A 115,343-nucleotide genomic window follows, 5' to 3' on the forward strand; every position below is an offset into this window, starting at 1 on the left:
TGCGCTGCTCCACCAGGCGGGCCTCCCAGCGGAGGAAGAGCCAGATCAGCAGCAGGCCGGCCAGCGCCAGCCAGACGACCGGCGAAATACCGAGCCACGAAGGCGCGCCGGGTTTGGGCTGGAGCCAGCCCCATTCGTCCGAGCGGAGGACTCCGTAGACGAAGATCCCGAGGCCGAGGGCGGAGAGCACGCAGCCGAGGAGATCGATGCGAGAGCGTTCGCCGACCGGCGCGTCGGCGATGCGGCGGGCGAGCACGAGGATGCCGAGCACCACCACGACCTCACCGGCGAACACCCAGCGCCAGGAGAAGTACGTCGTCGCGACGCCTCCGACGAGCGGCCCTACCGCGATCGCCACGGCCCCTGCGGCCGCGACGAGACCATAGGCGGCGGGACGGCGTTCCGTGACGAAGTTGCCCGCCACGAGCGCCACGATCGCGGGCATGATGAGAGCGGCTCCGACCCCCTCGAGGAGCGCCCAGCCGAGCAGCAGTACAGGGAGGTTGGGTGCGAGCGCCGTGGTCAGGGAGCCGCAGCCGTAGATGACGCAGCCGGTCATGAACGCGGGTTTGCGGCCGATCAGCGCGCCGACCTTGCCGCCCGGGATCATGAACATCGCCATCACGAGGGTGTACGCCGTGATGGCGCCCTGGATCCCTGTCACGGTCGTGCCCACGTCCTCGGCCACGGTGGCGATCGAGACGTTCATGACCGAGCTGTCGAGAGCCATCAGGAACTGACCTGCTGCGAGTGTCAGCAGGACGAGTCGCGCCGTCGTCGAACTCCCAGCAGTGCCTGCCGCAGGTGCCATGGGCGCATCGTGGCAGCTGTCCCGGAGGCCGGTGCTCCGACCCGCCATCGGCGTCACCCGTTGGCGGCGACGGGGTGGCGGCGAACGCGAGTGGGGCCCGGCACTGTGTGTGCCGGGCCCCACTCGCGTGTCCCAGGTCTCTAGAACGTGCCCAGCTTGATGATCGACAGGAGCGCGATCAGCTGGATCGCGGAGGCGGCCAGCGCCTTCGGCCACGGGAGGTCGTGCGACCTGCCGACCATGAGCGTCAGCAGGAAGCCCGCGAGCGCCCACGTCGCCCAGCCGATGATCTGCACGAACGGGGCGTCGCCGCCGAGGAACATCGCGAAGAGCAGGCGCGGGGCGTCCGTGATCGCGGTGATCAGCATTGCGAGGCCGACCGTGGGCTGCCACGCTCCGTCACCGCCGAGCTGGCGGGCCAGCGTGTGCGTGACCACGCCGAGCACGAAGAAGCTGAGAGTGATGGCCACGCCGGTCGTGAGGACGTACGGGACCGCGGCCGAGAGCGTGGCATTGATCACGTCCTCGCGGGCCGAGTCGAAGCCGAAGATCGCGAGCAGCCCGTAGAGGAACGTCACGACGAGGGCGGGGCCCCACATCGCGTAGTCCCGCATCTGGAGGTACGTCTGTCCGGGGCGCAGGACGACCCCGGACAGCAGTTGCTTCCAGTGCAGCCGCGGACCGACGGGCGCGGCCGGGGCCGAACCCGCCCGGTACGTGTCGCCCTGGTTGTACGGGTCCTCGCCCACGGAGAACGCCTGGGTGTGCCCCGGGTTGTTCGCCGCGTACGGGTCGTAGCCCTGGCCCTGCTGACCGTGCCCCTGCGGGCCGTTCGGGTCGCCGAAGTACTCCGGCTCGCCGTGGCCTCCGGACTGGGGCCACTGCTGCTGACCGTACGGCTGCTGCGGTTGCCGGCCGCCGTACTGGTGCTGCTGCGGTCGCCCGTTCGGGGGCGCGGGAGAGTAGCCGTACGGGGCCTGCCCCTGGGGGGCACCCTGTCCGTACGGTCGCGATTGCGAGGCGCGGTTGTCCCGGCCGCGTCCGATCCTGAATCCAGCCACGTCATCGAACGTACCTGGTCCCGGGGAGTGAGGTGCCGGGCCCGGTGGATCGGGCCCGGCTTTGCTGCCGAGCTGTGACATCCCCTAAGGGGCGCCCGTGGTGGTGATTCCGGCGGCCGAGCCGGGCAGGCGGAGCGTGCCGACCGTGCCCGCCACGTACAGGTCGGCGTAGCCGTCGCGGTCGGTGTCCCGCAGCCGCACCGCGGAGCCGAACGGGTCGTCCGAGTTCAGCGCTCCGGTGACGCCGGGGCTGTTGCGGGCGAACCATTGGGCACGGGTGGGGTCCTTTCGGGGTCAGCCGCTGATGTGGTTGCCGAACATGGCCTGGTCGCCGTCGAAACCGAGCGCGGACGGGCCGAAGCTGGTGGCGCCGGACGTGGTGAGGCCTGTGCTGGATCCGCGCAGGTTCCAGACCGCCCCGGTGCCGCCGTTCTCGAAGGCCGCGCCGGTCGTGAGGTCGGCCCGGCCGTTCTTGTTGATGTCGCAGAGCAGGACGCCGGAGCCGAAGCTGTCGTTCTTCTCCGCTGCGCCCGGCACGCCGGACGTGCTCTGGGAGTACGCCTGGGCGCCGGTCACGGTGAGGCCGGCCGCGGAGCCGCGGAGCAGGACGACGGTGCCCGCGTCCGTGGCGGAGCCGATCGCCTCGCCGGGCGAGCCGATCGCCAGGTCGCCGTACCCGTCGGCGTTCGCGTCGCCCACGGACAGGGAGGCGCCGAAGCGGTCCATCGCCTCGGCGGTACCGGGAACGCCGGCCGTCGCCTGGGTGTAGCTCTTCTGGGCGGTCAGGGCGGGGCCCGTCGCGCTTCCGGGCAGGACGGTGACCTTGCCGCCGAGGGCGCCGCCCGGGTCGGACGTCTTGTCCAGGGGGTTGCCGAGGACGATGTCGCCGTAGCCGTCCTTGTTCAGATCGCCGACAGCGGCGGCGTACGCGCCGGGGAGCGTGATCGCGGACGGGGAGGTGACCGGCTGGAGGAAGAGGTACGTGGCCGCGTACTGGTCGTCGGCGCCTTCGCCGTAGGGCGCGTAACCCTGTACGACGAGGTCGTCGACCCCGTCCTTGTTGGTGTCGCCCGCGGCCAGGCCCCCGGATGTGGCGCCCGGGTCGAGTGCGGTCGGCACGGTCGAAGTGCCCCCGTACGTGCCCGACTTGGTGAAGCCGCCGCGGATGATGTCCACGGTGGAGCCGGTCGAGCCGACCGCGAGGTCGTCGTGGCCGTCGCCGTCGAAGTCGCCCACGGCGAGCGTCGCGCCGAAGTAGTCGTGCTTGGTGGGGCGCGGGTCGGTGACCGTGGTGCCGCCCGAGAGCCCGCTCGCCGAGCCCCACACGATGGTGACCGCTCCGGCGTGCGTGTCGGTGCCGGTCTTCTCGTTCGGGGCGCCGACGACCAGGTCGGCGTATCCGTCGCCGTTGAGGTCGCCGGTGGCGAGGGAGTCGCCGAAGGTGTCCTCGGTCTCGGGCGTGCCGGGAATGCCGGTACTGGCCTGGCTGAGCACCGTCCGCTTGGCGGTGTTCAGGCCGGCGGACGAGCCGTAGACGACGGCCGCGCGGCCGGCCATGTACGTGCCGGACACGGTCGCGGTGCCCGCGGTCAGGGCGATGTCGCGGTATCCGTCGCCGTTGAAGTCGCCGGGCAGCCCGGACGGCGCGGCGGACGCGGAAGTGGCGGGGAGGGCGAGAAGCCCCGTCGTGAGAGCCGTGGCCAGGAACAGGGTGCGCTTGCGCATGGGGATCCAGGGGTGCGTGGTCGGGAACGGGCCCGCACCGAAGCGGTGCGGGCCCAACGGGCGAACGAGAGGCCCTAGTTGGCCGCGTTGCCGCCCAGCTGCGGGTACGCGTCCGTCGAGACGGCGAGGGACGTCGCCGAGAAGGAGCGCGCGCCCGTCGTGGTGATCTTCGTGCCGTTGGACGGGAGGTAGGTCAGCGCGCCGTTGCCGCTGTTCTCGCCGTACGCGCCGATCGTCAGGTCGGCCTTGCCGTCGCCGGTGACGTCGGTGAGCTTGACCTCGTTGCCGAAGTAGTCCTTCGTCTCGTCCGAGCCGGGGACGCCGGCCGTGGACTGGGCGAAGAACTGGCTGCCGGACTGTGTGTTGATGCCGCTCGCCGAGCCGTACAGGACCGTCACGGAACCGGTGTCCGTGACGCCGCCCAGGTTCTCGCCGGCGGCGCCGACGACCAGGTCCTGGTAGGTGTCGCCGTTGATGTCGCCGAGGGACAGCTCGCCGCCGAAGTCGTCGCCGCGCTCGGAGTCGCCGGGCACGTTGCCGGTGTTCTGGCTGATGGCGGTGGTGGTGTCGGGGCCGCTCGCCGAGCCGTACGTGATGTTGACCTTGCCGCCGTCGGTCGATTCGGTCGGGTCCGGGGACCCGTCCGTGGGCTCGTCCCACTGCTGGCCGGTCACGATGTCGCCGAAGCCGTCGCCGTTCACGTCGCCGATGTCGGTGATGACGCCGGGCTTCAGCGTCCGCGCGGACGAGACGACGAGGCCGGACGCGCTGCCGGGGATGTAGTAGTTGGTGTTCCAGCCGTCGCTGGTGTTCGTCTCGAAGCCGTCGACCACGAGGTCGGTGGCGCCGTCGCCGTTCACGTCACCCGCGGTGAGGGTGAGCGGGCCGGTGCCGCTGCCGGACTGGATCGGGGGCTCGAGCGTGTAACGGCCGCCCGCTGTACCGGTCTTGGCGATGCCGCCCTTGTAGACGTAGATCGTGGCGGCGGAGGAGCCGACCGCGAGGTCGTCCTTGCCGTCGCCGTCGAAGTCGCCGGCGGCGAGGGTCTTGCCCCACTGGTCGTGGGAGGAGACGGCCGGGTCCGCGATCGTCGTGCCGCCGGTGAGGCCCGACGCCGAGCCCCACATGATCATGACGGTGCCGCCGTCGGTGTCGCCGTCCACGTCCTCGAAGCGCGCGGACGTGGCCAGGTCGTCGTAGCCGTCGTCGTTGAAGTCGCCGTACGTGCTGACCCAGCCGAAGCCGTCGTTGGTCTCGGCGGTGCCCGGGACGCCCGTCGTGTTCTGGCTGACGGTCTTGCGGGTGGCGGCGTTCAGGCCGTTCGCGGAGCCGTACAGGGCGACGAACTGGCCGGCGCCCTTCTTGCCGCCGACCGTCGACCAGCCGGCGGAGAACGCGACGTCCCCGATGTGGTCGCCGTTGAAGTCGGCCTCGTGGTGGTGGACGGAGTCGGCGGCGAGGGCCGAGCCCGTGGAGAGGGAGAGCAGCCCGCCCGTCAGCGCGACCGCGGCGGCCGAGGCGAGGGCGATACGTATGTGCTTGTGCATGCGGGGTTCTCCTGCGGCATGCGGGGATGCCTGGCGGGCATCCGCAGTCAATGGGGTGCGTTCCGCCGGTGTTTGCCGGGAGTTGTCCCAGGCGTTGTCCTGCGGTTGGCGAACAGGAGACTCGTAGTGGGGCCGGAGGGTTGTATGTGGTTCACAGTTATTTCCGGCAGCCCGAGTTTTCGGTGTTCCCAGGGCCCGTTCAGCGCAGGACCCTCCCGAAGGCGCGACCCGCTCCGCTCGTCGCCGTCCCGAAGTCCGCGCCGTTGAAGGACGTGGCGTACGACGTGGTGACGTACGGGACCGCGCCGCGCAGGACCCAGACGGCGCCCGCGTCGGCCGTACCACCTTGGGTTCCTGTTTCACGGGCCTCAGCGGCACGGAGTGCAGCGCACGCCGGCCCGCCCGCTCTCAGAACTCCGCTGTGGAGAAGGTGACTTGAGGCTTTCCGGCCAGGAGTGCGCCGTCCTCGACTCCGGGGTACACGGCGATCGTGTCCGTGCTCTCGCCGCGGTACGTGCGGACCACGAGGTCGGCGCGTCCGTCGCCGTCGAAGTCGGTCACCCCGAGGACCTGGGTGGTGCCGGCGGCCCCGGGGGTGACGGTCACGGCCGGCCTCCCGTTCGCGGGCAGGACCTTCGGGGCCTTCGACGCGCCGCCGGACACGACGAGTTCGGCCATGCCGTCCCCGTCGAAGTCACCCGCGGTGACGGCCGTTCCGGTGGCATCGAGGGCGGCGGCGCCCGGCCGCGAGAGGGTGACGCCGGAGGTCGTGAGCAGCGCGGTGTCCGCGCCGGCGCCCTTGGTGAAACGGCCCACCGCGAGGCCGAGGCCGGACGGCAGCGCGGCGCCGGAACGGGCCGGTCCCTGCGGGCCGCCCAGCACGATCCGCGACGGCGACGAGCCGCCGGAGGTACGGCGCACGAGGAGGTCGTCGTACCCGTCGCGGTCGACGTCGAAGGCGGGGCCCACGGGTACGTTGCCGGGTGCGGTCAGCGGCTCGCCGGCCGCGCGCGGGGCACCCTTGCGGGTGAAGGGGCCGCGCAGGAAGCTCAGCCGCCCGCCGCTCGCGTGGACCGTGAGGTCGACCGAGCCGTCCCCGTCGAAGTCGCCGCACACCGGCTGGTCCGGCCAGTCGTTGCCGAACCGCGCCTGGGCGGGGACGACGAGCTTCACGCCCCGGTGCGTGAGCCCGCCCGGGCCGCCGAACAGGATCTGCAGCGGCACCGGCGGCTGCCCCTGCCCGTCGAACGGCGGATCGGTCGACACCACCAGATCGGTGAAGCCGTCCTTGTCGAGGTCGCAGCTCGCCTCGGAGTCGAACGCGGCGGGCGTCTCGCCCTCGGTCGGCGCCGCGTACGTCGCGGGACGCAGCAACTGCCGCGCCCCGGGCACGAGTCCGTGCCCCTTCTTCCCGTACACGACCCCGATCCCGGCGTCGTCCCCGAGCCCGTCGTGCACGAGATCGTCCAGTACGAGGTCGGGGGCGCCGTCCCCGTTGAAGTCGTCCGGCACCTTGCTGCCGCGGCCGTGCGGGACGGGGAGCGCGGCGCCGGACTTGCCGGCCATGGACACGGGGCGGTGCTTGGTGGCGGCGGGCTTGTCGTCGCCACCGCAGCCGGTGACGGCGGCGACCATGAGCAGGGTGCACCCCGCCGCGGCCCTGCGTATCGCGGCGCTGCGGCCGCCCCGTTTGCCCACCATCGCCTCTGACCCCGCCCGCCTCATGCGCCACTTGACCCGTTCATGATGCCGCCGGGGTGAGGGAGGGGGTAGGGGCGGGGCCTGCCGGTCTGGTCACGGAGCGCGGCCCCTGTCCCGTAAACGCCCCTCCTGTGTCCTGTAAAGGGCCCCCTGTGTCCTGTAGACGGCCCCGCGAACGCCGAAGGGGCCGACCGGGTCTCCCCGGTCGGCCCCTTCGCGTACGGCGGTACGGAACTACGGAACCGCTACTTCACCGGCTCCGGCTCCGGCGCGTCCTCGGTCTCCTGCGAACCCGCCGGGTCGACCGGCGTCTTCACGGAGTCGAGGAGCAGCTGGGCCACGTCGACGACCGTGACGGACTCCTTGGCCTGGCCTTCGTTCTTCTTGCCGTTGACCGAGTCGGTCAGCATGACGAGGCAGAACGGGCAGGCGGTGGAGACGATGTCGGGGTTCAGCGACAGCGCTTCGTCAACACGTTCGTTGTTGATGCGCTTGCCGATCCGCTCCTCCATCCACATGCGCGCGCCGCCGGCGCCGCAGCAGAAGCCGCGCTCCTTGTGGCGGTGCATCTCCTGCTGGCGCAGGCCCGGGACGGCGTCCATGATCTGACGCGGGGGCGTGTAGACCTTGTTGTGACGGCCCAGGTAGCACGGGTCGTGGTAGGTGATCAGACCCTCGACCGGGGTGACGGGGATGAGCTTGCCCTCGTCGATGAGGTGCTGGAGCAGCTGGGTGTGGTGGATTACTTCGTAATCGCCGCCGAGCTGCGGGTACTCGTTGCCGATGGTGTTGAGGCAGTGCGGGCAGGTCGCGACGATCTTCTTCGCGGACTTGGGCTTCGCCGACTCGGCAACGACCTTGCCGTCGTCGTCGAGTTCCTCGCCGAACGCCATGTTCAGCGCCATGACGTTCTCCTGGCCGAGCTGCTGGAACAGCGGCTCGTTGCCCAGCCGGCGGGCGGAGTCACCGGTGCACTTCTCGTCGCCGCCCATGATCGCGAACTTGACGCCCGCCATGTGCAGCAGCTCCGCGAAGGCCTTGGTGGTCTTCTTCGCGCGGTCCTCCAGGGCGCCGGCGCAGCCGACCCAGTAGAGGTACTCGACCTCGGTGAGGTCCTCGATGTCCTTGCCGACGACCGGGACCTCGAAGTCGAGCTCCTTGAGCCACTCCAGGCGCTGCTTCTTCGCCAGGCCCCAGGGGTTGCCCTTCTTCTCCAGGTTCTTGAGCATCGTGCCCGCCTCGGACGGGAACGCGGACTCGATCATCACCTGGTAGCGGCGCATGTCGACGATGTGGTCGATGTGCTCGATGTCGACCGGGCACTGCTCGACGCAGGCGCCGCAGGTGGTGCAGGACCACAGGACGTCGGGGTCGATGACGCCGTTCTCTTCGAGGGTGCCGATCAGCGGCCGCTCGGCCTCGGCGAGAGCCGCGGCCGGAACGTCCTTCAGCTGCTCGGCGGTCGCCTTCTCGTTGCCCTCCATGTCCTTGCCGCCACCGGCGAGCAGGTACGGGGCCTTGGCGTGCGCGTGGTCGCGCAGCGACATGATCAGGAGCTTCGGCGAGAGCGGCTTGCCGGTGTTCCAGGCGGGGCACTGCGACTGGCAGCGGCCGCACTCGGTGCAGGTGGAGAAGTCCAGCAGACCCTTCCAGGAGAACTGCTCGACCTGGCTGACGCCGAAGACGTCGTCCTCGCCCGGGTCCTCGAAGTCGATCTCCTTGCCGCCACTGGTCATCGGCTGCAGCGCGCCGAGCGCGACGTCGCCGTCCGCCTCACGCTTGAACCAGATGTTCGGGAACGCGAGGAAGCGGTGCCAGGCGACACCCATGTCGGTCTTCAGGGCGACCGTGATCATCCAGATGAAGGAGGTCGCGATCTTCAGCCCGGCGAAGAAGTACGTGAGGTTCTGCAGCGTGGAGACGTCCATGCCGCGGAACCAGGAGACGACCGGGTACGAGACGAAGAACGAGGCCTCGTAAGCGTCCACATGGTGCTGGGCGCCCTCCAGGGCGTGCAGCGTGAAGATGCAGATGCCGACGATGAGGATGACGGCCTCGACGAAGTACGCCTGACCGGTGTTGGACCCGGCGAAGCGGGACTTGCGGCCCGGCCGGCCGGGGCGGCTCAGCTGCCGGATCACGATCAGCACCGCGATGCCGAGCACCGTCATCGTGCCGATGAACTCGACGAAGACGTTGTACGGCGCCCAGTCACCGATGACCGGCAGGATCCAATCGGCCTGGAACAGCTGGCCGAAGGCGTTGACGATCGTCAGCAGCAGCGAGAAGAAGCCCACCGCCACGAACCAGTGCGCCACGCCGACGATGCCCCAGCGGTTCATCCGGGTGTGGCCGAGGAACTCCTTGGCCACCGTCACCGTGCGCTGCACGGGTTCGTCGGTGCGGGTGCCGGCGGGGACGTTCTGGCCGAGCCGCATGAAGCGGTAGATCTGCGCGATGGCTCGGACGAACAGTGCGACGCCGACCACGATCAGGACCAGCGACACGATGATCGCGGCGAGTTGCATTCGGGGGCTCCTCGGGCCTGCGAGGGTGGATATTCAGCGATTACTAAGCGGTAACTTATTTCAGTCCATGCTGAGACTACCCACTTGTGTGGCCGCACTGTAGCCAGCCGGGCGGTGATCTGCGTCGCTGAGGCCACCCTGGGTCGACAGCGAAAGCGGATCGTGTTATTCACTCCATATTGCGACATAAGCGACTAGCTTATGAAGGTCTCCGACCGGGCGTGCCCCTCCGGTGTCACCCCGATACCGCAAACCGAGCTGACGGGACGTCCGCCGTGTCCTACGGGATCGCCGCCGCCGCGACCGCCCTGCCGGCGGCCTCCGCCCTCACCGCCCTGTTCCGTCTCGTCGCCCTTCGCACCGGATTCACCGTCCGGCGGGTGGGGCGCACGGGGCGGCGGACGCCGCGCCTGGGCGGCGCCGCCGTCGCCACGGTGACGGCCGTGGTCGCCACCGTCGGAGCCTGCACCGGACTCGTTCCGCTCGGCTCCGGCGCGCTGACGCTGCTGATCGCGGCCGGGGCCGTCGCCGCGCTCGGGTTCCTCGACGATGTGCGGCCGCTGGGGGCGCGGGCCCGCGTCGTCGTCGAGGCGGGGGCGGCGACCTTCGTCGTGCACACCGCTCAACTCGGCTTTCTGGTCGGCGCGCTGGCCGTCCTGTGGATCGTCTTCTTCACCAACGCCTGCCGGCTCTTCGACGCCTCGGACGGGGCGCTCGGCACCGTCGCCGTCGTGACCGCGCTCGGCCTGAGCGCCTGCGCCACCGCCCAGGGGCTCGGCCCGCTCGCCGCCACTCTCGGGGTGCTCGCGGCGGCGCTCACCGGGTTCCTCATGCACAACTGGTACCCCGCGCGGATGCACCTCGGGAGCTGCGGGTCCCTGTTCACGGGCTTCCTGCTGGCGTCCGCCGCGGTCCTGGTGAACGCGGGCCACGAGGCGCTGCCGGGCGCGGGCTCGCTGTTCGCCGTGACGGTCGTGGTGACGGCGGACGCGGCCCTCGTGGCGGTGTCGCGGCGGCGCGCGGGGCGGCCGCTCTTCCAGGGCGGCGCCGACCACATCGCGCACCGGCTCCGCCTGCTCGGCCTCACCCCGCGGGGCGTGGCGGTGGTGCTCGGCGTCGCGTCGCTCGCCGGTGCGGTGACCGGACTCCTGCTGCACGACGGGACGCTGGATCCGCTGACCGCGCTGTGGCCGCTCTGTGCGGCGGCCGGGGCCGTCGCCGGGCTGCTGCGGGTGCCGGTCTACGGGGTGCGGCGGCGGGTTCAGCGGCCCGTACGGACCGCTGTTGTGGACGTCGCAGGTTCATGACGAAGGTCCCGACGCGGTAGCTGACCTGCACGTATCCCCCTGGCTGCCGTAAGCGCTACATAAAAGTTGAGTCGGCTCGACTCAGCTCTGTTGACTGAACAGCGGCCGTCATGCATCCTTGAGCCAGATCCACTCAAGTAGTCATGCTGGAGGAATTGAAATGGCACGTGCGGTCGGCATCGACCTGGGCACGACTAACTCCGTCGTCAGCGTTCTCGAAGGCGGCGAGCCCACCGTCATCACCAACGCCGAGGGCGCCAGGACCACGCCGTCCGTCGTCGCCTTCGCCAAGAACGGCGAGGTGCTCGTCGGTGAGGTCGCGAAGCGCCAGGCTGTCACCAACGTCGACAGGACGATCCGTTCGGTCAAGCGCCACATGGGCACTGACTGGAAGATCGAGATCGACGGCAAGGGCTTCAACCCGCAGCAGATGAGCGCCTTCATCCTGCAGAAGCTCAAGCGTGACGCCGAGGCCTACCTGGGCGAGAAGGTCCAGGACGCGGTCATCACCGTCCCGGCGTACTTCAACGACTCCGAGCGCCAGGCGACGAAGGAGGCCGGCGAGATCGCCGGTCTGAACGTCCTGCGTATTGTCAACGAGCCGACGGCCGCTGCCCTGGCCTACGGTCTCGACAAGGACGACCAGACCATTCTCGTCTTCGACCTCGGCGGCGGCACCTTCGACGTCTCGCTGCTCGAGATCGGCGACGGCGTCGTCGAGGTGAAGGCCACGAACGGCGACAACCACCTCGGTGGTGACGACTGGGACCAGCGCGTCGTCGACTACCTGGTCAAGCAGTTCAACAACGGCCACGGCGTGGACCTCTCCAAGGACAAGATGGCGCTCCAGCGCCTGCGCGAGGCCGCCGAGAAGGCCAAGATCGAGCTCTCGTCCTCGACCGAGACCACGATCAACCTGCCCTACATCACGGCGTCCGCCGAGGGCCCGCTGCACCTGGACGAGAAGCTCACGCGCGCCCAGTTCCAGCAGCTCACGTCCGACCTTCTGGAGCGCTGCAAGACGCCGTTCCACAACGTCATCAAGGACGCGGGCATCCAGCTCTCCGAGATCGACCACGTCGTTCTCGTCGGTGGCTCGACCCGTATGCCCGCCGTCGCGGAGCTCGTCAAGGAGCTGACCGGCGGTCAGGACGCCAACAAGGGCGTGAACCCGGACGAGGTCGTCGCCATCGGCGCCGCCCTGCAGGCCGGTGTCCTCAAGGGTGAGGTCAAGGACGTCCTGCTCCTCGACGTGACCCCGCTGTCCCTCGGTATCGAGACCAAGGGAGGGATCATGACGAAGCTCATCGAGCGCAACACCACGATCCCGACCAAGCGTTCCGAGATCTTCACGACGGCCGAGGACAACCAGCCGTCCGTGCAGATCCAGGTCTACCAGGGCGAGCGCGAGATCGCGGCGTACAACAAGAAGCTCGGGATGTTCGAGCTCACCGGTCTGCCGCCGGCCCCGCGTGGTGTCCCGCAGATCGAGGTCGCCTTCGACATCGACGCCAACGGCATCATGCACGTGACCGCGAAGGACCTGGGCACGGGCAAGGAGCAGAAGATGACCGTCACCGGCGGCTCCTCGCTGCCGAAGGACGAGGTCGACCGGATGCGCCAGGAGGCCGAGCAGTACGCGGACGAGGACCACCGTCGCCGCGAGGCCGCCGAGACCCGTAACCAGGGCGAGCAGCTCGTCTACCAGACGGAGAAGTTCCTCAAGGACAACGAGGAGAAGGTCCCCGGCGAGGTGAAGACCGAGGTCGAGGAGTCCATCGCCGAGCTGAAGGAGAAGCTCAAGGGCGAGGACACCGCCGAGATCCGCACCGCCACCGAGAAGGTCGCCGCCGTCTCGCAGAAGCTGGGCCAGGCCATGTACGCCGACGCCCAGGGCGCGCAGGCCGCGGGCGGTCCCGAGGCCGGAGCCCCGGGCGACGAGCACAAGGCCGCTGATGACGACGTCGTCGACGCCGAGATCGTCGACGAGGACCGTAAGGACGGTGCCGCGTGACGGAGGAGACCCCGGGCTTCAGCGAGAGCGACAAGCCTGACGTCCCCTCCGGCGCCACCCCCGACGACGCCGAGCCGAAGGCCGCTCCCTCGCCCGACAAGGGCGAGGGAGCGGCCCCGGCCGGGGACGCAGCAGCAGGAGCCGCTTCGGCGGTTCAGAACGTAGGCCTGACGGCCCAGCTGGACCAGGTACGCATGGCGCTCGGCGAGCGCACCGCGGACCTCCAGCGGCTCCAGGCCGAGTACCAGAACTACCGTCGCCGGGTGGAGCGGGACCGGGTCATGGTCAAGGAGGTCGCGGTCGCGGGCCTTCTGACCGAGCTCCTTCCCGTACTCGACGACATCGGCCGGGCCCGCGAGCACGGCGAGCTGGTCGGCGGCTTCAAGTCGGTCGCCGAGTCGCTCGAGATGGTCGCCGCCAAGATGGGGCTCCAGCAGTTCGGCAAGGAGGGCGAGCCCTTCGACCCGACGATCCACGAGGCCCTGATGCACTCGTACGCGCCGGACGTCACCGAGACGACCTGCGTCGCGATCCTGCAGCCGGGCTACCGGATCGGCGAGCGCACCATCCGCCCCGCGCGGGTGGCCGTGGCCGAACCGCAGCCCGGGGCCCAGCCGGCCAAGGGCGAGTCCGCCAAGGGCAGGGAATCGGCTGCCGCCGACGACGAGGAGAGCGGTGGCCCGGACGAGGGCTGACGTCAGTAAGCAGCGAGAGGAGGGACGTCGAGGATGAGCACGAAGGACTTCATCGAGAAGGACTACTACAAGGTCCTCGGCGTCCCCAAGGACGCCACCGACGCCGAGATCAAGAAGGCGTACCGCAAGCTCGCCCGTGAGAACCACCCCGATGCCAACAAGGGCAACGCCAAGGCGGAGGACCGCTTCAAGGAGATCTCCGAGGCGAACGACGTCCTCGGTGACCCCAAGAAGCGCAAGGAGTACGACGAGGCCCGCACCCTGTTCGGCAACGGCGGATTCCGTCCGGGGCCGGGCGGGCCGGGCGGCGGCTCCTTCAACTTCGACCTGGGCGACCTCTTCGGAGGCGGCGCCCAGGGCGGTACGGCGGGGGGTGCCGGCGGGTTCGGCGGCGGACTCGGGGACGTCTTCGGCGGCCTGTTCAACCGGGGCGGCGCGGGCACCGGCACGCGCACGCAGCCGCGCCGCGGTCAGGACATCGAGTCCGAGGTCACCCTCAGCTTCACCGAGGCGGTCGACGGGGCGACGGTGCCGCTGCGTATGTCGTCGCAGGCGCCCTGCAAGGCCTGTTCCGGCACCGGCGACAAGAACGGCACACCGCGCGTGTGCCCGACCTGCGTCGGCACGGGCCAGGTCTCGCGCGGCGGCGGCGGCGGTTTCTCGCTGACCGACCCGTGCGTGGACTGCAAGGGCCGCGGCCTGATCGCGGAGACCCCCTGCGAGGTCTGCAAGGGGTCGGGCCGCGCGAAGTCCTCCCGGACGATGCAGGTCCGCATCCCGGCCGGCGTCTCGGACAACCAGCGCATCCGGCTGCGCGGCAAGGGCGCACCGGGCGAGCGGGGCGGCCCCGCGGGCGACCTGTACGTGGTCGTGCACGTGGACTCCCACCCGGTCTTCGGCCGCAAGGGCGACAACCTCACGGTCACGGTCCCGGTCAGCTACCCGGAGGCCGCGCTGGGCGGCGAGGTCAAGGTCCCCACGCTCGGCGGACCCCCGGTCACGCTCAAGCTGCCCCCGGGCACGCCGAACGGGCGGACGATGCGGGCCCGCGGCAAGGGCGCCGTCCGCAAGGACGGCACCCGTGGCGATCTGCTCGTCACGGTGGAGGTTTCGGTCCCCACGGATCTGACCGACACCGCGAAGGACGCCCTTGAGGCGTACCGAAAGGCGACTGCGGAGACCGATCCGCGGGCAGAACTGTTCCAGGCCGCGAAGGGAGCATGAGCGTATGGACGGCCGTCGACGACAGAGTTCCTTTGTTGGCAGGGCCTACGAGCTGACCGACGAGACTCCGGTCTATGTCATCTCGGTGGCCGCCCAGCTCAGCGGGCTGCATCCGCAGACCCTGCGCCAGTACGACCGTCTCGGCCTGGTCTCCCCGGACCGCACGGCCGGGCGGGGCCGGCGCTACTCGGCCCGCGACATCGAACTGCTGCGCACCGTCCAGCAGTTGTCGCAGGACGAGGGCATCAACCTCGCGGGTATCAAGCGCATCATCGAACTGGAGAACCAGGTCGCTGCGCTGCAGGCCCGGGTGGCCGAGCTCTCCTCCGCGGTGGAGGGCGCGGCCGCCGCGATGCAGCAGCGCGAGGCGGCCGTCCACGCCTCCTACCGGCGGGACCTGGTCCCGTACCAGGAGGTCCAGCAGACGAGCGCGCTCGTGGTGTGGCGGCCCAAGCGGCCGAAGGACTGACCTGTGTCCAGCTGACCTGTGTGCGTACGTGAAGGGGCCTGGAGGCCGCCGACAGTTGTCGGCCTCCAGGCCCCTTCACGTGTCCCTCGTGTCCCTCTGCGCCGCCCCGACGCCTCCCACACGGCGATGGCGAGGACCGCGCAGCCGCTCCGCCGAGAGGGAGGAGCGTAATGGCCGCATTCTGCCCATCGCCTGCCTATGTCCATCAGTTGTGCGGCCCTCGGCAGCGGTGTCACGAGATGACCTGCGCGTTCGTGAAGGGGGCAGCCGGGCCTGCTGTCCGGAGGGCAGTGAGGGGCAGATTTGGGACACGCTGCCGCGGGCGCGGGGCGCCGAAGCGGCGGTGGCGTGAACAGGGTGCGGAGGAGGCGTGGGGGAACCGTGACTTTGCTCACCGAAGGGGTCGGGCGCGGTCGGGGCGGACGGCTGTGACGGTTGTGGCTACTGGGGTTACCCGGGGTACGGGCGGGTTATATCTCCGGAACGCATGGACCCGATTACGAGTCGTTACGTATTCACCTCTTGACGCTGTGTTTAAGGCGGAGTTGGCTTCCAGCCACCTCGGCCGCAACGACGCGGTCACTTCAGGGAGGTAGGGAAAGTGAATCCGCGTACGAAGCGCGCCGTCGTTGCCGGCGTTGCGTCCGCCATGGCAGTGGCTCTCACCGGGTGCGGCAGCAGCTGGCTCGAGCCGGAGAGCGACTCCGCGGGCAAGGCGTCCGCCCGGCAGAACAAGGACCTGAAGATCGGCGTCCTCATGCCGGAGAAGGAGACTGCCCGCTACGAGAAGTTCGACTATCCGCACATCAAGAAGGAAGTCGAGGGCCTCACCAGCGGCAAGGGCCGTGTCCTCTACGCCAACGCGGAACAGAACGCGAAGCGCCAGGAGAGACAGGTCGACCAGATGATCGCCGACCGGGTCGACGTACTCATCCTGGACGCGGTCGACTCCAAGTCCATCGCGGGATCGGTCAAGAAGGCCAAGGACGCGGGCATCCCCGTCATCGCCTACGACCGCCTGGCCGAGGGCCCCGTCGACGGCTATGTGTCGTTCGACAGCGACCAGGTCGGCCATGTGCAGGGCATGGCGCTCCTCAAGGCGCTGGGCAGCAAGGCGTCCAAGAACAGCCGGATCGTCATGATGAACGGCTCGGTCACCGACCCGAACGCCGCGCTCTACAAGGACGGCGCCCTGGTCGAGCTCAAGGACCAGGTGACGATCTCGAAGTCGTACGACACCAAGGACTGGAAGCCGGAGAACGCGCGGGCCAACATGACCGCCGCCATCCAGGCCATCGGCGCGCAGAACATCGCCGGTGTGTACTCCGCGAACGACGGCATGGCGGGCGGCGTCATCACCGCCCTCAAGGCCGCCGGTGTCACCGACCTCCCGCCGGTGACCGGCCAGGACGCCGAACTCGCCGCTGTGCAGCGCATCGTGTCGGGCGATCAGTACATGACGGTCTACAAGCCGTACCCCGAAGAGGCGTCCACCGCCGCACAGATGGCCGTCCTCTACGCGCAGCAGCGCGACATCGAGTTCGACGCCCTCGCGAAGGACCGCGTCGACAGCCCGACCACCCCCAATGTGCCGTCGCTCCTGGTCCAGGTCGTCCCGATGACGCGGAGCGACATCAAGTCGACGGTGGTCAAGGACGGGATCTACAAGGTCGGGGACATCTGCACGACGAAGTACGCGGCGGACTGTGCGCGGATCGGGCTGAAGTAGCCGGCCGATCGCACGGCGCCCCTCCCGTTGGCGCGGGGCGCCGTGTCCGCTCAGCCGCGGGTGATCGTGAACCCGGCCGTGAGGGTCCGGGAGGCGCACGTCGATCGTGGTGACGGGCTCGTCCGCGTCGCCGATCGAGGCCGGCCACGCCGGGCCGGTTCGTCACACCGGCGTGGGCCTCGACCCGCAGTCTCGGAGCTGAGGTCAGCGATCGTGTTCCAGCATTCCGGACCGGCCGATGAGATAGCCCAGCTGGGCGCGGCTGTCGCTGCCGAGTGTGCTGGCGAGCTTGGCGATGTGGACGCGGACCGTGCGGATGTTCATGCCCAGGCGTTCGGCGATGACGGCGTCGTTGTGACCCTCGATCAGCAGCCCGGCTATGGTCCGCTGACGGGTGGGGACACCGCTCGTGACCGGGGTCCCCTGGCCCGTGTCGGGGAACATGGGGGTGGCCAGGCGCCACAGCCGTTCGAAGGTCGTGACCAGGTACGCGATCAGGGCGGGGTGCCGGATCTCCAGGGCGACCGTGCGGTCGGGGTTCGCCGGGATGAACGCGACGCTCCTGTCGAGCAGGATGAGCCGTTCGGTGACCTCGTCCAGGGTGCGGACCTCGACGTCGCCCTCCAACTGCTCGTAGTGGGCGAGCACCGCGGGCGAGTGACGGGACGTGTGCTGGTAGAGGGTGCGCATACGGCAGCCGCGGGCCAGCATGTCCTGTTCGCGCGGCAGGGCCGCGGCCAGGGGTGTCGGGGGGCGGTTCCCGCCGGGCTGGATGGTGAGCAGCTCCGCCTCGGACTCCGCCATGGCTTCGCCGATGGCGTCGTTGATGCGCTGGAAGCCGAGCAGCACCGTGAGCATGGGGGCGTGGGGGACGGCGGCGCGCTGTGCGTCGAGGGCCATCAGCGGCGCGAACGCCTCTGCCAGGCGAGCTTCGCGGCGGCGCTGCTGGGCGATCTCGTCTTCCATGGTGCGAAGGAGGCGGGGCAGGGCCACGGCCGGCGCGACGGGTGTGAGCCACTGGATGTCGTCGGCGGCGGTGTGCAGGAGACCGAATTCGAGAAGGCAGGGCGTGGGGTCGGCGTCCTCGCGGTGGATACGGCCTTCTCGCAGAGCGCGCGCGTACAGCTGTGAGCCGGCCGCGCACAGCTCCTCGACTCCATGGGGATGGACCTCGGCGGTCACGTGTGGCTCTCCTCCTTCGACATTCAGTGATCCTGGTCGAGGATTCCCGACTGCGCGATCAGAAAGCCGAGTTGCGCGCGGCTTCCGCTGCCCAGCGCGGCGGCGAGCTTGGCGATGTGGGCGCGGCAGGTGCGCACGTTCATGCCGAGGCGGCGGGCGATCGCCTCGTCCACGTGGCCTTCGATGAGCAGCTTGGCGATCGACCGCTGGACTCCGGTGATGCCGTCGGTCGGGGGTGCGTAGGGAGTCTCCTCCAGGAGGGGGACCCCGCGGCGCCACAGTTGCTCGAAGACCTTGGCCATGTATTCGACGAGGCCCGGATGCCGGAGTTCCAGGGCGACCGGGTGGTCTCCGGGGACCGGTATGAACGCGACGGTCCGGTCGAAGACCATCAGCCGCTCTATGAGTTCCTCAAGGGTGCGTATCTCTACGTTCCCCTTGGCCATGTGCTCGGCGTACACGAGAGTTCCCTGGCTGTGCCGGGCCGTGTGCTGGTAGAGCGTGCGCATCGTGATGCCGCGCGCGATGACCGCCTGGCCCCGTTCGAGCGCCTCCGTCAGGGAGTGCTCGCTGCGGCCGCCGCCGGGCTGGACCGTGAGGATCTCCGACTGGCACTCGGCGATGGCGAGTTCGATGGCCGCATTGATCCTGTTGATTCCTTCGAGCACGGTGACGGCGTGCGTCGTGGACAGATCCTGCGCACTGATGGCCATGAATGGCTCGAAGTATTCGGTCAGTTCGACCGCCAGGCTTCTTCGCTCCTGGATTTCCCGTTCGATGGGGTGGAGGCGCTGTGCCAGGGCGGCGGCGGGAGGAACCGGGCGGAGCCAGTGGGCGTCATCCGGGTCTGGGTGGAGAAGGGCGAAATCCATCAGGCAGGGAGCGGCCGTCACTTCGCTTCGGGCGATGCGGCCGGAACGCAGAGCACTGGCGTACAGCCGCCTGCCCTCGTCGCACAGTTCAGTCGTGGCATGAGGATGTGTCCGATATGCGTCATTCATGGTCATAGATCCACCCCCCAGGGTCCTGAACGTGCAGGAACATGATGCATCGATCCTGTGGTGTTTGGATGGCCGAATGAGCCATCGTCTAGTGAGTCGGGGGAGAGAAGCCATGGAAGTGAGGACGAAGCCCACTATGTGCAAGAAAATGCTTCGCTCGGTGATGGCTGTTGCCTTCTCCGCCGGTCTGGCTTTCGGTGTGCTCAGCACCCAGGACCTCTCCTGGAGTGGCACACCCGCCACTCACGCGTCCGCCGGAGAGAGCATCGCGCCTCCGGATCTTTCCTGGAGTGTCGCTCCCGTGGACGCGGCCGTATGACGACACCCCCCGACGACAGAACATTTCGCCGTGAGATGGCGACCGCCTACCGGTCCGGGTGGCATTTCATCGACCTCGCCACGGCGATTCCCCATCGCGGCGATTCGTTGATGGTCACCCTGTTCGGTGAGCCGATCGTCGTCGTGCGGGACGAGTTCGACGACGAGGAGATCCGGGCCTACCGGTGTCTTCGCCGCCCTCGGGGTGCCCCGCAGCCCGTGCGGTGCGCCATCAGGTACGGAATGGTCTTCGTCAACCTCGACCAGCGTGACCACCAGCTGGATCGGGAGGCGGGACCAGAAGTTCCGCGTACCGCCTCAGCCACCCCCCGCAGTGCCTGACGCGATTCCCCCGTCGTTGTAGATCGCGCAGGCGCTTCCCCCCGCAGCGGCGTCACCGTGGACCTGAACACGGTGGCGCCGCTGCAGCTTTGTGCCACCGTCACGAAGGCGACCCGTTTCCCGTCGCCCGCGTCAGCGTGATCTCGATGGCCACCCGGTCCGGGTTGGGCGCGGGCACGCGCTCGTAGCGCTCCGCGTACCGGCGTACCGCCTCCTCGACGCGGTCCGGCTCCGTGCGGACCACCGCGAGGCCCTCCAGCGTCGCCCAGCGCCGACCGTCGACCTGGCAGACCGCGACCCGGGCCCCGCCCTGAGCCGTTCCCGACCCCGCGAGCACGTGCGACACCTTCGCGCTCGACTTGTTCGCGATCACCCGCGCGAGGCCCGCCTCCGGGTCGTAGGTGACGCCGACCGGCACCACGTGCGGGGTGCCGTCGGGGCGCAGGGTCGTCAGCGTGCACAGGTGCCGCTCCCGCCAGAAGCCGAGGAAGGTCGGGTCGGGGTTCAGGGGGTCGTTCCGCTTGGCCATGCTCCGGAAGATATCCCCGTTCCAGGACATATCCCGCCCCGGGGTACCGGGCCCGTACCCTTGAGTGGAATCGACTCAACTTTGTGTATGCTGACAGGGTCACTGTGCTGGAGAGGTATACGCAAGGAGGAGAGTGCGCACGTGGACGCCGAGCTGACGAACCGGAGCCGGGACGCGATCAACGCGGCCACCAGTCGGGCCGTGTCCGGAGGGCATGCGGATCTGACTCCCGCGCATCTGCTTCTGGCGCTTCTTGAGGGCCGGGACAACGAGAACATCACGGATCTGCTGACGGCCGTCGAAGCCGATCAGGCCGCAGTGCGGTCCGGTGCCGAGCGGGTCCTCGGCGCGCTGCCCAGCGTGACCGGCTCGACCGTCGCGCCGCCCGGACCCAACCGGGAGCTGCTGGCGGTCATCGCGGACGCGGCGCAGCGCGCCGAGGAGCTCGGGGACGAGTACCTCTCCACCGAGCATCTGCTCATCGGCATCGCCGCGAAGGGCGGCACTGTCGCCGACGTACTGACGGAACAGGGGGCGAGCGCCGAGAAGCTGCTCGCCGCCTTCGAGAAGAGCAGGGGAGGGCGCCGGGTGACCACACCCGACCCCGAGGGCCAGTACAAGGCCCTGGAGAAGTTCGGCACCGATTTCACCGCCGCCGCGCGCGAGGGCAGGCTCGACCCCGTCATCGGGCGCGATCAGGAGATCCGGCGCGTGGTGCAGGTGCTGTCCCGCCGTACGAAGAACAACCCCGTCCTGATCGGTGAGCCCGGCGTCGGCAAGACCGCCGTCGTCGAGGGGCTCGCCCAGCGGATCGTGAAGGGGGACGTGCCGGAGTCGCTCAAGAACAAGCGGCTCGTCTCGCTGGACCTGGGTGCGATGGTCGCCGGCGCGAAGTACCGCGGCGAGTTCGAGGAGCGCCTCAAGACCGTTCTCTCCGAGATCAAGGAGAGCGACGGGCAGATCATCACGTTCATCGACGAGCTGCACACGGTCGTCGGGGCCGGGGCGGGCGGCGACTCGTCCATGGACGCGGGGAACATGCTGAAGCCGATGCTCGCGCGCGGCGAGCTGCGCATGGTCGGCGCGACCACGCTCGACGAGTACCGCGAGCGGATCGAGAAGGACCCGGCCCTGGAGCGCCGCTTCCAGCAGGTGCTGGTCGCCGAGCCGACGGTCGAGGACTCGATCGCGATCCTGCGCGGCCTCAAGGGCCGGTACGAGGCCCACCACAAGGTCCAGATCGCCGACAGCGCGCTCGTCGCCGCCGCGTCGCTCTCCGACCGGTACATCACGTCCCGTTTTCTGCCGGACAAGGCCATCGACCTCGTGGACGAGGCGGCGTCCCGGCTGCGTATGGAGATCGACTCGTCGCCCGTCGAGATCGACGAGCTCCAGCGCGCCGTCGACCGGCTGAAGATGGAGGAGCTGGCGCTCTCCAAGGAGACGGATCCGGCCGGCAAGCAGCGCCTGGAGAAGTTGCGGCGCGACCTCGCCGACAAGGAGGAGGAGCTGCGCGGCCTCACCGCCCGCTGGGAGAAGGAGAAGCAGTCCCTCAACCGCGTCGGTGAGCTGAAGGAGAAGCTCGACGAGCTGCGCGGCCAGGCCGAGCGCGCCCAGCGCGACGGTGACTTCGACACCGCCTCCAAGCTCCTCTACGGCGAGATCCCCACCCTGGAAAGGGACTTGGCGGCCGCCACGGAGGAAGAGGTGGAGGCGTCCAAGGCCGACACGATGGTCAAGGAGGAGGTCGGCCCGGACGACATCGCGGATGTGGTGGGGGCCTGGACCGGCATTCCGGCCGGGCGGCTCCTGGAGGGCGAGACGCAGAAGCTGCTGCGGATGGAGGACGAGCTCGGCAAGCGCCTGATCGGGCAGGGCGAGGCCGTACGCGCGGTGTCCGACGCCGTGCGCCGTACGCGCGCCGGGATCGCCGACCCCGACCGGCCCACCGGTTCCTTCCTGTTCCTCGGCCCGACCGGCGTCGGCAAGACCGAGCTGGCCAAGGCGCTCGCCGACTTCCTGTTCGACGACGAGCGGGCCATGATCCGCATCGACATGAGCGAGTACGGCGAGAAGCACTCCGTGGCGCGTCTCGTGGGCGCTCCTCCCGGCTACGTCGGGTACGAGGAGGGCGGCCAGCTCACCGAGGCGGTGCGCAGGCGCCCGTACAGCGTCGTCCTGCTCGACGAGGTGGAGAAGGCGCACCCGGAGGTCTTCGACGTCCTGCTCCAGGTGCTCGACGACGGGCGCCTCACGGACGGCCAGGGCCGCACGGTCGACTTCCGCAACACGATCCTCGTGCTCACCTCGAACCTCGGCAGTCAGTTCTTGAGCGGACACAGCCTGGTGGAGCCGACCACGAGCGAGGAGCAGAAGAAGCAGCAGGTCATGGACGTCGTACGGGCGACCTTCAAGCCGGAGTTCCTCAACCGGCTCGACGACCTCGTCGTCTTCTCCGCGCTGAACAAGGAGGAGCTGGAGCGGATCGCGAAGCTCCAGATCGGCCGGCTCGCCAAGCGGCTCGCCGAGCGGCGGCTCACCCTGGACGTCTCCGACGCGGCCCTGGCCTGGCTCGCAGAGGAGGGCAACGACCCCGCGTACGGCGCGCGGCCGCTGCGCCGCCTCGTGCAGACGGCGATCGGCGACCGGCTCGCGAAGGAGATCCTCTCCGGCGAGGTCACCGACGGCGACACGGTCCGCGTGGACGCCTCCGGCGACGGCCTGATCGTGGGCCCGGCCACCGGAAAGACGCTGTGACGCAGGGCGAACGCCGATGCCGGACCGAGTCGGGGCCACAACTCGGCCGATCCAACCGGTTGGGGGTTGTCACTTCCCACCCGGCATGGGGGAGGATGGCGGAATCCGTACGAAGGGACCAAGCACGTGAGCATCGACCCGTCCTCGATTCCGAACTTCGGGGGACAGCCCGAGCAGCCGCAGGGCTCAGGACCGGCGGGCCCCGTCGTCCCCGATCAGGACCTCGTCAAGCAGCTCCTGGAGCAGATGGAGCTCAAGTACGTCACCGACGAAGAGGGTGACCTCGCGGCTCCGTGGGAGGAGTTCCGCACGTACTTCATGTTCCGCGGCGAGGACGACCAGCAGGTCTTCTCGGTGCGGACGTTCTACGACCGCCCGCACGACCTGGAGACCAAGCCGGCGCTCCTCGAGACCATCGACGACTGGAACCGCCGCACCCTGTGGCCGAAGGTCTACAGCCACACCCACGACGACGGCACGGTCCGCCTCATCGGTGAGGCGCAGATGCTCATCGGCACGGGCGTCAGCCTGGAGCACTTCGTGTCGTCGACGGTCAGCTGGGTGCGCGCCGCCATCGAGTTCGACCGCTGGCTGGTCGAGCAGCTCGGCCTGGAGCAGGCCGTGGACTCCTCCGCCGACGACGAGAAGCCGTCCGACGACGAGTAGGCAGTTTCCGTAACTGCCTACAGGGCCCTGTGCGCGAACGCGACCAGATACGTCCCGTAGGAAAGTGAGAGCCCGGCCAGGGCGCCCACCACCAGGAGGGCGCTGCGCGGCCGGGCTTTCGCCGTTCGCGCCAGCGCGAGGGCCAGCGGCAGCAGCAGCGGGAACGCGGGCAGCAGGAAGCGCGGCTTGGACGGGAAGAAGCCGTCGCCGCCGAGCGCGATGAGCAGGAGTACGCCGCTGTAGACGACGAGTGGCAGCGGGGCCGCCCGCTCGGCGATGAGCAGCGCGAACAGCAGCACCGCGGCGGCGACGATCAGGACCGTCATGGGGAAGACGAAGCGGTCGCCCTTGAGCAGCAGATGCTGTACGACGCGCAGCGCGCCGGCGCCGAAGTCGAAGCGCGAACCCCAGTCCCGCTGCACGGCGAAGTAGCCGCCGAGCGGATCGCCCCGCTGGACACCGACCCACAGCACGTACCCGGTCCAGCCGAGCGGGGCGATCGCCGCTCCTGTCCACAGCCTGTGGGAAACGTTTCTGCCGCGCTTGCTGATCACCTCGTACGCCGCCGTGACGAGGATGGCGGCAGCGACCGCGAACCCGTTGGGGCGGGACACTCCGGCCAGCGAGGCGAGCGTGCCCGCCCAGATCCACCGGCCGGTCAGGACCGCGTACAGGGACCACGCGGCCAAGGCGGTGAGCAGCGGCTCGGTGTACGCCATCGTGAGGATCACGGAGTGCGGCAGCAGCCCCCACAGCAGGACGAGGAGGGCGGCGACCGGCCGGGAGTGCAGGCGCACCCCGATCGCGTAGATCCCGGCCGCGGCGGCCAGGGACGCGGTCCAGGCGATGAGCATCCCGGTGGCGCCGCCGCTGAGGGGGAGCACGGTCCGCACCGCGCGGACCAGGCCCGGGTAGAGCGGGAAGAACGCGAGGTCGTTGAAGGTGATGCCCGGCTTGTAGGGGATGGAGCGGCCGTAGCCGTCCGCGGCGATCCTGAGGTACCAGAGCGAGTCCCAGGACCGGCCGAGCAGGACGGTGGAGCGCTTTCCGGTCAGTGAGGCGGCGAGGCTCATCGCGGCGACGCCGGCGAGCCGGACCACGGCGAACAGGCCGAGTGCGGTGAGCAGGGGGGCGGCGGCCCTGAGCCGGGCCGAGCGGGAACGTGGTCCGGCGCCGGGCTCCGCGACGGGGACGGTGGCGGGGGCCGGGGCAAGTTGCTGCTGGGTCACATCTCCGCACCCTGCGGGCACCGCGCGGGGCGCGCGAGCCGGGAGGGTCCGCACGGGTGCCGATGGGGGACGGTCGGCGCGGCTGCGTGACAACGGGACGCGGGGAGGGCCCATGTCGGTCCGTCAGGAATGTGCCTCTGTACGACAGAAGCGGTGTAAGTGGCCGAGACGGGGACCCGTACCGCCGGAACGCATCAATTTCCCCACTGGGCACGCCAGTTGAGCACCTGGCCAACGGCCGGCCGCGGCACCGGATGCCGTCTCCCCCGGCCATGAATCGAACAATTCAAGCCTTGATGGCCACCGGGGCCCCTTTCGGCGCGGCTGACCACGGGCCACTATGGGAAGGAGGTGGGTCTGCGCCGCGGGGCCGCGAGCGGGAGCCGACAGGGGGAAGTTTGACGTGAGGACTTCTACGACTGACATCGAGACCGGTCTTGTCGATCTCAGCCGTTGGGGCCTTCAGGAGGCCATGGCACTGAGGGACCCGTTGGTGGCGGCGGCGCAGAACGCGCTGCTCGAGCATTTGACGGAGGACGCCGTCGGGCAGGTCGTGGCCGGCGGAGAAGGCAGTCCGCACTTCGGCGCGGAACAGCACGGCGGCACGGCCCCTCAGGAGCCACGGCACGAACACGGGCCGCCCGTGCTGTCCGGCCCCCTGTCCCCGTGCGACGGACCTGACGCGCCCGACCGGCCTGCCCTGCCGTGCTGACACGGCACCACGTGCCGGTCGCCGACCTGGAGGCCATCGCCACCGGCCGCGTCACCGCACCCACGGCGACCCGTATCGCGGCGGCGGAGCGCAGCCGGCGCATGCTCATGCTGCGGGCCCTGGCCGCCGCGGAAGCGGAACGCGGGACGGACGAGGGCGAGGGGCCGCTGCCCCCGCTGGGGCACGCCTTCGATCTGCTGGCCCGCGCGGAGGCCCACGATCCGCAGGCCGTGGCGAGCGTGCTCGGACATCCGCCGGTCGGGGTCTGGGCGGTCCGCCTGCTCGGGCGGCTGCGCAAGGGTGCCGAACCCGGGCCCGACGAGCCCCCGTTATGGCGTGAGGCGGGCTACGCGCACGCGCTCGCCGCGGCGGCCGCGCTGCGGGCGGGACTTCCCGCGCGCGTCCGCGTACCCGCCCGCGCGGGCAGGGTGATCCTGCCGACGGTGGGGCACGCCGTACTGGACGACGCCCCCCGCGGCCACGACGTCGCCACTGTGGAGATCGACGGGCGCGGCACGGCCCGCGTCACCCTCGGCCCGCACGCCCTCGAACTGCCCGCCGCCCCGCATCTGCCCGCCCCCGGCTGGCACCCTGCGCGCCTGCTGGGCTGGACCCCGCGCGAGCCGGGCCCCGGCGTCCTCCTGGACGACGCCGACCCCTACCGCGACTTCCGGTCCCCCTGGCCGCCCCCGGCCCCGCTCACCGACGCGGAGTCGGACACCTGGCAGCGGCATCTGCACGACGCGGCACGCCTTCTCGGGGCCCGTCACCCGGACGCGGCCCGCACGGTGCCGCTCGTCCTGAGCTCGCTCGTGCCCCTGCCGGGCACGCCCCGCTTCCGCGCCTCCAGCGCCTCGTACGCCGAGGCGTTCGGGAGCGCGCTGGTCTCCCTGCCGCGCGACGCCGTCGACTTCGCCGTCACCCTCGTCCACGAGTCACGGCACTCCGTGCTCAACGCCCTGAGCCACCAGATCCAGCTCGTCGACAGGGCGGCGCGCGGACCACGGCAGGACACGCTGCTCTACGCGCCCTGGCGCAGCGACCCGCGCCCGCCGTGGGGCCTGCTGCACGGCACGTACGCGTTCACCGGCGTCGCCGCCTTCTGGCGCACCGAACGGCACGCCCTGACCGGACCCCGGGCCGCCCTCGCGCACTTCGAGTTCGCCGTGTGGCGCGAGGCGGTGGCCATCGCCCTGCGCACGCTGTCCGCCCAGCCCGGGCTCACCCCGTGGGGCCGCCGCTTCGTCGACGGGATGGCGCGCCAGGCCGCTCCGTGGGCCGACGAGGAGGTACCGGCCGAGGCCCTCGCCCCGGCGGAGGCCGAACTCGCCGATCTGCGCGCCACGTGGTGCAGCCACAACCTCGCGCCCGACCCGGCCGCCACCCGCCTGCTCACCGACCACCGGCTCGGCGGCGGCCCCGGCGGGGAGGCGACCGCCCCGCTGTCCCGGCTGCGCGCGGACCCGCCGCCGCGCCTGCCCGAACTCCGGTGTGAGATGCGGCGGTTGCATCTCGCCGACGCAGGAACGTTCACCCCGGACACGCAAGCCCGGCTCTCCGGGGTGGACCGGTCCCCGGACCTCCTGGAGGCGGACATGTGCCTCCTGCGCGGCGGGCCGGCGAACGCGGCGCGGGCCGTCGACCGCTACCGCGCCGTCCTGGCCACTGCCCCCGGGACCCGCCCTGCCTGGGTCGGCCTCGGCCTCGCCCTGGAGGCATCCGGCGAGGACGCCCCGGCCACGGCCCTGCTGCACCGGCCCGAGCTGGTGCGGGCGCTCGCCCTGGACGCGCGGGCCCGCGGCGCGCGGACGCCCGACCCGCTGGAACTGGCCCGCTGGACCGCGCGGATCCCCGGACTCACCGCGCGGACCGCGACGGACGTGCCACAGCACTGACCCCGCCCGGAAGGGTCCCGGGCGGGGTCAGTGCGATGCAGCAGTCGACGTCACATCAGCAGCGGGTCGATGTCGCAGTTCGCGGGCCTGCCGTCCGCGGCCGCCGCCGTCGCCGGGTGGTCCTCGCCGAGGGTGCGTGCGTAACGCTCGGCCGTGTCGGCGTACAGCTCGTCCGCCTCGCCGTCACGCCGCAGCTGCCGCAGCCCGAGCGAGAGGTTGAGGGCCGTGGCGAGGGTGATGGGGTGGTCCTCGCCGAGGTGGGTGCGGCACAGGTCGAGCCCCCTCGTCGCGAGGTCCGCCGACGCCTGCATCTCGCCGAGCTCGAACAGGTCGGCGGCGAGATTCGCGGTGCAGGAAAGGGTGTTGGGGTGGTCCTCGCCGATCAGCTCGATCAGCTTCGCCCGCGAGTCCACGTCGCTCGCGCGGGCCTCCTCGGTCCGCCCGGCCAGGCGCAGACAGATCGCGTGGTTGACGCGTGCCGCCACGGAGTGCGGATGCCGCGCGCCGAGCAGTGCCTCGTACCCCTCGTACCCTTTCTGCCCGAGTTCGAGTGCGCGGGCGAGGTCGCCGCTGTGCCGTAGGTCGATGGCGTGCGAGGCGAGCGCGTTCACCGTCTGCGGGTACAGGTCGCCGTAGCGGGTCCGGAACATGACGAGGGACCGGCCGGACAGCTCCAGGGCCACGGCGTGCTGGCCGGCGCGCCGCTCGGCCACCGACAGGATCCGCATCGCGGAGATCGTGTTCGGGTGGCTGTCGCCGACGGTGTTGCGGAAGCGCTCCTCGACGTCGCGCGCCTGGTCGCGGGCGGCCAGGTACTCGCCGCCCTCCTGGAGGTCGACGCTCACCGCCGCCATGGTCGACAGCGTCGACACCGCGTTCTCGCCGAGCTCGGCGACCTTGCGGCTGTGCGTCAAGCGGTCGAGCGCGAGCGCCGCCCGGAAGTGCCCGATGAACCGCAGGTTCAGCGCGTGCCGGTGGGCGCTGAGGAGGGTGGAGGGGTCGTTGGGCCCGAAGAGGCGCTCGCAGGTCTCGAAGGCGTGCTTGTCGAGGTCGAGCGCCGCCTGGAAGTCGCCGCGCAGCCGCAGGTCCCAGGCGAGCATGCTGGTGATGTCGATCGTCGACTCGTGCTCGGGGCCGAGGACCTGGGTCATCCCGGCCAGCGTCCGCTGGTCGAGTTCGTACGCCTCCGAGTAGCGGCCCAGGATGCGCAGGGAGTTCGTGTAGATCCGGGCCGCGTTGAGTACGTGCTCGGCGGTGTCCCCGTCGGCCTCGCGCCAGGTGGTGTACGTCTCCCTGGCCAGGTCGAGGGAGCCCTGGTGGTCGCCCCAGTAGTACATGTACAGGATCTCGTTCAGGACGAGATTCCTCACCCACGGGTCCGTCGACTCGACGGCCCTGCTGTTGAGGACGTGCGGCAGCAGGTCGCCGTACTGCTGCCACCGGTGGGACTTGTCGGGCTCGCCCGCGTCGTCCTTGGCGAGCAGCCGGTGGGCGCCGGCGCGCATCTGCGACTTCAGCGGCTCCGTCATCTGGTTGATGAGGACGCGCTGGACCAGTCGGTGCAGCTGGATGGTGTTGGTCTCGTGGTTGATGCGCGCCAGCGCGTACCGGTTGATCTCGCGGATGGCGCGGCTGAGCCGGATCGGGTCACTGAGTGCCGCGCTGAGCTCCGGGGGCACGGGGGCGTCGCGGACGCCGGTGAGCAGACGCCGGGAGATCGGCTCGGGCGCGAAGAAGGCGCACATCTGCAGGAGTTGAAGAGCCGCGGGGTGGTGCTTGCGCAGCCGGTCCAGGGACACGTTCCAGGCCGCGGCGACGGACAGCGGATAGTCCACGGGCGGTTCGCTGACCATCAGCTCGTTGGCCTGCTGCTCGAACATGCGCAGGTATTCGTCCGCGGGCATGCCCGTCTCGGCCAGCCATACGGCGGCCTGCTCGATGCCCAGTGGCAGGTCGCCCAGCGTCTCGGCGAGCCGGTCCGCGGTCGCGTTGTCCAGGCTCGGTGCCCTCATCTGGAGCAGCGAACGGCTTTCCTCGCGGGTGAACACGTCGACCTCCAGGGGACGCGCCGACGAGGCCCACTGCGCGTTCCGTGAGGTGACGAGGATGCGGCCCGGACCGTTGGTCGGGAAGAACTCTCTTACGGACTCCGGGTCTTCCGCGTTGTCGAAGATGAGGAGCCAGTTCTTGAACGGCTCGCCGACGCGCAGGGCCTCGATGACGGCCGGCACCGCCGTGTTCGCCTCGCCACTGCCGACGTTCAGACCGAGCCGGCCCGCCAGCTGGACGAGGAACTGCCGGATCTGCTGCGGCTGTTCGGCGGGGATCCACCACACGATCTGGTACTCGTGCAGATGCCGGTACACGTATTCGACCGCGAGCTGGGACTTCCCGACGCCGCCCATGCCCTGGAGCGCCTCGGGGAGCACCGCCGTGGTCCCCTCCTGGAGCCTGCGGTGCAGGTCGTCCAGGAGCTGGACGCGGCCGGTGAAGGCACGGTTTCGGGGAGGGACGTTGCCCCAGACGGGGGGCGGCTTCTGCAGCGCGTCACCCCTTGCCCCGGCCTGGGTGGACTGCAAGCCGCTCACTACTTCGACCCTTTCTTCGTTGCCGTTGTCTTCCGGGGCGGTGGGCTCGGCCCCACCACCTAACCGACTGTGTTCTCCGGAGGTTGTGGTCACCCGGGGTGGAGGTTCGTCGAGGCGTGCCTCAAGCTCCCGGGCGGCGGTGGCGTGCGGTCCTGCCATGGCCGCGAATGCGGGCAGAATAGACGAAATCCATGGCCGTAAACCTTCCATGGAGACACTCCGCGCGCGATCCGGCTCGCGCAGAAGGGCGACGCCTTCCCCGTACGCCGGTACGGCGACCGCCAAATGGTCCAAGGCGAGCATCAGTGCGCGGGCCGTCTCGCCGCGCGTCCCGTCCGAGAGCAGCTCCCGCCGCACGCCGTCGTCGAATTCGAGCTCGACGCCCGGCCCGGCGGCCTCGTCCGGCTCCGCCTCCGTGCGCCGCAGCAGTCCGCTCAGAAGCAGCTCCGCCACGTGCCAGTTCCGCGCCCCGGGGATCAGCCCTTCCTGGAGCAGGCGCAGCACGTCGAGGTTGAGCGGGACGGCCGCGGAGAGGCGGGCCAGGTGGTAGGCGGTGGGGGAGAGCTGGGCCCGCACTGTCTTGACCTGGATGTCGGCGGGCAGCGCGGCGGCGGGCCTGCGCGCGACGGCTGTCTCGTCGCCGGGCGTCCAGTCCAGGACACGCACCGTGTAACCGCCCGTGCTGTCGTGCGCGAGGAAGCGGGCGAGGCCGCCGAGCCCTTCGGGGGTCAGCGTCACCACCGGCAGCCGCACCCCGTCGAAGCCGCCGGGCCCGTCGGCCTCGGCGGTGGGCAGGACCAGGCCCACGGGCTCGGCGGTCCAGGCGCTGTTGGGGGACGCGGGGCGCGGGCTGGTCAGCAGGAGGCTGCTGGTCTGTGTGCCCGCCCTCGCCCAGACGTGCTCCGGAAGCACATGGACGATCGCGACGGGCATCGTGCGGGCCCACCGGGCGAGCCTGCGCCGGGCGGTGCCGTCGCCCCAGTGGTCGGCGTGCAGATCGGTGAGGACGAGGACCAGATGCCGGCCGTCGGCGTCGCCGGCGACCTCGGAGCCCGCGCCGTCCTCCTGCCAGCGCACGGTCCGTACGTCGCGGAAGGCGCCGGAGCAGTGCAGGGTCTCGGCGAGGCGCTGCGCGGTGTGCGACCACAGCCGCATCGAGTCGCCGGAGTCCACGAGGAGCGTCACGGTCAGCCAGCGTTCCTGGCCCGGCTCCAGCTGGGGCAGCCACATGCCGGTCTCGGCGTGCAGCTCGGCGGTGGCCTCCTCGTTCAGGAAGACCTGGCTCCGGGAGGCGATGCGCCGCCGCAGCGGCTTCAGCGCCTTCTCGATCTCCCGCGACCGGTCGAGGGCGAAGCCGTTCCCGAGGCTCATGAGGAGCGAGTCCACATGGTCGCCGGGGTCCGGGGCCGGTCCGGACGGCCCGGGCGGGGGCACCGGCCGCTCTACGGGTTCCTCCGTGAGCTCCGGCACGGGGGCGTCCACGTCCTCGGGGCGCGGGCGCCCCTCTTCGGGCGCTTCGGGCAGCTCGGGCAGCGCGCCGGGCCGTGGCCTGCCGCGCCGGGCGTCCTTCAGCCGCAGCCAGCGCTGCGCGGCGAGCCACAGGACCTCGCCCGCCTCGTACCAGTGCGGCTGCGGGGACGCCTCGGCCAGCGATGCGGCACCCGGCCCGATACCGTCACCCGCCACGCCGCCGTGGGAGGGCGACCGGTTCATCCAGTGCCGACCTCGTCGAGCCGTCGCCACAGCGCGTGCAACAGCGTGCTCATGGACCCCTGGTCGGGGCCCGCGGGCGTGGTGCGCAGGAACTCCGAGTTGAGGAGCTGGTCCGCGGCGAGCGAGCCGCCGGTCCTCGCGTGGTTGAGGAAGTCGCGGATCATCGCCGTGCGCCCCTCGTCGTCCTGCGAGAGCTGCGCCGCCAGCATGGCGGCGAGCTGGCCCGCGTCGGGCGCGGGGAGATCGAGGTAGAGGCAGCGGCGCAGCAGGGCGGGCGGCAGCGTGCGCTCGCCGTTGCTCGTGATCACGACGACGGGGAACGCGGCGCAGCGCACCGCTCCGTGGTGGATGACCGCCGTGCCGTCCGGGTCGTCCGTGTGCACCTCGGCGTCGGGGAGCCTGGAGCGCACGCGGGCCAGTTCGGGGATGCGGAACTCGCCCTCTTCGAAGACGCTCAGCAGGTCGCCCGCGAGGTCAGTGTCGGACTTGTCGAACTCGTCGATGAGCAGGACGCGGGGGATCTCGCGGGGCAGCAACGCCGTGCCCAGCGGGCCCAGTTGGACGTAGTCGCCGAGGTTGTTCAGGCCGTCCGGGTCGGGTGCCGGATCGCCGGGGCCGGTGCCGGGCTGCGAGCCGCGCAGGGCGCCGCGGGTGGCCGCCTCCTGCACTCTGCCGATGGCGTCGTAGGCGTAGAGGCCCTCTTTGAGGGTGCTGCGGCTGGTGATCGACCAGCGCAGGACGCGGCCGAGGGAGAGTTCGCGGCTGATGCAGTGGGCGAGGCTCGACTTCCCGATGCCGGGAGGGCCCGCGACGATCAGCGGCCTGCGCAGGAACAGCGCGGCATTGACCAGATCGAGTTCCTGCTCGGAGGCCTTGCGGACGACGGCGCCGTCCGGCGGGCCGAGGCGGCGGGTGAACTCGTCCTCGTCGTCCGGGGGCGGACCGGAGATCAGGGGTGCGCCGGTGAAGCGGCGCCAGGGCGGGGGCGGAGGTAACTCGCGGGACACGGGGTCCTTGCCGCGGGGCCTCGCCGTGCCCCGGTAGATGCGCCATGCGCCGGGGTCGGCCGCGGCGCCGTCGGCCTGTGCCGGAACGTGCGGATCCCTGTCGGCCATCGACCGTTCCCCCTCACCCTGGTTCGTGCCCGGTCGGTGCACGTCCGTACTCCCCAACTGCCCTGCCCCGAACACCTGGTTGGACTGGAAGTCTTCAACTCGCTGATTCCGGTACTTCGGGAAGGCGGCTCGGATCGTCCCACAGCACAGCGATACGAGAGTCGATGGAACCCTCTGTCCCATCGTCGCGTGTTCCGGGAGAGAAGCGCAAGCGCGTGACGGTCTCCAACAAGTCGTCCCAGGCACCCGTTTCGGCGACCCTGTGGAGTTCCGCGTGTTCGCTGTCGTCGAGTGGTCCCTGGTGAGCCCAGAGCAGCACCGGCAGGCCCGCCTGGAGGCCGAGCGTCAGCTCGCTGAGCCCGTGTTCCTCGTCCGGTGACGACCCCAGAGTCATCAGCACAATGGCCTGATTACGCTTCAACTTGGCGTAGAGCGCCTGCTGTTGGGACCCGGCGCCGGTTTCGCACCGGTGTACGTGCGCCTCGCCCCCGCTCCTCAGTACCTCCCAGCGCGCGTTCCACACCCGGTGCACCTGACGTGCTTCCATCCGCTCCAGACTGCGTATGACGACCTTGTAGTCCATGCCCAGCGGAGGGGTGTACGGGGTCGATCTGCCGAGGCCGGGCTGCCGCGGCCCGAAGGGGGTCGGCCGGGTCCAGTCCTCCACCGGTGTGTTCGCCATCGCCAGGGAGAGAATGAACTCGACGACGATGCCGCCGTGGTGGTTGCGCAGCCGCTCTTCCTCCCGGTCGACGAGGGTGGCGACCCAGCCGGGCACCTCCGTCAGGCGCAGTTCCCGGTCGTCCCGCTGGCGCGGCTCCCAGGCGTTGCCGGTGCTCGTCCAGCAGGTGAGTGCGACACGGTCGGGTGACTCGGTCAACGGCTGGAGCCGGATCACCAGGAAGGCTTCACGGCCGGGGTCTCTTCGCCAGGTGCCGGTGGAGGTGCGGACGGCGTCGAGCAGGCGCTGCCCCTCGACCCCCGCGTCGGCGAGGGAGCGGATGTGGCTGCTGAGCCAGACCCTGAGCGGGTCGCCGCGCTCCGGGCCGACCAGATACGCCAGTTCGTGCAGGAAGCGCACGCTCCTCGGTATCCCGTCCGGGGGAACGTTGCACTGCTCCAGGAGCTCGTACGCCTCGCGGGCCGTGCTGGTCGTCCTCGGCAGCGGCCCGAAGCTGTCCCCGGCCACATGGCGGAAGAGGTCGGCGAGCTCCGGCACGGAGCCCCGGTCGAGGCCGCTCAGGAGCGGGTCGAGCGCGGCCCGCTGCGCCGGGTCGCCGGCCGGCGGCAGCGGCGACTCCACGAGGGCGGACGCCTGGAGCGAGGCCAGATCGTCGTCCGCCAGATACCGGACGGCCTCCACCAGCCGGAGCCAGCCGTGGGGCACTGCGCCGAACACCCGGACCATTTCGACGATGTGCGGCTTCTTCTCGCCGAACTCGGTCACGGAGAGGCGCCGGCCGAGCCGGTGGAGCGCCCGGTCGACGCACATCCTGCGGCTGAGCCGGTCCTCCATGACGGACACCCGCATCAGCGCCTCCACGAGCTGCTCTTCGCTCGCGGGAAAGGCCGGGTACGGGGACGGGCGCTCAGGCATGGCCGTCGGAGCGGTTCTGCCACCGGGTGGCGTCCGCCGGATAGTTGTCCGCAGTTGGTCGAGCCACTTCCACGTGTCCCCCTCACGCGTCCCGCGGCAGCGGTCGTACTGTCGCTGCCCGAGCCAGCAAGGGTATGACGAAGAGCCGCGCGTGGGTACGGTCACAACCGTCCCATTTGGATCACGCGCGCATCGTGTTACTCCTCGGGAAGCGGGACCCGGCCGGCCTCAGGCGAGCTTCTTGAGGCGGTCGACCGCCTCTTCGAGCACCGCGATCCGCTTGCAGAACGCGAACCGTACGAAGGGGGCGCCCGCGTCGCGGTGGTCGTAGAACACCGCGTTCGGGATGGCGACGACGCCCGCGCGTTCGGGCAGCGCGCGGCAGAACGCGAAGCCGTCGCTCTCGCCGAGCGGGCGGATGTCGGTGGTGACGAAGTACGTGCCCGCGGGCCGGAACACCTCGAAGCCCGCCGCCGCGAGACCGTCCGCGAGCAGGTCGCGCTTGGCGCTCATGTCGGCGCGGAAGGCGTCGTAGTACGAGTCGGGCAGCGAGAGCGCCTCGGCGATCGCGTACTGGAAGGGGCCGGACGCGACGTAGGTGAGGAACTGCTTCGCCGAGCGGACCGCGGTGACCAGCTCGGGGGACGCGGTCACCCAGCCGACCTTCCAGCCCGTGAACGAAAAGGTCTTGCCGGCGGACCCGATGGTCACCGTGCGCTCGCGCATACCGGGGAGCGTGGCGAGCGGGATGTGCCCGGCGTCGCCGAACGTCAGGTGCTCGTACACCTCGTCGGTGATCACCAGGAGGTCGCGTTCGACGGCGAGGGCCGCGACGGCGGTGAGTTCCTCGCGGGTGAGGACGGTGCCGGTCGGGTTGTGCGGGGTGTTGATGAGCAGGAGGCGGGTGCGGTCGGTGACCGCGGCGCGCAGCTCGTCCAGGTCGAGCCGGAAGGCGCTGCCGTCGGGGCGCAGGGTGACGGGGACGCGGGTGCCGCCCGCCAGCGCGATGCTGGCCGCGTACGAGTCGTAGTACGGCTCCAGGGCGACGACCTCGTCGCCGGGTTCCACCAGGGCGAGCAGCGAGGCGGCGATGGCCTCGGTGGCGCCGGCCGTGACGAGGACCTCGCGGTCCGGGTCGAAGGTCAGACCGTAGCGGCGCTCCTGGTGGGCCGCGATCGCGGTGCGCAGCTCGGGGACGCCGGGGCCCGGCGGGTACTGGTTGCCGCGGCCGTCGCGCAGCGCCCGCACGGCCGCCTCGCGGATCTCCTCGGGGCCGTCCGTGTCGGGGAAGCCCTGGCCGAGGTTGATCGAGCCGGTCGCCGTGGCCAGCGCGGACATCTCCGCGAAGATCGTGGTCCCGAACTCGGCGAGACGGCGGTTGAGCAGGGGGCGCGCGCTGGAGGTCATGGCCGCCATCCTGCGCCGAACCTCTGGAGTTCCTCAACTCTGCTTTGACGGGGCGCGGGCCCGGGAATCCCCGAGTCACGCCCGACGGGGGCGTTCTCGGGGGAATGAGAGGAAGGTGGGGGCCGTGATCATCGGAGCCATCATCTTTGTGCTGGTGATCGTGGGCATCGTCGTGGCGGTGTCGTCCGCTGGCGGCTCGGGCAAGGCGCGGAAGACGTCACTGAGCAAGGGCCGGTCGCGGCGCTCCAGCGGCAGCTGGTGGGCCGGCGGCGGCGGTGCGGCGAGCGGGTACTCCTGCTCGTCCGGCAGCTCCGGCAGCTCCGGCGGACACCACGGGCACTCCTGCGGCGGCGGATCCTCGTGCGGGGGCGGCAGCTCCTGCGGCGGCGGGTCCTCCTGTGGCGGCGGCGGGGGCGGGTGCGGCGGCGGAAGCTGACCGCGACACCAGGACACGTACGGCCCACAGGGAGGCGGCTGACACGGGGCAGCCGGTCCGCGTGGGCCGTACGTATGTGTGAGTCAGTCGTAGAAACGGGCGACGAACAGGGCGCCATATGCGCCTGGAAGGGTCCGTTGCGCGGGAACGGTACGCAAGTTGCCGAGAGAAGTTGAACAGTTGAGCTGTGGGGTCCCCGAAGGGGATGGAAACCCGGCGAAGTTGGGTAAAAACGCTGTGGTGGCGCCACCGTTCATGATTCCCTCTTAACCGTCAAAAGCGGCCCTCGTACGTTCGCGTGGGCACGTGCCGGCCCTCCCCCTTCAGCGCCGGCCCCACCTCCATTTGTGTGTTAGCGGAGCCGACCCATGCTCACGACCCTGAACACCGCCTACACCGACACGCGCGCGGACGACCTGGCCTGGGCCCTCGGCCGCGAACCGCTGCCCGCACTCGCCACGCTCGATCTCGAACTCGCCGGTGCCCAGCTCCAGTTGAGACTCCTCGGTGCCTCGCACCAGGTACTCCTGGAGGAGGAGCGGGGCACCTGCTCCGAGACCGTCGCCTGCATCCCGGGCAGCAGCACTCCGCTGCCGCTCGGCGTCGCCAAGCGCATGGGCGACTGGGAGTACGAGTTCGCGGCACACGTCGAGACCCTCTCGAAGGGCGCGTTCGCGGGCCGCGCCCAGGAACTCATCGCGCTGGTGTCCGACCATCCCAACGGCCTCGCCGGGGTGTTCCCCGGCAGCACGCACGCCTTCACCGCACTGCTCGCCCACCGGCAGGAGGGTCAGGTGCACTGGCGCACCTGGCACGCCTATCCGCAGGAGGGTCAACTCGTCGTCACCCGGACCCGGGTGGGGGTGCGGACCCCGGCCGCGCTGCTGTGACGCCCGGGCCGCAATTCATGCGCGCACGGGCCCACTTCCACACCTGTGGGTGACTGGACGTATTTGTGAGGTGACGTAGCGTTCGTAACGTGATCGAGCCGCGCACCCCCGTCCCCTCCGGCGTCCGACGCGCCCGGAGCGAGGAGGGCAGGGCGCCCCTTCCCGTGGCCCCCCTCCCCGTAAAGCCGGCGACCGGACGGTTCCTCGTCCTCGCGGGCGTCTTCCTCTGCGCGGCCTGCGGACTCGTGTACGAACTCGAACTGGTCGCGCTCGCCTCGTACTTGATCGGCGACTCGGTCACCCAGGCGTCCGTCGTGCTGTCCGTGATGGTCTTCGCCATGGGCATCGGCTCGCTCGGGGCCAAGCGGCTGCGGCTGCGGGCCGCCGCCGGGTTCGGCGCGGTCGAGGCCGCCCTCGCGCTGGTCGGCGGGTGCAGCGCGATGGCGCTGTACGCGGTGTTCGCGTGGACCGGCGACTGGGGCGGGTCCTGGGCGGGCGGCTCGCGCTACATGCTCGTCGGGTTCTCCCTCGCCATCGGTGTGCTCATCGGCGCCGAAGTGCCCCTCCTGATGGTGCTCATCCAGCGGATCAGGCGGCAGGACGCCGGCGGCGCCGTCGCCGACCTGTTCGCCGCCGACTACGTGGGCGCGCTCGTCGGCGGGCTCGCCTTTCCCTTCCTTCTGCTGCCGATGCTCGGGCAGCTGACGGGCGCGCTGCTGACCGGCGCGGTCAACGCGCTCGCGGGCGGCGCCCTCGTACTCGGCCTGTTCCGCAGGGACCTCACCCGTAGGGGCCGCTGGACGCTGCTCGTGGCGAACGTCGTCGTGCTCGGCCTGCTCGCCTGCGCCGCGGCCCGCGTGGACGACTTCGAGCGGGCCGCCCGGCAGGCCATGTACGGCAGGGACGTACGCGTCGCCGTCCAGACCGGCGTACAGGAGATCGTCCTCACCGGCGGCAAGCACGAGCCGCTCGACCTCTACCTCGACGGGCGCCTGCGCGTCAGCGGCCGGGACGAGCAGCGCTACCACGAGGGCCTGGTGCGGCCCGCGATGACCGGGCCGCACGCGCGCGTGCTCATCCTCGGCGGCGGTGACGGCCTGGCCGCCCGCGAGGTCCTGCGCTTCCCCGGGGTGCGCCAGGTGGACATCGTGGAGATCGACCCGGGCGTCGTACGCCTCGCCAGAAACGATCCGCCGCTCAGCGCGCTCAACGGGCACGTGTACGAGGACCGGCGCGTGCGGGCCGTGACCGCGGACGCCTTCCAGTGGCTGCGCGGGCCCCACACCCCGTACGACGTCGTGATCTCCGATCTGCCCGACCCCGGGATCACGGCCAGCACGAAGCTGTACTCGCAGGAGTTCTACGGCCTGGCGGCCCAGGTCCTCGCGCCGGGCGGGCGGCTCGCCGTGCACGCCGGGTCGCTGTCGTCGCGGCCTCGTGTGTTCTGGACGGTCGACACGACGCTGCGCGCGGCGGGCCTGCGGACGGTGCCGTACTGGGTGGGCACGGGCGGACCCCCGGCCCCGGCCGGCCGGCGGCACGGGGCGTGGGACCGGCTCACCGGGATCGCCGACGGGCCCGACCGGACGCTCGACGGGACGCGGGCGCCGAGCGACTGGGGGTTCCTGCTCGCGGGCCTCGGGCCGCTGCCGGAGGGCGCCGTGCCGCGCGATCGGATGCGCGCGGCGGAGCGCTCGCGGATCACCGGACTCGCCCCGTCGACCTTGGTTCATCCGCGGTACGCCGACTGAGTACGCGCCGAACGCGGGACGCGTGGGGCCGGGCGTGGGTAGGCTCGGTCGGCATGGAGCATGAGGTGTTCGTTCCGGTTCCGGCGGAGTCGTTGAGGGGCGCGCTGGCAGCCCCCGAGTTGGTGGCGAGGGCGGTGCCCGGGCTTCAGCGGGAGGCCTCCGGCGACGGCGGCAGGCTGAAGCTCCGCATCGGCGGCCACACCATCACCTACCGCGGCTCCCTGCGCGTCACCGAGACGGAGAGCGGGGCGTTCGCGGTCGAGGGCGACGGCACCGAGGCGCGCGGCACCGGGTCCGTGAAGTTCGCGGTGACGGTGCGGGTCGCCGCCGCGTCCGGCGGCTCGAACGTCACGTTCGTCGCGTCCGGCAGCGGGGACGGCCGGGTCGCCGAACTCTCCGAGGACGCCGTGCAGTCCGCGGTGCGCCGTCTCCTGAGCCGCTTCGCGGAGGCGCTCGGCGCGGTGGCGGAACCGGGGACGGACCCCGGGGCGGAGGACGCGGCCCCTGCGGAGGACTCCGCCGGGGACACGGCGGACACCGCAGACACGGCGGACGCCGCAGACGCCGCGGACGCCACCGACGAGGACACCGAGGACACCGAGGACGCCGAGGACGAGGACCACACCTCCGTCTTCGAGACCGAGATCCCGCCGCCCTCGCTCGCCCCCTTCGCCGAGCTGGAGCCCGAAGCCGAGGCCGCCGCGCAGGACGCCGGGTTCGACGCCGAAGCGCCGCCCGCCGAGGCGGCCCACGCGCGCCGCACCATGATCGGCCGCAGCGCCGAGGAGGTCGACCACGCCCCGCCGCGCGGCCGGTACGCCCCCGTGCCCGCGCCCGAGACCACGGCGGCCAGCGCCACCCTGCGCTGGGCCGCGCCCGCCGCCGCCCTCGTGGTCGCGTCCGCGATCGTCGTCGGCCGGGTGCTGCGCCGCCGGCGCTGATCGAAACGTAAGGTCGGCCCGTGACTACCCAGGAAACGACGCTGACCGCGGGTGACGCGGAAGTGACCGTGCAGCCGGGCAACGGCTGCCGCGTGAGCAGCCTGCGGATCGGAGGCACCGAACTCCTCCGGCAGGGGGAACGCCACGGCTGCTTCCCGATGGTGCCGTGGTGCGGCCGTATCAGGGACGGCAGGTTCCGGGACGGCGGGCAGACGTACCAGATGCCCCTGAACTCGCCACCCCACGCCATCCACGGCTTCGCCCGCGACGCCGAGTGGACGACCGCCCGGGTGAGCGCCGACGAGGCCGTCTTCACGTACGACCTCGCCGAGCCCTGGCCCTGGACCGGCCGCGTCACGCAGCTGGTGCGCCTCGCCGAGGACTCGCTCACGCTGACGCTCGGCATCGAGACGTACGGCGACTCGTTCCCCGCGCAGGCCGGCTGGCACCCCTGGTTCAACCGGACCCTCGACGGCTCCGCCGACGGCGTGCGCGTCGAGTTCTCCCCGGCCTGGCAGGAGGAGCGCGGCGACGACCACCTCCCCACCGGCAAGCGGATCGACCGCACCGACGGCCCCTGGGACGACTGCTTCGGCATGCCCGACGGCGTGGACGTGACCCTGACCTGGCCGCAGCGACTGGAGGTCAAGGTCGCGAGCCGGGAGCAGTGGGCCGTCGTCTACGACGAGCAGGAGGCGGCCGTGTGCGTGGAGCCGCAGACCGGCCCGCCGGACGGACTGAACACGCTGCCCCGCCTCGTCACCCCGGTGGACCCCCTTGAGGCGTCGACCACCTGGACGTGGCGAGCACTCTAAGCTCGTAGCCATGACGAACGACGTGCGCGACGCGCTTCTCCAGCAGATCAAGGACAAGGCCGTGGTGCACGGCAAGGTGACGCTCTCCTCCGGTCTGGAGGCGGACTACTACATCGACCTGCGCCGCATCACCCTCGACGGCGAGGCCGCCCCGCTGGTCGGCCAGGTGCTCCTCGACCTGACCGCCGACCTCGACTTCGACGCCGTGGGCGGCCTGACGATGGGCGCCGACCCGGTCGCCGGCGCCATGCTGCACGCGGCCGCCGCCCGGGGCGAGCGCCTCGACGCGTTCGTGGTCCGCAAGGCCGCCAAGGCGCACGGCATGCAGCGCCGCGTCGAGGGTCCGGACATCAGGGGCCGCCGCGTCCTCGTCGTCGAGGACACGTCCACCACCGGCGGCTCCCCGCTCGCCGCCGTCGAGGCCGTGCGCGAGGCCGGTGCCGAGGTCGTCGGCGTCGCCACGATCGTGGACCGCGCCACCGGTGCCGCCGAGAAGATCACCGAGGGCGCCGGGGTGCCCTACCTGTTCGCGTACGGCAAGGACGAGCTGGGCCTCGACTGAGGCCGGTCGGCAACGGGCCGGACCCAGTACGCGACCAGTACTGGAGCTGCCTGGCAAGTCTGGAAAGATGGGGGCGACGATGACGTCGCCATCCGGGGCCGATCCAGACGAGAGGCCCCAGGTCAGGGTCTGACAGCACACACCCGCACATCCCAAGGAGCGGACACATGCCCATCGCAACCCCCGAGGTCTACGCCGAGATGCTGGACCGGGCGAAGGCCGGCAAGTTCGCCTACCCGGCCATCAACGTGACCTCCTCGCAGACCCTGAACGCTGCGCTGCGCGGCTTCGCGGAGGCCGAGAGCGACGGCATCATCCAGATCTCCACCGGCGGTGCGGAGTTCCTGGGCGGCCAGTACAACAAGGACATGGTGACGGGCGCCGTGGCCCTCGCCGAGTACGCGCACATCATCGCCGAGAAGTACGACGTCACCGTCGCGCTGCACACCGACCACTGCCCCAAGGGCAAGCTGGACGGCTATGTGCGTCCGCTGCTCGACATCTCCGCCGAGCGCGTCAAGGCCGGCCGCAACCCGCTGTTCCAGTCCCACATGTGGGACGGCTCCGCGGAGACCCTCGCCGACAACCTGGCCATCGGCCAGGAGCTGCTCGCGAAGGCCGCCGCCGCGAAGATCATCCTCGAGGTCGAGATCACCCCGACCGGCGGCGAGGAGGACGGCGTCAGCCACGAGATCAACGACGAGCTGTACACGACCGTCGACGACGCGATCCGCACCGCCGAGGCCCTGGGCCTGGGCGAGAAGGGCCGCTACCTGCTCGCCGCGTCCTTCGGCAACGTGCACGGCGTGTACAAGCCGGGCAACGTCGTCCTGCGTCCGGAGCTCCTCAAGGACCTCCAGGAGGGCGTCGGCGCCAAGTACGGCAAGACGGCCGGGTCGCAGCCGTTCGACTTCGTCTTCCACGGCGGCTCCGGCTCCACCGAGCAGGAGATCGCGACCGCGCTGGAGAACGGCGTCGTGAAGATGAACCTCGACACCGACACCCAGTACGCCTTCACGCGTCCGGTGGCGGACCACATGTTCCGCCACTACGACGGCGTCCTGAAGGTCGACGGCGAGGTCGGCGTGAAGTCGCAGTACGACCCGCGCACCTGGGGCAAGTCCGCCGAGGCGGGCATGGCCAAGCGCGTCTCCGAGGCCTGCGCGAACCTGCGCTCCACGGGCACGAAGCTCAAGTAGTACGAGGCTGGTCACCGGAGCCCGGCATCCCTCCTGGGGTGCCGGGCCTCCGGCGTACCCCGAGGGAGATGTGTGCGCTACGACTTCGACACCCGGGTCGACCGGCGCGGCACGTGGTGCGTCCAGTGGGACGGGCTCGCGATCACCGGCGTGGAAGGCACCGCCGGTCATGGCGCAGACTGGAACCCATGAGCCTTCACGAGAACCTTCTCGGGGGACCGCCCCCGACCGAGCTGCCCGACGATCCGGAGCCGCGCGAGCTGCTCGCGAGCGGCACGGCGCCCGCCGACGTCGCCGCGAAGTACCCGACCTCCTCCCTCGCCTGGGCGCGTCTCGCAGACGAGGCGTACGAGCGCGGCAGCGTCGTCGAGTCGTACGCGTACGCCCGTACCGGCTACCACCGCGGCCTGGACTCCCTGCGCCGCGCGGGCTGGAAGGGCCACGGCCCGGTGCCGTGGGAGCACGAGCCGAACCGCGGCTTCCTGCGTGCCCTGCACGCCCTCGCGCGCGCCGCGCAGTCCATCGGCGAGCAGGCGGAGTACGAGCGCTGCGCGCAGTTCCTCAAGGACTCCTCGCCCGCCGCGGCCCAGACCCTGGGCTAGATTCCCGCACCTCAGCAGGCCCGCCCGTGACGATGTGACCGGGCGGGCCTTGCCGTTTCGGGGGACGATTGCGGAGGATGCCCGTGGGGACCGGGGCCCCCGTGCCGGAATTCGGCAGGGGCGGACCGCTACCCGGAGTACGTTCAAGGAGACAGCGATGTCCCACGAGGCTCACGAGTCGAACGAGCCAGAGACGCCGTATCTCGACTTTGCGGGAACCACCCCTTACGAGGACTACGTCCAGGCCGACGTCCTCACCCACCTCCAGCACACCCGCTCCGACGACCCCGGAGAGATGGTCTTCCTGGTCACGACCCAGGTGATGGAGCTGTGGTTCACGGTCATCGTCCACGAGTGGGAGACCGCGTCGCGGGCCCTGCGCGGCGACGACGTGCCGACCGCGGTGGCCGCCCTGAAGCGCTCCGTGCGCGAGCTGGACGCGCTGAACGCGTCGTGGCGCCCGCTCGGCCAGCTGACCCCCGCGCAGTTCAACTCCTACCGGGCCGCCCTCGGCGAAGGCTCCGGGTTCCAGTCGGCGATGTACCGGCGTATGGAGTTCCTGCTCGGCGAGAAGTCCTCCTCCATGCTCGTCCCGCACCGGGGCGCGCCGCGCGTGTACGCGGAGCTGGAGAAGGCCCTGGAGGAGCCGAGCCTGTACGACGAGGTGCTGCGGCTGCTCGCGCGCCGCGGCCACGCCGTCCCCGAGGCCGTGCTCAAGCGGGACGTGGCGCAGAGGTACGAGCCGTCCCCCGAGGTCGAGGCCGTGTGGACCGCGCTGTACGCCGGTGACGAGGGCGACGAGCTCGCCCGCCTCGGCGAGGCCCTCACCGACGTCGCCGAGCTGGTGTGGCGATGGCGCAACGACCATCTGGTGGCGACCCGCAGGGCGATGGGCGCCAAGACGGGCACGGGCGGCTCCGCGGGCGTGGCCTGGCTGGAGAAGCGCGCGCAGAAGAACGTGTTCCCCGAGCTGTGGACAGCGAGGTCCCATGTCTGACGTCACTGCGCTTGCCGGTAAGGCGCTGGAGCTGGACACCGCCGACGAGCTGGGCAAGCTGCGCGAGCGGTTCGTCCTGGACGACACCGTGTACCTCGACGGCAACTCGCTCGGCGCGCTCCCCGCGCATGTGCCGGGGCGCGTCGAGGACGTCGTGCGCCGGCAGTGGGGCGAGCTGCGCATCCGTTCCTGGACCGAGTCGGGCTGGTGGACGGCGCCGGAGCGGATCGGCGACCGGATCGCGCCCCTCGTCGGCGCGGCCGGGGGACAGATCGTCGTCGGCGACTCGACCAGCGTCAATGTGTTCAAGGCGCTGGTGGGCGCGGTGCGCCTGGCCGGTGAGGGGCGCGACGAGATCCTCGTCGACGCGACGACGTTCCCCACCGACGGGTACATCGCCGAGTCCGCAGCCCGTATGACGGGCTGCACGCTGCGTCCGCTGACTCCGGCGGAGGTCCCGGGCGCGCTCGGCGACCGTACGGCCGCGGTGCTCCTCAACCACGTCGACTACCGCACGGGCCGTCTGCACGACCTGCCCGCGCTGACCGCCGCGGTGCGCGCGGCGGGCGCCGTGTCCGTCTGGGACCTGTGCCACAGTGCGGGCGCGCTGCCGGTCGGGCTCGACGAGCACGGGGTCGACCTCGCGGTCGGCTGCACCTACAAGTACCTGAACGGCGGCCCGGGTTCACCCGCGTACCTGTATGTGCGCAGTGATCTGCAGAGCCGTTTCGACTCACCGCTGCCGGGGTGGAACTCGCACGCCGAGCCGTTCGGGATGCGGCCCTCGTACGAGGCCGGGGACGGGCCGGTGCGGGGCAGGGTCGGCACCCCCGACATCCTGTCCATGCTCGCCCTGGAGGCGGCGCTCGACGTCTGGGACGGGGTGCCGGTCGACGCGGTGCGCGCCAAGTCGCTCGCCCTGACGGACTTCTTCCTGGAGTGCGTCGAGGCGTATGTGCCCGCGGGGCGGGTCGAGTCGGTGACACCGGCGGCGCACGCCGAGCGCGGCAGCCAGGTGGCGCTGCGCGCCGACGACGCCGGGGCCGTCATGGAGCGGCTGATCGCGGTGGGTGTGGTCGGTGACTTCCGCGCGCCGGACGTGCTGCGGTTCGGCTTCACCCCGCTGTATCTCGGGTTCGCCGAGGTGGAGCGGGCCGCACGGGTCCTCGCGGATCAGCTGGCGGCCGTGGCGGAGTAGACGCCCGCTTCCGCCGCCGCGACGGCGGCGTCGGCGGCCTGGTCCGCGTCGGCTTCGGTCGGCGCGGATCCGGCCGTCAGGAGCTGGTAGTACAGGGGCGCGGACACGGCCCGCACGACGGCCGCCGCGTCCGTGCCGGGCCTCAACTCGCCGCGCCGCACGGCCTGTTCCACGCACGGAGCCCACTCGGCGACCCGTACCTCGTAGAAGCGGCGCAGCGCAGCCGACGTCTTTTCGTCGCAGGTCGCGGCGGCGATGACGGCCCGGAACAGGGCGCCCTGGCGGGGGTCGGCCAGCGTGTGGCGCACCAGGCGGGCGTTGGCCCGCAGGTCGCCGCGCAGGGTCCCGGTGTCGGTGCGCGGCAGCGACTGCTCGGCCATGTCGGCGAGCAGATCGGCGACGAGCCCCGTGACCGAGCCCCAGCGCCGGTACACCGTCGTCTTGCCGACCTCCGCGCGCCGCGCGACGTCCGCCAGGTCGAGATGGGCGAAGCCCTGTTCGGCGAGCACGTCACCGGCGGCGTCGAGGACGGCGGCGCGCACCCGCGCCGTGCGCCCGCCGGGACGGACGGTGCCGGGCTCCGCCTGCACGGTGCCGGAGGCCGAAGGGGCGGTCCCGTGCTCTGCTTGTTCGGGCATACGGCCCAGGGTAACGGCACAGGGGAACCGTTTGTCCGGTTACGGTGTGTGTCCGCCCACGTCACCGGCCTGGTAGCGTCCGCATACTCCCATTCCGCCGTGACGCTGAGAGGTTGGAGCATGCCGGAGGACGCCGCCGCCCGCGACGAGGCCGAAGAGGCATCGGCCTTCTCGCACCCCGTGGTCCCGCCAGACGTCACCGCCACGTACGGGGATCACCCGGACCAGGTCGCCGACTTCTACGCGCCCCGCGACGGCGCGGAATCCGCGCCCCTGGTGGTGCTCCTCCACGGCGGCGCGTGGCGCGCGCCCTACGACCGGCAGCACCTCACGCCGTTCGCCGACTTCCTCGCGCGGCGCGGCTTCGCGGTCGCCAACATCGAGTACCGGCGCGGCAGTTCACTGCCCCAGCAGGGCGGTACCGCTCCGGTGGCGGGGCGCTGGCCGGAGACGTTCGACGACATCGCCGCCGCCCTCGACGCCCTCCCCGGCCTCGTACGGGAAGTGCTGCCGCAGGGTGACCCGCGGCGCACCGTCGTCGTGGGGCACTCGGCCGGCGGACAGCTCGCCCTGTGGGCCGCCGCGCGCCATCTGCTGCCCGAGGACGCGCCCTGGCGCACCGCCGCCCCCGCACCGCTGCGCGGCGTCGTCGCGCTCGCCCCGATCGCCGACTTCGTGACGGCCCGCGACCTCGACGTCTGCTCCGGCGCACCCGCCCAATTCCTGGGCGGCGAGGCCGTGTTCGAGAAGCGCCTGCCGTACGCCGACCCCGCCGCGCTGCTGCCTACGGGCATCGCGACGACGCTGGTGCAGGGACGGACGGACACGACGGTGCCGTACGCGGTCGCGGAGGCATACGCGGACGCGGCGGCGAAGGCGGGCGAGGTCGTGGGGCTCACGCTCCTGGAGGACGTCGGCCACTTCCCGCTGATCGACCCCGCCGCGGACGCGTGCGCCGTGGTGGCGGAGGAGATCGCCCAGCTGGCGTGGTGACGGCGCCGGCCGGCCTGCCGAGCCGGGCGGGCCCTGGCGGGAGCGTGTAGTACCTGCGACGGAGGGCCCAGGACCCTCCTCCCGTGGGACGCCTTCGGGGCGGGCCGCCGCTTACGGTCTGTACGTGACCGAGACCCAGACCCAGACCATGCCGGCGGGGGCCAAGACCCGCAGCCCCGAGTACCGTCTCGCCGCCGACGCGCTGAGCGGCCTGCGGCAGGACCTGTTCAAGGATCCCTTCGCCTACCGTCCGCTGCCGCCGTGGTCCCCGGACGGCCCGCTGATCGGGTGGCTGCCGGAGCGGCTGCGCCGCTACGCGGTATGGACTCCGCACGCCGTGGTCCTGGGCGCCGCCCTGTTCACGCTGCTGATCGCATTCGCCGTCGGCGACTCGATGGGCGGCGTGTACCACGCGCTGTCCGGGCTCGTCCCGGCCCTCGCCGTGGCGATGACGCTGCTCAGGCCGGTCGGCGCCTGGTGGATATCCCTCGTGGCGACGCCGTTCGTCGCGGTGCTCGGAGGGGACGGGCTCGGCGCTCCCTGGGCGCCCGCCGGCTTCTTCGCGCACGTGGTCGTGATGACGGTGGTCGCGGCCCGGACCAGGCCCCGCACGGCGGCCTGGATGTGGGCGGTCACGGCCGCCTTCGGCTTCTTCGCGTCGGTCTTCTGGTACAGCCTGGAATCGGACACCGCGCCGATGCTCTTCGTCTCCGCGCTCGCCCTCCTCGTCACCACGTCGGTGCACGTCAGGCGCGAGGCAAGGGTGGAGATGACCGCGCAGCGCCAGGTCACGGCCGTGGAGCGGGACAAGCGCACGCTCCTGGAGGAGCGCACGAACATCGCCCGCGAGCTGCACGACGTCGTCGCGCACCACATGTCGGTCGTCGCGATCCAGGCGGAGGCCGCGCCGTACCGCGTGGAGAACCCGCCGCCGGAGCTGGAGCAGGCCTTCGTCACGATCCGCGAGAACGCGGTGGCGGCGCTCACCGAGCTGCGCCGGGTTCTGGGCGTCGTACGGGCCGAGGATTACGAGGCGCCCGATGCCCCGCAGCCCACGCTCGCGGACCTCGGCCGGCTCCTGGAGAACGTGCGGGAGGCCGGGCTCCGGGTCGGGCAGACGGTCACCGGCGCGGTCCGTGACCTGCCGCAGGGCGTCGAGCTGTCGGCGTACCGCATCGTGCAGGAGGCGCTGAGCAACGCGCTGCGGCACGCGCCCGGCGCCGAGGCGCGCGTCGAGGTGTCGTACGTCCTCGGAGGGCTCGGCCTGCGCATCGTGAACGGCCCGCCGACCGGTTTGGTCAAGCCCTCGCCGGGCGCGGGCCACGGGATCACCGGCATGCGGGAGCGCATCGCGATGCTGAGCGGCGAGATGACGGCGGGCCCGACGGCGGACGGCGGCTACGAGGTGGCGGCGTTCGTGCCGGTGGCGACACCGGAGCCGGAGCCCGCGCCGCAGCCGACGACGGCGACGGACCGGTCGGGGGATCCCGCATGACCATCCGCGTACTGATCGCCGACGACCAGATGATGGTCCGCGAGGGCTTCTCGGTGCTGCTCAACGCGATGCCCGACATCGAGGTCGTCGGCGAGGCCGTCAACGGCCGCGAGGCCATCGCCCGGGTCCGTGAACTCTCCCCGGACGTCGTCCTCATGGACATCCGCATGCCGGAGCTGAACGGCATCGAGGCCACCCGCGAGATCGCCGCCATGGACCGCAGCGCCAAGGTGCTCGTCCTGACCACCTTCGACCTCGACGAGTACGTCTACCAGGCGCTGCGCGCGGGCGCCTCAGGCTTCCTCCTCAAGGACGCCTCGGCCCGCCAGCTGGCCGACGGCGTAAGGGTGGTGGCCCAGGGCGAGGCGCTCCTCGCCCCCTCGGTCACCCGCCGCCTGATCACGGAGTTCTCCAAGCTCTCCGAGATCCCGAAGCTGCCGGCGGTGGCGAACCCGGGGGCGTTCGGCGAGCTGACGGAGCGCGAGACGGAGGTGCTGGTCCTGATCGCCCAGGGCCTGTCGAACGCGGAGATCGCCGAACGGCTCGTCGTCGCGGAATCGACCATCAAGACCCATGTCAGCCGGGTCCTCGTAAAGCTGGGCCTGCGGGACCGCACCCAGGCGGCGGTCTTCGCGTACGAGGCGCGGCTGGTCAGGCCCGCGTAGGGGACGTCAGGTCCGGGGGCCGAGGTCGAGCGTCTCGCGGTGTGCGTGCCACCGCTTCATCAGGCCCTTCAGCTCGCCGTCCAGGAACTCCATGAACGCCGCCGTCTCGGCGATGCGCAGGCCCGCGGGGCTGTCCGGGCCCAGTGATTCCACCCCGTCGCGCAGGACCCTCTCCCAGCGCGCGAGGAGCTGGTCGCGGCGGGTGAACGTCTCGAACCACAGGTCGTTGTGCAGCCGGTAGCGGTCGCGGCGCGAGCCGGGCTCCCGCTCGCGGCCGACCATGCCCGCCTGTGTCAGATAGCGCACGGCCCCGGACACCGCCGCCGGACTGATCTGCAGTCGTTCGGAGAGCTCGGCGGAGGTCAGCGCGCTCTCGTCGGAGGCGAGCAGCGAGGCGAAGACGCGGGCGGCCATCCGCTGCATCCTGGCCTCGGTCATCTCCGCGGCGAACCGCTCCACGAAGCGTGACACCGCCGCGTCGGCTCCGTCCTGGTCCGCCCCGGTGGCGCCGTCGCCGTCCTTCGTCGCGCTCATGTCCCGATCATCTCCCCTGGGTGACGTGCAGCCTCAAGTTTATACGCTTCCTTAACTTCACAAGTTTGTGAAAGTAGCGTACGTTCCGAAACATGACGAAGGCAATGACCGTCTCCGGACTGCACAAGTCGTTCGGCAAGACGCATGCGCTCGACGGCCTCGACCTGGATGTCGAGACCGGTGAGGTCCACGGCTTCCTCGGGCCCAACGGCTCCGGCAAGTCCACGACCATCCGCGTCCTGCTCGGCCTGCTGCGCGCCGACTCCGGCGCGGTGCAGCTGCTCGGGGGCGACCCCTGGGCCGACGCGGTGGAACTGCACCGCAAGGTCGCGTACGTCCCCGGCGACGTCACGCTCTGGCGCAACCTCAGCGGCGGCGAGGTGATCGACCTCTACGGGCGCCTGCGCGGAGGCCTCGACAAGACGCGCCGGGCGGACCTGATCGAGCGGTTCGAGCTCGACCCGACCAAGAAGGGCCGCACCTACTCCAAGGGCAACCGGCAGAAGGTCGCCCTGGTCGCCGCGTTCGCGTCCGACGTCGACGTCCTCATCCTCGACGAGCCGACCTCCGGCCTCGACCCGCTGATGGAGGAGGTCTTCCAGGAGTACGTCAAGGAGTCCGCCCGCGAGCGGGGCCAGACCGTGCTGCTGTCGTCGCACATCCTCAGCGAGGTCGAGTCGCTCTGCGACCGGATCAGCATCATCCGCAAGGGCCGCACGGTCGAGACCGGCTCGCTCAGCGAGCTGCGGCACCTGACCCGCACCAGCGTCACCGCCGAACTGGCCTCCGCGCCCGACGGACTCGCCCAGCTCCCCGGCGTGCACGACCTGGACGTCCAGGGCCTGCGCGTCAAGCTCCAGGTCGACAGCGACAAGCTCGACGCGGTGCTCCGCTCGCTCACCGGCTCCGGCGTACGGTCGCTCGCCAGCACCCCGCCCACACTGGAGGAGCTGTTCCTGCGGCACTACCAGGACGACGGTGCAGACGGGTCCGACGCCGCCGGTGCCACCGCCGAAGGGGCGATGTCGCGATGACCGCCGCCGTGGCCGACGCGCGGTTCGTCCCCCGCACCGCCGGGGCGCGCCAACTCGCGGGCACCGGAACCCTGTTGAGGCTCGCGCTGCGCCGAGACCGCGTCATGATCCCCGTCTGGGTCGCCGTCGTCCTCATGATGGTCCTGTCGATGCCGGGCTCGCTGAAGAGCGTGTACAGCACCGCCGCCGAGCGCGCCGACATCGCGCAGTCGATGGTCACGAACAGCTCGATGCGCGCCCTGTACGGTCCGGTGTTCGCCGACTCGATCGGCGGACTCACCGCGTGGCGCATCGGCGTCTACGGCGGGCTGCTCGCCGCCATCATGAGCCTGCTCATCGTCGTACGGCACACCCGTGACGAGGAGGAGAGCGGGCGGCAGGAGATGGTGTCGTCGGCGATGGTGGGGCGGCGTGCCCCGCTGACCGCCGCGCTGCTCGCGGCGCTCGTCGCCAACGCGGCCACCGCCCTGCTCATCACGGGCGGTCTCGCCTCCCAAGGGAGCGGCGGGGCACTGGCGTTGGGGCTCGCGATCGCGGCGACCGGCATGGTGTTCGCCACGATGGCGGCGATCGTCGCGCAGCTCACGGAGAGCGCGCGCCTCGCCAAGGGCCTCACGTCGGCGGTGCTCGGCCTGGCGTTCGTCCTGCGCGCGGCCGGGGACTCCGGTACGGCGGAGGGCTCGTCGGTCCTGACGTGGCTGTCGCCGCTCGGGTGGCTGGAGAACACGCGGGCGTTCGCCGGCGAGCGCTGGTGGGTGCTGCTCCTGTTCGTGGCGGGCGTCGCCGCACAGGGCGTGGTCGCGTACGGGCTCGCGGGGCGGCGCGACATCGGGATGAGCTTCCTGCCGAGCCGCCCCGGACCCGCCGAGGGCCGGCTCGGCACGGCGGGCGCGCTCGCCTGGCGGCTCCAGCGCGGCACCGTGTTCGGGTGGAGCGCCGGGTTCGTCGTCGCCGGAGTCGCGTTCGGCGGGATGACGCAGGGCGCGACCGATCTCGTCGGCGACAACCAGAAGACGCGCGACATCATCGAGCGGATGGGCGGCCAGTCCGGTGTCACGGACGCGTTCCTCGCCACGATGGTCGGCATGCTCGGCATGGTCGCCGCGCTCTACATCGTCTCGTCGGTCCTCCGCCTCAGCGGCGAGGAGACCTCGCAGCGCGCCGAGCCGGTCCTCGCGGCGGCGGTGGGCCGGCTGCGGTGGGCGGCGGGCCATCTGGTCATCGCGTTCGGCGGGGCCGCGCTGATCATGGTGATCGGCGGCCTCGGCCTCGGGATCGGCTACGGGAAGAGCTTCGGCCCCGTCCTGGGCGCCTGTCTCACGCAGGTGGCCGCGATCTGGGTCATCGGGGGCCTCGCGGTGCTGCTGTTCGGGGTGTTCCCGAGGGCGGCGGTGGCGGCCTGGGCCGTCGCGGGCATCGCGCTCCTGATCGGCTGGATCGGCCCGGCGTTCGACCTCCCGCAGTCGGTCATGAACCTCTCCCCGTTCGGCCATCTGCCGAAGCTGCCGGGCGGCGAGATGGCCTGGACCCCGGTCCTGACCCTGACGGCGATCGCGGTGGTCCTCGTCGCGGCGGGCCTGACGGGCCTGCGCCGCCGGGACCTGTCGAACTGACCGGCCGCGTCACTTGGGCAAGGTCAGCCCCCACGCACCCGCCCGTACCGTCCACGTGCGGGTGCGTACGGGGCCGGCCACCACCTGGTCCGCGCGGTAGCGGAAGTCCGGGCCCGACACCGTCACCGTGTGCGCGAGGACCCGCAAAGGCCCCGCCTCCGCGCCCACCGAGGACGGCCTGACCTCGACGCTGGCCCGGCCCGCCGCGTCGGGGGCCACGCTCACGCCCTCGACCGGCCGGTCCAGATCGACGAGCGTCACCCCGTCCGCCTCGACCCGCAGCCGCTGCGGCCCCGGGGCGAGCGCCGTCGCGCGCGGCGGGCGCGCCGCCAGCGTGCGGACGAGGGACTGGCAGGTACGCAGCCAGTGGTGCGCGGGGTCGGAGCCCAGCGCACCCGGGTGCGCCACGGGCGGGATCCGCAGATTCCCGAGAACCACGCCGTCGGAGTCGTCGACGAGCAGATCGAGCCGCCGCTCGACGCCCTCCAGGGCCGCCCGCGCCGCCGCCACCGCCCCGGTCGGCACACCGAGAGAGCGCGCCAGCGAAAGACTCTCCCCGACCGGGACGAACGAGAGAACGGAACCCGCCAGCTCGCGCTCGCGGTGCAGCAGAGCCACCGCGCGCAGCAGCGCCCGGTCGTCCCCGATCACCACCGGCCGCCGGGAACCCCTTCTGACCAGCGCTTTCGCGAATTCCTCCGGCCCGTCCGGCAGACACACCTTCACCGTCGCACCGGCGCCGAGAACGTCCTTCGCGATGCGTACCGACTCGCCGTCCGCACGCCGGGCGACCGGATCGACGACTACCAGTAGCTGGTCAAAAGCCGCCACCTCGGTCCTGCCTCGCTTCCTCGGGTAGCATCTTGGTGCAAGAGCCCCTTGCGCTATTGCGCCAGGGGCTTCGTCTATTCCGGGGCACACCAAGGCACACCCATACAGGCGGCTACGGCCCCTGACCTTGGTCTTGCCCCGCCCGGAAGGGGTGTACGCCTGTGCCCGCACTTGTGCTGCTCGGTGCTCAGTGGGGTGACGAAGGCAAGGGAAAGGCCACCGACCTGCTCGGTGGATCCGTGGACTATGTGGTGCGCTACCAGGGCGGCAACAACGCCGGTCACACGGTCGTCGTAGGCGACCAGAAGTATGCGCTCCACCTCCTCCCTTCCGGGATCCTCTCGCCGGAGTGCACGCCGGTCATCGGAAACGGTGTCGTCGTCGATCCGTCGGTCCTGCTCTCCGAGCTGAGTGGACTGAACGAGCGCGGCGTCGACACGTCGAAGCTGCTGCTCAGCGGTAACGCGCACATCATCACGCCGTACAACGTGACCGTCGACAAGGTGACGGAACGCTTCCTCGGCAAGCGCAAGATCGGCACCACCGGCCGCGGCATCGGCCCGACCTACGCGGACAAGATCAACCGCGTCGGCATCCGCGTCCAGGACCTCTACGACGAGTCGATCCTCACCCAGAAGGTCGAAGCGGCGCTCGAGGGCAAGAACCAGCTCCTCACCAAGGTCTTCAACCGGCGCGCCATCGAGGCGGAGCAGGTCGTCGAGGAGCTGCTCGGCTACGCGGAGCAGATCAAGGGCTACGTCGCCGACACCACCCTGATCCTGAACAAGGCGCTCGACGACGACAAGGTCGTCCTCTTCGAGGGCGGCCAGGGCACGCTGCTCGACATCGACCACGGCACGTATCCCTTCGTGACGTCGTCGAACCCGACCGCGGGCGGCGCCTGCACGGGTGCGGGCGTCGGCCCGACGAAGATCAGCCGCGTCATCGGCATCCTCAAGGCGTACACGACCCGTGTCGGCGCGGGCCCGTTCCCGACCGAGCTGTTCGACGAGGACGGCGAGGCGCTGCGCCGCATCGGCGGCGAGCGCGGTGTCACCACCGGCCGTGACCGGCGCTGCGGCTGGTTCGACGCGGTCATCGCCCGGTACGCGACCCGTGTGAACGGCCTGACGGACTTCTTCCTCACCAAGCTGGACGTGCTCACGGGCTGGGAGCAGATCCCGGTCTGCGTCGCCTACGAGATCGACGGCAAGCGCGTCGAGGAGCTCCCGTACTCGCAGTCCGACTTCCACCACGCGAAGCCGGTCTACGAGTACCTGCCGGGCTGGTCCGAGGACATCACCAAGGCCAAGACCTTCGCCGACCTGCCGAAGAACGCGCAGGCGTACGTGAAGGCCCTGGAGGAGATGTCGGGCGCCCCGATCTCCGCGATCGGCGTCGGCCCCGGCCGCACCGAGACCATCGAGGTCAACTCGTTCCTGTAGGCCCCGCGCCCCGGAACATCAGGCGCCCCCGCCCGGCTCGACGGAGCCAGGCGGGGGCGCCTGCGTCGGTGCACGGAGCGGTGGCTCAGCCGCGGCAGGCCGCGGAGCCGTCGGGGGAGGTGCAGGACAGGTGCCCGGCGCGGGCGATGACGCGGTTGGCGGCGCCCTGGGTGAGGAAGTCGAGGAAGCTGTCGGCCAGGGAGCCGTCCTCGGGGTTGCCGATCGTGTACGCGTACTCCACGGCGTGGAAGGGGTAGCCCTTCGTGATGTTCTTGCCGGAGGGGCCGAGGCCGTTCAGCTTCAGGGTGTGGGAGCCCTTGCGCGGGGTGCCCTCGGGCGGGGCCGCGTAGCCGATCGTGCCGTCGACCTGCGCGACCCGGTCGAGGAGATCGGGCGTGTTGTGCTCCTCGCAGCGCAGGACCTTCGAGGTGGGCAGCAGGTCCTTGGTGCGGCAGTCGCGCGACGACGTCGAGAAGGAGTCGGGGCGGCCGAGGACGCGGGCCTCGAAGGCACCGCGCGTGCCGGAGCTGCCGGTCCTGCGGACGGTGCGCACGGGCAGGTCGGGCCCGCCCACGTCCTTCCAGTTGGTGATGTCGCCGAGATAGAGCCGGCGGACCTGGGAGACGGTGAGGTCGGTGAGCGGCTTGCCGTCGACGACCACGGCGTCGTTGACGACCAGGGCGAACGCCATCGCGGCGACCTTCTCGTCGTGCAGTTTGCCCTCGGGGTCGCTCTCGGAGGTCGGGCCGTCGGAGAAGGCCATGACACTGGAGTGGTCGCCCGCCGTGTCCGAGGGGTCGGACTCCAGGAGCTGGCGGACGCCGGTGCCGCTCGAGCTGGTCGCCACGGTGATCTTCGCGTCGTCGCAGTCGCGCGTGTACGCGTCGCGCAGCGCCTCCATCGCGGGCCGGAACGCGGAGGACCCGGTGAGGGTGAGCGAACCCGAGGCGCAGCCGCGGGGCTGGGGGACCGGGTCCGGCAAGGTGGCGAGGACCAGCAGGATCGCCATGCCGGTGCCGAGGATTGAGACGGTCCAGCGGCCGAGCGCGCTGAACAGGGGCGGCTTGTCGTCCGGGTGGGCGCCCTGGTTGGGGTGGACGGTGCCGTCGTTGAGGCGGCCCTCGATGTCCACCTGGGTGCCCGCGCCGCCGCCGCGGAGCATCACGAGGAGCTTGTAGTAGTCGCCGCTGTTGAGGGCGACGGGCGGCAGGAGGAGGCTGTTCTCGCCGGGCGTGTAGACGGGCGGCGAGTCGAGCCGTATCTGCCGGGCGGTGTTCGAGGTGAGGGCGGGCTGCACCGGATACGCGTCGGTGATGCGACGCCCGGCGAACGTCACGGTCAGGCCCTTGGGATCCGAGATGTAGTCGCCGTCGGTGATCGTGGCCGCGCCGTCGTTCTCGATCCGCAGGAGGACCAGGGTGGTGTCCTCGGTGATGTCGCGGCGCCGGATCAGGCCGTCCGGGCCCGGCAGGTCCTCCGAGATGGCGCGGCTGAGCGGGATGTCCATCTGGATGCGATGGCCGATCCGCTTGCTGTGCTGCTTGCGCCGCTCGACGTACCACAGGGCCAGTGACGCGGCGATGGACAGCACCGTCGTGGCGATGGCGACGAGGTTCTGTGCGTCCTTGAGCCAGCCCATGGTGTACTCCCCCCGGAACCTGACGGTGGAGTCACCGTAGGGGCTCGTGCGGCGGCACGGCGGACGGCGGCCGAGGTGTCGACCGCTGTTCGCCACGCGTTCACCCCGGACCTCGCCGGAGCGCTCAACTTGCCTGTCCACAGGCCGACTTCAGGGCGGAGTGCGCCCGTCACCCCTTGCTGTACGTCAGCTCGTCGCCGTTGTTCATCGTGCGGCGCAGCTCGCCCGACGGGAGCACCTCGACCGAGCTCGGCTTGCCCGGACTGCACGAACCGGAGGGGCCCGAGACGACGTCCGTGGCGCTGATGCGCAGCGTCCCGCCGGACGCCGACACCAGCGTGCCCTGGAACACGCAGTGGTACGTGCCGCCGCCCTGGAGCGGGCCGTCCGCCGTCATCGACAGGACCGTGTCCCCGGGGCTGCCCTGCTGGATGCTCAGACGGCGGGTGTTGTGGCCCGTGCCGTTGTCGATCGAGGCGGTCCAGGTGCCGAGGAACTCGGTGGGCACGTCCCCGCCGGCGGGCGGTTCGGAGGAGCTGGGCGGCTGCGATGTCCCGGGGTCCTGCGAGCTGGGCCCGCCCGTCGTCGGTCCCTGACTCGTGGGCGCGCCGGACGTCGGCTGCTTGGGATCGTCGCTCTGGGAGGCCGTCTTGCCGTCGTCCTTCATCAGCGCGTACACCGATCCGCCCGCGCCGAGCGCCACGACGAGCGCCACCACGATCAGCGCCGCCGTGGAGCGCCCGCTGCGGCGCGGCTCCGGCTGAGGCGCGCCGATGGGGACGACAGCCGGGCCGTACGGGGGTGTGGAGCCGGGGCCGTAGGGCGGCGTCCCGCCCCAGCCGCCCTGCTGCGGGTAGCCGTAGACGGGTGCCTGGGGGTGGGGGTGCGGATACCCGTAGGCGGCGGAGGCGGGCGGCGGCGCCGGCGGGAGCGCGGGGGCGGGCGGGCCGGAGGGGGAGACCATCGTCGGCAGGTGGTTGACGGGGGTGGCGCCGGGCGTGCCGGGCGGGGGAGGGGTGGTCTCACCGCCACCGCCACCGCCACCGCCACTGCCGCCGTCGCCGCCGTCTCCGGTTCCGGCCGGCGGGGGCTTCTCCTTGTCGAGGCCGGGCGGCTCCCCGGAGGTCGCCCCGGTCGGGCCGTCAGGGTCCTCGTTGTCCAGCAACTGCACGGCGTGCCGCCCCAGTTGGGCCACGAGCGCCCCCGGCAGCCACGGGTCACGCGTGCGTCCGCCGTCGCCGAGCGTGTCCTCGGCGCCGGTCCGCTCCAGGAGCTGGTCCAGGGTCGGGCGGGCCGCGGGGTCCTTGCGCAGACAGTCCCCCACGAGCTCCTGGAGGCCCTCCGGGAGCGCGGCGAGGTCGGGTTCCTCCTGGGCGATACGGAACATCAGGGCGTGCACCCCGCTGTTGGCCGTGCCGAACGGCAGCTCGCCCGTCGCCGCGTAGGCGAGGACCGAGCCGAGGCAGAACACGTCGCAGGCCGGGGTGATCCGGTCGCCGCGCACCTGCTCGGGGGCCATGAAGCCGGGCGAGCCCACCAGGGCACCCGTTCTCGTGAGGCCGCCGTCCGTCACGGTCTCCAGGGCGCGGGCGATGCCGAAGTCGATGACGCGGGGCCCGTCGATCGTCACCAGGACGTTCGACGGCTTCAGGTCGCGGTGGATGAGGCCCGCGGTGTGGATGTCCTTGAGCGCGTGCGTGAGGCCCGCCGCGAGGATCCGTACGGAACGCTCGGGCAGCGCGCCGTGGTCGTGCGAGACGACCGTCTGGAGCGAGGGCCCCGCCACGTACCCCGTGGCCACCCAGGGGATGTCCGCCTCGGTGTCCGCGTCGAGGACCGGCGCGGTCCATGCCCCGCCGACCTGCCGCGCGGCCTGCACCTCGAGCCGGAACCGGTTCCTGAACTCCTCCTGCTCGGCGAGCTCCTGGCGCACCAGCTTGACCGCGACCGTGCGCCCGCGGTCCGAGCGCGCCAGATAGACCTGGCCCATGCCGCCCGCCCCGAGCCGCGCCAGCAGCCGGTACGCACCGATGCGCTGCGGATCTCCCGCCCCCAGCTTCTCCATGTCGCGCCACCCTCCCCCATGTGTGACCAACATCCCGAGAATAGTGGGCGGTTGTGACACTGGGCACGGGGCGGCGTCTACGGTTCCGTAACAGCGGGGACGGTGGGGGGAACCGCCAAGTACTGCGGCGGGCTCGCCGTGCTGCGGCCCGGACCGGCGGCCGGACCGTGGCAGGAAGCGGTGCGGACGCTGTTCCCCAAAGCGGTGCCTCCGGGCCAGGGCGACATTGTGTCGCGTCAGCGGCCGTCCCACAGACAGGACGCCGATGGTCTTCCACCATGCGGACATTTACCCTCGGGGCCATGACCCCTCAGCCGAATCCCCAGGTCGGCGCCGCCGTCAAGGCCGCGGACCGTGCGCACGTGTTCCACTCCTGGTCCGCACAGGAGCTCATCGACCCGCTCGCCGTCGCCGGTGCCGAAGGCTCGTACTTCTGGGACTACGACGGCAACCGCTACCTCGACTTCACCTCCGGCCTCGTCTTCACGAACATCGGGTACCAGCACCCGAAGGTCGTCGCCGCGATCCAGGAGCAGGCCGCCTCACTCACGACCTTCGCGCCCGCGTTCGCCGTCGAGGCCCGCTCCGAGGCCGCACGCCTCATCGCCGAGCGGACCCCCGGCGACCTGGACAAGATCTTCTTCACCAACGGCGGCGCCGAGGCGGTGGAGAACGCCACCCGCATGGCCCGGCTGCACACGGGCCGCCACAAGGTGCTCTCCGCCTACCGCTCGTACCACGGCGCCACCTCCACCGCGATCAACCTGACCGGCGACCCGCGCCGCTGGCCGAGCGACCAGGGCGCGGCGGGCGTCGTCCACTTCTGGGCGCCGTTCCTCTACCGCTCCCCGTTCTACTCGCAGACCGAGCAGCAGGAGTGCGAGCGCGCGCTCCAGCACCTCGAGGACACCATCGCCTTCGAGGGCCCGGCCACGATCGCCGCGATCATCCTGGAGACCGTGCCCGGCACCGCCGGCATCATGACGCCGCCGCCCGGCTACCTCCAGGGCGTGCGCGAGCTGTGCGACCGGCACGGCATCGTCTTCATCCTCGACGAGGTCATGGCGGGCTTCGGGCGCACCGGCAAGTGGTTCGCCGCGGACCACTACGACGTCGTGCCCGACCTGATGACCTTCGCCAAGGGCGTGAACTCGGGCTACGTCCCGCTCGGCGGCGTCGCCATCTCCGGCGCCATAGCCGACACGTTCGGCAAGCGCCCCTACCCGGGCGGCCTCACCTACTCCGGGCACCCGCTGGCCTGCGCCGCGGCCGTCGCCACCATCAACGTCATGGAGGAGGAGCGCGTCGTCGAGAACGCCGCCCACCTCGGCGAGACGCTGATCGGCCCGGCGCTGCGCGAGCTCGCGGAGCGTCACCCGTCGGTGGGCGAGGTCCGCGGCCTCGGCATGTTCTGGGCTCTGGAGCTGGTGAAGGACAGGGAGAGCCGCGAGCCGCTGACCCCGTACAACGCGGCCGGTGCGGCGAACGCGCCGATGGCCGCCTTCGGCGCCGCCGCCAAGAAGAACGGCCTGTGGCCCTTCATCAACATGAACCGCACCCACGTGGTCCCGCCGTGCAACGTCACGGAGGCCGAGGCCAAGGAGGGCCTCGCCGCTCTCGACGAAGCGCTGACCGTGGCGGACGGCTACACAGTGTAGCGAAATAGGTACTCCGCGTCACTCCCCGTAGTGCGTAGGCTGACCAGCTGACCAGGACAGCCTCACCAGCTGACGACGCACTACGGGGGAGGGACACCACGTGCCCGGAACCGACGGCGGAGCTGCCGTCCAGCGCAACACGCTGCGCCGGCAGATCGCCGACGCCCTGCGCGACGAGATCCTCGCGGGGCGGCTCGAACCGGGGCAGGAGTTCACGGTCAAGGAGATCGCCGAGCAGTACGGCGTCTCCGCGACTCCGGTCCGCGAGGCCCTGGTCGACCTGTCCGGGCAGGGTCTCCTGGACTCCGCCCAGCACCGCGGCTTCGCGGTCCACGAGTACTCCCTCGCCGACTACCGCGGCATGATCGAGGCCCGCAGCCTCGTCACCGACGGTATCTTCCGCGGCCTCGTCACGAACGCCGACGCGCACCACGCGACCCCCGCCGCCCTCGCCGGGGTCCGCCGCCGCGGTGAGGAGGCCGCCCGCGCGGCCACGGCCGGCGACCTGAATGTGCTGATCGGCTACGACCTGCGGTTCTGGCGCGAGCTGAGCGCCCTGTTCGGGAACCCGTACCTCTCCGACTTCTTCCATCGGCTGCGTGTCCAGTCGTGGATGTGCGCCGTCCCGTACCTGCGCCGGGTGGACGACCTCAGGGGCCACCTCTGGTCCGGGCACTGCGGCCTCGTCGACGCGCTCGCCAACCGGGACGCGCGCGCTGCGCAGGACATCGTCACCGCGTACAACGCGGACTCCCTGGCCCTCGTCGAGCGGCTGGCCGCGCGGTGAGCACGGAGCGGACGGACCGTCCTGTCATCGCGCGCGCGGGCGTCGTGGACCTCACCGTCGTCGTCCCCGCGTACAACGAGGAGCGCCGGCTCGGCCCCACCCTGGACGCGGTCACCGCGTACCTGGACGCCGGGGTCGGCGGGAACCGGTGGGGTGACTGGGAGATCGTCGTCGTCGACGACGGCTCCACCGACCGCACCCGCGAGATCGCGGAGCGCGCGGCAGCCGCCGCCCCCGAGGGCCCCGGCCGCACTCCCAGCATCCGGCTCGTCCAGAGCCCCCGCAACCGCGGCAAGGGCCACGCCCTGCGCCAGGGCGTCCTCGCCTCCCGGGGCCGCCGCGTCCTGGTCACCGACGCCGACCTCGCGGCGCCCATAGAGGAGCTGGAAGCCCTCGACAAGGCGCTCGGCGAGGGGCACGCGGCGGCGATCGGCTCCCGGGCAAGGCCGGGCGCGACGATCGCCCGCCACCAGCACCGGCTGCGCGAACTCCTGGGCCGCACCGGCAACTTCCTGATCCGCGCGACGAGTGTCCCCGGCATCAGGGACACCCAGTGCGGCTTCAAGCTCTTCGACGGCGACCGGGCCCGCGCCGCGTTCGGCGCCGCACGCCTGGACGGCTGGGGCATCGACGTAGAGATCCTGATGTACTTCCGCCGCTCCGGCTGGCCGGTCGCCGAGGTGCCCGTGCGGTGGTCGCACCAGGCGGGCTCGAAGGTCCGCCCCTTCGACTACATACGGGTCCTCGCCGAGCTGGTGACGCTCAGGGCGCGGGCGGTGCCGAAGGCCCACCTCCTCGTGGCGGCGCTCTTCCTCGTCCTGTCCGTCGCCCTGTACGCGGGCCGCTGGGCGGCGCCCGCCCACCGCTACCTCCCCGACTCCCTCCAGGACCAGAACCAGTGGGAGTGGTTCTTCGCGGTGACCGCGGACAGCGTCCGCCACCTCCACAACCCCTTGTTCACGACGCTCCAGGGCTTCCCGGACGGCGTGAACCTGATGGCCAACACCGCGATGCTGGGCCTGTCCGTCCCGCTCGCCCCCGTGACCTGGCTCTTCGGCCCCGCCGTCGCCCTGAACGTGGCGATGACGGGCGGCCTCGCCGCCACCGCGTTCGCCTGGTACCGGCTGATCCTGAAACGGCTCGTGCGGACCCCGTGGGCCGCCGCGACCGGCGCGCTCCTCGCCGCGTTCGCGCCCCCGATGATCAGCCACGCGCACGCGCACCCGAACTTCGTCGTCCTCTTCGTGATCCCGCTGATCATCGAGCGGGCGCTGCGGCTGTGCGAGGGCAAGCGCGTGGTGCGCGACGGCGCCGTCCTCGGTCTCTTCGCGACGTACCAGATCTTCCTCGGCGAGGAGCCGCTGCTGCTCGCCGTCATGGGCATGGGGCTGTTCGCCCTCGCCTACGCCGTCGTGCGCAGGGACGTGGCGAAAGCGGCCTGGCGCCCGCTCCTGCGCGGGCTCGGGATCGCCGCCGCGGTCGCCCTGCCGCTCGTCGCCTTCCCCCTGTACTGGCAGTTCCTCGGCCCGCAGAGCTACCAGAGCGTGCTGCACGGCGACAACGCGGGCAACAGCCCCCTCGCACTCCTCTCCTTCTCCGAGCGCTCCCTCGCCGGCTCCCGCGAGCGCGCCGCCACGCTCGCCGTCAATCCGACCGAGCAGAACGCCTTCTACGGCTGGCCGCTCGTCGCGCTCGCCTTCGCGATCGTCGTACGGCTGTGGAGCAGCGCCGCCGTGAAGGCGCTCGCGTTCACCGCGGTCGCGGCGGCCCTGCTCTCGCTCGGCCCGAAGTTCCGCATCCCGCTGACCGACGTCGTGCTGCCGGGGCCCTGGGCGCTGCTCGCCCACCGGCCCCTGTTCGAGTCGGTCATCGAGTCGCGGGTCGCGATGGTGTGCGCGCCCGCGCTCGGGATGCTGCTCGCCCTCGCGCTCGACCGGCTCGCCGCGGCGCGGGTGCCGTACCGGCTCCTCGGGCTCGCGGCGGTCGCCGCGGCGCTCGTGCCGATCGTCCCGGCGCCGCTCCGGGCGGTCGACCGGGCCGATGTCCCGGCGTTCGTCGCCGACGGCACCTGGAAGCGGTACGTCGGCCCCGGCGAGAGCCTCGTGCCGGTGCCGTTGCCCGACCCGGGCAACGCGGAGGCCCTGCACTGGCAGACCGAGGCGGGCCTCGGCTTCCGCCTCCCCGGCGGCTACTTCAACGGCCCCTACGGACCCGATCACGTCGGCATCTACGGCGCCTCGCCCCGCTGGACCTCCAACCTGCTGCGCGACATCCGCTACTCGGGCCGCGCCCCCGAGATCACCGACGCGTGGCGCGCCCAGGCCCGCCGCGACTTCGCGTACTGGCACGCCGGCGTCCTCGTGCTCGCGCCGCAGCAGAACGACATGGTGCTGCGGGCGACGGTCGACCAGCTGGTCGGCAGGGCCGGAACGTGGACCGCAGGAGTATGGATCTGGGATCTGAGCAATGTGCAGAGGGGGAGCTGAACCGGCTCCCCTCGCATTACGCTGCCTGTCCGCCGTTCATTACGGCTTTCCTACCGGAGGAGTCGCCTTGGCCTGTGACCTGTGGCTGGTCCCGCTCGTCGATGTGCTGTGCCACAGCCCCGACAACCCCTTCGCCGAGGAACTCGCGCTCTACGACAAGGCGTTGCACGAGGCAGGACTGCCGCCGGTGCCGGTCTACTCGTACATGCCCGGACTCTCCGGTGACGTGGCCCCCGTCGCCGGCTTCGACTACGACGCGCTGCACTTCCTGCGCCGCGCGTACCTCCTCCAGATGTGCGGCCTCGCCGTCACACCGGTCGACGAACTGGGCGGCGACTACGAGCAGCTCCTGGAGATGTTCGAGACGACGGCCCAGCAGTCGCACCTGGTCTGGCACTACGACCACGCGGGCGCGTACGTCCCTGTGGACTTCCCCGTCCCGCTGTCCAACGACGAACTCCTCGCCGGCGGCGGCCCTCTGGGCTCCTCCCACGCGCTGCTTCGGGAGCTGGAGTACGTGGCCGGGTCGATCGGCATAGACCCGGCCAACCCACCGGCGCCCCCGGTCCCGCCCAAGGGCCCCACGTCCCTGGAGGAACCGGCGGCCCCGGCCCCGGTGGACGACAGCCCCTTCGCCCGCGAACGCCACGTCTGGCTCGGCCTGCACGCGGCCGCGACCCGGAGCCTGGCCCAAGGCTCCATGATCATCTTCAGTTGACCTGGAGCCCGTGCCCGAGATGCGCCCCGCCCACGTCCTCTCGCACCGCCCCAGGCGTGACGCGGGGCGGGGCGGTCAGCGCGGCTCGGGCGGGCGCTGGCGGGGCATGTTCGGGCGGGCGCCCGGGGGGAGCGGGAAGCGGCCCGGCGGGGGTTCCACGGGGCGGGTGCCCGGGGTGGCGGAGGACTGCATCACCAGCGGCGCCGGACCCGAGCGAAACTCCACCATCCAGTCCGCCGTCTCCGCCCGCACCAGCTCCGTCACGTCATCCGTGAAGCGCCGCAGCACCGACAGGCACCGCTCGGCGGCCTCGCTGGCCGTGCCCTCCGTCGGGCCGAGCACCTCCCGCACGCTCTCCGACGCCCAGTCGAACTGGAGCACCTGGAGCCGCCGCTGCACCGCCTGGGCCGTGGCCACGTCCCTTATCCAGCCCGACGTGAGCCCGAAGTACCGGTCGCAGGCCACGCACGCCACCGCGAGCAGCAGCGCCAGATACCCCCAGGGCGCGACCCCGCCGAGAGCCCCGGTCAGATCGAGCAGCGGCAGCACCGCCCCCGACACCGCACCGGCGACCGCACCGCCGCGCAGTGCCCGCGCCCAGCGCCGCTTCCACACCCGGTCGGCGAGGTACCAGTTCGCCGTGTCGAGCGCCCCGCGCTCCACCCACCGGTAGAGCTCGTCGAGCCGCTCGGCGGGCTCGCCCCAGTCACCGACGGGGAACGTCCGCCCGGTCAGGTCGCCCGGCCGCACCGCGTCACCCGTGCCGTCACTGCGCTCGCCCCGCGCACCCCGCTCCTCCTGCGGCGGTCCCTCGGGCTGCATCTCCGGCTGGCTCACCCGGCACTCCCTACGACTGGTCCTGGTCACGGATGGGGCGTAGACCGACCGGCAAATGGGGGGCGGCGTCGCGGGGCTGGGCACGCACATCTGCGGCGTTGTCGTCAATCACCATGGCTCCGCCATGCCTCAATCCTCCGCCTTGCAGCTGCACGCACCCAGCCCCGCTCCTTCACCCACCCCCCATTTGCCGGTCGGTCTCATGTGCAAAGCATCTTCCTACCGCTCAATGGGTGGCCAAGGACTCGTTTTCGCGGTATTTCCGCCCGGAAGTGGGTCTTGATCAGGTATAGGCGGCGAGCCCGACTCACTCGAAAGAGTGCAGCGAAAGGTGCCGGAGCGGGCGACACCCCGACCACGTAGGCTCGTTCCAGGGCGGAGACCCCGCCCTGGAACGCAGGTCGAAACAGGACGCAACAGGAGCTGATCGTGATTCCCGGTGGTGGCCAGCCCAATATGCAGCAGCTGCTCCAGCAGGCCCAGAAGATGCAGCAGGACCTCGCCAAGGCCCAGGAAGAGCTGGCGCTGACCGAGGTCGAGGGCCAGGCCGGCGGCGGTCTGGTCAAGGCGACGGTGACCGGTTCCGGCGAGCTGCGTGGCCTCGTCATCGACCCGAAGGCCGTCGACCCGGAAGACACCGAGACCCTCGCCGACCTGGTTGTCGCGGCGGTTCAGGCGGCGAACGAGAACGCGCAGACGCTCCAGCAGCAAAAGCTCGGCCCGCTGGCCCAGGGCCTGGGCGGCGGAGGCATCCCGGGGCTTCCCTTCTAAGGAAGCCGCAGCGCAACTAACGTACGTACTACTCAGCGGCTGGCATGCTCAGCGGCACAGCATCACCAAGCAGAAGTCGGAAGGCACTCCGTGTACGAAGGCGTGGTCCAGGACCTCATCGACGAGCTCGGCAGGCTGCCGGGCGTCGGTCCCAAGAGCGCGCAGCGGATCGCCTTCCACATCCTGCAGGCGGAGCCGACGGACGTACGGCGTCTCGCGCAGGCCCTGATGGAGGTCAAGGCGAAGGTCCGCTTCTGCGCGACCTGCGGCAATGTGGCGCAGGAGGAGCTGTGCAACATCTGCCGCGACCCGCGCCGCGACCTCACGGTCATCTGCGTCGTCGAGGAGCCCAAGGACGTCGTCGCCATCGAGCGGACCCGCGAGTTCCGGGGCAAGTACCACGTGCTCGGCGGGGCGATCAGCCCCATCGAGGGCGTCGGTCCGGACGACCTGCGGATAAGGGAACTCCTCGCCCGTCTCGCCGACGGCACGGTCACCGAGCTGATCCTGGCCACGGACCCGAACCTGGAGGGCGAGGCCACGGCGACGTACCTCGCCCGCATGATCAAGCCGATGGGCCTCAAGGTCACCCGCCTGGCCAGCGGGCTCCCGGTCGGGGGCGACCTGGAATACGCGGACGAGGTCACGCTCGGCCGCGCCTTCGAGGGGAGACGACTCCTAGATGTCTGACGCCACACTGAACGCCGTCAAGGACCATCCGGACGACTTCGCGGTCCAGATCTCGGACCAGATCGAGTCCTTCCTCGTCGCGGTCGCCGAGGTGGCGAAGGGCGACGAGCCGGACTCGGCCGTCCCCTTCCTGCTCCTCGAGGTCTCCCAGCTGCTCCTCGCGGGCGGCCGGCTCGGCGCGCACGAGGACATCGTCCCCGACGAGCGCTACGAGCCTGATCTCGGCCCCGAGCCGGACGTCGACGACCTGCGCCAGAAGCTCGCCGCGCTCCTGGAGCCAATCGACGTCTACTCCGAGGTCTTCGACCCGTACGAGCCGCGCAAGGCGCCGGTCGCCTGCCGGATCTCGGACGACCTGGCCGACGTCATGGCCGATCTGCGCCACGGCATGGCCCACTACCGCGCGGGCCGCACGACCGAGGCCCTGTGGTGGTGGCAGTTCTCCTACTTCTCGAACTGGGGCTCCACGGCCTCCGGTGCCCTGCGCGCGCTGCAGTCCCTGGTCGCGCACGTCCGCCTGGACCAGCCGCTGGACGACCTGGACGGCCTCGACACCGACGAGGACCTCGCCGAGGAAGCCCTCGCCGAGGCGGCGGGCAAGGTCATGGCGGAGGAGATCGCGGGCCCGCTCGGGCTGCGTACGGCGAAATGACCCCGCACCTGTGGATACGTACCGGTGAAATGACCGCACCCGTGGGTACTCGCAGGTGAAATGACCGCCACCCGTGGGTACTCGCTGGTGAAATGACCCGGCCGGTGAAGTGACCCACCCCACTTTTCCGGTTGCCGGGCCGGGGTGCGGGCATGCGCCTGTCCGAGCGGCCGGAGCGTGAAGCCCCACCGGGTCCCAGTGCCCGGTGATCACTTTCTGAGCGGGACATCTCAGGATGTGGTATTCCCGGGGCTGATTTCGGCCGCTCGTTAGACTGAGCCGACCGAGACAAACTGAGCGAGGAGCGCACGTGGGCCTTGTCGTGCAGAAGTACGGAGGCTCCTCCGTAGCCGATGCCGAGGGCATCAAGCGGGTCGCCAAGCGAATCGTCGACGCCAAGAAGAACGGCAACCAGGTGGTTGTCGTGGTGTCCGCGATGGGCGACACGACGGATGAGTTGATCGATCTCGCCGGGCAGGTATCTCCGATCCCTGCCGGGCGCGAATTCGACATGCTGCTGACCGCCGGAGAGCGGATCTCCATGGCCCTGCTGGCCATGGCGATCAAAAACCTGGGCCACGAGGCCCAGTCGTTCACGGGCAGTCAGGCCGGCGTCATCACCGACTCGGTCCACAACAAAGCCCGGATCATCGATGTGACCCCGGGACGGATCAGGACGGCGCTCGACGAGGGCAACATCGCCATCGTCGCCGGGTTCCAGGGCGTCAGCCAGGACAAGAAGGACATCACCACGCTCGGCCGTGGCGGGTCCGACACGACCGCAGTCGCCCTCGCCGCGGCCCTCGACGCCGAGGTGTGCGAGATCTACACGGACGTCGACGGCGTGTTCACCGCCGACCCGCGCGTCGTGAAGAAGGCGCGGAAGATCGACTGGATCTCCTTCGAGGACATGCTGGAGCTCGCCAGCTCCGGGTCCAAGGTGCTCCTCCACCGCTGTGTGGAGTACGCGCGCCGCTACAACATCCCGATCCACGTCCGCTCGTCCTTCTCGGGACTGCAGGGCACCTGGGTCAGCAACGAACCGCACTTCGATCAAGGGGACCAGAAGGTGGAGCAGGCCATCATCTCCGGTGTCGCTCACGACACCTCCGAGGCGAAGATCACCGTCGTGGGTGTCCCGGACAAGCCCGGAGAGGCCGCGAACATCTTCCGGGCCATCGCGGACTCCCAGGTCAACATCGACATGATCGTGCAGAACGTGTCCGCGGCCTCGACCGGACTGACGGACATCTCGTTCACTCTCCCGAAGACCGAGGGCCGCAAGGCCATCGACGCCCTGGAGAAGACGAAGAGCGCGGTCGGCTTCGAGTCCCTGCGCTACGACGACCAGATCGCGAAGATCTCCCTCGTGGGCGCCGGTATGAAGACGAATCCGGGTGTCACGGCCGGGTTCTTCGAGGCGCTCAGCGACGCGGGCGTCAACATCGAGCTCATCTCGACCTCCGAGATCCGCATCTCGGTCGTCACGCGCGCCGACGATGTGAACGAGGCCGTGCGCGCCGTGCACACTGCCTTCGGCCTCGACTCGGACTCCGACGAAGCCGTGGTCTACGGAGGCACCGGCCGCTGATGGCTCAGACCGACAGGCCGACACTCGCGGTCGTGGGAGCGACCGGGGCCGTCGGCACGGTCATGCTCCAGATCCTTTCGCAGCACGCGGACATCTGGGGCGAGATCCGCCTGATCGCCTCCTCGCGCTCGGCCGGCCGCAAGCTGGCCCTGCGCGGGGAGGAGGTCGAGGTCATGGCCCTGTGCGAAGAGGCCTTCGACGGGGTCGACGTCGCGATGTTCGACGTACCCGACGAGATCTCCGCGCAGTGGGCTCCCGTCGCCGCCTCCAAGGGGGCGGTCGTCGTGGACAACTCGGCCGCCTTCCGCATGGACCCGGACGTGCCGCTCGTCGTGCCCGAGGTCAATCCGCACGCCGCTCGCGTGCGGCCGCGCGGCATCGTCGCCAACCCCAACTGCACGACCCTGTCGATGATCGTCGCCGTCGGCGCGCTGCACGCCGAGTTCGGGCTGCGCGAGCTGGTCGTCTCCAGCTATCAGGCCGTCAGCGGGGCCGGCCGCGCCGGCATCGACACCCTGCGCCAGCAGATGTCGCTCGTGGCCGGTACGGAGCTCGGGACCCACCCCGGCGACGTACGCCGTGCGGTCGGCGACAACACCGGCCCCTTCCCCGAGCCCGTGGCGCTCAACGTCGTGCCGTGGGCCGGGTCCCTGCGCGAGGACGGCTGGTCCTCCGAGGAGATGAAGGTGCGGGACGAGTCCCGCAAGATCCTCGGCCTGCCGGGCCTCCCGGTCGCGGTGACGTGTGTACGCGTTCCCGTCGTCACCACGCACTCCCTGACCGTCCACGCCCGCTTCCAGAGCGAGGTCACGGTCGACAAGGCACGCGAGATCCTCGCGACCGCGCCCGGTGTCGTGCTTTTCGACAATCCGGCCGCCGGCGAGTTCCCCACGCCCGCCGATGTGGTGGGCACCGACCCGACCTGGGTGGGCCGTGTCCGGCGCTCCCTCGACGACCCGGCCGGGCTCGAATTCTTCGTGTGCGGGGACAATCTGCGCAAGGGCGCGGCCCTGAACACCGCGCAGATCGCCGAGCTGGTGGCCCAGGAGTTCCCGCCCGCCGCGTGAGTTCGGCCTTTTCACCGGCCGGTAGCCGGACTTGGTGTTCCTTTTTCCGGCGCGCTTTATAAGATCTGTGAAGGACTTGTGGGCGATCGGTGGTCTTCACCACTTGAACGCGACGGTCCGCGCGCCCGAAGATTCGTCGAAGATCCCTCCCCGTTCCGTGCAACCGCGCACGGGACGGGGAGCGTCTTTGCGATCGCCTTTCGGGGGCGCCAGGCCTAGGGGCGCCAGGGGAATCTGGGGCGTAGGGGAAGAGCGGGTACGCATGAGGGCACTTGACGCAGCGTCATGGATGATGCCTGCCGCAAACAGGACGCCTGTCGCGTACAACCCTGACGGGGGGAAGCGTGTCCAACAGGCGTGGCAGAGGTACTCGATTTCACAGCGGTTCAGGCGAGGGGCGCGGTCCTTCGCCCGCCCCGGCGTCCCCGGATGTCCGGTTCGTCCGGCGGTATGCCGGTGATCGCCCCCATGCCGGCAGCGCGGCCTGCCCGCGTACCCGCTCAGCGCGAAGGCGCTGAGGAGACGATGGCAGCAGGCACCACGGTCGACCATCTCACCGAGACCTACCGCGCCCACTACCGGTCGCTTCTCGGTCTCGCGGCCCTGCTCCTGGACGACACGGCCTCGTGCGAGGACGTCGTGCAGGAGGCGTTCATCAGGGTCCACTCCGCGCGCAAGAGAGTGCGCGACCCCGAGAAGACGCTCGCGTATCTGCGGCAGACGGTCGTGAACCTCTCGCGCTCCGCCCTGCGCCGCCGCATCCTCGGCCTGAAGCTTCTGACGAAGCCGATGCCCGACATGGCGAGCGCGGAGGAGGGCGCGTACGACCTCCTTGAGCGCGACGCGCTGAAGAAGGCGCTGCGCGGGCTGCAGCGCCGCCAGCGCGAGGTCCTCGTCATGCGCTACTTCGCGGACATGACCGAGGCGCAGGTGGCGGAGGCCCTGGGCATCTCCCTCGGTTCCGTGAAGGCGTACGGATCCCGGGGCATAGCGGCGCTCCGCGTCGCCATGGAGGCCCCCGCATGAGCAGCGACGAGCACCGCAACGATCGGGATGGGCAGAACAGGCGTGTGGGATCCGGGGATGGAACTGTGAATCACGGCCCCGGCCAGGACGACGGCCTCTGTGGCGGTCCCGAGGATCCCTTCGGCCGCCCGGACTCCGCGGGCGTCGCGGACTCCGTCGACCCGCTGGACTCCCTCGGTGCTGACGAGCTGGCGCTGCGACGCCTGTTGCACGAGGCCGTGGAGGAGATCGAGCCTACGAACGGGACGCTCGAACATCTGCGCCGCGCGGTGCCCGCCCGGCGGGCCCGTAAGCGGCAGGCCGTCGTCGGTATGGCGGCCGCGGCCCTGTTCATCGGCACGGCGATCCCCGCGCTCGTCCATGTGACGGGCCAGAGCGGGTCGAACGACCGGCCGTCCATCGCCGGCAACAGCGAGGCGACACGCGGCGGTACGGGTTCCGGGAAGGGGCCCGACGGCGGCGAGAGCGGCACAGGGAGCCCCTCGGGCAGCTCCAAGTCCAAGGACAAGGACGGCAAGAAGGGCAAGCCCGGCGACAAGGGCAAGGGCGTTGGCGGTGGTGCCACCGGCGGCCCTGATCCCGCGAGCACGGCGGCCGCGAGCTCCCCGGTCTGCGGGGCGGCCGACCTCGGCAGCGCCTCGGCGAACGTCGGCGCGGCCGACGCGGGCGGCAAGGTCTACGGCTCCTTCCGCGTCACGAACGTCTCCCGGGCGAACTGCTCCGTGGACGCCCCCGGCGCCGTGTCCGTCCTCGCCCAGGGCGCGGCCGACCCGGCCAAGGTCAACGTCGTCGACCACACGGCGGGCGACGCCGCGACCGGGCTGCCCGACCCGTCGACGGAGCCCAGCCAGCTGATCCTCGAACCGGGCATGTCGTACGAGGTCCGCTTCGCATGGGTCCCATCCGCGGAGTGCCCGACCACGGGAGGCGGTGGCGACCCGTCGCCCAGCCCGACCCCGTCCGGCGGCACCACGGGCGACGCGACGGGCTCGAACCCGGACCAGGGCGGCCTGTCCACGCAGATGGTCGCCGAGGGCCCCACGGCCGACGGCAGCGTAGCGGTCTCCCACACAGCGGAAGGGGGCGCGCCCTCCTCCAGCGCGACCATCCCCAACGCGTGCTCGGGAACGGTGTACCGCACGGGGATTCTGCCGGCGTCATAGGGGGAGCCGTCTTAGGTCCTAGGGGGAGCCGTCTTAGGGGGAGCGGCGGGCCGAAACCCGGACTCGCCGGGGGCGCCTCGCACTCGCCCTCGCGCCGGAGGTGCCTCAGGTGCCGGACTAGCCTCGGGCCGCTTCGGGGCTCGCGGGCTCCGGGGAGTCTGCCGCGTCCGGAGCGTCATCCGATTCCGTGAGCCCCAGGGCAGCGTCCCGCGCGAACTCCGCCTCGCGGCGCAGCAGGCGGAACCACATGAAGACCACGAAGCCCGCGAAGACGAACCACTCGCCGGTGTAGCCCAGGTTCTGGAACGCCTTCAGGTCGAGGCCACTGCCCTGCGGCGCCGTCGCCGGTACCGCCGTCATCCCCGAGTCCGCCTTGTCGAGCGTGACCCACGCGTCGTAGACGTCGTACGGGACGAGGTTCACCAGGGACGCGGCGCTGATCGCGCCGAGCTGCCCGGCCGGCAGGCCCCCCGCGGCCGGCGCCCCGCCCGAGCCGGGGCTCTCGGAGGCCTGGAGCGCACCGGTGACGGTCACCTCGCCCCGGGGCGCGGCGGGAGCCTTCGCGGCGCTCACCGCGCCGGGCACCCAGCCGCGTACGACGGGCAGCGCCCGACCGGCGCCCCCCTCCGTGCGCAGCAGCGTCACCACGTAGAAGCCGGTCCTGCCGTCGAGTTCACGGTCGGGGACCAGGAGCTGCTTGCCGTAGTGCCCGGTCGCGGTGGCCCGCTTGCCGGACGTCTTCTGGTCCACGGGCAGCAGGGAGCCGAGCGGCCGGGGCGCGGCCTTCTCGTTCGCCGTCGACTGCGCCGAGGCGTCCTTGTGGCCCTGCACCCGGTCCTCGAAGCGGCCGAGCTGCCAGGAGCCCATGAAGACGCAGAAGGGGATGGCGAGCACGACGAACACGTTGATCCCCCACCACCGGGGGGTCAGGAGGAACCGGTACACCCTCCCCACGGTACGGCTCCCGCGCGGGGACCCGGGCCGCGGGGTGGGCCCGGCCCCGCGCGGGAGCGCCGCCGCGTCCGTCAGGTCAGATGCCGCGCCGCGAAGTCCAGCTCCAGTCGCACCTGCTTGATCCGCTCCTCCACGACGAGCGAACCGTGCCCCGCGTCATACCGGTACACCTCGTGCGTCGCGCCGCGTGCCGCGAGCCGGTCCACATAGTTGTCGATCTGGCGGATCGGGCACCGCGGGTCGTTGACCCCCGCCGAGATGTAGACCGGGGCCTTCACCTCGTCCACGTACGTGAGCGGGGACGAGGCGGTGAAGCGGTCGGGGACCTCTTCCGGGGTGCCGCCGAACAGCGTGCGGTCCAGCGCCTTGAGGGCCTCCATCTCGTCGTGGTACGCCGTGACGTAGTCCGCGACGGGCACGGCCGCGAGGCCCACCGCCCAGACGTCCGGCTGGGTGCCGACGCCGAGGAGCGTGAGGTACCCGCCCCACGAGCCGCCCGCGAGGACGAGCCGGTCCGGGTCGGCGAGCCCGGACGACACGGCCCACTCGCGGACCGCCGAGACGTCCTCCAGCTCGATGAGGCCGACGCGGTGCTTGAGCGCGTCCGTCCACTCGCGCCCGTATCCGGTCGAGCCCCGGTAGTTGACCCGGACCACCGCGTACCCGTGGTCCACCCAGGCCGCGGGTCCGGCCGCGAACGAGTCGCTGTCGTGCCACGTAGGCCCCCCGTGCACCTCGAACACGGTGGGCAGCGGCCCCGTCGTCCCCGCCGGCTTCTGTACGAGGGCGTGGATGCGGCCGCCGGGCCCCTCGACCCACACGTCCTCCACCGGCACCGACGCCGGTGCCTTGAGCCCGGGCGGATCGAGGACCACGCCGCCCGACGTGGACCGGACGACCGACGGCTCGGCCGCCGAGGACCACAGGTACTCCACGCTGCCGTCGGGCCGCGCCGTCGCCCCGGACACCGAGCCCGGCGGCGTCTCGACGCGGGTCAGCGCGCCCGGGCCGAACTCGTACCGCCACAGGTCGCTGCGGGCCTCGAAGCTGTGCGCGACCAGGAGGGCGGAGCCGTCCGGATACCACTCGGCGGAGACGTCACCGGGCAGGTCGAGGGCGAGATCGGTCTCCTCGCCCGACGCCACGTCCCACACCATCGGCTCCCAGCGTCCGCGCCGCTGATGCCCGACGAGGAGCCGGGTGTCACCGTCGACCGGAGCGAAGCCGAGGACCTCCAGGCCCAGCTCCTGCGTGCCGCCCTTGGTGTCGTCGAGCTCGGCGACCGTCGTCCCGTCGGGCCGCACCACACGCAGCGCCGAGTGCATGGCGTCCCCGTGCTCCGTGTGCTCGACGGCGATGAGGGTGCCGTCGTGCGAGAGGTCACCGACGCCGGCCGATTCGCGGTGCCGGTAGATCTCCTGGGGCGCGCGGCCGTCGCGGACGACATGGATCGTCGTGCCGTCCTCGTCCGTGGAGCGGCCCACGACCGCCGTCGAACCGTCCCTCCCGATGGCCAGGCCCGCCGGGTACGAGGCTTCGAGCCCGTCCACCGCGGGGACGTCGTCGCCCCCGCCGAAGGGCTGGCGCAGCCACACCCCGAACTCGTCGCCGTCCTTGTCGCTGAACCACCAGATCCACTCGCCGTCGGGGGACAGGACGCCGTCCGTCGTCCCGTTCGGCCGGTCCGTCGCTCTGCGCTGCTCGCCCGTCGCCCGGTCCCACGCGTACAGCTCGTACGTCCCCGTCGCGTTCGACACGAACAGGGAGCGGTCCGGCGCGTCCTCCGCCCAGTCGGGCAGGGACACCCGCGGCGCACGGAAGCGCTTCTCCCAGTCCGGCATGGATCCGCCGCCCGCCCCCCGAGGGGCCCCGTTGCTCTCAGTCATGGCCCCATAGTGCCTCCACCGGCCGACAATCCGCTGGCGAGGTTCCCCAGCCTGTGGATAACTCCGGCCTGTGGATGACTTCCCGGTCACACGGGCGGCTCGGCGGGGGCCGGGCCGAGGGTGGTGGTGCCGGGCGCGGCGCGGTGTCCGAGGCCCGTGCGGTACGTGTCGAGGGCGGCGTCGATACGGCCCGTGCGGCGGTAGAGGTCGCCGAGCAGGCGGCACAGGTCGGCCAGGTCGCCCGCCGCGCCGGCGCGTTCGAGCAGGCTCAGTGCGGTGACGTAGTGCTCCTCGGCGGCCTCGGCCGCCGCCGTGTCCTGTGGGTCGCCCGCGGCCCCCGACTCCTCCGCGATGATGCCGAGCAGCCGGTGCGCGCCCGCCGCGTGGACGGCGCCGCGCTCCGGATTCAGGTCGCCGAGCAGGGCCCGTAGCAGCGCGGCCGCCTCGTCGCTGCTCCCCCTGCGGCGCAGCACGTCGGCCAGCTCCACCTCGACCTGCGTCGTGTAGAGCACCGCTCGCTTGGCCGACAGCATGTCGCGCGCGGTTCTCAACTCCCTTTCCGCGTCGGCGAGCCGGCCGTCCTGCGCGTGCACATACCCACGCATCCAGTGGCAGTGCGCGAGTTCGGTGCGGATCTGGAGCCGCTGGTACAGCTCGGCGGCCTTGCTCAGGGAGGCGTCCGCCTCCGCGGCGCGGCCCTCGGCAAGGAGCGTACGGGCCACCGAGCGGTGCATCTTGGCGACGAGTACCGGGTCCCCGGCCTGCGGGGCCAGCGAGAGCGCCAGCTCGGCGGCCTGCGCGGCGCGCGCGTGGGCGCCCATGTCCATGTACGGGGCGATGGTCGCGGTGTAGAGCAGCAGCAGGGCGTCCGGGTCGTGCAGCCCGCTGGTGTTCAGCTCGTCGAGCGCGGACTCCAGGAGGTAGCACGCGTACCGCAGCTCTCCGGAGAGGTAGTGCGCGAGGGCACGCGCGCGCACGACGGGGGCGCGCTGGGGCAGTGGTGCGCCCACTGCGACGAGCAGCGCCTCGGCGGCCTCGAAGTGCCGGTGGGCGTCGGGGAGTTCGCCGGCCTCCAGGGCGCACTCGCCGAGGCCGAGTTCGGCGGCGGCCTGTTCGGCGGTGAGGCCGTGCCGCTCGGCCTCGGCGCGCAGCTTCTCGTAGAGGACGGCGGCCTCCTCGGCGGCGCCCGTGGTGAGCCCGCGCTGGGCCTCGGTGAGGCGCAGGCGCAGCCGGGTGGCGAGGTGGGCGGGCTGCCCCGTCGTGAGCTCCTCGTAGGTCACGCCGAGGCGCTCGGCGACATGCCGCAGGGCGGCCTCGGAGGGGCGGACGCGGCCCGCTTCCAGGGTGGAGACGTAGGCGGGCGTGTAGACGGGCTCAGCGACCTGACGCTGGGTCAACCCCCGTTCTGTACGCAGACGGAGGACGCGGCGGCCGATGGGTTCGTCGGCAGGTTCGGCAGGCTCGGCGTCCGGTGCGAGGCCGGGTTCCCCGTCCGGTATGGAGCCGGGGCCGCCCGCCTCCGGGGTGCTGTCGTGCGTCATCGTGCGGCGCGCCGCCCTTCCTGTCCCGCTCCGTGGTTCCGCACCCGCAACTGTCGTTCGTCGCAGGGCACTTGAGTCTCACCCCTTGTCAGCCGTCACGCCACCCCCTAGGTTGATCGATCGATTAAGTCTGATTAACCCAGCATTTATGTCTCCTACTTGAGTACCCGAGGTCCTCGTGCCGATACCCAAGTCCCCGCGCCGTCCCCTGCCCGCCGCGCTCCTGGCCGGCGTACTCGCGGCCGCCTGCCTCGGTGGTGCGGGCCTCGCCGGTCACGCCGACGCCGCCGAAGCCGCGGGCGGGCCCGGCGAGGGGACCCGTACGGTCGAGTACTTCGCCGACTCCCACGGAGAGGGCCGGCACGTCCGGGTCCCCGCCGCCGTACCGGCGAAGATCCGCAGGGAGAAGGCCGCGCCCGCGACGTCCGCGCCGGACGGCGAGGTCACCCCGCTGCAGAAGACGGGCCCCTCCGAGGGCCGCCTGGACCTCGTGATCATGGGCGACGGCTACACGGCGGACCAGCAGGTGGACTTCAAGCAGGACGCCGAGTCCAAGCTCGATTCGATTTTCGCGATCGAGCCGTACAAGAGCTACAAGGGCCTCTTCAACTTCTGGCTCGTCAACGCGGTCTCGAACGAATCGGGTGTCTCCGGGGACCCCACCCAGGAGGTCGTCAAGGACACCGCGCTCAGTAGTTACTTCTTCTGTGACGACGTCGAGCGACTGCTGTGCATCGACGAGAAGAAGGTCGACTCGTACGCACAGCGGGCCCCGGATTCCGACATCGTCTTCGTCGTCTCGAACGCCGCGAAGTACGGCGGCGCCGGTTACAGCGGCGTCCAGTCGACGGCCGGGCACACCGGCATCGCCACGATGTCCTCCGACAACGACCGCTCGTACCTGATCGGCGCCCACGAACTGGGCCACTCCATAGGCCTGCTGGCCGACGAGTACCAGTACGCGGGTTACGGCAGGTACCCCGGCGCGGAGCCCGTCGAGCCCAACACCAGCATCCTGACGGCGGACGGCATGTCCGGCGCCAAGGCCAAGTGGTACCGCTGGCTCGGCGAGAGCGACCCTTCCCCAAGCTCTCGGCTTCGCTCGAGCAGGGGAGGCCCCAATGGCGGGACCGTGGGCACGTACGAGGGCGGCGGCTACTACGAGTACGGGATCTACCGCCCCACCCAGAACTCGATCATGCGTGCCCTGGACACCGAGCAGTTCAACCTCGTCGGCCGCGAGGCGATGATCGCCGGTTTCTACCGCGACGCCGACGTGCTCACGGCCCGCACCCCCACCACCCGCACCCTGCGCCCCCAGGACCACATCCGCGTGGACCTGGCGCCGCTCGCCAAGGGCCTGTCCGACGTGCGCGTGCACTGGTCCGTCGACGGGGTCGGGGTCGAGGTGCGCCGCGCCGCCGCCGAGCACACCGTCACCGGCAAGGAGCTCGGCGCGCGCAAGGGCACGCACACCATCACCGCGACCGCCGTCGACAGCAGCGCGTCGCTACGGGACCCGGCGGCGATCCGGGCGGCGTCCAACAGCGTCAGCTGGACGGTGAAGACGGGCAAGTGACGGGCCACGCGCGCGAGGAGGCCGGGTTCAGCGGATTCTTGCGAGGAGCCCCGGGCGTTCACGCCCGGGAGGAATCGCATCCACGGGGTGCGACGCGGAGCGTCGCCGTGATGTGCCGCAGGCCATGACGGCCGCGGAGCGGCCCGGGGCGTTCCGGCGGAGCCGGGCCACGGCGGTGTGCGCGGCCAGGGCCCGGGCGGGTGTCGCTCGTTCGGGTGGGGCGGGGGCGAACGTGTGGTGGGTCTTCGTCCGGGTGTATAGGTTCGCTGCTCGTGAAGCTGGTGGTGCGGGTGAAGCTGCTGCCGACGCCCGTACAGGCGGCGGCACTTGAGGCGACCCTGCACGCCTGCAACGAGGCCGCCACGTGGGCCGCGTCCGTCGCATTCGAGGAAAACGCGCTGCGTCCGCTGGAGCTCCGCAAGCACACCTATGCCGAGATCCGGGTCAGGTGGCAACTGGGCGCGCAGGCCGCCCAGCACGCCGTCAAGAAGACCTGCGACGCCTACACCACTTTGAAGGCGAACCTGCGTAAGGGCCGGTACGGGCGGCCCGGGACCAGGCGGCACATTCGCGCGGCGGGCAAACCCATCGCCTTCCGGCCCCAGGCTGCGCAGCCGTACGACGACCGGATGCTGTCCTGGCAGCACGAGCAGCAAACGGTGTCGATCTGGACCACAGCCGGCCGCCTGAAGGGCGTGGAGTTCACCGGGCAGGCCGGGCAGCTGGAGGTCCTGGCTGTGCACCGCCGGGGCGAGTCCGACCTGGTGTTCCAGGGCGGGAAGTGGTTCCTGATCGCGACCTGCGAGATCCCCGAAGCCGCCCCGAACACCCACCCGGCCGGGTTTCTCGGCGTCGACCTGGGGATCGTGAACATCGCGGCCACCTCCGATGGCGAGCGCCACTGCGGCAGGCGGATCAACCGCAAGCGCGAGAGTGACCGGAAGCTGCGTTCCAAGCTGCAGAAGAAGCACACCAAGTCCGCCAGGCGGCGGGCGAAGAAGCATGCGGGCAGGGAAGCCCGGCGGAACAAGGACATCAACCACAAGATTTCGAAGCGGATCGTGGCGGAGGCTGAACGCACCGGTCGCGGGATCGCCCTGGAGACACTCACGGGCATCCGCGAGCGGGCACGGCTGAGAAAGCCCCAACGCACCACGCTCCACTCCTGGCCCTTCGCCCAGCTCGGCTCGTTCATCGCCTACAAAGCGAAGCGGGCCGGGGTGCCGGTCGTCTACGTCGATCCGGCGTACACCAGCCAGGAATGCTCGAAGTGCCATCACACCGAACGCGGAAACCGGCCTGCCCAGGCCGTCTTCGCGTGCCGGGTCTGCGGCTTCGTTGAGCACGCGGACCACAACGCGTCCCACAACATCCGCCAACGCGGCTGGATGGTGTGGGTCTGCGGGGCTCAGTCAACGGCCCCTGAACTCACCCTCATCGCGTGAGTCCTGGACGCAGCCGAACCCATCACAGCCAGTGATGACTCGAGCAGCAAGCCCGGTCGTTTCACGACCGGGTAGTTGACCGGCCGGTCTCTCCCTGGGCGACCTCCACGCCCGTGTGCAGGTCGTGGGCCGCGTCGGCGACCGCGCCGGCCGAGAGCGCCGCGCACACCAGGAGCGTGCCGGCCAGCGCGCGCCGCAGCGCCTTGCGCGGGCGGGCCGCCGTGGCGCTCGTGGTCAGCAGGGCGGTGACGCGCCGCGGCACCGGGCCCGCCGTGACGGCGAGCGCCGTACGGGGCCGTGATCCGGCCCCCGGGAAGCGGGCCGCGGCGAGAGCGGCCCGGCCGATCGCGCGCGCGGTGAGCGCCCGGTCGCCGGTCGCGGTGGCGGCGGACTCGTCCGCCCAGCGCTCAAGCGCGTAGGCAAGGGGTTCGCGCAGACCGCGCAGCATCGGGTGCAGGGTGACGGCCAGTTCGGCCGCCGCGAGGAACAGGTGGTGGCGGCCCGCGAGGTGGGCGCGCTCGTGCGCGAAGAGCACCTCGCGCTCCCGCGCGTCGAGGGACCGCAGCATCCCCGTCGTCACGACGATCCGGCCGGGGCGGCCCGGAAGGGCGTAGGCGTACGGGAGTTCGTCCGGCCGCACGCAGAGTTCGTCGGCGCCGGCGGACCCGGCGCGGGCCGCCCGCATCTCGCGCCGCTGCCGCAGCCCCGTACGGACCAGCGCGAACGCGCCCGCAGCCAACGCGAGCGCGGCGAGGACCGACGCGGGAACGAGTACCGGGGAGCCGTCGCCGAGGAGGGGTGGCGACAGACGCCCGAGGGCGGCCACAGGTGGCAGCCGCAGCGCCCCGGCGGAGGCGAGGAGCCCGAGAGAGGCCGTGCTGGACCCGGCGAGGACGACGGAGAAGCCCGCCAGCGTCCACGCCGCCGCGCGGGGCGGCAGCCACTCGGCGGCGCGCCGCGCGGCGGGCACGGCGAGCAGCGGCATGAGCAGCGGGATCCAGACGGCGAAGATCATCGGCCGGTACCTCCGCGGCCGCCGCTCCCTGTGCTGCCCTCGCTGTCGCTGTCGCTGTCGCTGTCGCCGTCGAGCAGCGCGCGCAGCATCTGCTCGTCCTCGCTGCTCAGCTCGGAGACGAAACGGGCCAGGACCGTGCCGCGGTCCTCGTCCTTGTCGAGTTCGGCGTGCATACGGCGGGCCGTGAGCCCGTGCGCGTCCTGCGCGGGCCGGTACGCGTAGCCGCGGCCCGCCCGGTCCCGGGTGACCGTCCCCTTGGCGTAGAGCCGGGTCAGGATCGTGGTCACGGTGGTGCGGGCCAGGCCGTCGGCGAGCGCCCGCTGCACCTCGCCGGGGGTGAGCGGCGTCTCGGCGGCCCAGAGCGCGGCCAGGACGCTCGCCTCCAGCTCGCCCGCGGGACGCCGTTCCTGCTCCTCGGCCATGGGAACGATCCTCCGCTCTTCTTCGTCTACAGTCGAGTAGACCGTCTACACGACTGTAGTCGCATGGTCGGCGCCCGCTCACGGGCCGCCGTCCAGCCCATTATGAGACGACTGAGAGAGGAGCGGCCCCATGGCCGTAGACCCCCTCGCCGCCGCGCAAGCGGTGAACGTGCTGGACGCGGGCTCCCTCCTGTCCGCCTTCGGCGCCCTCGGCGTGGCTGTCGTCCTGTTCGCGGAGACCGGACTGCTCGTCGGGTTCTTCCTGCCGGGCGACTCGTTGCTCTTCACGGCCGGCCTGCTCTGCGCGGGCGGCTCGCACGGGCCCGTCCATCTCTCGCTGCCGCAGGTCCTGGCTGCCGCCGTCGTGGGCGCGCTGGCCGGAGCGCAGGCCGGGTACGGGATCGGGCGGCGCGGCGGCCGCGCGCTCCTGGCCCGCAGCAGAGCCAAGCGGCTGCACGAGGGGGCGGCCCGCGCCGAGGAGCTCCTGGAGCGGTACGGCCACGCCAAGGCAGTCGTCCTGGCGCGCTTCGTCCCCGTCGTCCGTACCGTGCTCAACCCGCTGGCCGGAGCGCTCGGCGTGCCGGCGCGGGTCTTCACGGTGTGGCAGGTCGTCGGCGGCCTCGTCTGGACGGTCGGCCTGGTTCTCGCGGGGTACGGACTCGGCTCGTCGGTGCCGAACGTCGACGGTTACCTCCTGCCGATCGTCGTCCTCGTCGTCATCGTCTCCCTGATCCCGCTGGTCCTGGAGGTGTGGCGCTCCCGCTCCCGGGCACGCGAGCGCCGTGCCGCGGAGGAGGGCACTTCATGACGGCACCCCTCGCCTTCAGCGGCGCGTCCGTGGACGGTGCTCTCTATACGTGGGTGACCGACCTGGCGCACAGCACTCCGCACGCGGTGAACGCCATCGTGTCCGCCTGGTCGGACTACGGGCTCGCGCTCTTCGCCGTACTGATGATCACGGCCTGGTGGCGCGCGAGAGGCGAGGGCGGCGTCCGGATGGCCTGGGTCCTCGCGTCCCCGGTCGTCGTCGTGGCCGCCTACGCCGTGAACTCCGTACTCAAGTCGATCGTCGACGAACAGCGCCCGTGCCGCACGCTCCACACCGCCACGGTGGAGGCGTGCCCTGCGCTCGGGGACTGGTCGTTCCCCAGCAACCACGCGGTGATCGCTGCCGCGGCGGCCGTCACGCTGCTGCTTGCCGACCGCCGCATCGGCCTGATCGCTGTTCCGGCGGCGGTCCTCATGGGCGCCTCCCGGGTGTGGATCGGCGCGCACTACCCGCACGACGTCGCGGTGGGCCTGGCCATGGGCGCCACCCTGGCGCTCCTGCTCACCCCGCTCGCGACCCGGGCCGCCCCACTGGTGGACCGCCTGAGAACGACGCGTCTACGGCCACTGGTGTGCGCTCGATAGCGGAGGTGGCCCAGCGCGTACTGCTGCGTCCGGTGCCCCGCAGCGCCGGCCCGCTGCGGGTGGCGGTGTCGTACACATCGGCGGTGGCAGAGGCCCGGATAGGCGGCGATCTGTACGAGGTCGTGGCCTCGCCGGGCGGGCATACGCGTGATCATCGGCGATGTGCAGGGCAAGGGGCTCGACGCCGTCGAGACGGCGGCGCTCGTCCTCGGCGCGTTCCGCCAGGCCGCGCACGACGAGCCCGAACTGCTCGGCCTGAGCCGCCTGGAGCGCGCCGTCGACCGGGATCTGCACGGCGAGAAGTTCGTTACCGCGCTCCTCGCCGAGGTGCGGGGCGGTGGCAGCGAGGTCACGTTCCTCAACTTCGGGCACCCGGCCCCCATGCTCGTACGCTCCGACGGCTCGGCGCACTTCCCGCGCCCGCCGCAGTACGCGCTGCCGCTCGGCCTCGGCGTGCACGGAGCGGAGGGGCCCGAGCCGTACACCGTCGGTTTCGAGCCCGGCGATCAGATCCTCCTGTACACCGACGGCGTCACGGAGGCGCGGGACCGGGCCGAAGACTTCTACCCGCTCGGCGACCGCGCCTCGCTCCTCAAGCACCCGACCCGGAGGCCGCCCTCAAGGAGCTGCGCGCCGACCTGGTCGACCACGCGGCGGGCCCCCTGCACGACGACGCGGCCATGCTCCTCCTGCGCCACCGCCACGAAGAGCCACCCGGCACCGTGCCCTCCGTCCCGTAATGATTCGCGCACCGAATTACCGACGATTTTCGGCACTGGCTGCCGTGCGCAACAGAACTTGGCCGCCCTATTCCGCCGGGATCCCCATAAATCGGGGTCCGTCGGATGGATGTCGTTAAGGCCGTTACCTGGGCGGGGTGAGTCCGTTGAACCGGTATGCGGACGCGATCTCGCGGCCGTATCTGTCCAGCAAGAAGGAGAACGTGATGTCTCGCATCGCGAAGGCCGCCGCTGTCGCGCTCGGCACCGGCGCCGTGGTGATCAGCGGTGCCGGCCTGGCCATGGCCGACGCCGGCGCCCAGGGCGACGCCGCCGGCTCGCCCGGCGTCATCTCGGGCAACGTCGTCCAGGTCCCGGTCCACGTCCCGGTCAATGTCTGCGGCAACACCGTCGACGTCATCGGCCTGCTGAACCCGGCCTTCGGCAACACCTGCACGAACGGCGGCTGACACCGCGAAAAGGCCCCCGGCGGTGATGCGCGGGGGCCTTTTCTCATACACAGCGCCGCTTATGCGTACCGATACAAATGCCCATGCTCCAGCAGCGAACTCGGCTTCACTCTTCGCGGAGGCATCGGCTCGTCAATCGTCATCACGCGGCCCGTCCCCGTCGAGGTCCCCGCAGACAAATTGGCGTCGGAGCCGGGGTGTTTCCGGTGCCAGAGCGACCAGAGCAGCTCGGGCGCCTTCACATGCAGCGCGTTCTCCACACCGGTCAGCGGAACGGCTATGGGTACCTGCTCGCCCGCGACGGCGGTAGCGGCGCCCGCGCCCGCGGCGGCGAGGCAGCCGGCCAGTACAGCAAGCGTCTCTCTGGCAGTTGACTTCATGTCGGACACGGATCCTTTCGGGCTTCGCGGAACTTGTCACCGCGAAAGGAGTAGCGACCCGGCCCCCCGCCCGGCGCAACCGGCCGATGTGCGGCTCAGCTGGTCCAGAAGTCCCACCAGCGGGTCAGGATCAGCACCCCGATGATCCCGACGTGCAGCACGGGAAGGACCCACGTGAACTCGCCGAAGAACGACCGCAGCCAGGACGGCGCGGGCAGGAACCCGTTGCGCACGTTGAACGACGTCACGTACCAGAACATGACGATCGTGGCGACCCACGCCAAGGAGCACCACAGGCACAGCGAGTTGATCCGGTACAGCGACTGGAACTGCAGCCACGTGCAGAATCCGACCCCGAACAGCGTGCCCGCGTTGAACGTCAGCCAGTACCAGCGCGGGAACCGCGCCCGCCCCAGCAGGCTCATCCCCACACAGATCACGACCGCGTAGGCCGCGAGCCCCAGCATCGGGTTCGGGAACCCGAACACCGACGCCTGCTCGCTCTTCATGATGTTCCCGCAGGACACGACGGGGTTCAGACTGCAGCCCGGCGTGAAGTTCGGGTCCTCGAGCAGCTTGAACTTGTCGATCGTGATGACCCACGCCGCGAGCAGCCCCGCCGCACCGGTGATCACCAGCAGCAGCGCGAAACCCAGGAAACGGGACCCCGGAGCGGCACGCCAAGCATCAACAGAGGCTGTGCCGTGCCGAGTTGGACCGGACTGTCGCGGCATCCGGGCCGGGCGTCCCTCGGTGTTCGTGGTTCCCATGGGCCACTTCCTTCTCGTCAGACGCGCAGCTTGCGTACGGGGAGCAGGCAGTGGGCCGCGCCGGTCAGCGTCGCCTCGTCGCCCGCGAACGAGGCGAAGTCCTCCTCGGCGACCGGGCTGCCGGGCACCGCCGAGGTCCAGGGACGCGTGGTGAACACGAAGTACGCGTAACCGCGTTCGGCCGCGGCGGCCAGCCACTCGGGGGGCGCGACGCACTGGGCGTTGAGGTACGGCATGTTGACGACGGCCTGGCCGGCCTCGACGAGCAGCGAGACGGGGAAGCTGGGGTTGCCCGTGGCGTCCACGACCTTGCCGACCGGCAGGCCGTTGTTCTCCAGCAGGGCCCGTACCGCTTCGGTCGATGCCTCCTGCCCGCCCGCGCCGTCCCCTAGGGAGTAGGCCAGCAGGAAGGGCATGTCCCCTGCCTCGTCCGGGTGTTCGCCGCTCCACGCGATGACGGCGAGGGTGCCCAGATCGATGGCACGGAAGGCGCGGTTCTCAGTCGGCGTTGAAGTCACCACGGCAGCGTAGCCACGGCCGCCGGGCGCCCCGGCGATCTTTCACCCGCTTGGGGGAACGGCTCCCACTCGAACGAGAATGGGCGGAACACACCCGCGCAGACCGCTACTTGCCGAGGGGAAGGCCGCCGAGGAGACCGGCCGGGGCGCCCGCACCGGCATCGTTCACGTTGTCCGCCGTGTTCTGCACCGTGTTGAGGACCGAGCCGCCCCGCTCCGTGTCGAGCATGTTGGTGTGCAGCGGCTGGGCGTCGAGCACCGACTGGTGGCTGAGGGTCTCGATCGCGCCGTTGAGGCTCGTCGGCGTGAGGTCGGAGGCGAAGGCGGGTGCGGCTGCACCGGCGATGACCATGGATCCGGCGGCGACGACGGCGGCCTTCAGGGGATTCATCATGTTTCCTTCCTTGGGGTGACGATTTGTCACCAGCGACGGAATATCCAACGAGCGTCCCCGGCAACGGAAACTCCGAGGTCAGGGGATTTGCCGAACCCACTCGAATGAAGGGCCGTGGAGTTCTCATATGAGATTTAGGAAGAGGTGAATTGTCGGCGCAGGGCGCCGGATCAGGCACGGCCGGAACATGAAGAGCCCGCCGCGCGGGTGCAGGACCGGCCCGACGGGTCGTCGGGGGCGCCCGCTTCGCCGCGGGCGCGCCCCGTCGGTTGAGCAGCGCGGGAGCCCTGGGGAGCGCCGGCGTCTGCGGGAGCGTGGAGGTCGACGGGAGCGGGATCCCCGGGAGTGCGGGGAGCTTGGGTAGGCCCGGCAGCGTGGGCGCGGGCAGCCCGCCGCCGAGCAGCGTGGCGGCGAGCAGGTTCACCAGGGCGGTGACGGCGTTCGTGGCCGCCGTGGCGACGCTGGCGACGTCACCCGCGGTGGACGCCTTGAGCAGCGTCGACGGCGGTCTGGAGCGCGGTCAGGGCGTCGCCCCGCACGTCCATCCGGGCCGCCTTGGCGTCGTCGGGGGTGCCCGACTTCGGTGTCGTGGCGGTTGCGGGGACGGTGGCCTTGGCGGCGTCGATGGCCTCCTTGATCGCGTCCACGTACTTCTGTGCCGCCTCGACGGACGGCTTTCCCTCGTCGGCCTTGAGGACCTCGGTGAGCAGGTCCGTGACCGGCGTGATGACGGAACTCATGCTGCCGAGCGCCGACCTGGCCCAGCAGCGCATCCGCTCCGGGAACCGGTGCGCGCAGTGCCTCGACGCTGCTGGAGCTCCCCGGGTCGCTTTCGGCGGCTATCGCGGGGGCGGCGGTGCCGAGGAGAATCGTCGCGCAAAGAGCGGTGGTAGCAATGCGCCGTACGGCCTGATGAGGCATGTGCGATCACCCTTGGCTCTCGGTGTGTCGTGCCAGGTGGGGCGGTCGTCCGGGTGCCCGCGGGGGCCCTTCCCCCCATACGGCGCAGCACATGCAAGAACGGCCGCCCCGAAAGGGGCGGCCGCGGAAGGGTCCCGGGGGAGAACCGAATCAGGTGTTGGCGCAGGTGTTGCCGAACGTCGGGTTCAGCAGGCCGACCACGCTGACCGTGTTGCCGCAGACGTTCACGGGGACGTGGATCGGGGCCTGGACGACGTTGCCCGAGGCCACGCCGGGGGAGTTGGTGGCGGCACCCTGCGCGCCACTGTCGGCGGCGGCGACGCCGGCGGTGCCGGCCAGAGCGGCGGCGGCAACGGTGGAAAAGACAAAGGCCTTCGCGGTACGCGACATGGGGAATTGCTCCTCGGTCGGTTGATACGGCTCCGGGGCAGGCGCCCGGCTCGTGGATCAACGGGCGCCACCTGTGCGGGGTTGCGCATCCGATCGGGTGACCGCGTGGCGGAGACTTCACTTCTTCACCATTTCGACATACATATTGGGTTTCGCGGATAAATGCGCATCTGTCGCTACAGTGGCTCACCTCCCGGCCCGGTGAGGCGGGGCGCAGAACCGTTTCCCATCAAATGCGACTTTCACATTCTCATTTCCGTGATTCAGAAACTCTTGTCCCTGAACGGGAATCGGCCATGCGTCATCGCACGGGCTCGTTCCCGCGCCGTACGGCGGTGGGCGTCATTTCTCTTGCCGCGATTTCCGCGACCTGTGGCGCCGCGGCCGCGCCGCCGGCCCGCGGGGCGGAGAGCATCGCTTTCACCCAGCGCTACCGGGCGCTTCAGCACGGTGGCGTGGTCCGGGCGGCCAACACGGCGATCAGCTGCCGTACCGCGGCCGCCGCGGCCAAGGCGTCGTGTCCCGCGGCCCGTTCGGGCAGGGCGGCGGCCGACGGTGACTTCGACATGGTCGACACGGACATCGACCGCGACCCGAACACGTACAACTCCAGCAGCACGGAGGTCCGGCTGCCCGCCGGCGCGCGGGTCACATACGCGCGGCTTTACTGGGGCGGCAATCTCTGTGCGGGCGGGCAGAAGCGGCCAGAGACAACGGCCGTGCCTTGCTGCACGAGCCTGGCGGCAAGTACAGGGCAGTGCACGCGGACACCCTGATCGGGCACCGCGTCGCGGGCGGTGCCGATGCCTATCAGACGTCCGCCGATGTCACCCGGCTCGTGCGCGCGTGCGGCGGCGGGTCGTACACCGTCGCGCAGCTCAATGTGGCGAAGGGGCGCTCGGCGGGCGGGGCTTGGGGCGGCTGGACGCTGGTCGCCGCGTACGAAAAGGCGTCGGAGCCGCTGCGGCGGATCGCGCTGTGGGACGGGTTCGACTCCTTCGACGCGCGGCACCGTGACCGCACGGTCCACCTGGCCGGGCTGCCCGTCGGCGCCGGGGCGGCCGGACACGTCGGCATGGTCGCGTACAACGGCGAACGGGGCGTCAAGGGTGACGCGCTGAGTGTCTCCTCGGGGCGCCGGGCCCGGCCCGTCGCGCTCGGGAACGCCGCCAACCCGGCCGACGACGCGCTCAATTCGAGCATCAGTGAACCGGGGCGCGCGCAACCGCGAAGGGTCCCCGCATACGCCAACACCCTCGGCTACGACTCGGAGTCCTCGCGCTCGGCCGGGGCATCGGGCAGCGGGGGCCGGGACTCGACCTCCGTATGACGTCGCGGCGGGACACGGCCTGGATCAGCGTGTCCTCCGCAGCGGTCAACGCCAGGCCCTAGCTTGACTCTGACGCGTAAATAACTGCAGGTGAGTGGGGTTTCTGGCAGGGGTGTTGGCCCGGGCGTCGCACGAGCTGGAACCGCAGAAACTCGAACATGCTCTTGCATTCGATCAACGTCTCATCGACATCACAGAACACCAGATACGCGGGCCGGTGCCCCCGCCCTGTCTCGGTCACCGATGCGGTAGGTCAAGCCGCCCAACCCGTTCTGCCACATGGGCAGTAGTGACCGGTCCCATTGCCCACTGCGTGCTTCTGGACAAAAGCAGTCGCTTGCCATGCGCCATGAAGTGGGAATTTCTAGATATTCCGGCGTCGGTGACCTCCGGGGCCGGCGTCGCGCAGACAAGATTGCAGCGCCGGTCCCAACCGTAACCTCCCGCACGCCCGGACGAAGTTCCTTCTCGGGTCCGGCAGTTTCCAGGGTTCGCCCGGGCTCGGGCGCTCAGTAGGCACCGTCACCGCGCAGCACGGCAGGCAGGGTCCGGAAGAGGATCGCCAGGTCCAGCCTGAGCGACCAGGTGTCGACATAGTGCAGGTCCAGGCGCAGGGCGTCCTCCCAGGCCAGGTTGGACCGGCCGCTGATCTGCCACAGTCCGGTGAGCCCGGGCCGCATCTGCAGGCGATGGCGTGCATTCCCGGTGAACGCCGAGTCCTCGACCGGCAGCGGCCGAGGACCGACCAGGGACATCTGCCCCTTCAGCACATTGACCAACTGCGGCAGCTCATCCAGGGAATAGCGGCGCAACCAGCGTCCGACCGCGGTCACACGCGGGTCGTCACGGACCTTGAACAGGTGTCCGTCTGACTCGTTGCGAGCCGCCATGGCCTTCCTCAACTTCTCGGACCCGACTCGCATGGTGCGCAGCTTGAGGACCTGGAACTCCTTGCCCCGCCAGCCCGTTCGTCGCTGGCGGAAGATCAGGGGACCCGGAGTGTCGACCCTCACGGCGACGGCGGCCGCCAGGAGGATCGGTGCCAACAGCATGAGCAGGACGGCGGCCCCCACCAGATCGATGGTGCGTTTGACCGCTCGGCCTGTCCAAAGCGCGTGCCGGAACGGGGCCGGCCGATGGCGTGCCGTCTCTCCGACGAATACCGACATCTACTATCTCCTTTGGGCAGAACAGGTGAAATGCCCTTATCGAAGGGCATGTCAACCAACGTGATTTCTCAATTGACCCATAACTGAGTAATAGATAGAAACACGACATCGTCCTGATCTTCGGCAATGACACTGCAACTTGCCCCCGGCCAAGCGCGGCGTGGGGCGACCGAGAGGACCTGCATGCGTGCGGTAGTGACGGGTGGGGCCGGCTTCATCGGTTCCCACCTGTGTGAGCGGCTGATCCACGAGAACCACGACGTGGTCTGCGTGGACAACTTCCTGACCTCCGACCCTGACAACGTGGAACACCTCACGGACGACCCCCACTTCAAGTTGATGCACCGGGACATCAACCAGGGCCTGGACGTGCCCGGCCCGGTGGACGCCGTGTTCCACCTGGCGTCACCCGCCTCGCCCGCGGACTATCTGAGTCTGCCCCTGGAGACGCTTCGTGTGGGGTCGGCCGGCACCTGGCACGCCCTGGACCTGGCCGCCGCGAAGAGTGCACGCTTTCTGCTGACCTCCACTTCGGAGTCGTACGGCGACCCGCTGATTCACCCCCAGCCGGAGACCTATTGGGGGCATGTCAACCCTGTCGGCCCCCGCTCGGTGTATGACGAGGCAAAACGCTTCGGTGAGGCACTGACCATGGCCTACCGCAGAAACCGCGGTGTGGATGCCAAGATTGTGCGCATCTTCAACACCTTCGGCCCGCGGATGCGCGCAGACGACGGGCGCGCCATCCCCACCTTCATCAGCCAGGCACTGCGCGGAGAACCGATCACGGTCACCGGTGACGGCAGCCAGACCAGGTCGCTGTGTTACGTGGACGACTTGGTCGAGGGGTTGCTACGCATGCTGGCGAGCGACCACGGCGGCCCGGTCAATCTGGGCAACCCCCATGAGGTCTCCATGCTCGAGCTGGCACAGTGGATCAGCAAGCTGACCAGGGTCACCTCCGAGATCACGCTGATCCCGCGCCCCCAGGACGACCCGGAGCGGCGCCGTCCGGACATCACCAAGGCCCGCGAACTGCTGGACTGGGAACCCACGACTCCAGTGGAACAGGGGCTGTGCGACACAATCACCTACTTCCGGCGCCAACTGGTTTCCGGGGACTTCACCGAGGGCTGGGACCGCCCCCTCTCCCCGTCCCCGATCCCTCAAGCCCGCTCATGACGACCCCGACCCGTATCCAGCAGACCCCTGCGGCGCCCGCCGCGCCTGTGGTCGAGTGCCTGGGCGTGCCCATCACGGCGCACACGCGGGAGAGTGCGGCCTGCCATGTGCTGCACCTGGCCCGGCGGATCCGCGAGGAACGCTATGCCCAGCCCGATGCTTCGGAGGCTGTCACCGCCAGGCAGGGCAGCGACGTCCACCTCTCGAACGCCTACACGCTCGCTCTGGCGGACCGGGACGCCGAGCTTCGCAGCCTCCTTCGCTCGGCCTCCCTGAACCTCCCCGACGGACAGTCAGTCGTCTGGGCCAACCAACTGGTCCACCGCGGCACGCCGCTGCCCAGCACACGCGTGTACGGGCCCGACCTGCTTCTGGACGTCTTTGCCCTGAGCCAGAACACCGACGTGCGCCACTACCTCCTCGGCTCCACACCTCAGGTGATGGACGGGCTGCACCGGGAACTGCGCCGCCGCTTCCCCGGGACGCGGATCGTCGGCACATGCTCTCCTCCGTTCGGCCCGCTGAACGCCGAGGAACTGCGCCGCCAGGCCGAAGACATCCGCGCCGCCGATGCGGACGCCGTCTGGGTGGGTCTCGGCACCCCGAAACAGGATCGCTGGGCCGCCGACCTGTGCGCCCAACTGCCCGTGGTGGCCGTGGCCGTGGGCGCGGCCTTCGATTTCATCGCAGGCACCAAACGTCAGGCACCGCACTGGATGCAGAACAACGGGCTGGAATGGCTGTTCCGGCTCGGCTGCGAGCCACGTCGTCTGTGGCGGCGGTATCTGTTCGGCAATGCGTGGTTCGTGTGGAGAGTGACCCGGCAGTCAATGATGGCCCGGGCACGGCCCGGCAAGACGGCCCCAGCCGCCTTGCCCTCTGCACTGGACGGGCGAACCCGTTTGGGGCAGAGCGGACGGGCAGGAGAATCAGGGAGAGGACAAGCATGTCACTGATCGGCAAGGCGCGGTGGATCTTGGGACATCCAGCCTTCACGGCTCAGCCGGTCACCTCGCTGCTGCGACTGGTCACCTGGCGGGCACGGACCGCGGTACGCATCGGAGCCACGGTCCCGCTCGGGAACTCCGGAATGCGGATGTGGTGTCCGCCAGAGTGGCGGGGCAACGCGAAGCTGACGTACCTATGGCGCAACGCCTACGAATCCGAACTGGCCCAGCTCCACCGCTGGGTGAGCCCCGGTGACCACGTCGTGGACGTAGGGGCCCACTACGGCGCGTACGCGCTCCCCATGTCCCGGATCGTCACCGCCAAGGGACTCGTCACCGCACTGGAGCCCTCGCTGCATGCCCGCGCCGTGCTGTCCAAGAACATCCGGCTCAACAACGCGCGCAATGTACGGGTCCTGCCGGTCGCAGCTGGAAGGGACACGTCCCGGGGAACCCTGCACATCCACAGGGACCGATCCCGTTCCTCCCTGGCCGGGCTGTCCGATGGTGCGGCCGCCAAAGAGCCCGTCGAGGTGGCCCGGCTCGACGACGTAGTGCCGAGGGACCGCCGGATCGCGCTCATCAAGATGGACATCGAGGGATACGAGCAGTGGGCGCTGGAGGGGGCCAGGTCCATCCTCACCGAGGACAGGCCCGTGGTCATCTTCGAGTACACGCCGCCAGCTGCGACCGCCGCCGGGCTGCCTGTTCGGGGAGCCTGGGACGCCCTGGCCGCCTACGGCTACCAGATGCACCGGGTCACGGACGGCGGCGAAGTGCGCCCGGTGTCGGACCCCGACACCCGCTGCGGCACCACGGACAACATTGTGGCGATCCACTCGTCTAACGCGGGACTGGCGGCGTGACGGACAGAACGCGCAGGCAAGGCGTGGTCGTACAGCCGTATCTGCCGAGCTACCGCACCTGCTTCTTCGAGCGCGCGCGTGCCTGGACGCCCCGGGGTCAGGCTCGAGGTCGTCCACGGACCGCCTCCGTCGGGGCAGGACGCCAGGCGGGACGCGGCCTCCTGCTCCTGCGCTACCCGAAGTACCCACCGCGAGGCTGCTGACGGTGGGTGGGACCTCCGTGACCTGGCACCACGTCGACCGTCACGTCTCCCGACGCGGTGGCGCTCGAACAAGCGTTGCGCAGCCTGGAGGCGTTTCCGGTTGCGCTGCGCCAGTGGACGGAGCGGAAGCCACCGCCAGTCCCCGACCCTACTGGCGGTGGTTTGTTGACGGCGGGTCAGGGCCGTAGTAGGCCGGTAGCAGAGGAACGTCGCCTCGCCGCCTGGGAGCTGTGATGACCCGCCGTGTGCCGCGTCCGCCCGCTCCGGGCCCGCTGGAAGCCTACGCCGCACGCTTCGATGACCTGTTCTCCACGCTGGCACAGCGCCGCGGGTTCCGCGAGTACCTCGCGGGGCTGCTGCCGCGAGACCGCAACAAGACGCTGACCTGCCTGGCCGGCACCGAACCCATCGTAGGTGCCCAACATGCTTCGGCGCAGCGGCTGCAGTTCTTCCTGTCCGAGTCGACGTGGGACCACGAGCAGTTGAGATCACGGGATCGGGCAGATCACCACGCGTCATGACACCAGTCTTAACTGATCCGCGGACCCGCGGAGGGGGAAACGGCGAAACCGTGATCTAGACTCAGAACAGGCCCTAACCTTGATCGTTCATGAGTCTCCGTCAGTTTGCTGACGGAGACTCTGTGCTTGTGTGGTGCGGCTTTTCTGGGGTCGGGGCAGGCTGAGGGCCCGGCGCCCACCCGACGCGACAGCCGGGCCACCAGCCTTCCCACGACCAGCCCGCAACAGCAAAACGGTCCGACGGAAGGACCGACGGACCGTCATGCAAGATCGAGGCTAAGGGCTCGCAGAGAATCAACGTGTTGCTTTCCGTCCCTGGATTCGTTGGTGTGGTATGCGCATCCTGGACGAGACTCGTGCCCAACTCGCAGTGAAGTTCGCGGTGTTGTTCCCGCATCTGGACGAGCGGCAGCGGCGGCTGTTGATGGCCGCGGAGGCCCGAGGGCTGGGACACGGCGGCATCCGGGCCGTCGCGCGGGCGGCCGCGGCGAGTGAGACAACGGTCCGCAAGGGCGTGGTCGAACTCGAGGCCGGAGAAGATCCGTTGGGACGGGTGCGGCGACAGGGCGGTGGCCGTAAGCGAGCGGTCGATGTCGACCCCGGGCTGCGGTCTGCGTTGCTGGCTCTGGTCGAGCCGGATGTGCGGGGTGACCCCGTGTCGCCGCTGCGGTGGACAGTGAAGTCCACCCGCACCCTCGCGAGGGAGCTAACCCGCGCCGGACACCAGGTCAGCGCCGACACTGTTGCCGACCTGCTGCGGGAGGAGGGCTTCAGCCTGCAGGCCAACGCCAAGACCATCGAGGGCACGCAGCACCCCGACCGAGATGCCCAGTTCCGTTACCTCAACGAGCAAGCCCGCGCGCATCGGGATGCCGGGCAGCCGGTGATCAGCGTCGACACCAAGAAGAAGGAACTGGTCGGCGAGTTCAAGAACCACGGCCGTCAGTGGCGGCCGGCCGGTGACCCGGTGCCGGTGCACGTCCATGACTTCGCCGACCCGCATCTGGGCAAGGCCATCCCGTACGGAATTTACGATCTGGCGGCGAACACGGGCTGGGTGAACGTCGGCACCGATCACGACACCGCCGCATTCGCCGTGGAATCGATCCGTCGCTGGTGGCATGGCCACGGCCAGGACGCCTACCCGCAGGCGACACGACTGCTGATCACCTCGGACGCGGGCGGCTCCAATGGCTACCGCTACCGGGTCTGGAAGAGCGAACTGGCCGCCCTGGCCGCCGAGACGGGCCTGACGATCACGGTGTGTCACTTTCCTCCGGGCACACAATGCCGTTGTTTGAAGGTTCATTGAGTTGGTAGTGACGGACTGAGCGTCGCGCCGTTATGCGGGGTGTGCATCCGTGGAGCGGGGTATCTGAGCGAGTGCGGCTGGGCTTGATCACACAGTGGGTGACGCCCGAGTTGGTGGACGAGGTCCTGTCGGAGTGTCGCAAACGGGACCGTCGGCCGGGAGCGTTGCCGGCGGGGTTCATGGTCTACTTCACACTCGCGCTTGCGCTCTTCCACCAGGACTCCTACGACGATGTCGCAGAACAACTGGTAGGTGGAATACAGGAGTTGAGCGAGCACATCCCGCACAAGGCGTCTTTCACCCGGGCTCGGGAGCGCCTGGGACCGGAGGTTGTCGAGCGGATCTTCCACCGTCTGGCCGGTCCGCGGGCCCCTGCGGGGCTGGCCGGGTCCTTCTACCGGGGGATGCGTCTCGCTGCGGTCGACGGGTTCCTGCTGGACGTGCCGGACAACGAGGCCAACCGACTCGCCTTCGGCGGCCCGAAAGACTCCAGCGGGAAACCGGGCGGGTTTCCGCAGGTGAGAGTCGTGACGCTGACCGAGACCGGCACACACTCTTCCATCGACGCCCGGGTGGGCGGCTACAACAGCGGTGAACGCGACCCAGCCGTGGCAATGGCTGCCTCGGCCTCCGGGATGCTCGTGATCATGGACCGGGGGTTCCCCGGGGTGGAGTTGTGGAAGGCCTACACCGGCGCCGGTGCCCACCTCCTGCTGCGGGCCCGCTCGTGTGTGGCACGCAGCCCAGTACGACACCTGCCCGACGGCACCTACCTGGCACGCATGAACCTCGCGGGGCAGAAGGGCGCCCATCCGGGCGGTGTGCTGGTGCGCGTGATCGAGTACCGCGTCGACGGGGGCGAAGTGATCCGCCTACTGACCGACCTCTTCGACCACGACGCCTACCCAGCAAGGGAGTTGGCGGTCTTGTATCACGAAAGATGGGAGGTGGAATCGGCCTATCGGCAGATCAAGACCTTCCAGCGGGGCCGGCAGGAAGTTCTGCGATCCACCGACCCACAGCTGGTGAGCCAGGAAGTGTGGGCGCACCTGGTCGTGCACCACTGCCTGACCGGCATCATCATGCAACTCGCCGACAACAACGGCATCGACCCGGACCGCATCTCGTTCGTCAAGGTCCTCAAGCACACCCGACGCAGCGTGGTCCGCCAGCTCGCCGACACCCCGCCGAAGATCCGCAGGTTCCTGACCGCGCTGGCGGCGAAGGTCCGCCGGAAACTCGACAGCGGCACCCGCCGACTGCGAGAGGCAGACCGCTTCCTGAAACGGCCCAACTCGCTGTACTCCTACCGGCCGAAGAACAAACCGAAAGCCCCACCACGCCACGTACCCGCCAGGACCATCACACTGCAGGCGACGATAGTTCAGTAGTCAAACAACGGCATTGGCCGGGCACATCGAAGTGGAACAAAATCGAGCACCGGCTCTTCTCCCACATCACCATGAACTGGCGCGGGCGCCCGTTGACCAGCCACGAAGTCATCCTGCAGACCATCGCGGCGACCACCACCCGCACCGGACTACGGGTGGAAGCCGCACTCGACACCAACGCCTACCCGACCGGCGTCCGCATTGGTGATGCGGAAATGGCTGCCCTGCCACTGACCCGACATGCCTTCCACGGCGACTGGAACTATGCCCTTCACCCCCAGCCCCGCCCCGCCATCTCTGCAGCACGAACCCCGGACGCACCCGAGACGGAGTGGAACCAGGCCCTGCTGTCGGATCCCGCGCTGACCGGGATGTCCCGGCAACAACTGGACGACCTCACCGAGGCCTTGGCCCCCGACGGCGATACCCGACGCGGCCGCCCGCCCCGGCTCTCCTTCCCCGAACAGGTCCTGGCCACCGTGCTCCATCTGCGAGTCGCCCTGGCCGCGGAACCCCTCGCCGTTCTGTTCGCCAGCAGCCGCACCGCCATGCATCGCACGCTCTTGAAGAACAGACGGTTACTCAAGTCGCACGGCATCGTCATCCCGCCCGCGACGACCCCACCCGCCGCCCTCCCAGCCCTCCAAGCCCGGGTCCACGATCAAGCCGGCACATCCATCAACAAGATCAAGACGACGTGTTAATAATCTGCAAGCCCTTTAAGGACTGTCCCGTAATGATCTTGACGTCGGGCAAGGTCCGCTGCCGTGCCGCCTGTTCGACTATCCGACGAGGGTGAGGTTGTGCAGACGGGCGATGCCGAGCATGGCGTGATGGACTCCATCGCCTCTCAGGCGGCAGTCGCGCAGGATCTTCCAGCCCTTCATGCGGGCGAAGGTGTGCTCGACGCGGGCTCGGACTTGTTTGTGGGAGCGATTGTGCTTCTCTTTCCAGGCCGGGAGTTCTTCGCCCTTGCGGCGGCGATGCGGGATGACGAGTCCGGTGCCCTGGTAGCCGCCGTCGGCGATGGTCATCGTGTTGCCAACGGCGGCTTTGGCTCCGGACTCCTCCCAGCCGCGGGAGTCGTGGCGGTTGCCGGGCAGGGGTCGGCCGACTACGACAACCAGGCGGCTGTCGGCATCGATGACCACCTGATGCGCCGTGGAATAGCGATAGTTCTTGGACTGCTCGGCCACCGTGTGGTCGCGGGTGGGCACCAGGGTGCCGTCGACAATGAGCACGGTGTCCTTGCGGAAGTGCTTCCGCTGACGGAACGCAATCATCGGACCGATGTGGTCGATGATCCGGTCTGCGGTCGACTTGGAAACCCCGAACAGCGGGGCAAGCTGGCGCATCGTCAAGTTCGTGCGCCAGTATGCCGTGACCAGCAGGACACGGTCCTCCAGCGACAGACTCCAGGGGCGGCCGCGTTGCTGATCCGCAGCCTGCTCGCGTCGCACCGCGGCTACCAACTTGGCGAAGCACCGCGAGCTCAGCCCGGTGAACGGGCCTATCCAGACACCTCAGGCGTGTAAGAAGTCAAGTTCGCAGCGCTGAGTCCGTGTGTAGCCTGTCGATCTGTTCGAACGGATGAGGGGAGCTGAGGGTGGACGCGGAACGACGGCGCGTGGGCATCCAACTCCCTGAGGGGTCCTGGTGGGACTGGGATGTCATCGCTTGGGACGCTGCTGAGCTGCGGCTGGCGGCCGGGCATGATCTCACCTACTACCACGGCTTGGAGCTGGTCTTCGGCGATCCGACTCTTGTCAGCTGCCCGGCGAAGTTTCTCGATCCGGTGTTCCGCGCGCCGACGAGCGAGGAGCTCGCGAGAGTCACCCGCCAGATCGGTGAAGAACCGCCTGTCCTTGTCGCCTTCGAGGCGGACGCGGGCGGGCTGGAGCCAGTCTCGTGTCTCATCGCGGCGGAGCGAACCGAGGTCGTGCAGGAGACCGTTCTGAGGTACTGGCGCGACGACGTAGCCCCTGGTCAGCGCTTCGCTCCGTGGGTGCGGCCGCCGACGCCGCAGGCGGGCTAGTGATCTGGTTTTGAGGTCGTGGGTCGCCACGTGAGGCGTCCCCTCTTTCAGTTTGCGGCGTTCTGCTGCGGCGGGTAGCGCGCTCGCGCTGTGCTGCGTGGATGGGCGATACCCGGCTGGAACCTGTCGTGTTGTCGGAGGCCGAGCGGCTGACGCTGGAGAGCTGGGCCAAGCGCCGCTCGACCGCCCAGGGACTGGCCGTTCGCGCACGCATCGTGCTGGCGTGCGCGAACGGCTGGAACAACACCGTGGTCGCCGCGCCACTCGGTGTCGGCAGAGATACCGTGCGCCGCTGGCGCACACGGTTCCTTGCCCGGCGACTGGACGGACTCGCCGACGAGCCGCGGCCCGGGGTGCCGCGGACCATCACCGATGCCCAGGTGGAAGAGGTCGTGGTCCGCACCCTGGAGCAGACGCCACAGGGCGGGACGCACTGGTCGAAGCGGGAGCTGGCCAAGGTCGTGGGGATCTCGCCGGCGAGCGTGCTGCGGATCTGGCACGCCTTCGGCCTGCAGCCGTGGCGGACTGAGACCTTCAAGATCTCACCCGACCCGTTCCTGATCGACAAGATCCGCGATGTCGTCGGCCTTTACCTGGCCCCGCCGGCCAATGCCGTCGTCTTCGCGATGGACGAGAAACCACAGATCCAGGCTCTTGGCCGGACCGCACCGGTCCTGCCGATGATTCCGGGAGTGCCCGAGCGGCGGAGTTTCGACTACGTCCGGCACGGGACCGTCGACCTGTTCGCCGCACTGAACACCGCCACGGGCAAGGTGATCACGAAACTGTCCGCCCAACACCGGGCCGTCGACTTCCGCGACTTCCTCGACGAGATCGACCGCCAGACCGACAAGAGCCTGGCGGTCCACGTCATCTGCGACAACCTCTCCGCCCACAAGGCGCCGGTGGTGCACAAGTGGCTGCTCGCGCACCCCCGCTTCCAGCTCCACTTCACCCCGACCTACTCGTCCTGGATCAACCAGGTCGAACGGTGGTTCGCCGAGCTGGAACGACGCTGCCTCACACGCGGGGTGTTCTGCTCACTCGACGACCTCAAGACCGCACTCGAAGAGTGGATCAAGGTCTGGAACGACGATGCCAGGCCCTTCAAATGGACCAAGACCGCCGACCAGATCCTCGACCGCATCTGCCGCTACTGCGACAGGATCTCCGAACCAGATCACTAGCCTCGCGCTTTCACGAGGTGGAGTGTCCGAGGCTTGATCAAATAAGCGGAGAGTGCTCCTGACCTGCAACGATGGGACTTGTCTAGGGTCCTGTTGGCTGCAGGGAAAGAAGCACTCTCCAGGTGAAGAAGCGTATCGGGTCGTACCCGCGTGTCCGCATCGAGGGCGGCGGCCGGGCGGTGGTCTCGCAGGCTGGGGGCGTGCTGCTGGTCGAGACCGTCCGCAAGGCCGGCCTGGACACCGCGATATCAGCGGCGCTGACGCCGTGGCGGAAGACTCGGGCGGTGCACGACCCGGGCAAGATCCTGCTGGACGTGGCCCTGGCGGTCGCGCTGGGCGGCGACTGCCTCGCGGATGTCGCCATGCTGCGGGCCGAGCCGGCCGTGTTCGGGCCGGTGGCCTCCGACCCGACGGTCTCCCGCCTCATAGACACCCTTGCAGCCTCCGGGGAGAAGGCCCTGCGGGCCATCCGTGCCGCGCGGGCTGAAGTCCGCCGACATGTCTGGCGGTTGGCCGACCGGGAAGCGCCTGATGCGGGCGGGACGGTGACCGTCGACCTCGACGGGGTGCTGGTGATCGCGCACTCGGACAAGGAGGACGCCGCGCCCACGTGGAAGCGAACCTATGGCCACCACCCGCTGATGGGGTTCGTCGACCACGGACCGGGCGGCACCGGTGAGCCCGTGGCGGCCCTGCTCAGGCCGGGCAACGCGGGATCGAACACGGCCGCCGACCACATCACCGCCGCCCGACTGGCCTTGGCCCAGCTGCCGAAGAAGTACCGGCGCGGGCGCCGGACGTTGATCCGCACCGACTCCGCGGGCGGCACCCACGACTTCGTCGCCTGGCTCGCTCAGCGGGGACGGTGGCTGTCCTACTCGGTCGGCATGGTGATCACCGAGGCGATCCACCAGCATGTGCTGAAGGTTCCGGCATCGGCCTGGACGGCGGCCGTCGAGGCCGAGGGCGGGATCCGTGACGGCGCCTGGGTCGCTGAACTCACCAGCAACGTTCTGGACGGCTGGCCGGAGGGCATGCGGCTGATCGTCAGGAAGGAACGACCGCACCCCGGTGCTCAGTTGCGGCTCACGGATGCGGACGGCATGCGGCTGACCTGTTTCGCCACCAACACCTCGGGCCGGCCGATCGCCGAGCTCGAGCTCCGTCACCGGCTGCGGGCCCGGGCCGAGGACCGCATCCGCGCCGCCCGGGCCACCGGCCTGCGCAATCTCCCTCTGCACCGCACGGCCCAGAACCGGATCTGGCTGGAGATCGTGCAGATCGCACTGGACCTGCTGGCCTGGATGCCGATGCTCGCACTGACGGGCAAGGCCAGGTGCTGGGAGCCCCGCCGACTGCGGCTCCGCCTGTTCACCGCGGCCGGACAGCTCGTGACCACCGGCCGTCGGCGAATCCTCCGCCTGGCCCGGCACTGGCCCTGGACCAGCCACATCACCACAGCCCTCGAACGGCTCGCACTCCTGCCGAACCCCGGCTGACCAACGGATTCCCGTCCCTACGACAGCAGCTCAACACCCGGAGCAGTGGAACCCGGCGCCACCCCGAGACGACACTCGGGTCCTGGGTATGCACAGCCTCAGCCGACGGCACGAAAACGGTCCACCGACTCCGTCGGCGGACCGTCACGAAACTTCGAGGCTAGGCGGCCACCACCACGGCAGACGCAAGTGGGAAGGCTACGGCCTCATCGAAGCGGCGGCCGTGCTGGAGGCAGTGGTAGAGCTGTCCGATCATGCGGTTGAAGAGGTTCCGCTGGGCGGCTGCGTGCCAGTCTCCCTGGTCCCGGCGGCGTCGGTAGTGGGTCTTGGCGCCGGGTGAGGCTGTGATCGCTGAGAAGGCCCAGAGGTAGCCGGCGTGGTTGAGACGGTCGTTCTTGACCCAGCGTCGGGTGATGCTGGACTTCTTGCCGGAGGCTCTCGTGACGGGCGAGGAGCCGGCGTATGCCTTCAGGCCGCGGGCGTCGGCGAACCGGTTGCGGTCGTCGCCGATCTCGGCGAGCACCCTGGCGCCGAGCTGGAGGCCGAGGCCGGGGAAGCTGAGGATGGTCTCAGCGTCCGGGTGCTGAGGGAAAGCCTCTTCCACCGCCTCGGCGAGCTGGTCAGCAGCAGAGCAGGCGGCCTCCAGCTGGACAAGGAGGGCGAGCATCTGCTTGCCGAGCGCGTCCTCGACCAAGGGCGGCTGGTGAGCCCATTCCACCCGGAAGACGTCACGAAGGCGTTCTGCTTCTGCCTCGATTCCGCGCTGGCGGCCGGCCCGCTTGAGTGCGGCCTGGAGTTGAGTGCGGGTGAGTTGGGCTGCGCGGGTCGGTGTCGGCGCGGCCCGGAGGAGTTCGCGGACCTCGGGCCGACACAGACCGTTCTTCCAGCCATCGGCCGCCGCCATGGCGGAGGGGTAGTACTCGCGCAGCAGCGATCGAAGCTGGTTGGCAGTCTGCTGCCGGTTCCAAGTGGCATCTTGTTGTGCGCGGGCGAGAACGGCGACGGCCCGGGCCAGGTCGCTGTCCTGCGGCAGGGGCCGGTGTGCGTGCATGTCGGTGCGAAGGATGTTGGCCAGGACAAGGGCGTCTCCGGGGTCGGACTTCTTCCGGGAGACAGAATGCCGGTCGCGGTAGCGGGCGGCGGCCATCGGGTTGATCGCGAACACCTGCCGCTTGCCGGTCCGCAGCACGGCGACGAGCAGGCCGCGGGAGGTCTCGATCGCGACTGGGATCGGATCCTCGGCGCTGTCGCCGTACTCGGCGAGCAGCTCCAGCAGGATCTTGTAGCCGTTGGCGTCGTCGGTGATGTGGCGCTTGGCGACGAGCTGGCCGGTGTCGTCGATGAGGGCAACGTCGTGTGTCTTCTCCGCCCAGTCGATGCCGCAGTAGATCAAGACCCCTCCCGGTACTCCTGTGCGTTTGTACGAGCTCATGAGGAACCACGCAGCGACCTAATCCCAGGACTCGACGCGAGGGCCGGTCCGCCACCTCAGTAGCTGTTCGTGGCACCAGCTCACCCCACGTGCCCCGGTCTGCGTTGGAGCTCAAGCGGCTCGGGTATATCGAGAGGTCACCGTGGGGCGGGCTCGCACCACCAACACCAACGAGTGATCAAGCAGGTGGTGTTGACGATGGTGGCGATCGCGAGGGAGCCGGACACCGCCGCTCTGGATAGAGGAATCAAGTGCCCGGACGGCTCAAGGCGTCAGTCCGGCGCCCACGTGACCGCCACCACGGCCATCGGACAGTGCTCGAACAGCCCGTTGGGAGCTACCCCCTGTGGCTGTCGCTATCACCGGATTAGGACGGCACCGACGCCGTGATCACACCAGCCACAACGTGATCGTTTCACTCGGGGAGAAGCAACCCTCGCCCCGTACCTTCTCTGTCTGAGCCGGTCCAGAATGCCGACATGGCCGAAGAAGAGCACAACGAGGCAGATGTACGCTCGTTCCTGTCATGCGCCACCGAGGTGGCGCGGCTGCTGAACCTCGGGAACACGGCCGGCGTGCCAGAGGCCAGCCGCGCGCGGCATCTGGCCCATGCGGCACGCAAGCCACTGCTCGAACGCACCCGTCTGCCCGAAGAGTTCTTCGCTCCGTTGATGGCCGCAGCCGTCTACGACCCGGACCCCAGCTTCTGCCGCTGGTTCGTCGAACCAGCTGTCTACGCATTCGGACGCCGCCGGGTCATGACCGCGCTGCTCGACTATCTACGGACAGGCACGGACGCGGAGCAAGCGGGCGCCAAGCGGGCCTGGTACTGCGCTCATGTGCCGCTTCGCGCGGACCGGTCCCCGGCCTACGCACCGGGCGGAAGTCGCGATCCCGACATGGATGAGTCCCGAGATGTGAGGACGAGTGGGGAGAAACCCTGCGGCGATCAGCCATGTACCCGGGCCGCCCTGAAGCCTGAAGGTGGGGGGATTCCCACCGCAGCGGAAACGCTGTCACGAAAGCGGCGCACACGTGGAATGTGCACCGGCGGAGATTCGGTGAAATACGCGTGGAGCGTCTCGTCCACCTGCGACGGACGGCACCCGAGGCGGTGAGCAAGCTCGGTGACCATCCCATGGGGGTGCGCCAGTTCCCGTACGACCGCCGTCACGTCCGTCCACCGAAGATGCGCGCCTGCTTGCACAAGGTAGTGAACAAGGTCGCGCAAGGGCTGATCCGCGAATGTCGCGGCCTCCCAGTCGACAAGGCCGATCCCCTGGGGAGTCCTTAGGACGTTCCAGGGTGCCAAGTCTCCGTGCGTGATGGAATCGCCGCCGGTATTCGCCGCCCCAAGGGCTTCGGTAATGTTCAGCAACTCACTCCGTGACAGCGGCCCCGCCAGGCGCGAATGGTTCCAGGCAAGGGTCACCACTACGAAGTGATCTCCCACTAGGTCCGCGTAGAGCAGTTCCGGAACATTGAAGGGTAGCCGCATCCCGGGGATCTTACTGAGAAATTCGGCTTCATTGCGGAGCGGGTGGTCGTCGACCTTCCCCATCTTCAGTACGTAGCGCGGACTTCCTCCCTTAGAAAGCGCGGCGACGCATCGTCCGGGCATGGAAGAGTGGATGAAAGCTACACCGTCCGCGTCGTTCAGCAGCGTTCGGACAGGCGGCTCCATGCCAGCCAGAGGGTTCGGGACTCTGGGGCCGATGCTCATGCGCACCACGAGCCTGTCGAGCAGGGCGGCCACACGGCCGATGGGCCGTGAGGGTCGGTCGATGACGCGGGCCGCTGCCGCGGCGTCGCGTCCTCCCGTGGTCCTCAGACCGATGCGCCGTCCCAGCGGTCCGGCGCGGAACAAGCCGCTGTGCCAAGAGACATGCTCTTCACCCACCTCTGTCACCCCACGGCTCTGGCAAAGTACAGCTGCTCGATCATCAGCCTCCTTGTGAGCCTCTGGAGGAGTGGTGAACCGGCGAGGGTATCCGCTCTCCGCAGGGCCGTCTCGGGAAGATGGCGGTGGAGAACTGACGGAAACATGGAGAAGCCGTGCCGACGCGCGGTGCGAAAGCCGGACGTATGCAACAGATCGACGATTTCTCGATGCCGCAGCTCGTTGGGACGCTGCTGCCTGGGCTTGGGTACGCGTACCACGAGTGACCGCAGGCTGGGACAGTGACCGTGATTGTTGAGCACGAGCAGGGCGCCCGGCTCCATGTGCTGTCTGATCTTACGGAGAATGGGGAGTCTCAAATCTTCGGGCGCGTTCAAGAAGAAGCGAAAGATGGTAACGGCCTCATAGGGGCCGCTCAACAGGTCATCGGTCAGTACGTCACCGGTCCTGATGGTGGATTTCGGGCTGGCAACCGCCGCGTGTTGGGTCATCTGGGCAGAGATGTCGAGGCCCGTCAGCTCGTCCGCGACCTCTTCCACTGCATGGAGAATGCGGCCGGTCCCGCAGGCGAAGTCGAGCAGGCGGAGACGGCCCTGTCTTTCGCGTTCTCTTCGCAGCGTCTCTACGAGGACGGGCCGCTCAAGAGACCAGATGTAGTCGTCGTGACTGCCGCTGTCGTAGAGACGATCGTATTCTTTCACGCTTTTCTCGTCGACGAACCGGGTTACGTAGCCATTCCAGCCTGAACTCGTCATGGTGGAGATCCAATCTTTTTGGCGGCAACGGAAAATTGCAATGCTGCACGCGGCACGGTCAACGAGACTAGACCCAGCGGCAGGAAAAGTGCAGGAAAAGTTTGCAGGGGTCACTCGCTTGGCCGTCATGGGCAGCGCTCCCGATGCGAACTGTCCGGTTCTGTGGCTCTGCTCCTTTCCCTTGCCTGTTGCCATTTCGGCCGAGCCAGCCGTTGTCCGCGAACCCCCGGTCGCTTTTTTCTGGGTGATGTCGGGCGATGCGCCGTGCGGGCAGTGCGGCAGGCGTCGTTCGCCATGGTCAGCGCCTCGGCGGCGGCCCTAGTCCAGCCGTGCGCGGCAGGGTCTGCGGCCGCGACCGCGTACGGGGCGCGCAGTAGGTGCTGACCGCACAGTCGCGCGGCCTTGACGGAGCGCCGAGGGGGAGGGACGGCCGTGCGGCAGGTCCATGTGCCCGCATTCTGCCCAACTGCGCCAAGTGGGTGGGCTCATTGGAGCATGTCACCCAATGTGTCGTGAACATACGCTGGTTGAGCAAATGTGTCTCTTGACCGAAGTGATCAGTGAACGCCGAGGAGCAAGCAGTGGCTGACATCGATGCGGTGGTGACGGGGGCCGGAGGGTTCATCGGCGGACATCTGACCCGGGTTCTGCTAGCCGAAGGACGCGGCGTGCGGGCCGTCGACCGGAAGCCGCTCCACGAGTGGCACCAGGTCCGCGACAGCGCGGAAAACGTGGTGAGCGACGCCTTACTGCGGGACACCTGCGCCGAGATCCTGGACGGCCGCGTCGGCGAGGTCTACCACCTCGCGGCGGACGAGAACAGCTAGGCCGCCTGCATGCTCTCCAGCACGTACATGCTGCTCGCGGTCAAGGAGGCTGACGTCGGGCGCTACTTCTATTCTTCGTCCGCATGCTTGTACGCCGCGTACAAGCAGGCGAACGCCGATGTGCTCCCGTTGCGGGAGGAGGACGCCTACCCAGCCATGTCCGAGGACGGCCATGGCTGGGAGAAGCTACTCGGCGAGCGTCTGACGGGCTGGATCCCCGCGCCGGAATCGGACGCAGTCGTCGCCACCACCAACGCTTCCGGTGCCGATCTGGTCTGGGTGGGGCTGTCGACACCGAAACAGGAACGATGGATGGCCGAACACCGCAACCGGCTTGAGGATTCGGCACTGTTCGGCCTCGGCGCCGCCTTCGACTTCCATGCCGGCCTCAAGCCCCAGGCGCTCGGCTGGCTGCAGCAGCGCGGCCTGGAGTGGGCCTACCGCTTGGCGAAGGAGCCGCGTCGCCTGTGGCGCCGCCGTCTCCGCAACAACCCCGCCTATCTGGCGCGGATCGCCCTTCGTCCTCCCCGTCTGACGACGACCAAAGGCGCCCTGTCATGAAGATCGCAGTAGTCCACAGCTTTTACGCGTCCGGACAGCCCAGCGGCGAGAACGTGGCCGTACGCGACCAGGTGCGCGCGTTGCGCGCGGCGGGCCACGACGTGAAGCTGTTCGCTGCTCACACCGACGAACTGGCCCGGGATCCCTTCTACCCGCTGCGGGCCGCGGCGCGCGTGGCGTCCGGTCGGGGACACAACCCCCTCGCCCGGCTGCGGGTGTACGCCCCCGACGTCGTGCACGTCCACAACCTGTTTCCCAACTTCGGACGTTCTTGGGTGCGGGAGTGGCAGGGGCCCCTCGTGGCGACGCTGCACAACTTCCGACCCCTGTGTGCTGCGGCGACGCTCTATCGTGCGGGCGCCGAGTGCACCCTCTGCCTTGACGGCGAGCGGTGGGCAGGCGTGCGGCATGGCTGCTATCGGGCCTCGCGCGTGGCGACGTTTCCGTTGTCGTGGGCGGGACGACACGGCGCGGCGGCCGACCCGCTGCTCGCACGAGCAGACCAGCTCATCGTGCTGTCTGCCCTCAGCCGCCGTACCTATGTCCGAGCTGGCGTGCCGCAGGAACGTCTCGCTCTTGTGCCCAACTTCGTCCGCGCACTGGGGCATGAGGTGGCGCCCGCCCCAAACGGACGCTGGCTGGTGGCTGCTCGTCTCAGGGCCGAGAAGGGCGTGCTGGAACTTCTGCGCCAGTGGCCGGAGGGCCAGCCGCTGGACGTCGCGGGCGATGGCGAGCTGCTCGCTGCTTGTAGGGCCGCAGCGCCCTCGTCGGTCCGTTTCCTCGGCCACCTCGATCGCGATGATCTACGCAGGCGGATGCCTTCCTGGCGCGGTTTGGTCTTTCCCAGCCGCTGGTACGAGGGAGCTGTGCCGCTGGTGTACATCGAAGGCCTGGCGGCGGGACTGCCGGTGATCGCCTTCGAGGGATCTGCGGTCGCTGAGGCAGTGCGCGACAGCGGCACTGGCTTCGTCGCACAGTGGGACAAGCCCCTCGACCGGCTCCTCGCTGAGGCCGTCGCCACGTTCCCGGAGCTGCGTGCCCACTGCCGTCACGTATACGCGAACCACTTCACGGAGAGGGCCTGGACCACCCGTATCGGCAGGACCTATGAGGCGGCAGCGCGCGTCACCAACCGCTGCATCGCGGGGGCTGTAGAAAAGGCAGCTGATGAGTCGACTTGTTCGTGAAGACGGGAGTATGCGTGCCGTACCCGAAAAGTGTGATGGCCGGATGTGCGGAAATGAGTCACCGTCCGTCTGAATCTCGTGGGTGCCCCCAAAATCCCGCCGTGGACCGTCAAATGATCGCCGGGGTCGCGGTGGTCGCCGTTCTGCTCACGGGGAGCCGTTGGATTTCATACGTGCCCGTGGGGCCGCTCTACATCAGTGATGTCCTGATGTGTGCGGCTTTTCTGCGTGTCGCCTGTTCAAGGTCGGATTCCCCTAAGCGGACAGGGCGTACCCGTGGGCCGGGAATCCTGGTCGGGCTGCTGCTTCTGATGACAGCGCTCCACCTGCTTGCCGTGCAAGCTGATGTACGGCTGGCGGCTCGTGATGCAGCACCTTTCGCCTATGCTGCGATCACCTATTTTTCTGCGAGCGCCTATCAAAGGGCGAGCGATCACGGCAGAGAGAGAACGGTTCAGTTGCTGCACGGCGGACTGCTCCTGCACTTCGGGTGGCTAGCGGTGGCCACGTTTGCACCGGAATTTGCCGCGACGATGCCTCAGGTAAGTGTCAACGCTAGGATGATGGGGATCAGAACCGATTTCGACGTGGCCGTGCTCGGTGTGCTGGCTGGCATGTCGATCGTTCGAATGAGGCGTGGGAGGGTCTGGGTCCACGCGACGGTAGCGACTGCCGCCCTCGTACCGGCCTTTGCCCTGCCCTCCAGAGCCGGCATCCTCGCGTGTTGCGCGTGCGTGCTCGTGGCCGTCCTGCTTAGGTCGGGAAAGGGTGGACGTCTCAACGTTCGCGCGGTGCTGGCCGCTGCCGCCGCCATCCTCGCCCTAGTGGCGGTGCTGCCGCTCACTCCTGGTGGCCAACGCCTTCTCGCCACCGACGGCGGCAGCGCGACGGCTCCCAGAGAGGTCGTGGAGGGCGCGGTGGGCACCAAGCGCGCACGGTTCACTGCCTGGAACCGAGTCATGACGTACACCCTGGACGACCCCGTCCGGGCGTCCATCGGGGTCGGCTTCGGGACCAACTTCATGGCGCTGTCCCGTGCCGATCTGCCGCTCCGAGGCAGAGGCGAGGACAAGGCCGACGGCGTGCGCTCACCCCACAACTTTCTGCTGACGGTGCTCGCCCGGCTCGGTTTCGCCGGCCTCACGGTGGTCGCCGCCTTGATCGCTGCTCTTCTTGTCGTCGTCGTCCAGACAGTGCGCAGTGGGCCGCCAGACGAGCTGACGTCGCTGTGCGTGCTCCTAGTGCTCTCGATTTTCATCGTGGCACTATTGGGTGTCGTATTGGAGTCACCTTTCGGTGCTGTCCCCTTCTTCTGGGCGGCTGGAATTCTGCTCGCGGGCCACCGGTCGCGGCGAGGTCGTCGGCGAAGGGAATCGGAAGAGAAAATCCTTCCCCGTACGGCTCGCGTGACGGCGGGCGTCGGCTGAAAGAGGTTCTTGGCTCTCCGCTCACCGTGCAGGGAAAGGGGCGGGCGGAGACCTGCCGAACGCCAACTTGAACCCTGGTCGGTGACGTGATGGCGGAGGATGCGCAGGGTGCGGGTGAAGAAATCCGGTCCGGATCATGGTTCGCTTGCCGGGCGGCCTGGTGCATCAGGTCCCGCAGGGCGTGGTGGACCAGCAGGAACGCGAAGATCTCTTGCTCCACCCCGCGGGGGTGCTGCGAGTGCAGGACGAGGTGGTGCCCTCCAAGATGGGTCTTGATCTCGTCCAGCGTGGTCTCCATCGTCCAAGCACACTGAGTCTTTCCCGGTAACGGGTCGTCGCTCGCTGTGATTGCGATACTGGGTGCTGCGCCCCCGCGAGCCCGAAGTCCGGGCAGGCGTAAGGCCCCTGGTAAGAATGATCTTGCGACAGATTGTTCTGACCGAGGGGCCTCACGTGTCGACCAGTGTCACATACACCGCCATGCTCTATGTGAAGCGGTCCACCGCCGAGCATCTGGCCCAGCTGCTGCGCGACCACCGCATCGCGGCCAGGACTCGCAAGGGGCGGCGTGCGCTGGGCTGCTTCCGGCAGGCGGTGCTGATCCTGCGCTGGTTCGTCGACGGTACCCGTTTCTCCCAACTCGCCTGCGACAACGGCATGTCGACGTCTACCGCCTACCGCTATCTCCACGAAGGGCTGACGGTCCTGGCCGCCGGGGCGCCAGACCTGGCGGCCGCCCTGGAGCGCGCGAAAGAGGCCGGATTGACGCACCTGAACCTCGACGGCACCGTGATCCGCACCGACCGCGTCGCCGCTCCCGGCCCCAACGGCGCGGACCTGTGGTGGTCCGGAAAACACAAGAACCACGGCGGGAACGTACAGGTCATCTCCACCCCCGGACGGCTGGCCGATCTGGGTCTCGCCGGTTCGCCCGGGCAGGGAACACGACACCACCTGCGCCCGCCACCACGGCCTGATCGACGCGCTCAACCGCATCGCCGCCGAGCTGGACATGCCGACCCTGGTCGACCTCGGCTACGAGAACGCCGGCAACGGCTTCCGCCACCCGCACAAGAAGCCCGCCGGAGGTGAACTGACCGAGGTCCAGCAGACCTACAACAAGTCATCCGCGGCATCCACGGCGTCTGCGAGCGCGCCAACTCCCTGCTCAAAACCACCTTCAAGGCCCTGCGCCGAGTCAACCTCGACATCAGCCGCATCACGAAGATCGCCGCCGCAGCCCTCGTCCTGCTCCAGCTCGAGTACGACCGCACCATCTGAACGATCACACAAGGTCGTGATCCATTACTGGGAAAGGCTCACTGCGCTTATGGATAGTCAAAGCAGCGAGGGGACACCGATAATTGGCCGTGAGGGTCTGCAGCGGTTGGTCGTTGTGGCCTTACGGTTGCGGGGCTGGCTGAGCGACGAGGGGAACAGGTCGTCATGCGCGACGACAGTGATGTCGGCCCCAGAGAACGATTTTGGTGGTGCCGGACGGGCAGGTGTGGGCAGCGCTGTCGGAGGCGAACCGGCAGGCGGTGGTAGGGCAGTTGGTGCGGCTGGCGAGCCGCGCGTTGGCGGCCGCCGCGACGGCGAGTGAGCGGAACCGACGATGACCTCGGTGATGCCGTGGGAGCGGCCCGGCAGCAAGATCGACGACCGTCACCTGCAGCGGCTCGCAGTGATCTACCTGTTGACTGAACTACCCGGGGAATTTGTGCAGTTCAGGGGATATGTGTGTGTCTGCGGGTCTACGGTCCCTGACCATGGCTGGATGGGACGGAAGGGAGCCCCGGGACCTCGCGGTGCTAACGGTTCCGATGGTGGGCTCGGTGGAGGAGACGGGCGATCCCTGGGAGCCGTACCGATTACTCGGCCCAGGCGGTGTGGTCGTCGCCTCGGTCGCCGAGCACCTGAAGGATCTGCAGGCGATCGGCCGACCGGAGACGCCACAGCGGTCGTACGCGCTGGCGTTGCTGCGCTGGTTCCGTTTCCTGTGGGCGGCGAAGGTCAGGTGGGACCAGGTCACTCGCATCGAGGCCCGCGACTTCTGCCGCTGGATGCAGATCGCCGACAAGCTGGACCGGGTCCACTGGCGGCACCAAGACCGGGACGCGGCCGCGAGCACGTCGCCCGCTGCCGATCGGGTCCCGGGAGCGGCCAATCCAGTGACGGGCAAGCGGTCGTCGGGCAGGAAGTACGCGCCGACGACGCGCGTGCGCAGAGAGAACGTGCTGCGGAGCTTCTACGACTTCCACCGTGACGCGGGCTCCGGGCCGATCATCAACCGCCGGGGTGGACGGGCCCACGTTCACCACAACCCGATGGATCCTTATCGCGCCGAGCGGAGCGGCCTCTACCGCCCCAAGGTCGCCACCCGGGCGCCCCGCAGGATCCCGGACGATAGTCGACGATGACTTCTCCGACATAGGCTGGCAGGGTACCGGGTCTTCCACGCCGTGATCACCGGTTCGATCAATGCCCACCGTTCATCGGACAAGTCGCTCTTGTAGGGCTTGCGGTGCTCACGCAACCACTTCAGCACGGCCCCGGGCCAGCGACCGGCCACGGGCCCGCGACGCCACACGTTCAGGCGACGGCAGAACAGATATAAGCTCACATACCGCCCTCTAGCAAACCACCGCTAGGACAGCCTCTCGGCGTCGATGCGGGAGAAGACGAGGTCACAGTTCTCCATGACAGGCCGCCGCCAGCGGGCGGGCAGCACGGGAGCGCCCAGGGCCTGTGGATAGCTACTGGGGTCGTAGTGGTTGTCGAGGCGGTAGAGGTGGAAGCCGCGCTGCAGCAGCGGGTCGATGACGTTGCGCACCGAATCGCCCTGTTTGGCCAGTCGTTCCGGGCCCACCTCGATAACCAGCTCCGCGTCGGGCCGCAGCCGGTCCAGCACGGGGGTGAGTCCGCGGACGACCGCGGCCTCGGCTCCCTCTACATCGATCTTGATGAGCCTCGCTCCGCGCAGTTCTTCCTCGGTGAGGATCTCCGGCAGGGGCTGCGCGGACATGTCGAAGGTCAGCTGAGCGGCCCTGGCCGGGCGGACGACGGTCGTCGCTCCGAGGTTGCTGGCGTCCTCCAGATAGAAGGTGAGGAGCTTGGCGGTGTCTGAGGCAGCGGTGTTCACGCTGCGGACGTTGGTGCACTCGTTAGCAAGCAGGTTCTCCGTCAGGACCTCGTGGAAGCGGGGGGAAGCTTCGATGGATACGACCCGACCGCGGGAGCCGACCTGGCGCGAGGCGAGTACGCTGAAGTAGCCGATGTTGGCGCCGACGTCGATGAAGGCGTCTCCGGGCCTCAGCCGTGCCTGCATCCAGTGCGTCAAGTGCGGCTCCCACACACCGAACAGATACAGGTACCTCTGGATAACGTCATGGGTGTCGACGGCGAAGACCGCGCCGAAACGGGTCCGGGCGGTGCCCGTGACAGGACGCTCTCGGAAGTCCCTGTTGAGCAGCTTCACCGTCTTTCTGTTCAGCCACTGCGCGACAGGGTGGTGTGGTCCGACCGCGCCCCGCCCGTAGCGCACGTACGAGTGCAGGAGAAGACGTCCTCGAGCAGGAATGGGAGGAATCACGCGGGCTCCTGGAATCGTGGGTGTGCGGGACTGCTGGAAGGTGGGAGGGGGCGATGGCAAGGGGGAGCGCACCCCGGGTGCACCCGCTGTTGGGTGACGCAATTGCGTCACGCACTGCGGAATACCTTGCGGAAACACGGGATGGTGATGCAGACCGTGTGCGAAGCAACGGACGCGACCACCGGGCCGGCCGGGCCGACTGCCCAGGCCAGGGGAACCGAGAGGGCCAGGCTGGCGAGGGCCATGAACACGTACCGGACGGCCAGGAAGCGCAGGGCAGCAGGCTGGGTCAGCCACATGGTCACCGGGCTGACGATGGCGTGTGCCAGGAGCAGTGCGGCGAACGCCGCCATCAGACCACCGCTCGCACCTGCGCCTCCATGGGTCATCCAGCCCGTCACGGAGGGGCCCACGGTCACCAGGCCGACGCCGACCAGCAGAGCACCTGAGCCGAACCAGAAGGACAGTCTCGCCAGTTCAGCCTTCGGCACCATGATGCTGTCGCGTCGCTGCCGTACGAACAGGTTCCACAGTGGCACCGCTGCGGCGTTGACCAGCGCCCAGGCAGGCGTGTACAGCTGGGCTCCCGCGGAGTAGACCGCGACGGCGGTCGCGTCGGCCGCATGGCTGAGGATGAGCCGGTCGGTGCCGTAGGCGCAGGCCGTGGTCGCGTTGATCAGCATCACCGGACCGGCCAGATGGACGATCCGTGTGCCAACCCACCCTGGTCGGAGGCTGGTCACGACGATGCGCAGCACCGGCATCCGAAGGATCCGCCCAGCGATGATGAGCCCGGCGAGACCGGCCATGCACTGCCCGAGGAATGCTGCCATGACGAAGCAGTACGTGGGGGCACCCCGGGCGGCGGAGAGCAGGACGAGGCCCAGAGCCAGGAGGTTGCCGCCCGCCTGCAGGAGCGCGGCCACGTAGGCGCGCCGGAGGGCGATGAGGGAAGCGCTACCCAGAGCCAGCGGCATGCTGCAGCCGATCAGCACGGCTGCCGCGGCGACGCATGCCCTGGCATCAGGGGCCGAGGTGGCCCCCAGCAGGGTGGCCTGCGCTCCGGTGCCGATCAGCGCCAGGCCCCCGGCAGCGATCAGTATGCCCGCGCACATCAGAAACCGGGCTCCCGAGGCGATGGTGCGTTCGATACGTCCGCGGTCGCCTGATCTTCCACAGTCGGCCTCAACCGCGTCGATGAGTGCTGCGCCGACGCCTAGGTCTCCGATGGGAAGGAGTGCGGGCAATGTCACGATGAGGGCGAACAAAGCATAGTCGGAAACCCCCAGCGTACCCACGATGGTATGGCCCGAATAGAGGGCGCAGAAACCCGAAACGGGCAATGCGGCGGCCCTCGCCAACAGAGAGGGAAGGGACGCACGCAGCAATGGAGAAGCCCCGAGGCCGGCTTCCCTCCGGAGAGGCGCCGACCGCCGCGCCAGTGAGACCAATGGAGTCTCCCTTCCTGGGTGGCGCCGCATTAGAGAATGTCGCACTCGGAGGGGACCAACAGATGGACGACGCCAAGTCAGCCCGGAACGAGGGTAACCAGAGCAGGGGGCCGACGCCCGGTAGCGGCACGACGTGAGTGCGGCCCGGGTCGGTCTCATGGAGGACCTTGGAAATTAACCTCGCGCTTTCACGAGGTGGAGTGTCCGAGGCTTGATCAAATAAGCGGAGAGTGCTCCTGACCTGCAACGATGGGACTTGTCTAGGGTCCTGTTGGCTGCAGGGAAAGAAGCACTCTCCAGGTGAAGAAGCGTATCGGGTCGTACCCGCGTGTCCGCATCGAGGGCGGCGGCCGGGCGGTGGTCTCGCAGGCTGGGGGCGTGCTGCTGGTCGAGACCGTCCGCAAGGCCGGCCTGGACACCGCGATATCAGCGGCGCTGACGCCGTGGCGGAAGACTCGGGCGGTGCACGACCCGGGCAAGATCCTGCTGGACGTGGCCCTGGCGGTCGCGCTGGGCGGCGACTGCCTCGCGGATGTCGCCATGCTGCGGGCCGAGCCGGCCGTGTTCGGGCCGGTGGCCTCCGACCCGACGGTCTCCCGCCTCATAGACACCCTTGCAGCCTCCGGGGAGAAGGCCCTGCGGGCCATCCGTGCCGCGCGGGCTGAAGTCCGCCGACATGTCTGGCGGTTGGCCGACCGGGAAGCGCCTGATGCGGGCGGGACGGTGACCGTCGACCTCGACGGGGTGCTGGTGATCGCGCACTCGGACAAGGAGGACGCCGCGCCCACGTGGAAGCGAACCTATGGCCACCACCCGCTGATGGGGTTCGTCGACCACGGACCGGGCGGCACCGGTGAGCCCGTGGCGGCCCTGCTCAGGCCGGGCAACGCGGGATCGAACACGGCCGCCGACCACATCACCGCCGCCCGACTGGCCTTGGCCCAGCTGCCGAAGAAGTACCGGCGCGGGCGCCGGACGTTGATCCGCACCGACTCCGCGGGCGGCACCCACGACTTCGTCGCCTGGCTCGCTCAGCGGGGACGGTGGCTGTCCTACTCGGTCGGCATGGTGATCACCGAGGCGATCCACCAGCATGTGCTGAAGGTTCCGGCATCGGCCTGGACGGCGGCCGTCGAGGCCGAGGGCGGGATCCGTGACGGCGCCTGGGTCGCTGAACTCACCAGCAACGTTCTGGACGGCTGGCCGGAGGGCATGCGGCTGATCGTCAGGAAGGAACGACCGCACCCCGGTGCTCAGTTGCGGCTCACGGATGCGGACGGCATGCGGCTGACCTGTTTCGCCACCAACACCTCGGGCCGGCCGATCGCCGAGCTCGAGCTCCGTCACCGGCTGCGGGCCCGGGCCGAGGACCGCATCCGCGCCGCCCGGGCCACCGGCCTGCGCAATCTCCCTCTGCACCGCACGGCCCAGAACCGGATCTGGCTGGAGATCGTGCAGATCGCACTGGACCTGCTGGCCTGGATGCCGATGCTCGCACTGACGGGCAAGGCCAGGTGCTGGGAGCCCCGCCGACTGCGGCTCCGCCTGTTCACCGCGGCCGGACAGCTCGTGACCACCGGCCGTCGGCGAATCCTCCGCCTGGCCCGGCACTGGCCCTGGACCAGCCACATCACCACAGCCCTCGAACGGCTCGCACTCCTGCCGAACCCCGGCTGACCAACGGATTCCCGTCCCTACGACAGCAGCTCAACACCCGGAGCAGTGGAACCCGGCGCCACCCCGAGACGACACTCGGGTCCTGGGTATGCACAGCCTCAGCCGACGGCACGAAAACGGTCCACCGACTCCGTCGGCGGACCGTCACGAAACTTCGAGGTTAAATGCAGGTTTATCTGCCAAATTCCGGGAGGTCGGCGTGTCCGGTTCGTCGTCCAGGGCGATGGCTGCACCATCCCTGTATGCGAGCTCTGAGAAGTGGCAATACAGTTCTACTCGGCATGCGCCCCGGAGCCGTCGTATGCACAGTGTCCTGATCGCCGTGCCGACTCTGGGACGGCGCCCACTGAACCCGCTGCTGACCGAGTTGTCCAGGCAGGCGGCCGAGGTATGTCCTCTGGGATATGCGGTCGAGATCGTGCTC

Annotated in this window: 96 protein-coding genes and 7 pseudogenes (2 of these 103 cut by a window edge); 65 read left to right on the top strand and 38 right to left on the bottom strand. The window is 70.2% G+C overall.

The features are described 5' to 3' along the window. The 6 genes from ACY0PA_RS22815 to ACY0PA_RS22840 all read right to left on the bottom strand — a co-directional run. Positions 1 to 811, bottom strand: the 5' portion of a protein-coding gene (locus ACY0PA_RS22815; protein ID WP_473079570.1) for an MFS transporter. It extends 806 nt beyond the left edge of the window; 811 of the gene's 1,617 nt are visible here — the first part of the coding sequence; the start codon lies at positions 809 to 811; its stop codon lies off the left edge, out of view. A 140-nt stretch (positions 812 to 951) separates the two neighbouring features. Beyond that, complete coding sequence (locus tag ACY0PA_RS22820) at positions 952 to 1,953, bottom strand: Yip1 family protein (protein WP_473079571.1); 1,002 nt, start codon at positions 1,951 to 1,953, stop codon at positions 952 to 954. 213 nt (positions 1,954 to 2,166) lie between these two features. Beyond that, positions 2,167 to 3,597 (bottom strand): FG-GAP and VCBS repeat-containing protein, encoded by a 1,431-nt coding sequence (locus ACY0PA_RS22825; protein WP_473079572.1) that lies wholly within the window; start codon positions 3,595 to 3,597, stop codon positions 2,167 to 2,169. A gap of 74 nt (positions 3,598 to 3,671) precedes the next feature. Then, the gene (locus ACY0PA_RS22830; protein ID WP_473079573.1) at positions 3,672 to 5,144 is read right to left on the bottom strand and encodes an FG-GAP repeat protein; all 1,473 of its coding nucleotides are present in this window, start codon (positions 5,142 to 5,144) and stop codon (positions 3,672 to 3,674) included. Between the two features lie 408 nt (positions 5,145 to 5,552). Beyond that, positions 5,553 to 6,845, bottom strand: a complete 1,293-nt coding sequence (locus ACY0PA_RS22835; RefSeq protein ID WP_473079574.1) for an FG-GAP repeat domain-containing protein — start codon at positions 6,843 to 6,845, stop codon at positions 5,553 to 5,555. 245 nt (positions 6,846 to 7,090) lie between these two features. Beyond that, positions 7,091 to 9,373 carry a (Fe-S)-binding protein gene (locus ACY0PA_RS22840; RefSeq protein ID WP_473079575.1) on the bottom strand — a complete coding sequence of 761 codons (2,283 nt, stop codon included), beginning with the start codon at positions 9,371 to 9,373 and terminating at the stop codon, positions 7,091 to 7,093. Between the two features lie 275 nt (positions 9,374 to 9,648). Between ACY0PA_RS22840 and ACY0PA_RS22845 the strand changes: the two genes are divergently transcribed. The 6 genes from ACY0PA_RS22845 (at position 9,649) to ACY0PA_RS22870 (ending at position 16,811) form a co-directional block, all read left to right on the top strand. Then, the gene (locus ACY0PA_RS22845; RefSeq protein WP_473079576.1) at positions 9,649 to 10,680 is read left to right on the top strand and encodes an MraY family glycosyltransferase; all 1,032 of its coding nucleotides are present in this window, start codon (positions 9,649 to 9,651) and stop codon (positions 10,678 to 10,680) included. Between the two features lie 160 nt (positions 10,681 to 10,840). Then, the gene (gene dnaK / locus ACY0PA_RS22850) at positions 10,841 to 12,694 is read left to right on the top strand and encodes a molecular chaperone DnaK (RefSeq protein WP_473079577.1); all 1,854 of its coding nucleotides are present in this window, start codon (positions 10,841 to 10,843) and stop codon (positions 12,692 to 12,694) included. After that, on the top strand, positions 12,691 to 13,389 hold the full coding sequence (gene grpE, locus ACY0PA_RS22855) for a nucleotide exchange factor GrpE (protein ID WP_473079578.1): 699 nt from the start codon (positions 12,691 to 12,693) through the stop codon (positions 13,387 to 13,389). The genes dnaK and grpE overlap by 4 nt, the downstream gene beginning before the upstream one ends. Positions 13,390 to 13,422: 33 nt before the next feature. After that, complete coding sequence (gene dnaJ / locus ACY0PA_RS22860; RefSeq protein WP_473079579.1) at positions 13,423 to 14,613, top strand: molecular chaperone DnaJ; 1,191 nt, start codon at positions 13,423 to 13,425, stop codon at positions 14,611 to 14,613. Between the two features lie 4 nt (positions 14,614 to 14,617). Further along, complete coding sequence (locus tag ACY0PA_RS22865; protein WP_473079580.1) at positions 14,618 to 15,082, top strand: heat shock protein transcriptional repressor HspR; 465 nt, start codon at positions 14,618 to 14,620, stop codon at positions 15,080 to 15,082. Positions 15,083 to 15,683: 601 nt separating this feature from the next. Continuing rightward, a complete protein-coding gene (locus ACY0PA_RS22870; RefSeq protein WP_473079581.1) occupies positions 15,684 to 16,811 on the top strand; it encodes a substrate-binding domain-containing protein in 1,128 nt (375 codons plus the stop codon). A 204-nt stretch (positions 16,812 to 17,015) separates the two neighbouring features. On the opposite strand, the gene ACY0PA_RS22875 is transcribed toward ACY0PA_RS22870, so the two are convergent. Further along, complete coding sequence (locus ACY0PA_RS22875) at positions 17,016 to 17,993, bottom strand: LuxR C-terminal-related transcriptional regulator (RefSeq protein WP_473079582.1); 978 nt, start codon at positions 17,991 to 17,993, stop codon at positions 17,016 to 17,018. Between the two features lie 23 nt (positions 17,994 to 18,016). Beyond that, positions 18,017 to 19,000, bottom strand: a complete 984-nt coding sequence (locus tag ACY0PA_RS22880) for a helix-turn-helix transcriptional regulator (protein WP_473079583.1) — start codon at positions 18,998 to 19,000, stop codon at positions 18,017 to 18,019. A 309-nt stretch (positions 19,001 to 19,309) separates the two neighbouring features. On the opposite strand from ACY0PA_RS22880, the gene ACY0PA_RS22885 reads away from it, so the two are divergent. Continuing rightward, positions 19,310 to 19,654: a hypothetical protein gene (locus ACY0PA_RS22885; protein WP_356276626.1), complete on the top strand. Its 345-nt coding sequence runs from the start codon at positions 19,310 to 19,312 to the stop codon at positions 19,652 to 19,654. Between the two features lie 100 nt (positions 19,655 to 19,754). Here ACY0PA_RS22885 and ACY0PA_RS22890 read toward each other — a convergent pair whose 3' ends face one another. Next, the gene (locus ACY0PA_RS22890; protein ID WP_473079584.1) at positions 19,755 to 20,183 is read right to left on the bottom strand and encodes a pyridoxamine 5'-phosphate oxidase family protein; all 429 of its coding nucleotides are present in this window, start codon (positions 20,181 to 20,183) and stop codon (positions 19,755 to 19,757) included. Positions 20,184 to 20,324: 141 nt separating this feature from the next. Between ACY0PA_RS22890 and clpB the strand changes: the two genes are divergently transcribed. Further along, positions 20,325 to 22,940, top strand: a complete 2,616-nt coding sequence (clpB, locus tag ACY0PA_RS22895) for an ATP-dependent chaperone ClpB (protein ID WP_473079585.1) — start codon at positions 20,325 to 20,327, stop codon at positions 22,938 to 22,940. Between the two features lie 126 nt (positions 22,941 to 23,066). Next, complete coding sequence (locus tag ACY0PA_RS22900; RefSeq protein ID WP_473079586.1) at positions 23,067 to 23,606, top strand: type III secretion system chaperone family protein; 540 nt, start codon at positions 23,067 to 23,069, stop codon at positions 23,604 to 23,606. 17 nt (positions 23,607 to 23,623) lie between these two features. On the opposite strand, the gene ACY0PA_RS22905 is transcribed toward ACY0PA_RS22900, so the two are convergent. Continuing rightward, positions 23,624 to 24,835: a hypothetical protein gene (locus tag ACY0PA_RS22905; RefSeq protein ID WP_473079587.1), complete on the bottom strand. Its 1,212-nt coding sequence runs from the start codon at positions 24,833 to 24,835 to the stop codon at positions 23,624 to 23,626. A 472-nt stretch (positions 24,836 to 25,307) separates the two neighbouring features. Between ACY0PA_RS22905 and ACY0PA_RS22910 the strand changes: the two genes are divergently transcribed. Continuing rightward, positions 25,308 to 25,547, top strand: a complete 240-nt coding sequence (locus ACY0PA_RS22910; protein WP_356276614.1) for a hypothetical protein — start codon at positions 25,308 to 25,310, stop codon at positions 25,545 to 25,547. After that, a complete protein-coding gene (locus ACY0PA_RS22915; protein ID WP_473079588.1) occupies positions 25,541 to 27,442 on the top strand; it encodes an HEXXH motif domain-containing protein in 1,902 nt (633 codons plus the stop codon). The genes ACY0PA_RS22910 and ACY0PA_RS22915 overlap by 7 nt, the downstream gene beginning before the upstream one ends. 50 nt (positions 27,443 to 27,492) lie before the next feature. Here ACY0PA_RS22915 and fxsT read toward each other — a convergent pair whose 3' ends face one another. The 4 genes from fxsT to ACY0PA_RS22935 form a co-directional block, all read right to left on the bottom strand. Continuing rightward, the gene (gene fxsT, locus ACY0PA_RS22920; RefSeq protein WP_473079589.1) at positions 27,493 to 31,743 is read right to left on the bottom strand and encodes an FxSxx-COOH system tetratricopeptide repeat protein; all 4,251 of its coding nucleotides are present in this window, start codon (positions 31,741 to 31,743) and stop codon (positions 27,493 to 27,495) included. Then, complete coding sequence (locus ACY0PA_RS22925; RefSeq protein ID WP_473079590.1) at positions 31,740 to 32,858, bottom strand: AAA family ATPase; 1,119 nt, start codon at positions 32,856 to 32,858, stop codon at positions 31,740 to 31,742. The genes fxsT and ACY0PA_RS22925 overlap by 4 nt, the downstream gene beginning before the upstream one ends. Before the next feature lie 94 nt (positions 32,859 to 32,952). Next, positions 32,953 to 34,455, bottom strand: a complete 1,503-nt coding sequence (locus ACY0PA_RS22930) for a VMAP-C domain-containing protein (protein ID WP_473079591.1) — start codon at positions 34,453 to 34,455, stop codon at positions 32,953 to 32,955. Positions 34,456 to 34,683: 228 nt separating this feature from the next. Then, positions 34,684 to 35,871 carry a pyridoxal phosphate-dependent aminotransferase gene (locus ACY0PA_RS22935; protein WP_473079592.1) on the bottom strand — a complete coding sequence of 396 codons (1,188 nt, stop codon included), beginning with the start codon at positions 35,869 to 35,871 and terminating at the stop codon, positions 34,684 to 34,686. 115 nt (positions 35,872 to 35,986) lie between these two features. On the opposite strand from ACY0PA_RS22935, the gene ACY0PA_RS22940 reads away from it, so the two are divergent. The 10 genes from ACY0PA_RS22940 (at position 35,987) to kynU (ending at position 45,253) form a co-directional block, all read left to right on the top strand. Beyond that, entirely contained in the window at positions 35,987 to 36,298 is a 312-nt protein-coding gene (locus tag ACY0PA_RS22940; protein WP_473079593.1) for a hypothetical protein, read from the top strand. 368 nt (positions 36,299 to 36,666) lie between these two features. After that, positions 36,667 to 37,188 (top strand): DUF2617 family protein, encoded by a 522-nt coding sequence (locus ACY0PA_RS22945; RefSeq protein ID WP_473079594.1) that lies wholly within the window; start codon positions 36,667 to 36,669, stop codon positions 37,186 to 37,188. Positions 37,189 to 37,277: 89 nt separating this feature from the next. Continuing rightward, positions 37,278 to 38,939, top strand: a complete 1,662-nt coding sequence (locus tag ACY0PA_RS22950) for a polyamine aminopropyltransferase (protein WP_473079595.1) — start codon at positions 37,278 to 37,280, stop codon at positions 38,937 to 38,939. 53 nt (positions 38,940 to 38,992) lie between these two features. After that, the gene (locus tag ACY0PA_RS22955; RefSeq protein ID WP_473079596.1) at positions 38,993 to 39,880 is read left to right on the top strand and encodes an SRPBCC domain-containing protein; all 888 of its coding nucleotides are present in this window, start codon (positions 38,993 to 38,995) and stop codon (positions 39,878 to 39,880) included. Positions 39,881 to 39,900: 20 nt separating this feature from the next. Continuing rightward, positions 39,901 to 40,695 carry an aldose epimerase family protein gene (locus ACY0PA_RS22960; RefSeq protein ID WP_473079597.1) on the top strand — a complete coding sequence of 265 codons (795 nt, stop codon included), beginning with the start codon at positions 39,901 to 39,903 and terminating at the stop codon, positions 40,693 to 40,695. A gap of 10 nt (positions 40,696 to 40,705) precedes the next feature. Beyond that, positions 40,706 to 41,257 carry an orotate phosphoribosyltransferase gene (gene pyrE, locus ACY0PA_RS22965; protein ID WP_326774824.1) on the top strand — a complete coding sequence of 184 codons (552 nt, stop codon included), beginning with the start codon at positions 40,706 to 40,708 and terminating at the stop codon, positions 41,255 to 41,257. Positions 41,258 to 41,424: 167 nt separating this feature from the next. Next, positions 41,425 to 42,456, top strand: coding sequence for a class II fructose-bisphosphate aldolase (fbaA, locus tag ACY0PA_RS22970; RefSeq protein WP_100596406.1), 1,032 nt, complete (start codon positions 41,425 to 41,427; stop codon positions 42,454 to 42,456). Positions 42,457 to 42,644: 188 nt separating this feature from the next. Further along, positions 42,645 to 43,058 (top strand): DUF3151 domain-containing protein, encoded by a 414-nt coding sequence (locus ACY0PA_RS22975; protein ID WP_100596404.1) that lies wholly within the window; start codon positions 42,645 to 42,647, stop codon positions 43,056 to 43,058. A 157-nt stretch (positions 43,059 to 43,215) separates the two neighbouring features. Further along, positions 43,216 to 44,055, top strand: a complete 840-nt coding sequence (locus ACY0PA_RS22980) for a tryptophan 2,3-dioxygenase family protein (RefSeq protein WP_473079598.1) — start codon at positions 43,216 to 43,218, stop codon at positions 44,053 to 44,055. Continuing rightward, complete coding sequence (kynU, locus tag ACY0PA_RS22985) at positions 44,048 to 45,253, top strand: kynureninase (protein ID WP_473079599.1); 1,206 nt, start codon at positions 44,048 to 44,050, stop codon at positions 45,251 to 45,253. The genes ACY0PA_RS22980 and kynU overlap by 8 nt, the downstream gene beginning before the upstream one ends. Here kynU and ACY0PA_RS22990 read toward each other — a convergent pair. Next, entirely contained in the window at positions 45,229 to 45,891 is a 663-nt protein-coding gene (locus ACY0PA_RS22990) for a TetR/AcrR family transcriptional regulator (protein WP_473079600.1), read from the bottom strand. The two genes, kynU and ACY0PA_RS22990, sit on opposite strands and share 25 nt — an antisense overlap. Positions 45,892 to 46,011: 120 nt before the next feature. Here ACY0PA_RS22990 and ACY0PA_RS22995 point away from each other — a divergent pair, with 120 nt between their 5' ends. The 3 genes from ACY0PA_RS22995 (at position 46,012) to ACY0PA_RS23005 (ending at position 49,044) form a co-directional block, all read left to right on the top strand. Next, entirely contained in the window at positions 46,012 to 46,884 is an 873-nt protein-coding gene (locus tag ACY0PA_RS22995) for an alpha/beta hydrolase (RefSeq protein WP_473079601.1), read from the top strand. A gap of 124 nt (positions 46,885 to 47,008) precedes the next feature. Then, positions 47,009 to 48,379 (top strand): sensor histidine kinase, encoded by a 1,371-nt coding sequence (locus ACY0PA_RS23000; protein WP_473079602.1) that lies wholly within the window; start codon positions 47,009 to 47,011, stop codon positions 48,377 to 48,379. After that, complete coding sequence (locus tag ACY0PA_RS23005; RefSeq protein WP_473079603.1) at positions 48,376 to 49,044, top strand: response regulator; 669 nt, start codon at positions 48,376 to 48,378, stop codon at positions 49,042 to 49,044. The genes ACY0PA_RS23000 and ACY0PA_RS23005 overlap by 4 nt, the downstream gene beginning before the upstream one ends. A 6-nt stretch (positions 49,045 to 49,050) precedes the next feature. Here ACY0PA_RS23005 and ACY0PA_RS23010 read toward each other — a convergent pair whose 3' ends face one another. Then, positions 49,051 to 49,578: a GbsR/MarR family transcriptional regulator gene (locus tag ACY0PA_RS23010; RefSeq protein WP_473079604.1), complete on the bottom strand. Its 528-nt coding sequence runs from the start codon at positions 49,576 to 49,578 to the stop codon at positions 49,051 to 49,053. Positions 49,579 to 49,670: 92 nt separating this feature from the next. Here ACY0PA_RS23010 and ACY0PA_RS23015 point away from each other — a divergent pair, with 92 nt between their 5' ends. Both ACY0PA_RS23015 and ACY0PA_RS23020 read left to right on the top strand, forming a co-directional pair. Next, positions 49,671 to 50,612 carry an ABC transporter ATP-binding protein gene (locus ACY0PA_RS23015; protein WP_473079605.1) on the top strand — a complete coding sequence of 314 codons (942 nt, stop codon included), beginning with the start codon at positions 49,671 to 49,673 and terminating at the stop codon, positions 50,610 to 50,612. After that, positions 50,609 to 52,225, top strand: coding sequence for an ABC transporter permease (locus ACY0PA_RS23020; RefSeq protein ID WP_473079606.1), 1,617 nt, complete (start codon positions 50,609 to 50,611; stop codon positions 52,223 to 52,225). The genes ACY0PA_RS23015 and ACY0PA_RS23020 overlap by 4 nt, the downstream gene beginning before the upstream one ends. Positions 52,226 to 52,234: 9 nt before the next feature. On the opposite strand, the gene ACY0PA_RS23025 is transcribed toward ACY0PA_RS23020, so the two are convergent. Continuing rightward, positions 52,235 to 53,056, bottom strand: coding sequence for a diacylglycerol kinase (locus ACY0PA_RS23025; RefSeq protein WP_473079607.1), 822 nt, complete (start codon positions 53,054 to 53,056; stop codon positions 52,235 to 52,237). 161 nt (positions 53,057 to 53,217) lie between these two features. Here ACY0PA_RS23025 and ACY0PA_RS23030 point away from each other — a divergent pair, with 161 nt between their 5' ends. Then, entirely contained in the window at positions 53,218 to 54,501 is a 1,284-nt protein-coding gene (locus ACY0PA_RS23030; protein WP_356276546.1) for an adenylosuccinate synthase, read from the top strand. Between the two features lie 85 nt (positions 54,502 to 54,586). Here ACY0PA_RS23030 and ACY0PA_RS23035 read toward each other — a convergent pair whose 3' ends face one another. Continuing rightward, positions 54,587 to 56,140: a substrate-binding domain-containing protein gene (locus ACY0PA_RS23035; protein ID WP_473079608.1), complete on the bottom strand. Its 1,554-nt coding sequence runs from the start codon at positions 56,138 to 56,140 to the stop codon at positions 54,587 to 54,589. Positions 56,141 to 56,309: 169 nt separating this feature from the next. Next, on the bottom strand, positions 56,310 to 58,205 hold the full coding sequence (locus tag ACY0PA_RS23040; protein ID WP_473079609.1) for a serine/threonine-protein kinase: 1,896 nt from the start codon (positions 58,203 to 58,205) through the stop codon (positions 56,310 to 56,312). Between the two features lie 302 nt (positions 58,206 to 58,507). Here ACY0PA_RS23040 and ACY0PA_RS23045 point away from each other — a divergent pair, with 302 nt between their 5' ends. The 4 genes from ACY0PA_RS23045 to ACY0PA_RS23060 all read left to right on the top strand — a co-directional run bounded on the left by ACY0PA_RS23045 (position 58,508) and on the right by ACY0PA_RS23060 (position 63,854). Next, a complete protein-coding gene (locus ACY0PA_RS23045; protein ID WP_473079610.1) occupies positions 58,508 to 59,863 on the top strand; it encodes an aminotransferase class III-fold pyridoxal phosphate-dependent enzyme in 1,356 nt (451 codons plus the stop codon). A gap of 100 nt (positions 59,864 to 59,963) precedes the next feature. Continuing rightward, positions 59,964 to 60,650, top strand: a complete 687-nt coding sequence (locus ACY0PA_RS23050) for a GntR family transcriptional regulator (protein WP_473079611.1) — start codon at positions 59,964 to 59,966, stop codon at positions 60,648 to 60,650. Beyond that, a complete protein-coding gene (locus ACY0PA_RS23055) occupies positions 60,647 to 63,136 on the top strand; it encodes a glycosyltransferase (RefSeq protein WP_473079612.1) in 2,490 nt (829 codons plus the stop codon). Before ACY0PA_RS23050 ends, ACY0PA_RS23055 begins: the two co-directional genes overlap by 4 nt. A gap of 67 nt (positions 63,137 to 63,203) precedes the next feature. Further along, positions 63,204 to 63,854, top strand: a complete 651-nt coding sequence (locus ACY0PA_RS23060; protein ID WP_473079613.1) for a hypothetical protein — start codon at positions 63,204 to 63,206, stop codon at positions 63,852 to 63,854. A gap of 75 nt (positions 63,855 to 63,929) precedes the next feature. Here the strand turns inward: ACY0PA_RS23060 and ACY0PA_RS23065 are convergent, their stop codons facing one another. After that, positions 63,930 to 64,691: an SLATT domain-containing protein gene (locus tag ACY0PA_RS23065; protein WP_473079614.1), complete on the bottom strand. Its 762-nt coding sequence runs from the start codon at positions 64,689 to 64,691 to the stop codon at positions 63,930 to 63,932. Positions 64,692 to 65,120: 429 nt separating this feature from the next. On the opposite strand from ACY0PA_RS23065, the gene ACY0PA_RS23070 reads away from it, so the two are divergent. The 7 genes from ACY0PA_RS23070 (at position 65,121) to ACY0PA_RS23100 (ending at position 71,651) form a co-directional block, all read left to right on the top strand. After that, a complete protein-coding gene (locus ACY0PA_RS23070; protein ID WP_100596383.1) occupies positions 65,121 to 65,462 on the top strand; it encodes a YbaB/EbfC family nucleoid-associated protein in 342 nt (113 codons plus the stop codon). Positions 65,463 to 65,552: 90 nt separating this feature from the next. Beyond that, entirely contained in the window at positions 65,553 to 66,152 is a 600-nt protein-coding gene (recR, locus tag ACY0PA_RS23075; RefSeq protein ID WP_116511760.1) for a recombination mediator RecR, read from the top strand. After that, a complete protein-coding gene (locus ACY0PA_RS23080; RefSeq protein ID WP_473079615.1) occupies positions 66,145 to 66,804 on the top strand; it encodes a DUF5063 domain-containing protein in 660 nt (219 codons plus the stop codon). Before recR ends, ACY0PA_RS23080 begins: the two co-directional genes overlap by 8 nt. A gap of 310 nt (positions 66,805 to 67,114) precedes the next feature. Then, entirely contained in the window at positions 67,115 to 68,395 is a 1,281-nt protein-coding gene (locus ACY0PA_RS23085) for an aspartate kinase (protein WP_266561917.1), read from the top strand. Then, the gene (locus tag ACY0PA_RS23090; RefSeq protein ID WP_473079616.1) at positions 68,395 to 69,462 is read left to right on the top strand and encodes an aspartate-semialdehyde dehydrogenase; all 1,068 of its coding nucleotides are present in this window, start codon (positions 68,395 to 68,397) and stop codon (positions 69,460 to 69,462) included. Before ACY0PA_RS23085 ends, ACY0PA_RS23090 begins: the two co-directional genes overlap by 1 nt. A 357-nt stretch (positions 69,463 to 69,819) precedes the next feature. After that, a complete protein-coding gene (locus ACY0PA_RS23095; RefSeq protein WP_473079617.1) occupies positions 69,820 to 70,488 on the top strand; it encodes a SigE family RNA polymerase sigma factor in 669 nt (222 codons plus the stop codon). 65 nt (positions 70,489 to 70,553) lie between these two features. Then, positions 70,554 to 71,651: a hypothetical protein gene (locus ACY0PA_RS23100; RefSeq protein WP_473079618.1), complete on the top strand. Its 1,098-nt coding sequence runs from the start codon at positions 70,554 to 70,556 to the stop codon at positions 71,649 to 71,651. 117 nt (positions 71,652 to 71,768) lie between these two features. On the opposite strand, the gene ACY0PA_RS23105 is transcribed toward ACY0PA_RS23100, so the two are convergent. The 3 genes from ACY0PA_RS23105 to ACY0PA_RS23115 all read right to left on the bottom strand — a co-directional run bounded on the left by ACY0PA_RS23105 (position 71,769) and on the right by ACY0PA_RS23115 (position 76,032). Then, complete coding sequence (locus ACY0PA_RS23105; RefSeq protein ID WP_473079619.1) at positions 71,769 to 72,596, bottom strand: SURF1 family protein; 828 nt, start codon at positions 72,594 to 72,596, stop codon at positions 71,769 to 71,771. Between the two features lie 80 nt (positions 72,597 to 72,676). Continuing rightward, complete coding sequence (locus tag ACY0PA_RS23110) at positions 72,677 to 74,491, bottom strand: S9 family peptidase (protein ID WP_473079620.1); 1,815 nt, start codon at positions 74,489 to 74,491, stop codon at positions 72,677 to 72,679. A gap of 86 nt (positions 74,492 to 74,577) precedes the next feature. After that, entirely contained in the window at positions 74,578 to 76,032 is a 1,455-nt protein-coding gene (locus ACY0PA_RS23115) for a helix-turn-helix domain-containing protein (protein WP_473079621.1), read from the bottom strand. 178 nt (positions 76,033 to 76,210) lie between these two features. Between ACY0PA_RS23115 and ACY0PA_RS23120 the strand changes: the two genes are divergently transcribed. Beyond that, on the top strand, positions 76,211 to 77,611 hold the full coding sequence (locus ACY0PA_RS23120) for a M64 family metallopeptidase (protein ID WP_473079622.1): 1,401 nt from the start codon (positions 76,211 to 76,213) through the stop codon (positions 77,609 to 77,611). Between the two features lie 272 nt (positions 77,612 to 77,883). Beyond that, entirely contained in the window at positions 77,884 to 79,056 is a 1,173-nt protein-coding gene (locus ACY0PA_RS23125; RefSeq protein ID WP_473079623.1) for an RNA-guided endonuclease InsQ/TnpB family protein, read from the top strand. Positions 79,057 to 79,117: 61 nt separating this feature from the next. Here ACY0PA_RS23125 and ACY0PA_RS23130 read toward each other — a convergent pair whose 3' ends face one another. Together ACY0PA_RS23130 and ACY0PA_RS23135 are read right to left on the bottom strand one after the other, a co-directional pair. Beyond that, complete coding sequence (locus ACY0PA_RS23130) at positions 79,118 to 80,071, bottom strand: M56 family metallopeptidase (RefSeq protein WP_473079624.1); 954 nt, start codon at positions 80,069 to 80,071, stop codon at positions 79,118 to 79,120. Next, positions 80,068 to 80,493: a BlaI/MecI/CopY family transcriptional regulator gene (locus ACY0PA_RS23135; protein WP_473079625.1), complete on the bottom strand. Its 426-nt coding sequence runs from the start codon at positions 80,491 to 80,493 to the stop codon at positions 80,068 to 80,070. The genes ACY0PA_RS23130 and ACY0PA_RS23135 overlap by 4 nt, the downstream gene beginning before the upstream one ends. A gap of 130 nt (positions 80,494 to 80,623) precedes the next feature. Here ACY0PA_RS23135 and ACY0PA_RS23140 point away from each other — a divergent pair, with 130 nt between their 5' ends. The 4 genes and pseudogenes from ACY0PA_RS23140 to ACY0PA_RS23155 all read left to right on the top strand — a co-directional run bounded on the left by ACY0PA_RS23140 (position 80,624) and on the right by ACY0PA_RS23155 (position 83,095). Then, complete coding sequence (locus ACY0PA_RS23140; protein ID WP_473079626.1) at positions 80,624 to 81,301, top strand: DedA family protein; 678 nt, start codon at positions 80,624 to 80,626, stop codon at positions 81,299 to 81,301. Beyond that, positions 81,298 to 81,906 carry a phosphatase PAP2 family protein gene (locus tag ACY0PA_RS23145; RefSeq protein ID WP_473079627.1) on the top strand — a complete coding sequence of 203 codons (609 nt, stop codon included), beginning with the start codon at positions 81,298 to 81,300 and terminating at the stop codon, positions 81,904 to 81,906. The genes ACY0PA_RS23140 and ACY0PA_RS23145 overlap by 4 nt, the downstream gene beginning before the upstream one ends. Then, positions 81,894 to 82,646: pseudogene (locus ACY0PA_RS23150) on the top strand (PP2C family protein-serine/threonine phosphatase); the annotation flags it as partial. The gene ACY0PA_RS23145 and the pseudogene ACY0PA_RS23150, both read left to right, overlap by 13 nt. Positions 82,647 to 82,852: 206 nt before the next feature. Next, on the top strand, positions 82,853 to 83,095 hold the full coding sequence (locus ACY0PA_RS23155) for a chaplin family protein (protein ID WP_473079628.1): 243 nt from the start codon (positions 82,853 to 82,855) through the stop codon (positions 83,093 to 83,095). 59 nt (positions 83,096 to 83,154) lie between these two features. Here ACY0PA_RS23155 and ACY0PA_RS23160 read toward each other — a convergent pair whose 3' ends face one another. From ACY0PA_RS23160 to ACY0PA_RS23185, 6 genes are all read right to left on the bottom strand, one after another. Beyond that, positions 83,155 to 83,484, bottom strand: a complete 330-nt coding sequence (locus tag ACY0PA_RS23160; protein ID WP_473079629.1) for a hypothetical protein — start codon at positions 83,482 to 83,484, stop codon at positions 83,155 to 83,157. Positions 83,485 to 83,570: 86 nt separating this feature from the next. Further along, positions 83,571 to 84,209 (bottom strand): vitamin K epoxide reductase family protein, encoded by a 639-nt coding sequence (locus ACY0PA_RS23165; protein ID WP_473086398.1) that lies wholly within the window; start codon positions 84,207 to 84,209, stop codon positions 83,571 to 83,573. Between the two features lie 53 nt (positions 84,210 to 84,262). Further along, complete coding sequence (locus tag ACY0PA_RS23170) at positions 84,263 to 84,763, bottom strand: DUF5949 family protein (RefSeq protein WP_329571780.1); 501 nt, start codon at positions 84,761 to 84,763, stop codon at positions 84,263 to 84,265. A gap of 106 nt (positions 84,764 to 84,869) precedes the next feature. Next, complete coding sequence (locus ACY0PA_RS23175) at positions 84,870 to 85,154, bottom strand: hypothetical protein (protein WP_473086399.1); 285 nt, start codon at positions 85,152 to 85,154, stop codon at positions 84,870 to 84,872. A gap of 473 nt (positions 85,155 to 85,627) precedes the next feature. Then, the gene (locus tag ACY0PA_RS23180; protein ID WP_473079630.1) at positions 85,628 to 85,897 is read right to left on the bottom strand and encodes a hypothetical protein; all 270 of its coding nucleotides are present in this window, start codon (positions 85,895 to 85,897) and stop codon (positions 85,628 to 85,630) included. Between the two features lie 331 nt (positions 85,898 to 86,228). Beyond that, positions 86,229 to 86,468, bottom strand: a complete 240-nt coding sequence (locus ACY0PA_RS23185; protein ID WP_473079631.1) for a chaplin — start codon at positions 86,466 to 86,468, stop codon at positions 86,229 to 86,231. 296 nt (positions 86,469 to 86,764) lie between these two features. Between ACY0PA_RS23185 and ACY0PA_RS23190 the strand changes: the two genes are divergently transcribed. After that, a complete protein-coding gene (locus ACY0PA_RS23190) occupies positions 86,765 to 87,244 on the top strand; it encodes a hypothetical protein (protein ID WP_473079632.1) in 480 nt (159 codons plus the stop codon). Next, positions 87,226 to 87,798: a hypothetical protein gene (locus ACY0PA_RS23195; RefSeq protein ID WP_473079633.1), complete on the top strand. Its 573-nt coding sequence runs from the start codon at positions 87,226 to 87,228 to the stop codon at positions 87,796 to 87,798. The genes ACY0PA_RS23190 and ACY0PA_RS23195 overlap by 19 nt, the downstream gene beginning before the upstream one ends. Before the next feature lie 509 nt (positions 87,799 to 88,307). Here ACY0PA_RS23195 and ACY0PA_RS23200 read toward each other — a convergent pair. Further along, positions 88,308 to 88,898: pseudogene (locus tag ACY0PA_RS23200) on the bottom strand (sugar transferase); the annotation flags it as partial. Positions 88,899 to 89,150: 252 nt separating this feature from the next. Between ACY0PA_RS23200 and ACY0PA_RS23205 the strand changes: the two are divergent. From ACY0PA_RS23205 to ACY0PA_RS23235, 7 genes and pseudogenes are all read left to right on the top strand, one after another. Beyond that, positions 89,151 to 90,149 (top strand): UDP-glucuronic acid decarboxylase family protein, encoded by a 999-nt coding sequence (locus ACY0PA_RS23205; protein WP_473079634.1) that lies wholly within the window; start codon positions 89,151 to 89,153, stop codon positions 90,147 to 90,149. A 107-nt stretch (positions 90,150 to 90,256) separates the two neighbouring features. Next, positions 90,257 to 91,105, top strand: a complete 849-nt coding sequence (locus ACY0PA_RS23210) for a WecB/TagA/CpsF family glycosyltransferase (protein ID WP_473079635.1) — start codon at positions 90,257 to 90,259, stop codon at positions 91,103 to 91,105. After that, a complete protein-coding gene (locus ACY0PA_RS23215; protein WP_473079636.1) occupies positions 91,096 to 91,962 on the top strand; it encodes an FkbM family methyltransferase in 867 nt (288 codons plus the stop codon). Before ACY0PA_RS23210 ends, ACY0PA_RS23215 begins: the two co-directional genes overlap by 10 nt. 436 nt (positions 91,963 to 92,398) lie before the next feature. Beyond that, positions 92,399 to 92,659, top strand: a pseudogene (locus ACY0PA_RS23220) (IS701 family transposase); the annotation flags it as partial. 361 nt (positions 92,660 to 93,020) lie between these two features. After that, positions 93,021 to 93,971, top strand: a pseudogene (locus tag ACY0PA_RS23225) (ISAzo13 family transposase); the annotation flags it as partial. A 59-nt stretch (positions 93,972 to 94,030) separates the two neighbouring features. Further along, positions 94,031 to 95,389, top strand: coding sequence for an IS4 family transposase (locus ACY0PA_RS23230; protein ID WP_473079566.1), 1,359 nt, complete (start codon positions 94,031 to 94,033; stop codon positions 95,387 to 95,389). 17 nt (positions 95,390 to 95,406) lie between these two features. After that, positions 95,407 to 96,093, top strand: a pseudogene (locus tag ACY0PA_RS23235) (ISAzo13-like element transposase-related protein); the annotation flags it as partial. 78 nt (positions 96,094 to 96,171) lie between these two features. Here the strand turns inward: ACY0PA_RS23235 and ACY0PA_RS23240 are convergent. Further along, positions 96,172 to 96,903: a transposase gene (locus ACY0PA_RS23240; protein WP_473086400.1), complete on the bottom strand. Its 732-nt coding sequence runs from the start codon at positions 96,901 to 96,903 to the stop codon at positions 96,172 to 96,174. Between the two features lie 92 nt (positions 96,904 to 96,995). Here ACY0PA_RS23240 and ACY0PA_RS23245 point away from each other — a divergent pair, with 92 nt between their 5' ends. The 3 genes from ACY0PA_RS23245 to ACY0PA_RS23255 all read left to right on the top strand — a co-directional run bounded on the left by ACY0PA_RS23245 (position 96,996) and on the right by ACY0PA_RS23255 (position 100,110). Then, positions 96,996 to 97,424 carry a hypothetical protein gene (locus ACY0PA_RS23245; RefSeq protein WP_473079637.1) on the top strand — a complete coding sequence of 143 codons (429 nt, stop codon included), beginning with the start codon at positions 96,996 to 96,998 and terminating at the stop codon, positions 97,422 to 97,424. Between the two features lie 101 nt (positions 97,425 to 97,525). Next, a complete protein-coding gene (locus ACY0PA_RS23250; protein ID WP_473079638.1) occupies positions 97,526 to 98,611 on the top strand; it encodes an IS630 family transposase in 1,086 nt (361 codons plus the stop codon). 122 nt (positions 98,612 to 98,733) lie between these two features. Next, the gene (locus tag ACY0PA_RS23255; protein ID WP_473079639.1) at positions 98,734 to 100,110 is read left to right on the top strand and encodes an IS1380 family transposase; all 1,377 of its coding nucleotides are present in this window, start codon (positions 98,734 to 98,736) and stop codon (positions 100,108 to 100,110) included. A gap of 160 nt (positions 100,111 to 100,270) precedes the next feature. Here ACY0PA_RS23255 and ACY0PA_RS23260 read toward each other — a convergent pair whose 3' ends face one another. Continuing rightward, positions 100,271 to 101,542, bottom strand: a complete 1,272-nt coding sequence (locus tag ACY0PA_RS23260; RefSeq protein WP_473079640.1) for an IS110 family RNA-guided transposase — start codon at positions 101,540 to 101,542, stop codon at positions 100,271 to 100,273. A 479-nt stretch (positions 101,543 to 102,021) separates the two neighbouring features. Here ACY0PA_RS23260 and ACY0PA_RS23265 point away from each other — a divergent pair, with 479 nt between their 5' ends. After that, a complete protein-coding gene (locus ACY0PA_RS23265) occupies positions 102,022 to 102,660 on the top strand; it encodes a hypothetical protein (RefSeq protein ID WP_473079641.1) in 639 nt (212 codons plus the stop codon). 101 nt (positions 102,661 to 102,761) lie between these two features. Here the strand turns inward: ACY0PA_RS23265 and ACY0PA_RS23270 are convergent. Then, positions 102,762 to 103,265: pseudogene (locus tag ACY0PA_RS23270) on the bottom strand (phosphotransferase); the annotation flags it as partial. Positions 103,266 to 103,447: 182 nt separating this feature from the next. After that, positions 103,448 to 104,197 (bottom strand): class I SAM-dependent DNA methyltransferase, encoded by a 750-nt coding sequence (locus ACY0PA_RS23275; protein ID WP_473079642.1) that lies wholly within the window; start codon positions 104,195 to 104,197, stop codon positions 103,448 to 103,450. Positions 104,198 to 104,778: 581 nt separating this feature from the next. On the opposite strand from ACY0PA_RS23275, the gene ACY0PA_RS23280 reads away from it, so the two are divergent. From ACY0PA_RS23280 to ACY0PA_RS23305, 6 genes and pseudogenes are all read left to right on the top strand, one after another. After that, entirely contained in the window at positions 104,779 to 105,024 is a 246-nt protein-coding gene (locus ACY0PA_RS23280; protein ID WP_473079643.1) for an NAD-dependent epimerase/dehydratase family protein, read from the top strand. A 9-nt stretch (positions 105,025 to 105,033) separates the two neighbouring features. Then, complete coding sequence (locus ACY0PA_RS23285; RefSeq protein ID WP_473079644.1) at positions 105,034 to 105,585, top strand: WecB/TagA/CpsF family glycosyltransferase; 552 nt, start codon at positions 105,034 to 105,036, stop codon at positions 105,583 to 105,585. Positions 105,586 to 105,638: 53 nt separating this feature from the next. Further along, entirely contained in the window at positions 105,639 to 106,772 is a 1,134-nt protein-coding gene (locus ACY0PA_RS23290) for a glycosyltransferase family 4 protein (RefSeq protein WP_473079645.1), read from the top strand. Between the two features lie 101 nt (positions 106,773 to 106,873). After that, a complete protein-coding gene (locus tag ACY0PA_RS23295) occupies positions 106,874 to 108,199 on the top strand; it encodes an O-antigen ligase family protein (RefSeq protein ID WP_473079646.1) in 1,326 nt (441 codons plus the stop codon). Positions 108,200 to 108,679: 480 nt separating this feature from the next. Further along, positions 108,680 to 109,480 (top strand): annotated as a pseudogene (locus tag ACY0PA_RS23300) (HARBI1 family protein). A 488-nt stretch (positions 109,481 to 109,968) separates the two neighbouring features. Continuing rightward, positions 109,969 to 110,619: a hypothetical protein gene (locus tag ACY0PA_RS23305; protein ID WP_473079647.1), complete on the top strand. Its 651-nt coding sequence runs from the start codon at positions 109,969 to 109,971 to the stop codon at positions 110,617 to 110,619. 227 nt (positions 110,620 to 110,846) lie between these two features. Here ACY0PA_RS23305 and ACY0PA_RS23310 read toward each other — a convergent pair whose 3' ends face one another. Both ACY0PA_RS23310 and ACY0PA_RS23315 read right to left on the bottom strand, forming a co-directional pair. Then, a complete protein-coding gene (locus tag ACY0PA_RS23310) occupies positions 110,847 to 111,791 on the bottom strand; it encodes an FkbM family methyltransferase (RefSeq protein ID WP_473079648.1) in 945 nt (314 codons plus the stop codon). Positions 111,792 to 111,898: 107 nt separating this feature from the next. Beyond that, positions 111,899 to 113,152, bottom strand: a complete 1,254-nt coding sequence (locus tag ACY0PA_RS23315; protein ID WP_473079649.1) for a polysaccharide biosynthesis protein — start codon at positions 113,150 to 113,152, stop codon at positions 111,899 to 111,901. 390 nt (positions 113,153 to 113,542) lie between these two features. Here ACY0PA_RS23315 and ACY0PA_RS23320 point away from each other — a divergent pair, with 390 nt between their 5' ends. Both ACY0PA_RS23320 and ACY0PA_RS23325 read left to right on the top strand, forming a co-directional pair. After that, positions 113,543 to 114,919 carry an IS1380 family transposase gene (locus ACY0PA_RS23320; RefSeq protein WP_473079639.1) on the top strand — a complete coding sequence of 459 codons (1,377 nt, stop codon included), beginning with the start codon at positions 113,543 to 113,545 and terminating at the stop codon, positions 114,917 to 114,919. Positions 114,920 to 115,220: 301 nt separating this feature from the next. After that, a protein-coding gene (locus ACY0PA_RS23325) for a glycosyltransferase (RefSeq protein WP_473079650.1) crosses the window boundary here: on the top strand, positions 115,221 to 115,343 show its 5' end (the start). Its footprint extends 831 nt past the window's final position; 123 of the gene's 954 nt are visible here — the first part of the coding sequence; it begins with the start codon at positions 115,221 to 115,223; its stop codon lies beyond the right edge, outside the window.

Source organism: Streptomyces sp. DS1-CR2, assembly GCF_055760475.1.

What these genes read in the sequence shown, in the direction of transcription:
- ACY0PA_RS22820 (WP_473079571.1), bottom strand. Translation starts at nt 1,953, where the DNA reads ATGTCACAGCTCGGCAGCAAAGCCGGGCCCGATCCACCGGGCCCGGCA.
- ACY0PA_RS22825 (WP_473079572.1), bottom strand. Translation starts at nt 3,597, where the DNA reads ATGCGCAAGCGCACCCTGTTCCTGGCCACGGCTCTCACGACGGGGCTT.
- ACY0PA_RS22830 (WP_473079573.1), bottom strand. Translation starts at nt 5,144, where the DNA reads ATGCACAAGCACATACGTATCGCCCTCGCCTCGGCCGCCGCGGTCGCG.
- ACY0PA_RS22835 (WP_473079574.1), bottom strand. Translation starts at nt 6,845, where the DNA reads ATGGTGGGCAAACGGGGCGGCCGCAGCGCCGCGATACGCAGGGCCGCG.
- ACY0PA_RS22840 (WP_473079575.1), bottom strand. Translation starts at nt 9,373, where the DNA reads ATGCAACTCGCCGCGATCATCGTGTCGCTGGTCCTGATCGTGGTCGGC.
- dnaK (WP_473079577.1), top strand. Translation starts at nt 10,841, where the DNA reads ATGGCACGTGCGGTCGGCATCGACCTGGGCACGACTAACTCCGTCGTC.
- dnaJ (WP_473079579.1), top strand. Translation starts at nt 13,423, where the DNA reads ATGAGCACGAAGGACTTCATCGAGAAGGACTACTACAAGGTCCTCGGC.
- ACY0PA_RS22865 (WP_473079580.1), top strand. Translation starts at nt 14,618, where the DNA reads ATGGACGGCCGTCGACGACAGAGTTCCTTTGTTGGCAGGGCCTACGAG.
- ACY0PA_RS22880 (WP_473079583.1), bottom strand. Translation starts at nt 19,000, where the DNA reads ATGACCATGAATGACGCATATCGGACACATCCTCATGCCACGACTGAA.
- ACY0PA_RS22885 (WP_356276626.1), top strand. Translation starts at nt 19,310, where the DNA reads ATGACGACACCCCCCGACGACAGAACATTTCGCCGTGAGATGGCGACC.
- ACY0PA_RS22890 (WP_473079584.1), bottom strand. Translation starts at nt 20,183, where the DNA reads ATGGCCAAGCGGAACGACCCCCTGAACCCCGACCCGACCTTCCTCGGC.
- ACY0PA_RS22910 (WP_356276614.1), top strand. Translation starts at nt 25,308, where the DNA reads ATGGCACTGAGGGACCCGTTGGTGGCGGCGGCGCAGAACGCGCTGCTC.
- fxsT (WP_473079589.1), bottom strand. Translation starts at nt 31,743, where the DNA reads ATGAACCGGTCGCCCTCCCACGGCGGCGTGGCGGGTGACGGTATCGGG.
- ACY0PA_RS22925 (WP_473079590.1), bottom strand. Translation starts at nt 32,858, where the DNA reads ATGGCCGACAGGGATCCGCACGTTCCGGCACAGGCCGACGGCGCCGCG.
- ACY0PA_RS22930 (WP_473079591.1), bottom strand. Translation starts at nt 34,455, where the DNA reads ATGCCTGAGCGCCCGTCCCCGTACCCGGCCTTTCCCGCGAGCGAAGAG.
- ACY0PA_RS22935 (WP_473079592.1), bottom strand. Translation starts at nt 35,871, where the DNA reads ATGGCGGCCATGACCTCCAGCGCGCGCCCCCTGCTCAACCGCCGTCTC.
- ACY0PA_RS22945 (WP_473079594.1), top strand. Translation starts at nt 36,667, where the DNA reads ATGCTCACGACCCTGAACACCGCCTACACCGACACGCGCGCGGACGAC.
- ACY0PA_RS22955 (WP_473079596.1), top strand. Translation starts at nt 38,993, where the DNA reads ATGGAGCATGAGGTGTTCGTTCCGGTTCCGGCGGAGTCGTTGAGGGGC.
- pyrE (WP_326774824.1), top strand. Translation starts at nt 40,706, where the DNA reads ATGACGAACGACGTGCGCGACGCGCTTCTCCAGCAGATCAAGGACAAG.
- fbaA (WP_100596406.1), top strand. Translation starts at nt 41,425, where the DNA reads ATGCCCATCGCAACCCCCGAGGTCTACGCCGAGATGCTGGACCGGGCG.
- ACY0PA_RS22975 (WP_100596404.1), top strand. Translation starts at nt 42,645, where the DNA reads ATGAGCCTTCACGAGAACCTTCTCGGGGGACCGCCCCCGACCGAGCTG.
- ACY0PA_RS22980 (WP_473079598.1), top strand. Translation starts at nt 43,216, where the DNA reads ATGTCCCACGAGGCTCACGAGTCGAACGAGCCAGAGACGCCGTATCTC.
- kynU (WP_473079599.1), top strand. Translation starts at nt 44,048, where the DNA reads ATGTCTGACGTCACTGCGCTTGCCGGTAAGGCGCTGGAGCTGGACACC.
- ACY0PA_RS22990 (WP_473079600.1), bottom strand. Translation starts at nt 45,891, where the DNA reads ATGCCCGAACAAGCAGAGCACGGGACCGCCCCTTCGGCCTCCGGCACC.
- ACY0PA_RS22995 (WP_473079601.1), top strand. Translation starts at nt 46,012, where the DNA reads ATGCCGGAGGACGCCGCCGCCCGCGACGAGGCCGAAGAGGCATCGGCC.
- ACY0PA_RS23005 (WP_473079603.1), top strand. Translation starts at nt 48,376, where the DNA reads ATGACCATCCGCGTACTGATCGCCGACGACCAGATGATGGTCCGCGAG.
- ACY0PA_RS23010 (WP_473079604.1), bottom strand. Translation starts at nt 49,578, where the DNA reads ATGAGCGCGACGAAGGACGGCGACGGCGCCACCGGGGCGGACCAGGAC.
- ACY0PA_RS23015 (WP_473079605.1), top strand. Translation starts at nt 49,671, where the DNA reads ATGACGAAGGCAATGACCGTCTCCGGACTGCACAAGTCGTTCGGCAAG.
- ACY0PA_RS23020 (WP_473079606.1), top strand. Translation starts at nt 50,609, where the DNA reads ATGACCGCCGCCGTGGCCGACGCGCGGTTCGTCCCCCGCACCGCCGGG.
- ACY0PA_RS23035 (WP_473079608.1), bottom strand. Translation starts at nt 56,140, where the DNA reads ATGGGCTGGCTCAAGGACGCACAGAACCTCGTCGCCATCGCCACGACG.
- ACY0PA_RS23040 (WP_473079609.1), bottom strand. Translation starts at nt 58,205, where the DNA reads ATGGAGAAGCTGGGGGCGGGAGATCCGCAGCGCATCGGTGCGTACCGG.
- ACY0PA_RS23045 (WP_473079610.1), top strand. Translation starts at nt 58,508, where the DNA reads ATGACCCCTCAGCCGAATCCCCAGGTCGGCGCCGCCGTCAAGGCCGCG.
- ACY0PA_RS23080 (WP_473079615.1), top strand. Translation starts at nt 66,145, where the DNA reads ATGTCTGACGCCACACTGAACGCCGTCAAGGACCATCCGGACGACTTC.
- ACY0PA_RS23090 (WP_473079616.1), top strand. Translation starts at nt 68,395, where the DNA reads ATGGCTCAGACCGACAGGCCGACACTCGCGGTCGTGGGAGCGACCGGG.
- ACY0PA_RS23110 (WP_473079620.1), bottom strand. Translation starts at nt 74,491, where the DNA reads ATGACTGAGAGCAACGGGGCCCCTCGGGGGGCGGGCGGCGGATCCATG.
- ACY0PA_RS23115 (WP_473079621.1), bottom strand. Translation starts at nt 76,032, where the DNA reads ATGACGCACGACAGCACCCCGGAGGCGGGCGGCCCCGGCTCCATACCG.
- ACY0PA_RS23130 (WP_473079624.1), bottom strand. Translation starts at nt 80,071, where the DNA reads ATGATCTTCGCCGTCTGGATCCCGCTGCTCATGCCGCTGCTCGCCGTG.
- ACY0PA_RS23135 (WP_473079625.1), bottom strand. Translation starts at nt 80,493, where the DNA reads ATGGCCGAGGAGCAGGAACGGCGTCCCGCGGGCGAGCTGGAGGCGAGC.
- ACY0PA_RS23140 (WP_473079626.1), top strand. Translation starts at nt 80,624, where the DNA reads ATGGCCGTAGACCCCCTCGCCGCCGCGCAAGCGGTGAACGTGCTGGAC.
- ACY0PA_RS23145 (WP_473079627.1), top strand. Translation starts at nt 81,298, where the DNA reads ATGACGGCACCCCTCGCCTTCAGCGGCGCGTCCGTGGACGGTGCTCTC.
- ACY0PA_RS23155 (WP_473079628.1), top strand. Translation starts at nt 82,853, where the DNA reads ATGTCTCGCATCGCGAAGGCCGCCGCTGTCGCGCTCGGCACCGGCGCC.
- ACY0PA_RS23165 (WP_473086398.1), bottom strand. Translation starts at nt 84,209, where the DNA reads ATGCCGCGACAGTCCGGTCCAACTCGGCACGGCACAGCCTCTGTTGAT.
- ACY0PA_RS23175 (WP_473086399.1), bottom strand. Translation starts at nt 85,154, where the DNA reads ATGAATCCCCTGAAGGCCGCCGTCGTCGCCGCCGGATCCATGGTCATC.
- ACY0PA_RS23180 (WP_473079630.1), bottom strand. Translation starts at nt 85,897, where the DNA reads ATGAGTTCCGTCATCACGCCGGTCACGGACCTGCTCACCGAGGTCCTC.
- ACY0PA_RS23185 (WP_473079631.1), bottom strand. Translation starts at nt 86,468, where the DNA reads ATGTCGCGTACCGCGAAGGCCTTTGTCTTTTCCACCGTTGCCGCCGCC.
- ACY0PA_RS23190 (WP_473079632.1), top strand. Translation starts at nt 86,765, where the DNA reads ATGCGTCATCGCACGGGCTCGTTCCCGCGCCGTACGGCGGTGGGCGTC.
- ACY0PA_RS23205 (WP_473079634.1), top strand. Translation starts at nt 89,151, where the DNA reads ATGCGTGCGGTAGTGACGGGTGGGGCCGGCTTCATCGGTTCCCACCTG.
- ACY0PA_RS23215 (WP_473079636.1), top strand. Translation starts at nt 91,096, where the DNA reads ATGTCACTGATCGGCAAGGCGCGGTGGATCTTGGGACATCCAGCCTTC.
- ACY0PA_RS23230 (WP_473079566.1), top strand. Translation starts at nt 94,031, where the DNA reads ATGCGGGGTGTGCATCCGTGGAGCGGGGTATCTGAGCGAGTGCGGCTG.
- ACY0PA_RS23250 (WP_473079638.1), top strand. Translation starts at nt 97,526, where the DNA reads ATGGGCGATACCCGGCTGGAACCTGTCGTGTTGTCGGAGGCCGAGCGG.
- ACY0PA_RS23260 (WP_473079640.1), bottom strand. Translation starts at nt 101,542, where the DNA reads ATGAGCTCGTACAAACGCACAGGAGTACCGGGAGGGGTCTTGATCTAC.
- ACY0PA_RS23265 (WP_473079641.1), top strand. Translation starts at nt 102,022, where the DNA reads ATGGCCGAAGAAGAGCACAACGAGGCAGATGTACGCTCGTTCCTGTCA.
- ACY0PA_RS23275 (WP_473079642.1), bottom strand. Translation starts at nt 104,197, where the DNA reads ATGACGAGTTCAGGCTGGAATGGCTACGTAACCCGGTTCGTCGACGAG.
- ACY0PA_RS23285 (WP_473079644.1), top strand. Translation starts at nt 105,034, where the DNA reads ATGCTCTCCAGCACGTACATGCTGCTCGCGGTCAAGGAGGCTGACGTC.
- ACY0PA_RS23305 (WP_473079647.1), top strand. Translation starts at nt 109,969, where the DNA reads ATGGCTGGATGGGACGGAAGGGAGCCCCGGGACCTCGCGGTGCTAACG.